A 115343-nucleotide genomic window follows, 5' to 3' on the forward strand; every position below is an offset into this window, starting at 1 on the left:
GAATAAAAATATTATTTTAGATAAAATAATTCACGATGAGTTATATGAGTCATATTTTAGATTACAAGAAGAGTCACCCACTTGGTTTAAACTTTGGCATTATTTGGATTTAGAACAAAAAGAGTTCGAAGAACTAGTCAAAGAAGCAAAATTAAGTATTGAACATCAAAGTTTAACTAATGTAACAGATATTCTTCATACGGTTAGTATGTTGGTATATTTCAAAGAAAAAAGTCTCATTTTCTGCTCAATTGAAAGTCTATTAATGTTAGCAATTAGCCAATACAAAAAAATTGTAAATTTACAGGAAAATATTAAAAAATTTGGTTATTTTGATATTAGTGATGAGTCTGGTGGATATGGATTGTATGCTAGAGAAATTCCAGTTTTTCAAAAATTTATACAGGATATTGCTCAAGCATATGAAGATAAATATATTGAAAAAAATGAAGAAAGAGGAAAATTATTATTAACATTAATGGAAAATGATAGTTATGAGTTTCACCAACAAATTACGAATAAATTTTACGATTATCCAATCTTAAATGTATTAGAACCTCAAGACTTTCTTAATCAACTTTTTAAAATTAACTATAGATGTGCTATGTCTGCGATAGATGGATTAAAATCACGCTATACAGCACGTTCCCAAGCTAAAATTTATTTACAGGAAGAAAACTGGTTTGAGCGACTTATTGTAGTAACAAATGAAAAACTAGCTCAGCCTATAACTATTTTGGAAAAGCATAAATTACAAGATAAATTTTTGCCTAACTTAACAGAAATTAAGAACACCGCATACAAAGGCTAAATCGTACTTTCATGGAAAAGTTAATAAATTAAAAGCCAAAAAAAGCCCCCTACAACGTAGAGGCTTTTTCTTATCTTAATCTAAAAATTAAGACACTTTATCACCAGCTTTAGCACCAGTTTCAGGTGAAATCACCCAAACACCTTCGCCATTACCCGCAGCTAAAACCATACCGTTAGAAATACCAAAACGCATCTTACGTGGAGCAAGGTTCGCCACCATCACCACCAATTTGCCTTTTAAGTCTTCAGGTTGGTAGAACTCACGAATACCGCTAAATACGTTACGTGGCTCAGCTTCACCGACATTTAAAGTCAATTGAAGCAGTTTGTCAGAACCTTCAACGTGAGCAGCTTCTAAAACTTCCGCCACACGCAAGTCAACTTTCATAAAGTCTTCGATACCGATAATTTCAGCTTCGCCAACTTTAAGCTCAGGTTTCTTTTCAGCTTTCTTCTCTTTTTTCTTCTCAGCTTTTGGTGCTTCCGCAGGTGCAGCTAAAGAGTCTTTAGACGCATCAACCATCGCAGCAACCGCTTTCGGGTCTACACGTTGCATCAATGGTTGGAACAATGCAATTTCATGATCAACTAAAATCGTTTTGCCTGAAGCAAAGTCGAAAGATTCTAATTTTAAGAAGCTTTGAACTTCTGCTGCCAATGTAGGAAGTACTGGCGCAAGGTAAACCGCCAATTGACGGAACAAGTTGATGCCGACAGAACATACGTCATGCACTTGTTGTTCTTCGCCTTCAATCTTCGCAAGTGCCCAAGGCTTTTTCTCGTCGATATATTGGTTGGCTTTATCAGCAAGCGCCATGATTTCACGGATGGCTGCAGAGAACTCACGTGCTTCATATTGAGCAGCGATTGACGCACCTGCATCAATAAAGCTTTGTACCAATTCAGGCTCAGCACAATTTGCAGAAAGTTTGTTATCAAACTTAGTATTGATGAACTTGGCACAACGGCTTGCGATGTTCACGACTTTACCAACCAAGTCAGAGTTTACTTTCTGAACGAAATCATCAAGGTTCAAGTCAGAATCTTCAACTTTGTCAGAAAGTTTAGACGCGAAGTAGTAACGTAAGTATTCAGGGTTTAAATGCTCAAGATACGTTTCCGCTTTAATGAACGTACCGCGAGATTTAGACATCTTCTGACCGTTTACAGTCAAGAAACCGTTTACGAATAAGCTTGTTGGGGTACGGTAGTTTGCACCTTCAAGCATTGCAGGCCAGAACAACGCATGGAAGTAAACGATGTCTTTACCAATGAAGTGATAAACTTCATTTTTCGAATCTTTTTTCCAGTAGTCGTCAAAGCTTAGGTCAGGACGTTTAGTTTTGATGTAGTTTTCAAAGCTCGACATATAGCCGATTGGCGCATCTACCCAAACGTAGAAATATTTGTTTGGCGCATCTGGAATTTCAAAACCGAAGTAAGGCGCATCACGCGAGATATCCCAATCAGACAGACCTGCTTCAAACCATTCATCCAATTTGTTGGCAATCGACACAGGTAGACGACCTTCATCACGTGTCCATTTTTGTAGGTATTCACCAAAGTTCGGCAGTTTAAAAAAGTAGTGATCTGAAGATTTCTCTACAGGAGTCGCACCACTTAAAGTCGATTTTGGATTGAGTAATTCAGTTGCGTTATAGGTTGTACCGCACACTTCACAAGAGTCGCCGTATTGGTCTTCTGCTTTACATTTTGGGCATGTGCCTTTAATGAAACGGTCAGACAAGAACATCGCTTTTTCAGGGTCAAACAATTGCGTAACAGGGCGTACAGCAATGTTGCCTGCTTCACGGTTCTTAATATAAATCTCAGAAGCGCGTGCTTGGTTTTCAGGGCTGTTGGTTGAGTCGTAATGGTCAAAGTCAACTTTAAAGCCAGCAAAGTCACGCTCATGTTCTTTTTGAACATTGGCAATTTGCTGTTCAGGTGTAATACCGTTTGCTTCCGCACGGAGCATGATCGCTGTGCCGTGAGCATCGTCCGCACATACATAAGTCACGTTATGACCCATTGCACGCATCGCACGTACCCAAATATCTGCTTGGATATAACCGAGTAAATGACCCATATGAATTGGGCCATTCGCGTATGGAAGGGCGTTAGTAACTAAAATATTACGCACGGATATGACTCTCTCATTCGTATTTATGCAATGGGCTGTAATTTTACATGAGATAGCCAGTACTTGCACAAGGGAATAGGTGAAATCTTTGCAAAAGTAAAAAATTCTATATTGCTGACACAATTACAGTGATAATAGGGCATAACTGTGATGCCTAAGAGTAACAAGCCCATGTATGAAGATGACTATGAAGACGATCAGCCAATCACTCGTATTCCTCAAAATGAACAGCGTCATAAATTGGGGCATCACATTATTAAAGATGCGCAGCAATATTTAGAACAGATTTCAGCAGATGAGCATGCCTTACTGATTCAAACTCTGCGTCATTTGGCACAAGATGAGCCTTATTTCGATATTTTGGCCGATGAATTAGATCAGCCGGTAGAAATGAAAGTAGCGAATGATGCTTTAAATTTATTGTATTTTTGGCAACTGCTTCATCAACATGAAAATGATGCAGACTTTGATTTTCTGAATGTCATCAATAGCGAGTTTTTCCAAACTGAAATGTTGAAAGCCTTTGATGCTTTGAATATTGGTGAACATAAAGCAGCGCGCCGTCAGGTACTTTTAGATGCGTTTAAACTGTATAAATTAGACATTCATGCAGGCTGTATCCCAGTGTTATATGCACAGCTTGAAGGCATCTTGACAGACGTGCTGATTCAAACGGGTTTCTTAAGTCAAAATGGCACTAAATTTGTCGATGTCTATAAAATTGTACCGGGGCTTAAAGGCAGTGAAATTAAAAGCCTTTGGCACAAATCTAAAATTGCCAATGAGTTAAATCCGTATTTTGCCGAATTGGCGGCCTATCAAATGGATAACAGCTCTACCGTAGCGATGACCCGTCATAATATTTTGCATGGTACCGATGTCGCGCATTTTAATCAGGGACGGAGTTTTATCCTGTTTATTTGGCTGTTTTCCGCAGTGAGCTTTATGAGTACGGTCAGCAAATAAGTTTAATTTCAAGAGATCAATGCATAGGAGTGGCATTGATCTCTTTGCATTACATCATCCTTTAAAATTAAAAGCATAGAGTAAAATCGACCATACATATTTGTATCAAGCCATTGTGAAAATAGGCAATCACATGGCGTTTTCCTGTGGTTGATTTGTTTCTAAATGCGTCTATTTCAGGTATCTGCTTCAAATCGCGTTATAACTATTGTTAGGCAATAACTGAGAATAGGGTGAGCGAGATGACAACAGAAAGCACATTAAATGATTTAAAAAATAAAGCATCAGAACTCGGTGATGACATACAACTCAAGGCCAAAGAGGCGCAACTAGAAGGCGAAAAAGCACTCGATGGTGCAAAGCATAAAGTTGAAGAGCTCAAGCTTGAGGGTGAAAAAGCCTTAAATGAGGCCAAACATGAACATGCAGAACAGCATGCAGAACAGCATGCAGAAACCAAAGACCGTCTAGAGCAGTTAAAAGCAGAAGCGAGTCATAAATTTGATGAAGCCAAAGTCAAAGCAGCTGAACTTAAACATGAGGCTGTCGAAAAATTTGATGAACTGAAGGTGCAGGCGACAGAGAAATTTGACGAGTTAAAAAAGAAAGCCTCTGACACACTGCATAAGTTTAAAAAAGATGACCAAGCTTAATTGGGTCTAATGAAAAAAGCCGCTCTATCTTGAGCGGCTTTTTTAGGTTTCATTGCTTTAATCCATCTAAATTTTCAGTCTTAATATTTTTGACTTGATCATCGACTACGGTAATCACGTAGCGCATATTGGCAATTTCATAGGTGTAATCTACCGCCAATTTTGCAGGCTGATTTTTCTCTTGCAGCGGATAAGACACCATTTTCATCGGAGAAGCTTGCATACGCGAGCGCATGAGATCGAGGCTATCACCAATCGCCACAGTTTGTCGGTCAGGTGTTTGAATGGCTTCAGTCGCAATTTCTGCATAGGCTGCTGAAGTCAGGAGCATCAAGGCGCATAAAGTCGTTTTATACACAGACTTCTTATACATAGTCTTCCCCATTTTTAAAATTAAAAGTACAAAATGTGCCTTTAGATTGCACATCCATCGCTATGATTATTCTGTTGAAACGACTGAAATATAAACTGAAATTACGCTGAAAATGTATGGTTGATATGTAATCAATTCAAATTTAAAGGCTTTGGTTTAGCCGCAAAAATCAGTTGCAGGTGCATTTTTAAGCGTCACACGTTAGAAAAATTGTTTGAAAGCTGACTAAATTACTCAATTTTATAAGCTTATAGGGATAAGTCATTCATCTCCCTCTTACTCTGGGGCAGATGAACAGGTAAACTATCGCTATTATCTTTTGATGTTCCTGTTTGGAGACAACATAATGTCGTGGCTTTCTTCTCTAAAATCTGTGTTTTCACCCTCCCAAGAGGTGAAAGAGGAGGAAATCCAACAGGTTTTACAAAACTATGTACTTCCCAATTCGAATAATGCCTTAAAAGACCGTATTACTCAGGTGAATGTGCAAGGTCAGATCTTACAGATCACGATTAATACCTTTCCTTCAGAAGCCGATGACTTGCAAAAAATCCATGATGATTTGGCTGATGCGTTAGAAAAATGCGGTATTAACGAGCTGAATATGCATGTGATTCAACAAAAAACAGGGCATAAATCTGAAGGTGGTTGTGGTCATCATCATGCAGAAGGCGAAATTTGTTCTAGCCAAGAAAAAGCTGAAAGTTCAGCTGCAAAAAGTCAGTTACCTCCAGTTGTGGATGCGTCTGCGAAAACACCTGAAGCACCTGCCGAAGTTGATCCGAATAATCCACCGATTCAAAAAGCGGCTCCACAACAGCGTGATGTACCGAAACATCCACGCATTAAAAATGTCATTTTGGTGTCATCTGGTAAAGGTGGTGTGGGTAAATCGACCACCACTGTGAATTTGGCGCTCGCATTACAACAGCTGGGTTTAAAGGTTGGGGTATTAGATGCGGATATCTATGGTCCAAGTATTCCAACGATGCTCGGTAACGCTGGCCGTACGCCTATGATTGAAGCTGAGCAATTTGTTCCTATTGAAGCTTATGGTTTGGCAGTCTTATCGATTGGCCATTTAACAGGTGATAACAATACCCCTGTGGCTTGGCGTGGGCCGAAAGCGACGGGGGCGTTAATGCAGCTCTTTAACCAAACTTTATGGCCTGATCTGGATGTATTGGTCATTGATATGCCACCAGGCACAGGTGATATCCAGTTGACGCTTGCACAGCGTATACCGGTGACAGGTGCTGTGATTGTGACGACACCACAAAATGTTGCATTAATGGATGCGACCAAAGGCATTGAGTTGTTTAATCGTGTACATATTCCCGTGATGGGCGTGGTTGAAAATATGTCGACTCACATCTGTTCGAACTGTGGGCATGAAGAGCAAATCTTTGGTACAGGTGGTGGCGACCAACTTTCAGCCCAATACGACATTCCGCTCTTAGGTCGTTTACCGCTGAATGTACAAATTCGTGAAAATGCCGATGCAGGGAAACCATCTGTGATAGCAGGTGATGATGCTGCTGAAAGCTACATGGCGATTGCACAAAAAGTTGCAGATGCATTACCTCAGGCTGAAAAAGATAAAAACCGTATTTTCTAAGGGTGAACTGAAATTTAAGTTGATCGTATTAAAATCTGGCCTCGTGCCAGATTTTTTATAACGTGGTATTGGGAGTGTTTGAAAATTATGAGTACTGAACTTTAGACATTCAACGATGTCTATGAATTACACATCTAAAAAACGATTTGCACAATTTCTTATTTTTCCTGCGATTATAAGCCGTCTGCCAAGGATAAAATTCTTGAGGCATATCAAAGGATGTCGCGTTTGTACTTAGTTTTTACAAAATAGCTTTCACGATATTTCTATTATTTTGGCTAGGATCAATTCTCTGAACGGCAGTAACTGTACAAACGCATTGTGTCTTAGATTTTTTGCCAAATGTCCTCTGTTACAAGGGGCTTAGCATTGAAAAAATATAGAGGAACAAATAATTTTAAATATTATTTGAAGTCATTAAAACCCACCCATCAAATGAGGGTACGCCTTAGTCTAAGAAATTAAAAAGCCCGGTAATTACCGGGCTTTTTAATTGGTTTTTTAGGAGGAAAGAGACGGGTTTGCTTTACGTTTAGCAGTGATAATATTCACCGTAATTGCGATGATGACCATGATAATGCCTACAATATCTGTAATGGTTTCTGGAATAATCATACACAGCGCACCCACACCTAAAAAAATACGCCAGAACCAGTTGAGATAAGTCTTGAAATAACCTTCAACTGCGGAGCCTAAAGCGAGAATTCCTATCACTGAAGTGACAGTAATACTCACTATAGTTGTCCATGCAGGAAAGGCAAATTCTCGAGCATTGACTGCAACATTGGTGGTATCAATCATCAGCATGGCAGGGTTATAAACGAATAAAAATGGAACAATAAAACCAGCAAGAGATAGTTTTAAGGCCTGAAACCCAGTGCGCATTGGATCACCGCCTGCAATTCCTGCACCAGCAAAGGCGGCAAGGGCAACTGGTGGGGTGATGTTTGCAAATAAACCAAAATAGAACACAAACATATGCGCGACTAATACAGGAATATCAAAGTTTGCGAGTGCTGGTGCTGCCATAGTGGCAGTAATGATATAGGCCGGAATAGATGGAAGCCCCATGCCTAAAATCATCGATGCAATCATGGTCAAAAATAAAGTGAGAAAGAGACTACCTGCACCTAAACTCATAATTGAAGAAGTCATTACTGAACCAAAACTTGTCAGACTTACTACGCCGATAATAATACCAACGACAGCACAAGCAGCCATCACAGATAATGATTGTTTGGCTCCATCAACGAGCGCATCTAAAATATCTTTTACACCCATTCGTGTTGATTTTCTTATAGCTGCTACAAAGATGGTCAGGACGATGGTGTAGACAGCAGCATAGCTCACAGGAATATTTTGAAATAAGAAAAAGACCAGTGCCAAAATTGGAATAAGTAAATGTCCACGCTCTTTTAGAACTTCTTTTACTTTTGGTAAATCAGCTTTAGGTACGCCTTTCAGATCATCTTTACCCGCACGGAAATGAACTTGAGCCATGACGCCAAGGTAATACAATAAGGCAGGTAATAATGCGGCTAGTGCAATCGTGCCATAACTCACGCCAGTTGTTTCGGCCATAATGAAGGCACTCGCACCCATGACTGGCGGCAAAATTTGTCCACCGACGGATGCACTGGCTTCAACGGCACCAGCAAAATTCTTGTGATAACCAATTTTTTTCATCAATGGAATGGTAAATGAGCCTGTGCCAACAACATTGGCAACAGCAGTTCCATTAATACTGCCCATAAATCCACTTGAAATTACAGCAACTTTGGCAGGACCACCTTGTTTATGACCCGCCAATGCCATGGCAAGATCATTGAACAATTTCCCCATACCTGATTTTGCAAGAAAAGCACCAAAAAGGATAAATAAGAAAATAAAAGTGACGGATGCACCAATTGCCGAAGAATATAAGCCTTCGGTTTTTAAATACATATGTCCGAAAATGTCGCTGATGGTATAAGGGCGAGTAATTAATCGATCTGGCAACCAATCAAAGTGACTGATAAATGTATAGGTCAGGAAAATTAAACTTAAAATGGGCAGCATCCACCCCATGACCCGGCGAGTTGCTTCTATGACTAATACCACACTCATAATTGCAAACGCGATATCTAAGGTATTTGGAATACCACCTCGAGTGGTCATAATAGATTGATATTCTTTCCATAAATATAAAAAACTGAAGATGGAAAGCAAAGCCAAGAACCAATCGAGAAGTGAAATATGCTGTCGGGAGCTTGTTTGACGAGCTGGATAGAGTAAAAAAATGAGTGCTAGGCCAATAGCGACATGGGCTGCACGCTGTATTAACTCAGGTAAAGGATTAAACGTAATAAATAAATGAAATAATGAATAAAAGATCGCTACAAATGCAACAAAGTAGGTAACAGATTTGCTCATATTGATTCGAGTAACAGATTCCCGATCAAATTTTTCTAATATGGCTTGTTGTTGTTTCTCATCGAGTTGTTCTAATACAACTTTATCTTCTTTGGAATTCATAGGCATTCTCCAATCCACCAAGACTTCCATTTGGGTTGATATTGAACCGAGATGTTGACCAAACTATAGTCTGGGTAACTTTGAAAAATAGACCAAATTTTTTGGTCAGCGAGGATCGTGCCTTGCATATTTCTAGAAATCACCCAGTTGATTTCATCTATATTTTGATTGACCCGCATTCTAATCACACCATTTTTTTGAAACTCAATGGGATAATTTGAGGGTGTACCTGCACCAAATGAAATCAAATCGGTGTGGCGCAGTAAAAACTTATTCTTTTGACGCTGATATTGTTCAGACCAAGCCGTCTTTTCTACTGAATGCTTCCACTGTAAATCAAATTGATCAGTTGAAATTTTGCATATATCAGTTTCAACTCTAACCTGCGTATACAGTGTTGGATAGCTAGCATAGATTAAGAAGAACAATATAAAAAATGCAGTATAAACTGCATTTTTTTGAAGCTTATTATTTTTTAGCCACTTCATCATAGTAGCGTTTCGCGCCTGGATGTAGAGGCGCTACAAGGCCTTGTTGAGCACCTTCAAGCGTGATTTCTGTTGCTGCTTGGTGTGAAGTTGCCAATTGAGGCAAACTGTCAAAGAAAGTTTTTGTTAGTTTGTAGACATCATCATCCGATATATCTGTGCGAACAACTAATGCATTTTTAATTGCGGCAGTTTGAATGTCCGCAGTATTGCCATATGTGCCTTTTGGAATAATCATCGGTAAGAAATAACTTTGATCTTTAGCTATTTCTTTGACTTTATCTGCATTGATTGAAACTAACTGTAGATCAAAGCTTTGTTGAAGTTCCATGAGTGATGAATTTGGAATGCCACTGGTCAGGAATGCTGCATCAAGCTTGCCACCTTTTAAAGCATCAGCGGCTTCAGCATAGCCCAAATAATCAACTTTAATATCTTTATAGGTGATTCCAAAACCATTCAACAGTGTACGTGCATTTACTTCTACACCTGAATTTTGTGCACCTACAGCGATACGTTTACCTTTCAAATCTTCGATATTTTTGATCCCTGATTTTTTAGAGGTTACGATTTGTACGTAGTTTGGATAAAGCGCTGCGACTTGGCTGACATTCTCAACTTTACCATTTGCGAAACTTCCTGCTCCGTTCAGTGCTTCTGTTAAGCTGTCACTCATAACAAATGCCATTTCAACTTTATTCTGTTTCAGAAGGTTTAAGTTTTCGACGGATGCACCTGTAGTTTGAGTCTTAGAATTTACACCAAAGGTTTTGTTATAAATTTCTGCAAGACTTGTCCCAATCACATTGTAAGGTCCTGATGCTCCGCCAGTTGCAATGGTTACGAACTTGGTTTGAAGTTTGTCAGATGTAGCAGTTTCTGCGCTTTTTCCTTCCGTGGTATTTTTTGAAGTAGATTGATCATTTGAGCAAGCAGTAATACACGCCAAAGTAACCGAGAGTAACGTGAGTTTTGTCCATTGGTTCATAGAAACGTCCTTTTACACATAAATTTTGAATATTGATTTGATGAGTTTTAATTTTAATTTCCACTACTCAATTGAACATAACTTAATCAATTATTTTTGAAAAGTATTTTTTTTTATTTTTTAGTCTCCAATAAATAATGGTTATGCGTAAGAATGGCATGGAGCTATATCGTTTATTTTAATAATATTTTGTTACGTGTAAAAACTGTAGGGTATACATGGAATCATGTGAAATTTCTTTTATAAATATAAGTTCAAGATATTTCTTTGAATTGTAAGGTGCTCTGAATGACTGTTCAGCTAAGGTTTTGTTTTTCTATTTAAGTTACTGAATTTATAATTAAATAAGGAGTTTTTTATAAGCATTTCTATTTTTTATTTTGCTAATACGAAACAACTGAATTAATCTTCGCGGATTAAGTTTGAGGTCAAAGTATGATTTCATGGTTTTTTATTGGTCTAGTTATCAGTATTTTGTTAACGCCGGGACCAACCAATACCTTACTCGCATCTTCGGGTATTCAAGTTGGGCTACGTAAATCATTCCGACTCATTCCAGCGGAAGCCTTTGGTTATCTTATTTCGATTAGCCTATGGGGTTTTCTCATTGGTAAAATTTCCGTACATCTGCCTTTACTGCCGACCATTTTAAAACTGTTTAGTGCTGGCTATATTCTATTTTTGGCTATGCGATTATGGCGTACAGCAACTGTTGCTGAAAATTTTAATCAAAAGGGCATTCGTGCACGCGAACTCTTTGTTGCGACGTTATTAAACCCCAAAGCATTATTATTCGCATCTGCGATTTTTCCTGCATTGGCTTGGCAAAATGCGCAGTATTATGTAGCTCACATGCTGATCTTTTTGTTGTTGATCGTTCCTATTGCATTTTTTTGGACCTTCCTTGGTTCAGTTTTGGCATCGAATAAAATTAGTTGGCTCAATCAAGCCAATTTACAACGAACAGCGTCATTGGTCTTGGTTAGTTTTTCGATACCACTGAGTTATTCTGCGATTTTAAAACTCTAAATTGATTTCAAAATGACTAAATCCGCTTAGTTCGGCAAAGCTTATTTTCATTAAGTCGGATTTCAGTTAAAGTACCACGCAATAATTGATTTAAGTTTTTGGATAGAGATAAATGGCTATTAAGTCTGATCGTTGGATTCGCGAAATGAGCGAAAAACACGGCATGATTGAACCGTATGCAGAAAACCAAGTCCGTTATGATGAAAATGGCGAAAAGCTTATTTCGTATGGCGTGTCGAGCTATGGTTATGACGTGCGTTGTGCTCGTGAATTTAAAGTCTTTACCAATGTTCATTCAGCAATTGTTGACCCTAAAAACTTTGACGATAAAAGCTTTATTGATATCGAATCAGACGTTTGTATCATTCCGCCGAACTCGTTTGCACTAGCACGTACAGTCGAATATTTCCGTATTCCACGTAATGTGTTAACCGTTTGTTTAGGTAAATCAACCTATGCTCGCTGCGGTATTATTGTCAATGTGACACCTCTTGAACCAGAGTGGGAAGGTCACGTAACTTTAGAATTTTCAAATACAACCAACTTGCCTGCACGTATTTACGCGGGTGAAGGTGTCGCACAAATGTTGTTCTTTGAATCAGACGAAGTGTGTGAAACCTCTTATAAAGACCGTGGTGGTAAATACCAAGGTCAAACCGGTGTGACATTACCGAAAGCTTAATCCTTCGGATTGAGTTTAAAAAAGCGGGCGAATTAGCCCGCTTTTTTGTTGGGTCATTCATCGGAAAATAGACCATTCGGTGGGGAAGTTTTTGCAATTGAGTAATTATTCAGCATAATAAAAAGTTAAGTGACTGGTCTATCACAAGTCTCCATTTAAGGAATAAATGGACAATAACATCAAAGCCAGTTCTCAGGAATAAATATAAGAGAGATGCAGAGCATCTGATAAAAGGAAGGTCGAGATGACTCAATTCACCCAGGCTAAGTTATTCCGCCAGAGTTGCTTAGCAGCCGCAGTCAGCATGTTCGCTGCACCATCTGTTTATGCGCTTCAAGATTTATCAGATGAAGCACTTTCAGCCACAACGGGTGAAGGTGTTGCACTCACTTTAGAAAATTTCAAAATGGTCTTTCAAGGCCCAAATGACCGTTCTACAGCTTCTAGTTATGCGTCAGGTATGGTTGATCCTGGGAAAAACGATACAGGTTTTATTCGGATTATTCCTACTGGTGAAAACTATGAACAATTAGGGCAGCGTGCTTACGATAAAATCTACAAAGCAGCTTATGTTGATGCTTATCAGCAAGGCCGAGTTACGGGCTATAACGGTGTTTATGACTCAACTTTCTTAAGTTCTAAAAGCACTTATGAGACCAATAATGCTACACGTATTACCAATGAAACCATAACAACATATTCAACAGAATATCGTGGTCGATTAGTACAGTCTTATCTTGAATCGCCAACGATGAAGGCATATTACGATCAGCGTTATAAAGACTATTATAATGGGTCATCGTGGTTAATGGATTTCGAGGAAGATGGAACAACGAAAGAATCAATTATTCCAGGACTAAAAGAAAAGTCACAAACTGCTGCTTTAAAAAATACCTATGAAATGATTGAGTTACTATACGGTAACAATAGTACGGGTAATTTACCGACCACTTCGACTTTTTATAAAAATTATGTCTCAGGAAAAATTACACGTTCAAATCTTATTGATCCAACAAAAGATGCTCAGTTAAATGCCAAAGCTGCAGAAACCCTCAATCAGTTGGCAACGGACTATGCCAAGCTTGAAGCTCAAAAGGCGAGTGATTCAGCATTAGCAACGGTGAAAAAAAATGCTGAAATTACAGCAAAACAAATTGCCTCGACTGCGACCGTATCGAGCCTCAGATCGAAAGCAGATGTATTTATATATGGCTTAGCCCTGTCCAATAGCAAAGATAAAAATGGAAAAAGTTCATTAGCAACGCGCTATACAGACCAAGGATTTAATTGGGGTACAGCAGAAAACCCATGGCTTTTCCATGCGGGTAATCAAGATGTTGAACAATTTGCGAAAGATAATAAGGGGAATGTTGGTTACTTAGCGATTGAGGCACCATTAAAGAAAATTGCGGCAGATGATGCATCTAACAACATCAAGCTTGGTTTGTGGATGGATGTATTTTCACGGTCGTTGAATTCAAGCAATGTCGTCGATCCGATTACCGGTGCGCCGACTAGCGGCTTAGATAAAGACTATCGTTTACGTACTCAAATTGTTGCGAATGGCCTGAGTTTTAATGGATCACAAGTTCGAATTTTTCAAACCCTAAAATCTACAAATACAAATTACAACCAAACCTTAGGTTTAGCCAGTTTAATTCGTATTAATACCAATGATCGTGCTGAGTCACTGAGTATCAATGATGGAGATTTGGATGCTCGCGGCATGCGTATCAGTACAGCTGCACGCCCTGAATTGGATGATGGAACAGCAGCGACACCAGCGATGGATCGATCTGCAGCTCCAATCTTTCATGAAACTGAAGGTCTATATTTATATAGCCCAAATATCAATTTAGTTTTAGGAAATATGTATCAGCCCTTTATTGTGGGTTCAGAAGGTCGAAATATTATTTTGGAAGTGACACGTATTCCAAATGTACCTTCTATTTACAGTAAAATTTATACTTACTATACGGATATCGCTGGTAATACCACAGGTACATCGGGTTTAAATGCCTCAGACTTTAAAGGATCAACCTGTAACGTCTATAGTTGTGGCACGGAGTTAAAAGCAAACTCTTCAGATGCGACAGCACTATATCAAGGACGTAATGCAACACACAGTAGCATTGCGATCGGTACAGTAGAGCGCTTGCCTGGTAATCTGTTGAATGCAAAAAGTACGGATACTGCGACAGGTGTGGTGTTTAAAGGTGTCAATGGACAAAGCACGAATTTAGGATCTGTTGCCATAGATGGCGTATTGATTCAGCACTTAAAAATAAGAACAACAGGGCTGTAGGAGAAATCACATGTATAAAATTTTATGCGCTGTTGTTTGTGCTGCACTGACACAAACTCATGCAGGTTTAGTGTCTATGGATAATAGGGAACTTACCGCTGCAACCGGTCAAGGCGGTGCAGATCTCAGTTGGACACTTTCCTTAAATCATCAATATGCCAATGATATGTCAAAAAACAACATATCAATCATGGATGCGAATGGTAAAACAACGCAAGCATTTTATGGATATCAATGTTCATCCAATGAGTTTTGTCGCTTAGCACTTGCGCCCAATAATCATGTGGATGCAAATGGTAATAAGAAATGGTTGGTGTTTAAACAGTTTCAAGGAACGTTACAGATCGATCAATTTTCACTAGATGGTGTGACGATTATCAATCGTGAAGGTAATCCACAAACGGCTATGCAGTTGACATTTTATGATGATAAGCCATTAAAAATTAGGAATTTAGGCTTTGCTACGTTGGCGGTGGAAACAGGTACGACAGGTAAGGAAGGTTACGAGAATACCAGTACTTATACGACCTATACCGAAAAGAAAGCTGATGGAACAACTTCAACTTTAGCTGTGCCTGATTTTGATCGTGGTTCAGAACAAGGATTTATGGGTGTTAATGTGCATGGCAACATGCACATGAGTGGAAAGTTAAACATCTTCAGTTTTAACTGCACTGGAAATGGTGCAGGTCGCTGTTAATCAGCTGTGACTGAATATAAGGATATAGTGATGAAAAAAATAACAACTTTGACGGCACTCGCAACCAGTATTTTACTTGCTCAACACACCTATGCTTTTGAAGCAATGACCGACGAAAGCTTGGGTGCAGTTACTGGCCAAGATGGTATTTCGATTACCCATGAAGTTTCTAGAGTCAAAGTCGATCAATTAAATTGGGTTGACCCAACCGACCAAAATAAGATGAAAATGGGTTTGCACAATGTGCAAATAGATGGCGTTGGGCAAAGCACCATTACATCAAAATTAGATTTTGATGTTGGGACTACGGATGCTGGTGTAGGCATGCGTATAGCTGCGAGTGTCAGCCCATTTACGGCTGTTGCACAAAATATTATGTTGCTGTGTCAAGGAACAACGTGCCAAACGCCTACACAAAATTTAGGTTCACTTACGATTGCAACATCTTCACCTTTAAAAGTATTACTTGAAACCAGCAATGGTCTATTTAACCGTAATGATACGGCGTATATGGAATTTCAATTGCAAAATGCCAGTATTAGTCATGGTATGAATGGATATAGCGTAACCTTAAAGGACTTTAACTTTAACTTTGCTGGTTCAGGTTATATGTATGTTGCAGCTGATGAAGGCATTGTTCTCACCACAAAATCCACAGGGAGCAAAGATCATACGGTCAATTTGGGGCGGGTCAAGGACACATCAGATGTGCATAGCTCACGTAGCGATGCCACAAACCCCGGCGTTAATATCGATTTACGATACGGTACCGATGGTGGTGCACAGCGCAATTTAATTCGTATGGGAGCATCGGGTGCTGTCACTAATGCACGAGTGGCCTTAAACGCCAATCAAGAAGGAATCAAAGATTTTGGTCTAGCAACGAAAGCTTCAGGATATGAGTCTGTTGGTTCAGGTGGTTTACATTTAGGAGTGCGCGCGGATTTTACTTCAAAGGATGATCCGAGTCTTGTTGCAGGTCAAGCACCGACAACCTTAGAAATTGGCCATACGGGTATTGGTAGTTATGCCATTGAATTTTCTAATTTAACGTCTTTAGTTGCTGATAAAAATGCCTATATTGATTTTGGCGATATTTATATCAATACCATTCAAGCCAAAAGCCTTGATTTTCTGGTAAATGATAAATTAAAAGCGACATTAGGCTTAACCAATAATGTTTTAACCCAGAATCTGTCAAATCAAACGGCGGGTGGAAATTTTGCACTTGTGGCGATTCGTGGTATGGATTTTCAGTCCATCGCGCGTACCGCACGATTTATTTCTGATAACTCAATTGCTGCAATTGCAAGTAATGACAACAGTTGGGGGATTGGTATCCCGATTTATAATATGAATGCCAATGTTGCATTATCAGAGAAAAAATACAGTTATAAAAATGCGGCTGAAAAATCAGGTATTGGCTATAACCTTGTAATGAGCACAGATGGTTATGGTGTTGATAAAAAAACAGGAACACCAAGTACAACTTCCATTATTTTGATTGATGGTAAAAAAGGTATTAATGGTCAAGAAGTCAATTATTATGCAGGCTTACGAAACATCAATGCCCTTATTCAATCTGATGGTGTGATTGGTTATGAAAATGATGGCATCTATGTACGTGCAGATAATTTATTGATTGCAGCTAATGCCGAGTTAGCGATTGGTCAACTTCCGGGTTCAACCTATAACTGTGCGACTACAGCTTCTGCCAAATGTGGGACTACAGTACCTTTAGATAATTTCTCTAAACGTGATGATGTGTTGACGAATATTGCGTTTAAACTTGATGGTAAAGGTGAGCTATTTATAGTACCGGGCCTAAATGACAGTGCAGAAAATAATTATTTATCTTTTCGTGGAAGCTTTGAATTTAAAGCATTAACAGATGCTGAAAAGAAAGATCAAAAAGTTATGGGAAGCTATTTAAGTTTGATGAATGAAGATGTAAATGCCAGCGGTGTCGTTTCAGCTTCAAGTATCAATATTAATAAAATGCAGGGCGATCTAGGTTTTGATGCTCGAATTAAAATGAAACAAGATTCGGTAGAGTTTGATAATCAGGTGAAATTCAATCCAACCAATAATATGTCTAAAGCGTTTCGTGCAGAAGTATCGATGTTAACAAATGGCAATATGCAAAAGATGGCGGATATAGCCCTAACCGGTGGAACAATGCGAAGCACCATGGGGATTACTCCGCGCTAGTCAATTTAAATCAATAACAAATAAATAAAATAACGAACAGGGAATTTGTTATGAAAAAGAAGTTAATCAGAGGTTTGATCTTCTCGACATTTGCGATGAGTAGCTTATCTCATGCAATGATGGCTTTAGATGATGAAAGCTTATCAAAAGTTGATGGTCAAGCATTACTCTCCATGGAATATACGCAGGGGTATAATTCTGTGGATGAGAGTGGACAAGCCGTAGACCAATCCAATGTCGGCTTTTATAAGCTTGGTTTAGAAGCTGAAATGGAGCTCAATGCCAATATTAAAAAGCTGCAATTGGGTTGTGGTGGTGCAAATGGCTCAGGGGCTTGTGATATTGATATCGATCATATTTCATTGAGTGGATTGCCTGTAAATAGCAATTATACGTCTGATGAACGTGCGGCAACTTCTGCTTTGTTGACCAATCCTTTTATCGAAATTGCAATTAAAGATCCCAAATCAGCTGCAACTCGTGAAGTGATGGGCTTTCGTCTGAGCGCTGAAAAAATTTCTGGGTTAATGACATTAGGTACAGAAAATAGTAATACACCCAATGGTATCAACACCTTTAGTGGGTATATGAAAACCAAAGCGTCTGCGGGTGTTGCAACAACTGCCGAGCGTGTGATGGACTATGCTTCTACGCAGCAATACATTGAAGGGGCAGTTAAGGGGACATTATTTGGTGCTGAAGTTGATCTACCGCTTCACTACAAATCAGATAATTATTCTTTTAATTTAAAATCAACCACAGCACCTTTTACAATTCCAGCCACTGTCGTGAGCGGGAATAGAATTAAGGATAATATTGCGGTATTAAAAGGCACAGGTACAGTTGATCGTCTAGATTTTAGTGGTCCATTAGAAGCTCAGATCTCTCTACTTGGGTTAAATATTAATTTGAATAAAGACGTAACAGGCTATCTTACTGGACTACAAACCGATATTACGGTAAATCAAAGTTTAGGTTTGATCCATGCACTTTATCTAAATAACCCTGCTTCGTTATCCTTACAAGCTCAAAAAATACTCTGGCCTGGTGCTGCAGTTGCAGCAGAAAGAGGTTGGTGGTTGGCGATGGAAGATGAGGTCGATTTGGGGAGTATTACACCTTCAGATAAAGTGGCGATTACGGATGAAGTGTTGAAACAAACGATCGCTGGAATTAACCATGACTTAAGTACCAATGTTCGTAATTGTGGAGATTTAATCTTTGGTTGTGTTGCAGGTTCGGCTTTAGATGTTAAAGAAATTAAAAACCCGTCATTAATTGATTTCCCATTAAACAATTTAAAACTTTCTGGACAGGAGTTTCGTTCTAACTGCTTCGGCGGGCTGAAATTCTGTTAAGGCTTAAAGTATTTAATATAAAAAAATCCCGCACTTAGCGGGATTTTTTTATATTTAGCGCAAATTATTTTGCAATTTTCGCTAAAAGGTCTTCTTTACTGAGGTTGCTTGATTCTTCATCACGGCGACCTTTGTACTCAAATGTACCAGCATCCAAACCTTTCTCACCAATAACGATACGGTGTGGAATACCTGTTAACTCGATATCAGAGAATTTAACACCAGGACGCTCATTACGATCATCAAGAAGAACATCATAACCAGCAGCAGTTAATTCTGCATACAGTGCTTCAGCTGCTTCCATTGTACGTGGTGACTTATGTGCATTCATTGGCACGATAGCAACTTCGAAAGGAGCAATTGCAGACGGCCAAATAATACCTTTGTCATCGAAGTTTTGTTCAATCGCAGAAGCAACAACACGAGTTACACCAATACCGTAGCAACCCATAGTCACAACGAGAGGTTTGCCATCTTCACCTAAAACTTTGCAGCCAAGCGCTTCAGAGTATTTTTGACCCAACTGGAAGATATGACCAACTTCGATACCACGTTTAATCAAGATTGTACCTCGACCATCTGGAGAAGGGTCACCTTCAACAACATTACGCAGGTCATAAACTTCGGTGTATTGTGCATCACGTTCCCAGTTTACACCTACAGCATGTTTATCAACTTGGTTTGCACCAGCAACAAAGTCTGAAAGTACAGACGCTGCACGGTCAACAATAACGGTAATGCCTTTTTCGGTTAAGCCTTGAGGGCCACAGAAACCAGCAGTTAAGCCTAAGTCAGCTAATTGTGCTTCAGTTGCAAAAGTTAATGGAGCAGCAATTAATGGGTGTTTTTCTGCTTTAATTTCATTCAGTTCATGGTCACCACGTAGGAATAAGGCAACCACTGGTGCAGCTTTACCTTCTTCAGCAACACCTTGAACCAATAATGCTTTGACAGATTGAGTAGGGTCTGATTTAAGGAATTCAGAAACCTCAGCAATGGTTTTTTGATTTGGTGTATCAACAATTTCAAGTGCTTTAGTTGGAGCAGCACGTTCACCTACTAATACTGCTTCCGCCATTTCTACGTTAGCAGCATAATCTGACTCTGTAGAGAATGCGATGTCATCTTCACCGCTAGACGCAAGGACGTGGAATTCGTGTGAACCAGAACCACCAATTGAACCTGTATCCGCTTGAACTGGACGGAAATTTAAACCTAAACGAGTGAAAATTTTGCAATAAGCTGCATACATCTTGTCATAGGTTTCTTGTAAAGAAGCTTGGTCAACATGGAAAGAATAGGCATCTTTCATGATGAATTCACGTGAACGCATCACACCGAAACGAGGGCGGATTTCGTCACGGAATTTGGTTTGTACTTGGTAGAAGTTTGCAGGCAATTGCTTATAGCTTTTCAATTCATTGCGAGCAAGATCTGTAATCACTTCTTCATGTGTAGGGCCAAGTACAAAGTCATTGTTATGACGGTCTTTAAAACGTAAAAGTTCTGGACCATATTGTACGAAACGACCTGATTCTTCCCATAAAGATGCGGGTTGAGTGACAGGCATCAGGACTTGAAGTGAACCAGCACGATCCATCTCTTCGCGGATAATCGCTTCAACTTTATTTAATACGCGAACGCCCATCGGCAGCCAAGTGTATAAACCTGAAGCCAATTTACGAATCATCCCGGCACGAAGCATAAGCTGATGTGAAATAACTTCAGCATCGTTTGGGGTTTCTCTTAACGTTGCAAATAAAAAGCGACTCGCGCGCATGGAAACTGTCCTAAAAAATTAAGCGTTAAAGTGGAGAGTATACAATAAAAAATGAGGTGAACATTTTCCAAAGTCACCTCATTTTAGATTTTGTCATTATGACATGATTTTTTTGGCCTGACGTGCAAGGAAGTTTCGGAAATCATCCAAATAGGTAAAAATCACTGGAACAACCACGAGTGTCAGTAAGGTAGAAGTAATCACTCCGCCAATCACGGCATGTGCCATTGGCGCGCTTTGTTCACCGCCTTCACCTAGACCAAGTGCAAGCGGAACCATACCCATCACCATTGCACTGGTGGTCATTAAAATGGGGCGTAAACGGGTTTTACCTGCTTCAATAATTGCGTCATAACGATCTACACCATGATCCATGGCTTTTTTAATAAAGTCGATGAGTAGAATTGCGTTCTTTGTCACCAAGCCCATGAGCATAATAATCCCGATAATGGAAAAGAGGTTCATGGTTGAATTAAATAAGAATAGGGCTAAGAAAACCCCAATCAATGATAAGGGTAATGAAGCCATAATGGCTGCAGGGTGAATGAAGCTATTAAATTGTGAACCCAAAACAATATAAATAAATACAATAGAGAGGGTAATCGCTGTCATTGCATAACCCGCAGACTCAGCCATATCTTTATTGGCACCTTGCGTGACAAAACTATAACCCGGTGGCAAGTCGAAGTTTTTCTCTATCTCATTGATTTCGGCACCAATATCACCCGCAGGACGTCCTGCTGTGTTGGCTTCAACCATTACTTCACGTGCCAGATCACGACGGTTAATTTGTGAAGCACCAAGTGTTTCTTCAAAGCTTGCCACACTTGCCAATGGAACTAAAATAGGTAAGCCTGCAGCATCGGTTTTTTGTGATGTGATGTACATGCTTTGAATGTCAGTTGGCAGTCGACGCTGATCTTCAGTGAGTCTTAAATTTACATCATAGGTTTCGCCTTTATCATCCTTCCACGTTGTTACATTATCCCCCGCAAGAAGAGGGCGTAACACATTGGCGATCTGATTGACGGATAAACCTAAATCACTGGCTAAAACGCGATTGATATGTACACCTAGCGTCGGTTTAGGTTCTTTGAGTGAGCTTTCTAAGTCGACAATACCGTCGACTTTCGAAATTTCTTTCATGAAGCGGTCAGATATGCGTTGTAACTCATCCAAGTCGGGGCCTTTAATCGAGATCATGACCGGCTTTTGACCGCCCGAAACTGTTTCATCAGCTGAGGCAATCGAGGTAATAGTAATTCCTGCCACATGTTTTAAACGTGTACGGAATTCATTGTTGAGATCCGTTAAGGTTTGACTACGCTCCGTACGTGGTGAAACGGTGACACGAATGCTGGCATGGTTTTTGCCGCGGTCAGTAGCACTATTAATGGCACCATAAGTGGCTTTGACTTCTGGATGCTGGCGAATGATACGATCTACTTGCTTAAGCTTCGCCTGTGAATATTCAAGGGTTGCATCAACGGGTGTTTCAAATTTGATCCGAATTTCACCTTTGTCTGGTACCGGTACAAATTCGGTTCCGATCAGTTTGGATAAACCCAATGCACCAAATAATGATGCAACGGCGATTAAAAGGGTGATGAGACGGAACTTTAAAGCAAGCTTGAGTAATTTTTCATAATGATGGCTTAAGTTGTCGAGTTTGCCCGAAATCCAGTTAAAGAAGCATTTGATTTTTCCCGGCTTTTTATTAGGATCGTGGCGCTCTGCCCAGTGAGCAGACAACATCGGGTCAAGGGTGAAACTCACAAACATTGAAATCAGTACAGCAGTACTGACGGTTACACCAAATTGATAGAAGAACCGCCCAATAATACCGCCCATAAATGCCACAGGTAAAAATACCGCGACAATGGTCAAGGTCGTGGCCAATACAGCTAAACCAATTTCTTTCGTGCCGTCGAGTGCTGCGGTGACGTGGTCCTTGCCCATATCGGCATGGCGGACAATATTTTCACGGACCACAATGGCATCATCAATCAGGAGACCGATACTCAGCGAGAGAGCCAGTAGGGTCATCATGTTGATGGTAAAACCAAAAATCCAAACAAAGGTGAGGGTGCCCAGTAGCGAAATCGGTAGGGTTAAACCTGTAATGGCTGTCGAACGAAATGAGCCGAGAAATAACAATACAATGAATACCGCAAGTACAGCACCTTCAATTATGGTACGTGCCACATCTTTAATGCTGCCACGAATACCTTTAGATGAATCAACCACAATTTCTGCGGTCGTGCCCTGCGGCAATTGCTGTTGAATTTTACTTAAGGTTTTACGGGTATTATCAACAACCTCAATCACATTAGAGTCCGAACTTCTCAGAATGTCGACAGCGACGGCTGTTTTACCATTCAGATAAGCACTCGACTCCATTTCAGCTTGGCTATCTTCTATTTCGGCAATTTGTTTGAGATAAATCGGCGCGCCATTTTTATTGGCAACCACTAAATCACCGAATGAGTTTGGGTGAATAACCCGAGATTTAATTTCGACCACCAATTCTGAGTTCTTTTGTTTTAAAGTCCCCCCTGGAACTTCAATATTTTCAGATTTTAGGGTGTTTATAACTTGGTCTATCCCAATCCCGAAACTTTGTAATTTTTGCGGATTTACTTGAATACGAATTTGACGCTGTGCATCACCCAATAAATTGACCGTACCGACACCGGGAACCGTTCTAAGCTGGGGCACAATCCGTTGATTCAGATAGGAACTCAAATCACGTAAAGACATGTCCTTCGATTCAAAAACAATCGACATAATCGCACTGGCAGTAGGGTCATAACGTTCTACGATGGGGTCATCAATTTCATCACGAAATTGTGCGGTTACTGGTGCAATTTTATCTCGAATATCCTGTGCAGCTACAGAGGACGAGACATCTAGATTAAATTCGACAATAACCGTGGATAAACCTTCACTGGATTGAGAAATGACTTGCTTGAGGCCTGAAATGGTATTGATCTGATCTTCAAGTTTCTTGGTGATTTCAGATTCGACAGACTCAGGAGAAGCACCCGGATAGTTGGTGTAGACAACAACAAAAGGGAAGTCGATATCAGGAAACTCTTCAACACCCATACGTTGCCAAGATGCGAGTCCTAGTACCATCAGACAGAACATCATCATGATAGTGAAAACAGGATATTTCACACTAATTCGGGTTAACCACATAACAACTGTCCTGCCTTATTCTTTTAATTTTGGCTGATACTTACATCTTGTTTGATATCTGAATCATTAAATTTAATTCGGCTGATCAGATCACTATTTTGTAAGCCCTGAACAATCGCGGTGTTATTGCTATAACTCTGATTCAAAATTTGTACAGGTACTTTGGCAATTTTATTTTGACGAATGACCCAGACGTAAGGTTTATCTTTTAGACTTTGAATGGTGTCGAGTGGAATTTTTTGGCCTGAAATATTATCCGTGCCTAAGATGTGGCCTTCGACAAAAGCACCAATACTTAATGAAGTAATAGTTTCATTTGGGGCTGCAAAAAATTCAATTTGACGACTAGCCTGATCGGCAATTGGTGAAATCCGGCTGATTTGTGCTGTGAGTAAATTGCTATTACCTTGGATGCTATATTCAATCTTTTGTCCAATTTTCAGTGCAGCTTGCTGATCACTTGGTAATTTGGCTTGAATTTCTAATTGGTCTGGATTGACGATTTCAAAAAGGGTTTGTCCGGCAGCAACCGTTTGTCCCGGTTCAACATCACGTTTGGTAATCACGCCTTGGATAGGGCTATAAATGGTGCCGTCTTGATTGGCTTTACGTGCAATATCGACATTGGCTTGTTGAGCGCGAACATTTTCCATTTGAGCTTGGTAATCGACACGACTTTGTTCAAACTCTACTTTGGAAATAAAGCCTTGATTCAGCAAACGCTGTTTACGGTCCATCATCAGTTTAGCTTGATTGGCTTGAGCTTGTGTGGATGCAAGGTTTGCTTGTGATTGAGCAAGACGTGCGGCATTGTCTTGATTATTTAAACGCACCAACACTTGGCCTTTGCTGACACGTTGTCCGACCTCTGCATTCACATTGGTTGCAGTCGCAGTGACTTGGGCTTGAATACTGCTCTGATTGACCGCCCGAATGGTACCAGTAAAGGCCGTTTTTGAAATGGCGTTGCCTTGTTCGATCGTCACCAGATCTTGTTGAATCAATTCAATCTTATTTTCTGGTTTAACACTTTTCTGCGGATCTTCTTTTTGACATGCAGCCAAAGCCAGGCTTATGCAAAGCAGGCTAAGCTTTAAAAATGGGGATGATTGCTGTGCAGAGTGCATAATGGTCCTTATATCAGCGGTCTACAAAAGCAATTGAATAACAAGTTTATTCCATCGCTTTTAAACGCGTAATAATTCTGTCGTATTCAGCTTCTGTATTTCGATAGCGAGTTTGTAACGATTGAATGTATTCTTTTTTCGCTACCATATTTTTTTGATTATTATCCAACATTGTTTTTAATTTTGCCGGAACGGTTTCACCTTTTCGAAAATGTTCACGTTCTTGGCGAACAAATAATACACGATCATTTTGTAATTGTTTTAATTGTTCTTGTTCAGACACGATCTGTTTACGTATACCAGTCAGTGCATCACGCTTTTTGATGGCCGCAGTTCGGCTATTGGTATAGGCTTTTTTAAGTTTGATATCTGATGCTTGCTGACGTGCTTGGGCAGCACGCTGAGGAGCTTGTCTAACATCAGCTTCAGCATTGTAGGGGCGGTTACGTTTAATCACTTGCATATTTTGATCAAGTGCTTCATAACCATAGCGGATGTGATTTGGTGTCACATTGGTACTGATGTTTGCTACACCTTTACTGTCATAGTAACGATACCAAGTCGCCTTTTGTGGTTGCTGCGTATTGGTTGGTGCAGCAAATAAAAGCGGGGTATAAGCCAGTAAACAAGTCGTCAGAATGATTTTTTTTGAGAAATGTTTAAGGCCAATCAAGTGAATTTTTTTTGTAAGCGGACTCAACCTTGTACTCCCCAGTTTAAAGTTGACTAAATTACTTATTTTAAAGTAATAATCTTGCTATAATATGCTTAATTAAGACAATTAAATACTATTCCAAGTTAAAAAAAAATCGTTGGTCATCGGAAAGTGTGAAGCAGTTAATAAAAACAAGAAATCTTGTGTGTTTGCGCAGAAAATGTTCATTGAAAACGCAAGTAAAGATATGTTAAAAATGTTCACAACTTGTAAATAATAATGCTGCTAACTTAATTGTTTGTACATCCTCAATGGGTAGGGTCAATAAATGGACGATAAATTCCAAAATCTAAAAGTCATGGTAATTGATGATTCAAAAACCATTCGTCGTACGGCCGAAACGCTGCTTCAGCGTGAAGGATGTGAAGTAGTCACTGCTGTAGATGGTTTTGAAGCACTTTCAAAAATTGCAGATGCGAATCCAGATATCGTATTTGTCGATATAATGATGCCACGTCTTGATGGCTATCAAACTTGTGCCCTGATTAAAAACTCTCAAAATTATCAAAATATTCCTGTGATTATGCTTTCAAGTAAAGATGGTTTATTTGATCAGGCGAAGGGTCGTGTTGTAGGTTCGGATGAATACTTGACTAAGCCATTCAGTAAAGATGAATTGCTGAATGCAATCCGTAATCACGTTACGGCTTAATTAGATTTTTTATTTTTTGGGGAAAAAGCATGGCACGTATCCTAATCGTTGATGATTCACCAACAGAAACATTCCGTTTTAAAGAAATTTTAGGTAAACACGGATTTGAAGTGATTGAAGCTTCAAATGGGGCAGATGGGGTGACGATGGCTCAAGCTGAGTTACCTGATTTGGTCTTGATGGATGTGGTAATGCCGGGTGTGAATGGATTCCAAGCAACACGTCAAATTGCACGTGGTGCGACCACCAAACATATCCCGATTGTCATTGTAAGTACCAAAGATCAGGCAACTGACCGTGTTTGGGGTAAACGCCAAGGTGCTTCTGATTATCTAACTAAACCTGTAGACGAAAAACAATTAATTGATGTGATTAAGCAACACCTCAATGCAGGATAAAGCTCTATGGCAGCAAATGGATTTATCGAATTACTTCGAATCGCAAAACGAGGAAACAAGAACTACGTTTCCACTGAAAATGAAGTAAACCGATGGTCAGGCATTGCTTTTGAGATGATGGGGCAATATTACGTTGCTCCTTTAGGTGAAGTAGCTGAAGTGATCTACCCACCAAAATATACGCCAGTTCCCAACACCCAACCTTGGGTGATAGGACTAGCCAATATTCGGGGACGCTTACTTTCTTTGTCTGACCTAGCACAATATATAACCGGTCATCGAAGTAGTTTTTCACCCACTCAAAAAGTTTTATGTATTAGTCATAATGACCATTATGTCGGTTTGGTAGTCGATCAAGTTTTGGGTATTCAACACTTTAATAAGAAAAGTTATTTTTCTAAACATAATGAGTTGGATCGAAATTTACAGGAATATTGTCAGGGGTATTTCCACCAGCATAACCAGCAGTGGAATGTATTTCTCTTCAGTCGTTTACTGCAAAATCCAAAATACATGAACGCATCTATAAAATTTATAAATTAATTGTCGCGCACGAACGAAAGAAGGCGTAATCGGGGAGAAGCTGAATGGGCTTTAAACTTAAAAAGAAAAATACGGGTGAAAGCACCAGTGGTCGTAAAGGCGGTAATGCTTTTCTGGCAAAACTGCAATCACAGACAGATCAATTATCTCGAGTTTTTGGTGATAGTGAAAAATCCAAACCATTTATTTATGGTGCGATTGGTTCATTAGTACTGGCAACGATCATTTTATTATACCTATTCTATAGCGTTCCTCGCGGTAACCAATTAACGCAAAGTTTGGGTGAACTCCGTCTTCTTTCGCAAACAATTTCGCGTCAAGCAACTGAAGCAACAGCTTCAGGTACTGAAGATGCAATGAAAAAATTAATTGCTTCTCAAGATTCGTTCAAAGAAAACTTGGAAACTGTAAAAGATATTCATGCAAATACCGATGCGCTGAAATCTGTAGATACGCAGTGGGCTGAAGTTTCAAAAAGTATTGACTTGATTACTTCGCAACAAAAAATCATTAACAAGTTATATGACACAAACATCGCGATTGGTGAAACCATTCCGGGGATTCAGGCTGAATATAACTTGATGGTCGACCAAATGGCACGTCAAGACATGCCTTCGAACCAGGTGGTAATTGCGAAAAACCAAGTATTAATTGCGGAACGTATTTTACGTTCGATCAGTTCGGTGCTTTCAGGTTCTGATAGCTCACGTGAGTCTGCAGATGACTTTAGTGCCGATACTGAAACCTTTGGTTTGTACTTAAATGCTCAATTGGATGGTAGTACAGAGCTTGGTGTACAACGTATTGAAAGCCCTGAATTACGTGAGTCACTTGAAGGTATTAAAGCTGAATATGATGACGTATTAAAATCAGCGGCTGCGACAATTTTGAAAAACTCAACGCAAATTGTGAACGTACGTAAAGCATCTTCACAAATTTTTGCTGAGTCAGACAAATTGTTGGACAACTTAAATCAATTGTCTTCTAGCACAGGCTTGAAAACCATTTTACCTGCGGTACTGTTGATTCTTGCTTTAACAGCCTTCTTGATCTGTGTGTTCAAACTTCTTTCTTTACGTGGTCAATCGGATAAATTCCGTGTAACCCGTCTTCAAGAAGAATATGACCGTAACCAGAACGCGATTTTACGTTTACTCGATGAAATTGCCGATCTTGCAGACGGTGACTTACGTTCGTATGCGACGGTATCTGAAGACTTTACGGGTGCGATTGCCGACTCGATTAACTTCGCAATCGACCAATTACGTGACCTTGTATCGCGTATTACAGAAACTTCTCAAGAAGTTGCACAATATACGGCGAATACGCAGGGTATTACCAACCAGCTTGCAGAAGCATCTGAGCATCAGGCGCAAGAGATTGCTGGTGCATCTGCCGCGATTAACGAAATGGCAATGTCGATTGACCAAGTATCTTCGAACGCTGAAGAATCAGCTGTCGTAGCAGAACGTTCAGTACAAATTGCTGCAAACGGTGCAGATGTTGTAAACCGTTCAATTGAAGGTATGGACACGATTCGTGAGCAGATTCAAGAAACTTCAAAACGTATTAAACGTTTGGGTGAGTCTTCTCAAGAGATTGGTAACATTGTCGCACTGATTAACGATATTGCCGACCAAACGAACATCTTGGCATTAAACGCAGCAATTCAGGCGTCGATGGCGGGTGAAGCAGGTCGTGGTTTCGCCGTGGTAGCGGATGAGGTACAGCGTCTTGCGGAACGTTCAGCGTCTGCAACCAAACAGATTGAAGGCTTGGTAAAAACCATTCAAACGGATACTAACGAAGCCGTAATTTCAATGGAACAAACGACTTCGGAAGTTGTACGTGGTGCGAACTTGTCTAAGGATGCCGGCGTAGCACTGGATGAAATTCAGTCTGTATCGGGTAACTTGGCGAAACTGATTGCAAACATTTCGGATGCTGCAAAACTTCAGTCTGCTTCAGCAGGTCATATTGCGACAACGATGAACGTTGTACAAGAAATTACCTCGCAAACCACCAGTGCAACATTTGATACTGCACGTTCGGTATCTGAATTGGCGAACATGGCTGAATCATTACGTGAATCTGTATCTGACTTTAAACTCCCAGAGTAAGTCAGGCGCAAACCTGCAGTACCTTAGCTACGGTTAGGGTACTGCACCGATTACAGATAACACATCGATAAGGTGAACTTAACGTCACAGTTAAGTCTTAGGTGATGGTTACAATTAAGTTTGAGCAACCTTCTTGGTGGCAAAACATAAGAAGCCTTAGCTATGAAAGAAATATTAAAAAATTTAGTTGAAACAACTACGCTTCCTGAAGATAGTTATCTTGATCAAGATGCAGAAATTTTAGAGATTTTTGTTGAAGAAATAGAAGAAATCTTTGAAGAACTAGCGGGTTTATTTACAACTTGGTTGGAAAATCCACAAGATAAAGACACTTTAACGACGATTCGTCGTCATTTCCATACCCTGAAAGGTTCGGGTCGTATGGTCGGGGCAAAATCGGCGGGTGAAACTGCATGGGCAGTTGAAGATACGCTGAACCGTGTCATTGCGGGTTCAGTACAGTTAACGCCAACCGTTCAAAAGTTTGCACAAACAGTTTTAAATGTTTATCAATATAAGCTCTATCCACGGTTTAAAAATGTTGCCGAATTGGATGTTGATTTACGCCCATTGGTTTTAATGGGGCAACAATTACAACAAAATATCAGCCTTGAGCCTGCACTCGAAGAATTATTAAAACTGGCAGATCAATTAAAATCTGAAGATGGTGTCACTGGTTTAGAACTGACTGATGTTGAAGCTACAGCACCTGTAGAAGTGCTTGAAAGTACGATTGATGTGGTCATTGAATCAGAATTTGTTGTTGAGCAATTGGATGCAGATGCATCACTAGTCGAAGAAACAGTGAGCATTTTTATTGAAGAAGCTGAAGAACATCTACAAACGATTGATCAGTTCCTCCAATCTGATGACAGTAAATCACAAGACTATAATGGCTTGATTCGCGCGCTACACACCTTACGTGGTAGTTCGTCGATGGCACAAATCGAAGAGATTTTTGAAGCCAGTTCAAAAGTTGAAAATTTATTCAAAACTTTATTGCAAGACGAAATCGTATCGAGCTCGAAAGAAACTGCTTTATTGATTCAATATGCTGAATTTGTTCGTGATTATTTACACGTGCTGCGTTCAGGAGATAAGGCAAATCTTGCATCTATTTATGAAACCTTCAAAGCCGCTTGGGATGATTATGGTTTTGCTAGCCAAGATCAATTGGCGCCTGAAGATAATCCACAAGGTTTGGTTTCTAAACTAATCGAATTAAATATTGATCAGTTATTAGATGCTGAATTTGAGTTTGATAAACGTGCACTTGCTGAATTCCCAGACTATATTCAACAGCTTAGTCAGCAAGCTTTAGAGTTGATCGAACATACAGATAATCGTGCGTCTGTTGGTATTCATGATTTCACAACTCAACTGTGTGCAGCGTATCAGTCTTTAGTTGAAAAGCCTGAATTGCTCCATGCTGATTATGGCTATGAGTTATTTGCGCAAGCACATCAAGAGTTCATTCACTTATTTGACACTTTAGCTGCGGGTCAGCGTGTAGTGTTAAGTGAAGAGGTTCAGCGTTTCTTAAATGAGCTGACTGCATTTGTTCAACAAGACATTGAAGCAGTTGCAGCGACGACTACACCAGAAGCTCATGTAGTTGCTGAACCTGTTGCCACAGTAGAAGATAAAGCCGCTGTTGCAAATACAACAGCAGTAGACTTTGCACAATTAAGTCAGCGTATTCAACTTGATCATCAACAGATGCAAGCGGCTGATGCGAATAATGACTTTGATGAAGATCTTTTAGGGATCTTTATTGAAGAGGCAGAAGAGTTATTGGTGGGGATTGACCAAGACCTCAGTACTTGGACACGTGATCAGACCAATACTTCAGCTTTGAATAATTTAATGCGCTATTTGCATACCCTAAAAGGTGGTGCAAATATGATTGCCGCGTCTCATGTGGGTTTAATTTCGCATGAATTAGAGTCGATTTATGAGCGCATTATTCGTCAGCAAATTTCGATTACGCCTGCGTTAATTCAAATTATTCGTTTAGTGCAGGATGATATTTCAGATCGTATTCAAACCATTCGTGACCAAGGGATCGACTACCCAGCGAATAATGTGATCGATATTCTCAAGAATATTCAGTCAATTGTGGCAGGAGAGCGTTCAGAAGCTGTTGCATTGGCTTCGGCCCCTATTTCTGCTGAAACTGAACAAACAGCAGTAGAACCAGATGTATCGGTGTCAGAGCCGATGGATGTTGCTGAAGACACTGCAGAAGCAGTGGTTGAAGCTCAAACGACTGCTCACACTGAGTCTGCTGTTGAACATCTTGAACATGCGGTTGCTGAACATGTTGAGCATCCAGATGACGATCTACGTTCTGTCATGGAAGAAACCTTCCTTGAAGAGTCTGAGGAAATTCTTGAACAAGCCGTTCAATTATTAAATCAATGGACTGAACAACGTAGTGACCGTAACGTATTGCTTCAATTACAACGTGCTGCCCACAGTATTAAGGGTGGTGCGCGTATGGTTGAAAATGAACCTGTTGCCGCAATTGCGTATCAACTTGAGACGACGTTTGAGCATTTCGCGGTTCATCATTTCAACTCAAATGCATATGACGGCTTACTCAAAACGACGTTGGCATGGTTAAAAGAAGCGATCTTCAACCACGACTATAGTAATTTTGATAGCATCAAATTGAGCCTAGAATCCATTCAGTATGTGGATGTTACGGTTCAATTGCCAAACCGTGTTGCAGAATTAGAACAAGGTATTGTCAGTAAAGGCTTTGAATTTATTCAAGGTGATGGTGTTGAACCTCCATCTATGTTGGGTGAATGGTCTGAAGCTAATTCTTCTGATAACAGTAATGAGATGATTCGTATCTCGGCTGATCTCGTCGAGAAGATGATTGACTTATCAGGCGAAAACTCGATTAACCGTTCACGTATTGAGATGGACTTAGGTCAGCTAGGCAATACCTTGAATGAAATGGAGTTAGCAATTAAGCGACTTGCTGACCAGTTACGTCGAATGGATGGTGAGCTTGAGTCACAAATTATTGCCAAACATGGTTCTGAAAATTCACGCTATGCGGATTTCGACCCATTGGAGATGGACCAATATTCATCGATTAACCAATTGTCAAAATCTCTAGCCGAATCTGCGTCGGATTTGGTTGACTTCAAGAGTACTTTGGCAGAAAAAATCCGTGATGCGGAAGGTCTGTTATTACAACAATCACGTATTCAGTCAGAAATTCAAGAAAGTCTGATGCGTACCCGTTTGGTGCCATTTGATCGTTTGTTACCACGTTTACAACGTATTGTGCGTCAAACCTCTTCGACCTTGAACCGTCCTGCAGAATTGATTGTTCAAAATACAGAAGGTGAATTGGACCGTACGATCTTAGAGCGTTTGGTGACACCATTTGAACATATGCTGCGTAATGCGGTCGACCATGGTTTAGAAGATACTGCTGACCGTTTGGCTTTAAAAAAGCCAGAAGTAGGTAGCATCGTCTTGAACATTAGTCGTCAGGGTACTGATGTACTGGTGTCTTTCAGTGATGATGGTAAAGGGATTGATGAAACCAAAATTAAAGACAAAGCCTTAAAACTTGGTTTAATCAAAGCGGATCAGTTCCTCGATAAACAAGAAATCTTGCAATTGATCTTCCATCCAGGTTTCTCAACGGCACAAGCGGTAACGCAAATTTCGGGTCGTGGCGTTGGTCTGGATGTGGTGCAAAGTGAAATTAAAGCCTTGGGTGGTCATGTTTCCGTAGAGTCTGAGTTAGGTAAAGGGACAACCTTTACCATTCGTGTACCAACGACGGTAGCGGTCAGCGATGCCTTGATGGTGAAAGCTGGCGATCAGCAATATGCGATTTCATTAGCGCAAATTGAGCGTATTGTCCGTATTACACCTACGGCACTTGAAACTTACTTCAATAGTAAGGATGACGTGTTTAAAATTGACAATACCAATTACAAACTACGTTATCTATCAGAGTTTGTGGGTAATCAGCCAATTCCACGTTTAAATAATGTCGGCCATTCATTGCCTGTACTGTTAATTAAAGGCAACAGTGGTCAAACCATTGCTTTATTGGTCGATCAGCTGGTGGGTTCACGTTCTCAAATCGTGGTGAAACCAATTGGTCAACAATTTACCAGTGTGGCCGCGATTGCAGGTGCCACGATTCTAGGTGATGGTCATGTATGTTTGATTTTGGATGGGCAAAATATTGCACGTCAAATTCAAACTACACAGCGTGTTAAACATTCAGCTGAGCAGCGTGATTTGGGCCGTCAAGCCAATGCGCGTCGTTTAGTGATGATTGTCGATGACTCGGTGACAGTACGTAAGGTGACTTCACGCTTACTTGAACGTCAAGGTTATGACATCGTGACAGCGAAAGATGGTGTGGATGCAATTGAACAGCTTGAAAATGTCCGTCCAGACTTGATGCTACTTGATATTGAGATGCCACGTATGGATGGTTTCGAAGTGACTAACTTAGTCCGTCACCACGACATTCACCGTGACTTGCCAATCATTATGATTACATCGCGTACAGGTGAAAAACATCGTGAGCGTGCATTTAGCTTAGGTGTGACTCACTATATGGGTAAACCATTCCAAGAAGCTGAATTGCTTGCCAATATTGAAGCTTTAATTGCAGAAAAGCAGGGGTAATCTATGAGCCAAAATACTGTTTCTCAGGTTGTCAGCGATAAAATTGATCAACAGGAACTGCAACATCTTATTACGGTTTCTACCGGTTTTATAGATGCGTATATCATTGATTGTCATGGTAAAGAGCCAATGTTGTTGCCACAAAATATTGTGCTTTCAGCGCTCGATAGTGCAACCAAGGTTCCTTTTGTTGAATGGCATGAATTGAAATTGCCTGTTTTCTCGGTCAATGATCCTGCAAAAAATCAGGGCGTGGCTTTGGTGATTGAAGGTGATGATGTTGGACAGCGTTTTGCACTGATGTGTAATGAAATGCCGAAAACCATTCGTCTGCGTATTTCTGAAGTGGTTGATGAAGAAAAAGCTGTGAAAGACGCCAATATTTTCCAATATGTACGCCTGGCCGATCAGGTATTTCATATTCCAAATTTAGCCAATATTCAAAACAGTATTGGGCTTCAAGCGGCTTAATATTTGCAAAACGCGATATAAAAAAAGGAACTCAATGGAGTTCCTTTTTTTTGACTATGCAGGGAATATTTAAGCCAACAGGTTTTCTAAAATCTTTTCGTAAATTTCAGAAAGTGGCTCCAGTTCTGCCACATTGACGTGTTCATTGATTTGGTGAATCGTGGCATTTAAAACACCCAATTCAAGCACCTGCGCACCTGTAGGTGCAATGAATCGACCATCAGAAGTACCACCACTGGTCGAAAGTTCTGTTTCAGTCCCTGTAACATCTCGAATGGCATCACGTGCGGCATTCACTAACTCACCGACAGGGGTGAGGAATGGAAGACCAGATAAGGTCCAAGAGATATCATATTCAACGCCATGACGATCTAGAATTTCCAAGGTGCGTGCTTTGAGTTCGTCCGCCGTCACTTCTGTTGAATAGCGGAAGTTAAAGAGTAAATTCATCGTGCCCGGAACAACGTTGGTTGCGCCTGTACCGGCATTGATATTGGAAATTTGAAAAGATGTTGCGGGGAAGTATTCGTTGCCATTATCCCACACGGTATCGCAAAGTTCAGCCAGTGCCTTTGATGCTGTATGGATTGGATTGACCGCTAGATGTGGGTAAGCAACGTGCCCTTGTTTACCCTTAACCGTTAAATTCGCATTTAGCGAACCACGACGACCATTTTTAACAATATCGCCAAGTGTGTTGGTGCTAGATGGTTCACCCACCAAACACCAAGTCATTTTTTCATTACGCGCTTCTAAAGTTTCAACAACTTTGACAGTCCCGTTGATCGAAGGACCCTCTTCGTCAGAGGTAATAAGAAATGCAATCGAACCTTTATGATTTGGATGCTTTGCAACAAAACGTTCTGAAGCAACAACCATAGCTGCCAACGCGGTTTTCATATCTGCGCTGCCACGACCATACAGTTTACCGTCGCGAATTTCAGGAAGAAATGGGTCAGAACCCCATGCATCCAAGTTACCCGTAGGTACTACATCCGTATGACCTGCAAAGCAAAATACTGGTGCTTCAGTCCCTTTACGTGCCCAAAGATTATCTACATCATCAAAACGCATATTTTCAATGTTAAAGCCAATTTTGGCTAAACGATCCGCCATAATGTTCTGGCAGGTATGGTCAATCGGTGTCACCGACGGTTGGCGCAGTAGTTCTAGGCTGAGATCAAGAGTTGCTGTTGAGGTCATGCTAAATACAGAAGTCAAAAATGTCGCAATATAATAGGCGAATCAACAAGCGAAGGGAAATTTAGACGTAAAAAACCCTATTAAAAAAATAGGGCTCTTTTATAAAATCTTGGGAAATAAATTAATTGCGGCGAATTTCTTCTGAAGTTTTCTCTGCAGTATTGGTTACCGCATCTCCAGCTTTAGATACGTCTTGACCCATACCCTTTACTGTATTACAACCTGTCAGTATAAAAGCGACCATAAGTGATGCAGCTAGAATTTTTTTCATTGACTGTATTCTCCATTATGAAAGAATAATTTTTAGAGGAATAAATTATTCTGATGTGAGATTTAGATTAAAAAATGGCCGTATTAAACAGTAGGTGGTTTTTATGGTGATTAAGTAAATTAATGTAATTTCTACTAAACTACAAATTTCGCCTTCCGTTATTTTAAGTGATTTGCGGTAAAACCAAGCGTGGTTGTCTATACATATAATAGCTTTCATCACTGCTTTTTTTATACAGGCCATCTGTCCACCAATGAGCGGTTTCACTTGTGGGTTGCTGCTGCACGCAGATCCATTCATGTCGTTGTAAGCGATAATAGCCTTGACTTGTGGATGGAATAGCGTGTCCCCATTGACCTATTCTGCGCGCAGGATTGACCCAGTTTGGCAATGTGTTGGTACGCTGAATAGGTAAATATAATTGACCTTTTAAAACACAATAGCGCTGTTGAATTTGCTGCCCAAGTGCTTCATCAAATTGGAATTGTTTTTGGGTGAAATGATTAAGCTTACGAGCCAAAGTATCACTACGATTTAAGCCATACCAATAGGGTAATTGAAAATCACGCTCGGCTAGATAATATTTTAAAGCCACTTCCCAATGTTCAACTTCATCACTTTCGGTATTTTTTAAAACAAAATCGAGTTCACCTACTGTACGAGGGCCGTCAATTTTTTGAATGCTATGTCCGAGTAACTGGTAGGGATGGTATGGGTGATCGAGAAGCCAAAACCATATAAACATTTCGAAACGTAAACCAAGGCGAGTACTTTTTAATTTTTGTAAAAATTCTACTAATGCACTTGGGTGTTGTTCGAGTTGTTTTAAACGGGGAAGGTAGGCTTCAAAATGTTTTTGCCAAAGCTCGCTTGGATGAAAATGAAAGGGATAGCGGATTTCGAGTTCATTGGGAATTTGCTGCAGAATATTTGGGCTAGCAATACAGAAAGCCAATTGGCGAACTAAGGGCTGTTTAAATTGCAACCATGGCTCAAAATAAGACGACGTTGTCGGGGTTACAGCCATATTGAAACCTTTCGAATAATGCAGAATAACAACGGATAATTGTTAAAAACATCTTATACTACCTGAATTGAAAGTTCAGGGTAGCGGTATGAAGACGTTGTTTTGGCGAAGCTTAGTGGTTGTCTTTGTCATTTTAGGCTTTATAGGGGCTTTATTGCCGGGAATGCCCACGACAGTCTTCTTAATATTAGCAGCATGGGCAGCTTCAAAAGGCTGGCCACAAATGGATGCTTGGTTATTGAATCATCCTAAATACGGCCCAACCCTACGCGCTTGGCGCGAAAATGGCACCGTCCCCCGCAAAGCAAAATGGTTTGCATCGATCATGATGTTTGTGAGTGGTCTGATTATGCTTTTTACTTCTGCACCGATTGCCGTCAAGATTTTCACGGACTTAACCATGTTGATCGTTGGTATTTGGTTATGGACACGACCTGAGCCAAATCAGATGCGGACTATTGAACAATCGCCGCAGACTAAACAAGAAGATAAAGATAAGCAGAAAGAGCAAGAGCATGTCTGAATATACCCAAGATCAAGCCGATATCCTGATTAACTTGAAAGATCAAACTTTAACTTTGCCGAAGCTGAATAAGTTTTACCTGATTTCATCGGGTAAAAATGGCATTGGTGAGCAGGAAAATAGTGGTAAGACCCCACGAGGCTGGCATCAAGTCGCTGAAAAGTTTGGTGGACAACAACCTCAAAATGCAGTTTTTAAAGCACGTCAGTGGACCGGAGAGGTTTACGACGAGCAACTTGCTGCATCACACCCTGATCGGGATTGGATTTTATCTCGAATATTATGGCTCAGTGGTTTAGAACCCGGCTTTAATGCAGGTGAGGGCTGTGATACTTATAAACGTTATATTTATATTCATGGCACACCAGATCGCGAGCCTATGGGTATACCGATGTCACATGGTTGTATTCGCATGCGAAACAGCGATGTTGTAGAACTTTATCAATTGATTCCATTAAATGCGCTGGTTTACATCACTGAACATTGAACACGTCGTTAAAAGCACAAGCCATGAAAACCGAAGTTCATGGCATCAAAACTAAGATTTGAAAAATTAAAGTGAGTTTGAAAGGCGTTTTTTTGTCAGGACTTTTGTCAGGACTAATGCTCGCAAACCAACAGAAAGTCGTGTTTGAATGTATTTTGTACACTAGGGTGTTTTAGAATGCAGTGTGTGTGGTGAATTAATCGTCGGTTCGCTGAACGATTAGCTATGAGTCCACGCGAAAAACTGTTTTTATGTGAATGATGCAGAATATAAGTCATATTTTTAGTAATAAATTTACAGGTTTATAGCTAAAAAATGTTCAAAAATACTGATTTTTCCGCAATATAACTTATTTTTTAATCACTCAAACAGAAAAAGTGGAAAAGAGTTAGAAAAGCGTTTGACAGACCGTGAGGATTCTCTATAATGCACCTCATCAAACGATGAACATGTTTTGAAAAGGGCGCTTAGCTCAGTTGGTAGAGCGTCTGCCTTACAAGCAGAATGTCGGCGGTTCGATCCCGTCAGCGCCCACCAAACCTTTTCAGCGTTAAGATATTTAGAGTGCAGCGGTAGTTCAGTTGGTTAGAATACCGGCCTGTCACGCCGGGGGTCGCGGGTTCGAGTCCCGTCCGCTGCGCCACTTTAAATCTTAATTCGTTTGAACCACAATAGCGACATTGTGTAAGTGCAGCGGTAGTTCAGTTGGTTAGAATACCGGCCTGTCACGCCGGGGGTCGCGGGTTCGAGTCCCGTCCGCTGCGCCATTTACATGATAGATCTTTTGAGGGCGCTTAGCTCAGTTGGTAGAGCGTCTGCCTTACAAGCAGAATGTCGGCGGTTCGATCCCGTCAGCGCCCACCATATTTTTTGCGATGCAGCGGTAGTTCAGTTGGTTAGAATACCGGCCTGTCACGCCGGGGGTCGCGGGTTCGAGTCCCGTCCGCTGCGCCATTTCAAAGAATATAATTGTTGTACCCTTTAAGGGCGCTTAGCTCAGTTGGTAGAGCGTCTGCCTTACAAGCAGAATGTCGGCGGTTCGATCCCGTCAGCGCCCACCATATCTTTTAAGATATAGGTTGTGTTTCGAAAGAAACTACGTGATGCAGCGGTAGTTCAGTTGGTTAGAATACCGGCCTGTCACGCCGGGGGTCGCGGGTTCGAGTCCCGTCCGCTGCGCCATTTATCTTAAAAATCTCTGTTCAAGAGAATGCCTTTAGAAAAATCTTCGATTTTTCTCTTGCGCTCAGACAAAGCTTCGCTTTGTTACTCTTCGCTCAGGGCGCTTAGCTCAGTTGGTAGAGCGTCTGCCTTACAAGCAGAATGTCGGCGGTTCGATCCCGTCAGCGCCCACCATATTCTTCTATAGAAACTTCTTTATCCAAAAGCTTGCCTAAATTTTCTGATTTACATAGAATCCGCTCTATAATAATTTTAATATTGTATGTGATCTATGAGAAATCCATATCAGCGCAAGGCAGCGTCTAAAACTCAAACCACAAATTACAATCCTCAAGAAACCTATAAACAATTTATTGAAAATATGGTCGCTCAAGGTGGCGTGATTGCGTTATATCAAGATGGTTGGGCACTTTGTGCGACACCTACAGGTCAACGTTCCTTCGCCATTTGGCAAAACCGTGGTTTGGCACGTTTATTAATTAAAGACAATTGGTCCAATTATGAAATTCAGGAAATTTCATTAAAAGACTTTATCGAAAAAGTCATTCCGTTTTTACGCAGCGAGAGCACTACAGTATCTTTAGATTTAACCCCAGAAGGGCAAAATATTTTGGTTGCGCCTGAAAAGATGCTGTTAGATATTAAAAATTATTTATATCAAGTCTATCAACAGCGCCCAGAAATTTTTGAAAACCTTAAAATTCCTTTGCCACGTAGTATTCGTTTAAATTAATGGTTTATTTACAGCATAAAAAGTCCTTGTTCATTGGTCGAACAAGGGCTTTTTTAATATTCATTGAGTACAAAACCACTCAAAAAGGCAAAATATTCACGTAACCAAGAGTTGTAGCGGATGTACAGCGGTGTAGGTGCTGCAATGGTATACACTTGTGTATAGCCTAACTTTCGTGCAATTGCTTTTGCACGTGGGAGGTGAAAGTCACTACTGGCAATTGCAATGGGGGCATCAAGAGAAATCTGATGTTGTTTTAAAATCATTTTACTGTTGATCAGGTTGAGTTCTGTACTGGTACTTTTACTTTCTTCATATATGCCTGCCGCTGAAATGTCATAGTGTTGAAGTAAATAGCGTTTCATGACGGAAGATTCGGTCATTTTTTCATTAAAGCCTAAACCACCGGTCATGATCATAATAGTATTGGGTTGTTGCAAGGCATACGGTGCTGCGGCATCGAGACGCGCCTTTAAGGTCGGAGAGGGTTGACCATTTTCAATACCGCTACCCAAAACGATGATGGCTTGGAAGGAAGTAAATGGCTTAGATTGGTGGCTATTGAAGTGTAAATACGCAAAAAACAGCAAAAGGCTCAATAGCCAAAGCCAAAACAACCACCATGCCGCACGCCAGAGCCTTTTGAGTTTGGGGGAATGATCTAAAATATTGTGGATTTGGGTTGTAAATAGTCCGGATATAAGAAAAATACACCCAATGACTAAGGGTAAAAGAATGCCTAAATGAATTTTATCTAATGTAAGCAACCAAATGGCATCTACACAGAGCAGCAAGCCTACACAAAGCAGTAGTATTCTTTTCATTCAAAAAATTAAAGCAGTATCCGTATTTGGCCTAAGTATAGCGTGAAAAAAACCAGACACGAGGTCTGGTTTTGAGTTGGGGCTATTGATTAGTAAACATCTTATTAGTAAACATCACGGCGGTAACGTCCAGCTTGACGCAGTTCAGCAACAATATCTTCACCTAATATATCAATTAATGCGTGGTCAACGTCAGTTGCCATACCATTGATACTACCGCAGACGTAAATCACGGCACCTTGTTCTACCCATGATTTTAATAAGGTCGCTTGGTCACGTAGCTCATGATGCACATAGCGTTTCTCCGTTTGATCACGAGAGAAGGTGAGGTCTATGCGTTGTACTAAACCGGTGTTTTGCCATGCTTCAATGATGTCTTGATAAAAGAAATCATGTGCGCGTTGGCGCTCACCAAAAATCAGCCAGTTTTGCGTATAGTCTTGACGAACGCGTGCATGTAATAAGCTGAGTAAACCAGCAATACCGGTACCGTTACCAATACATATCACAGGACGATTATCTGCAATTAGATGGAATGATTCATTGGTACGAATACGCAGTTGTAGTGTGCTGTTGATCGCTGCATGTTGTGTTAACCAACCAGAGCCTAAACCAAGCTCACCATCCGCATTGGACTGCTGACGTACCACTAAGCGTAATACTTGCTGACTTGGAATACTGGCAATGGAGTATTCGCGAGTTGGAAGCGGTGGAAGCTGTTCGAGCAAATGATCAAGATTGGCAAATGGTTCAACATCCGTATTTAGGTTGCGATCCAATAATGCATCTTCAATGCGTTGCTGAGTAGAATCAACCACTTGCTGACTTTGAATTTGGTACTTTTGCATGAAGTTTGCAATACGTTCAGCACTATTACCCGGCTGAATCTCTGCAATATCACCCGCTTGCCAGTTGGCTTCATGTTGCGGTTTTAACTCAATATTAAATGCAGGGGCACCTAAACTGTTCGGGTTGAGTAGATCACGTTTGGTCAATGTCCATGCATCAAAAGTTTTTTCAATTTGCATGTGCTGAAGTTCAAGTTTAGTCGCTTTGGCTAAAGCGCTATTCCATGCTTGAATGGCTTGGGTGTCGCCATTATTGACTTCAATTGTGTCAAACAGGGGCTTCGCAGCATTACTTTGCATCCAGCGATGAATCGCATGACCAAAGCTACAGAACGTATCCGGATATTCTTCAGAGCCTAAAGCTAAAACGGCAAACTGAACATGACTCAAATCGAGGCGTTGTGTCATCAGTTTACGTTCAAAGCTTGAAGCGAGGTCAGGTGCTTCGCCAGTGCCATAAGTACTTGCAACAAATAAAACCTGAGAGGCTTGAGTTAAGTCATCTGCTGAAAGTTGCTGAACAGGTTTCACTGTTACAGGCTGATGAGCCTCTTGTAAGCTTGTTGCTGTACGCCATGCCAATTGTTCAGACTGACCTGTTTGTGATGCATAGCAAATTAACCAAGGCTGTGCATTTGGGTCGATGGTAACTGGTGCTAAGCTTTGACGGGCTTGCTGTGTCAGTTTTTTCTGTTTACGACGTTTGAGATAGAGCATCCATCCTGTGACAAAGAACAGCGGCATCATGAGGGATGCAATAACCGCAAAGAACTGATAAATCGGTCCGAAGAAACTACCACGATGCACAGGTAACATGCTGGTCATGATTTTTTCATTTAACTTTTTATCTTCGTATAACTCGATATCGGTGAGAGCAGACGTTTGGTAGTTATAAGTCGCTTTGTTGCGAGCACGCTCATGTTGAGGGACTGCATCGACGAAGTTAATCTCTAATTCACCATTGGCTTTTTTCGGAATATTAAAAGTGACACTTGAGTATTCACGACCAATATTTTGATTAAAGCCGTTCCAACTTTGCGTAAGAGCAATATTTACTTGTTTAGGTTTTAGACCACGTTTTTCTCCGCGACCTTCAGCACCATGTTTATTTTCTTGAGCGCCATGTTCAGAGAGACCTGACGTTGCAGGATTGCTTTCAGAACGTGCTTGGTGTTCACCTCGAGATTGTCCTGCTTCAGTGGCTTGTTTTTCACCACCTTGCTTTGCACCTGCCTGTTCAGTAGGGTGCCCATTCGTTTTTGGCCCTTCTTGTAATTGGGGCTGTGGACGTTCAACGCCCATGACCTTAAACATGCCATTACGCCACCAGTCATAAGACCAGTACAGACCTGTACATGCCAAAATGAGATAAAAAACAATCACCCATGTGCCGACGACTGCATGTAAATCCCATAGGAAATTACGTCCTTTGAGTTTCGGTTTTACTGCAAGCCATTGTTTTACAGAATGTCTTTTTGGCCAACGCAGATACAAACCACTCAATACAAAATAAATCAGCATCAGTGTACATGCGCCGGTAATTTGTTTACCTACAGGGCCAACAGTTAAATTACGGTGTAGTTGCTGTACAAACTGGAAGAATTTTTGACCTTTGATTTCAGGTAAAACTTCGGCTGTATAGGGGTTAACCATCATGTTATAGCCACGACGAGCACCTTCCTTGACAATATTCACGGTACTTGAGGCGGTAGCATCTGAGGCAATAGAGATGCTGTTAATTTTCATGTCAGGATCAGACTGACTAAAGTGCTCATAAAGCTCAGCAGGGGTTAGTTTAGGCTGCTGTTGAACCTGAACTACATAACTGTCCTGATTGATTGCTTTAAGTATTTGCTGTTCATAGGAATAAATGGCACCTGTAACCCCCATGAGCGAGAGTATTAAGCCGGCACTAATCCCCAAGAACCAGTGAATCTGGAAAAGGGTTTTCTTAAACATGATGGATTTAATATTGATAAAAGGTTGCTGAATTGCGACGAATTATAAACGATGATGTAGTAGAGAATGTGGAAAAAGTAAGTAATATTCATTCTCATTATTGTAATTATCAATGATCATTCGAAAATTAAACAGATAAAAAAACCTCCAAAAAGTGGAGGTTTTTTTATACATAAATGTCTGTTTGGCTTAAATTGCTTTAGCTGGGCCTACAGTTTCATTTAAGTGCTTACGAATGGTCGAAAATGGAAACTTCTTGCTATCCATACGTTTAGGCAAGATGTATGCACCGTCTTGACCCTTCACTTTAAAGTTTAAAAGGATGAAGTCTTTGGTGTCATACCATTCATGAATGTCTTTCCAACCGACAGTCATCGTACCCATGTTTGCGCCCATACGTTGCTGCATTGAGATCCCATGCGGCTGAACACCCATACGAATGCCTTTAATTTCTTGTACAGGGACTTCGTTCAGTTTGCGTTTCGCATACCATTCGATACCGAATTTACGCACAAGGAAGTAAATCACGACACAGACAATAGCTACCCAGCAAAATACTGTTGAATAGTTCTTAATAAAGATGAGGCCCAAGAGTGCCAGTGCAAGAATTGCACCCATAATTAGCCATGCTTTTTTGCCAATTTTGAAGTTACTGCGAGACAGAACAAGTTGAGCATAACGTTGTTCTTCTTCAGAAATTTCATAAGCCACTGGCTCTAGCGTGTAGGCGTATAAATTTTTTGCGGTCATAGTGAAAGTAACAGATTTAAAACTGTAAAAAGTTTAGCATTATTTATACCAATTCAGTGAGTATATTGTTCCAAAATCATCCAAATTATAGCGAAGCCAGTTCAGTCGATGCCTGATCATGCTCATGACTGAGATTTTGTTTCAATTGGCTAAATTGGTTCAACACGTTAAACATCAAAGAAAGCTGTTGTAGCACAATTAAGGCTTTCTGATCTTCCTCACTGTTTTGTGACAAACGCTGACGGATTTCTTGCAACATATTTTGCGCAGATAAGTCTGGAACTTCGTCACGTAGCAATGCACCTTGAATGTCATCCGCAGCTTTATCCAATAAGGCTAAGACCTGTTGGCCTTGAATTTTTTCACGATGCGCACCTAAGGCCGCGATATAACTAATAAAGGTATGATTGAGGCACAAAAACTCAAAGGCTAAAGCTTTTTGAGTCGGATCGGTATCGGGTTCGGTGGCTAATGTGGAAATCAGTGATGCTACTTCTGCATCGGTATTATGTGCTGCACGACGGACCACACGATAATTCAACCCGTTATTACGACCAGATTTGTATTGTTCAACCACTTCGGCCAAATAATCACACTGCGCTTGAATAGAACGACTGATGGTCCGAGGCAGGCGACGGAATTTCCAATCTGGGAAAATGAAACTCACACCAAACCATGCCAAGGCACAACCAATCAGTGTATCAATCATACGCGGCATAGCTGCGGCAAAACCCATGCCATCTAAGTTAAAGTTAATCAGCGCCAAAATGGTAATAAACGCAGTGGCTTGTGCATATTGCTTACTACGTAGTTCAAAAAACAATACGCCACTTAAAATGAGTAGCAATAACTGACCTTCGACAGAAGGGACAAAATATAAAATTGCATAACCTAAAATAATCCCGACCAAGGTGCCAATGATACGTAAATAGAGGCGGCGCTTGGTGGCGTTAAAGTTCGGCTGGCTGACAAACAGGGCAGTCAATAAAATCCAATAGCCATAACTGATATTGGTCACTTGGACAAAAATATAACCAATAAATAACACGGTCGATAAACGCACAGCATGACGGAACAGCACCGATTCAGGGCTCAAATGTTGTTTGAATCGAATGACGATGTCGTCCCAACCTTTTAAATCATCATCTTTTAAACGATTTTCAATCAGGTATTGTCGGTCAATATAACGCTCGGTTTCGACATTACGTAATTGCGCATCGATGCCTTTTAGGTTTTGGTATAAAGCAAATAAAGAGTTGATCCAAACTTCATCATATTTTTGCTCTTCACGCAGCTTTTCGAGTGACAGTTTTAGATTGTGGAATGCATGTTTAAAGCGTTGATTATGATGATATGGCTTTCGCTGTAAGATACTGATACTCAAATCTTTACAGGCTTTTCCTTGAATTGAAAGCACACGTTGAAAGCGAAATAAAATATCACTATGTTCAAAAATACGGGTCAATTTTTGATAATCAATATGCGCGGAATCGGCACGTTCATGAATGTCTTGCGCGACAAAATAATATTGCAGGCTACGACGCGTATCTTTTTGTCCACGGTCGCCTTTTAAACGCGTTAATAAGGCTGTTTTCATATCGTTGAAAATGCCAATTAATTTGCCATTTTCTAGCGATAGCTCAATCAAACTTTGCTGGTAACTTTCTGGTGTCATATCGACATCAAACAAGTTAGATTTTGCAAATAAGAAGTCACCTAGAGATGAATAGCTTTGCGCCAATTTGTCCTGAACTTGACGTACAGGAAACAGTAGAAAGCTCAAAGTCGAAAGCAGTCCATACCACATCGCACCGATGACCAATAAACCTGCTTGTGTATACCAATTTTCAAAAAGTTCGACCCCTAGCATGGAATACACGGAGATCACCAGACAGCCATAAGAAATGGTGGCATAGCGACGACCCAATGAACCCAAAAGAATCCAACCGATACAAGACACAATCAGCCCCAAAGCAAATAAAATCGGATGCGGGAACAACAGATAAATGGATACCGCAGTAACAAAGAACCCGATATAGGTATAAATTTGATTGAGCACGCGGACTGAAAAGCGGTCATCTATATCACTTAGACCTGCGGCAACCACACCCAAAGTGAGGGGAATGGTCATCAATTGCTGATCTAAAAAATATGGGACAAAGGCTGTTCCTGCGAAGGCAATGACCATGCGCAAGTTATACATAAAGGTCGTGTTATAGGTTGCTTGTTTCAGTCGTGCGAGCCAGGCGTTCAAAATTTTTCCTTTGCTAAAGCGATGGGACAGTAAGCAATGTGTATCGTGTGAATTTTCACATTGAAGCCAAGAAATAATACTATGTGCAGTGTAAACTTGTCTGCAAAACTTGCTTGCGATAAATGAATTATTCTTATGAAAAGCGTCGAATCACAAAAGGAATTTTCTCAACGCTGGATCGTCTTGTTGGCGTTGCTGACTGCTTTAGGTCCACTTTCAATCGACATGTATTTGCCGGCTTTACCTCAAATGGCCGACGATTTTGGTGTGACAACGCAACAAGTGGCCAATAGTCTTCCAGCGTATTTCTTGGGTTTGGCGATTGGACAGTTAATTTACGGGCCGGTCAGCGACCGCATTGGGCGTAAAACACCGCTATATTTCGGTTTGGTTTTATATATTTGTGCCAGTTTTCTGTGTGTCTTTGCCAAAAGTGAATGGAGCTTGATCGCGGCTCGCGTTTTGCAAGCCTTGGGTGGCTGTGTTGGTGTGGTGATTGCCCGTGCAGCAATTCGTGATCGCTTAAGTATGCAAGCTTCTGCTCAAGCCTTTGCCAGTATGATGATCGTGACAACAATTGCACCGATCATTGCACCTACTTTAGGCGCATGGGTATTGCAGGTGTTTGAATGGCAATACATATTTGCGGTATTGGTACTTGTCGGTATTTTTTGTCTTTTCTGCGTACATTTTTTCTTTCAAGAAACCCTGCCTGTTGAGCGACGCTTAAAATTAAGTTTGAAACAAGTCTTAGGTTTATATGGTGCGATTGTACAGGACGAAACTTTCCGTAAACCGATGCTCACAGGCTGTTTTTCTGGCGCAATTTTATTTTGTTATATCAGTGGCTCATCTGCCATTTTGATGGATGGTTATGGACTGAGCCAACAGCAATTTGCTTACGTATTTGGTGCGAATGCTTTAGGGATTATGGTGTTTTCAACCCTCAATAAGAAACTTGCAAATCGACTGGATGTTCGCCATCGATTGCACTTGGGTAATGCACTTCAATTATGTGGTGTGCTGATCTTATTGGTGGCGGGGCTATTTTATCTTTCATCTATCGTTGTTGTAATGTTTGGCATGTTCTTATGTGTTGCTTCAATCGGCTTCACTGGGCCAAATGCCATGGCATTGGCGATGTCTGAACAAGGCTCACGAGCTGGCACAGCCAGTGCCATTATGGGAAGTATGCAATTTGCCTGTGGTCTATTGGCCGGAGTGTTTTTGAACTTTTTAGTATGGTCAGCGCTGATCAATATGGCCCTGATTATGTTGCTATTTGTAGTTGTTGCAATGATTACTATGCGCAGTTTAAAAGCTTCAACGATGGGGTGAGCTGAATGCAGGTGATGATGTTTAGGTCATTTGACTTAAACGTCGGTCATCAACGTACTAGTATTTTGATCAAATATCCGCGTCACTCATTATAAATGTTCATCATCCATAACGATGAATGAGGGTGCTATTTTCCCATTGTGAGGGCAGTATCTGTTTACTCGAAATTTATCTCTAAACAATCATCCACTTGAAAATAAAAAGTGAAACGGTGGATCGCTGTAGTCCCATTGTAATGAAATAGAGCAACTGATAAATAAGTATTATTTGCATTAAACACAGTGCTTTATGCTAGATCACTACATATCGAATGCCTCTATCGGTAATGTGTCGGATTTTATCGTTTTTATGACATACCTATAGGGTATGGATATTTACCTTTAAGGTATGAGTGTTGAGCTTTTTTGCCATCTGAATCGGCTAAGTCTGAATTTTAACTAAATATTTCAGTCTATTTTCAGTGATGGATTCAGCGTTTTTGCTTTTTGCTTTCAAGTATTTCGTTATTAAGGGCTGCAAGTTGGGACTTTAATGCGACTAAAGCACGGATATGCAGCTTGAAATTTGTCCGCTCAAATAGGCGAATAACAAAGCGCCCAGAGTTAGGGCATACAACAATGACAGGACAATAGAGAGCTTAGGATGAAAACTCAAACTGTATTCCACCCAATGAAAACCCTTGTTGTTGCCATGAGTTTGGCTACGGTCTCAATGGCTCATGCAGGCAGCAATACTTCTGAAATTGAACAATTACGTGCAGAAGTTGCAGAACTGAAAAGTTTGATTAAAGCGCAGCAGCAAGTTCAACAACAGCAACAAACAGAGATTCAGCAAGTTAAAGCGCGTCCTGTTGCACCACCACCGCCACCAGCTACTCCAGCTGCAAGCTTGAAATCTAAAACAGGTGCAGATGTAAGTCTTTATGGTTTTGTTCGTGGTGATGCAAACTACATCATTGAAGGTGCGGATAACGACTTCAACAACGTACATACGTCTAAAGAAGAAGCACGAGATAAACTTCGCGCAACTGCAAAAACCACACGTTTTGGTTTAGATTTTACAGCACCTGTCGGTGGTGATAATAAAGTGGGCGGTAAAATTGAAGTCGACTTTGCAGATGCAAGTGGTTCAAATGATGGACTTCGCTTACGTCACGGTTACTTAACCTTTAACAACTGGTTATTTGGTCAAACGACATCTAACTTCTTGTCTAGCCATGCACCAGAAATGATTGATTTCAATACAAACTTGGGTGGTGGTACTACACGTATTCCTCAAGTTCGTTATAACTACAAATTAGCTCCAGATACTCAACTATTTGTTTCTGCGGAAGAAGGGGATAGTAAAGGGACTGTTGCTGCAGATCCGACATATCGCCTTCCAAACTTAACTGCCAAAGTGACTCAAGGTTTTGCTGCAGGTAAAGGTACCGCTTCAGCTCGTGCATTGGTTGAAAACTACAAATCTAAAGCTGCGGATGATACAGAAACAGCTTGGGGTGTAGCAGCGGGTGCATCTTATGCAGTGACTGATCAATTGAAATTGAATGGTGATGTCTCGTATACAGAAGGCAACAGCAACTATTTATATGGTTCTAACTCGGCTTACTCTGTTGTAGATGGAAACATCGAGCAAAACAAATTCACTGCTGTACAAGTGGGTGCAACTTATAAGTTTAATGAAAAACTACGTTCGACTTTAGCTTACGGCGCGCTATTTGCGGATGATGGCAGCGCGTATGCGAAAGATGCATTGAATTCAAATGCGAACGAAGAAGCACAGCAAGCTTGGATTAACTTTATTTACGCACCTGTAAAACCAGTTGAACTTGGCTTGGAATATGTGAACGGTAAACGCAAAAACTTTGCTGGTGAATCTTATAACGATGACCGCGTTGGCTTAATGGCTAAATATAGCTTCTAAGCTCAAATCATCGATCAGAATCGATCAAAAAAGCCTGACTTAGTTCAGGCTTTTTTTGTTTAAACAGAGGATGTATTAACACAAATGAACTCACAGCACTAAACAGATAGATTCATTAAATCGCCTGAGTCATGATGTCGTACTGGTTAAAGCAGGCGTTGAACCACGTACAGTGTATAGATCACGCTTAAATCTTTAATATTTTATATAGATAAAAAATACGAATGCATTTAAATAAAAACAATTGGATATAACTTTAAATTATAGAAAAATTAACTTTTTGTAATAAAAAGTACTGAAATTTTATTGTTCAGGCTGCATAATGTGCGACTTTTCAGAAATAGTGCGAAACAGTACAGACATACACAATGTTCTGTCATTAAATTTGCTTCATTTGAGGCTGTTTCTCAATTTAAAACTTTTAGCGATTTGTTAGTCATTTTGAGTTGATTTTTAAAGCTCAGACTTACTTATTTGAATCAGATGATGAATATTTTTCAAACTCTTTAGCTTGAGTCGTTTAATTGCATTATTGATTTGAAATTACAAAATGTAGTTGTATTTCAGACCATAAAGGCAGCTAATGCTGATAGAAGAGCTTTAAAAATATTCAAATAATTTTGGACAAATTATATGGAATTTAGTTTTAACGCGTTTTATACCTTAATCGCAGCGGTAATTGTGCTTTTGTTGGGACGGTTTCTAGTTAATCGTATTGGCTTTTTAGGCCGATATAACATTCCAGAGCCTGTTGCCGGTGGTTTAGTTGCCGCGATTATTTCTTTGGTGGTGCATAGTCTTTGGGGTTATAGCATTACCACAAGTAGTGAATTACAAACAAGTTTCATGCTGATTTTCTTCGCTTCTATTGGTTTGAGTGCAAACTTTGCCAAATTAAAAGAGGGTGGAATCGGCTTGGTCATCTTTATCGTCGCTGTCGCTTCATTCATCATGGTGCAGAACCTCGTAGGTATCAGTCTTGCGACGGTGCTAGGTATTGACCCTCTTATTGGTTTGATTGCAGGTTCTATTACCCTTACCGGTGGTCATGGTACTGCAGGCGCATGGGGTGAAATTTTAGAAGTTCAACATGGCATTCAAGGTGCATTAGCCTTAGGTATGGCAAGTGCGACATTTGGTTTGATTATTGGCGGTATTATCGGTGGTCCACTGGCTAAGCTATTAATTAACCGCTATCAACTTGCAACGCCTCGTACTCATTAACAAATTGAAAAAAGTGATAACACTCCTCTAGCAGATATTAATTCAACAGAATATGTACCGTTTGAATATCCGCATCGAGTTCGCCTTATTACAGCCGATAATGCAATTACCACATTAGGTTTATTTGCAGGGTGTTTAGCATTTGCGGACTTCATGACCGATTTTAGTAAAGGTACTGTATTTGAATTACCGACATTTGTTTGGGCACTGGCTGGCGGCGTAATTTTACGAAATGTACTGGAAGGTATTTTCCGTGTACAAATTTTCGACCGCGCTATCGATGTATTTGGTAATGCATCTCTATCTTTGTATTTGGCGATGGCATTGTTGTCATTAAAGTTATGGCAATTATCCGATCTCGCTGGCCCACTTGTAGTCATTTTGGGTGCACAAATGCTGACGATGGCTTTGTATGCTGCTTTTGTGACTTTCCGTGTCATGGGTAAAAACTATGATGCTGCTGTTTTATCAGCAGGTCACTGTGGTTTTGGTATGGGTGCAACGCCGACGGCTGTGGCAAATATGCAAGCGATTACAAATATGTATGGCCCTTCACATAAGGCATTCTTAATTGTACCGCTATGTGGTGCATTCTTTGTTGACTTAATTAATGCGACGGTTATTCAGTTAATTCTCAAATTTTTCGCTTAATTCTACAAAGGCTCTAAATTAGAGCCTTTGTTTTTTTGTATTCGCATTTTAGGTATTGATTATGGATGAACAATTAAATGCAACTCTCATGGGCTGGGTCAAAGTTTTTAATGATCCGCTTTGGGATTTCTTAGTCGTATTCTTAGTGGCTGTTGGTATTTTCTATACTTTAATCACTGGCGCAGTCCAGATTCGTCTATTTTTTCATAGTATTAAAGTGATGAAATCTAGCCGTAAAGAAGGCGATGATGAACATGGGATTACACCATTCCAAGCCTTTGTGACAGGGTTAGCCAGTCGTGTCGGTGTAGGTAACGTTGCAGGTGTTGCAATTGCGATTGCGATTGGTGGGCCTGGTGCGGTGTTCTGGATGTGGTTTACCGCATTTTTAGGGATGAGTTCAGCATTTGTGGAATCTTCACTTGCACAGCTTTTTAAAGTGCGTGATACGCAAAATCAGCAATTTCGTGGTGGTCCAGCGTACTACATCACGCAAGGCTTGAAGCAAAAGTGGTTGGGTGTGGTTTTTGCCATCGCGCTGATTTCAACTTACGGTTTTGTCTTTAATGCGGTGCAAGCCAATGCGATTACAGGTGCGACCTCACATGCGTGGGGCTGGGATAAAGCCAATATCATTTTAGACTTAGGTGGTTTCGGTTTCGAAATCTCTTGGGTGGGCTTGTTCTTGGTGTTCATTACTGCGCTGATTATTTTTGGCGGGATTAAACGAATCGCCAAAGTTGCAGAAAGATTTGTACCCTTTATGGCGTTGCTTTATCTCGCAGTTGCTTTCTATGTTGCATTTGCTAACTTTGCGATGCTCCTAGATATTTTCCAGTTAATTTTCAGTAAAGCCTTTGAATTTGATGCTGCGGCAGGTGGTTTTTTCGGTGCCATGGTTTCTATGGCAATGATGCAGGGGATTAAACGTGGTTTATTCTCGAATGAAGCGGGTATGGGCTCTGCACCCAATGCTGCGGCAGCATCAGATGTTAAACACCCTGTCAATCAAGGCCTAGTTCAGATGCTCGGTGTCTTTGTCGATACATTTGTCGTGTGTACCTGTACGGCGATCATTATTTTGGCATCTGGCTTGTATGAAAATGCAGGCTTTGAAGGCGTTGCTTTGACGCAAATGGCGCTTGAAAGCCAGATTGGCGCATGGGGAGATGACTTCCTTGCTATTATCTTGTTCTTATTCGCTTATTCTTCAGTAATCGGTAACTATGCTTATGCTGAAGGTAATGTGCAGTTTATCAATAACAATCCTAAGGTCATGTTTGTATTCCGTGTATTCGTCCTGATGATGGTGTACTTTGGTTCAATCATGAGTGTGCCTCTGATTTGGAACTTAGCGGATCTCTTCATGGGCGTGATGGCGAGTATTAACCTTTTTGCGATTTTATTGCTGACTCCATTCTTATTGATGTTGATGAAAGACTACACCTCACAGTTAAAACGTGGTGTAAAAGAGCCAGTGTTTAAAATGGATGAACATCCAAAGTATAAGGATCGCGTTAATTCCGATATTTGGTAAAGTCAAAAATTAACTAAAAAAAGCTCCGTTATCGGGGCTTTTTTTGCTAGATAAAGTCTAAAATCCTGATGTGGAAATTCTGCTAGACATTGAAATTTTGACAGCCAATGACTTTCTAGGTTGTATGTCAATATAATGTGCATCGGTCATAGGCATTAACGAATAATAACAGTGACGTGAATGCGGACTGATTAGACTACTTTTTCTCTTCAAATCTCGAGTTGCATTTGGAATATCTCTCAATGAAAAGCATAACTGTTTTGATGACTGCATTCGCAATCAGCCTTGTAGGTTGTCAAAGTGTGGGCTCAAAAACGGTCAGCGCTGAAACAACCGCACAAATTCGGACTTATACAGCAGCACCTGCACAGGTGGCGAATAACCGCATTGACTTTAAAAAAGTGAAAAAGCAGGAAAAGCGTCCGATTGTTGCTTTGGTTTTAGGGAGTGGTGGGGCACGTGGTTATGCACACATTGGCGCCATTCAGATACTTGAACAGCAGGGAATACACCCAGATTTCATTGTTGGAACCAGTGCGGGTAGCATTGTGGGTTCAATCTATGCATCAGGTAAAAGTGCCAATGAGTTAAGAGATATCGCCTTAAATATGAAAGCCAATGATGTTCGAGAAATACGCTTGGACAAAAAAGGCTTTTTTGACGGTAAAAAAGTTGAAGATTATATCAATGAGCAAGTTGATGACGTGCCTTTAGAGTTGCTAAAAACCCCAATGTATGTGGTGGCAACCGAGTTAAAGAATGGCAAAAAAGTCGTGTTCAACTATGGCAATACGGGGCAGGCTGTTCGTGCTTCGGTGTCGATTCCAAGTATGTTCATTCCCACGATTATTGAAGACACAGAATATGTTGATGGCGGATTGGTCAGCCCTGTTCCTGTGGATGTTGCACGCGATTTAGGGGCAGATATTATTATTGCAGTAGATATTTTGGCACGACCTATTCATACCGAAACGTCTAATGTTTGGGGCTTGTTTAACCAAAATATCAATATTATGCAAAATCGTTTAGCTCAAGAAGAACTCAAGCGAGCAGACATTGTGATTCAACCTGATTTACGTGAAAAAGCACATATATTTGATGTGAAAGGGCGTGAAGCGACGATGCTTGCAGGTGAAGAGGCAACCATGGAAAAACTTGGAGAGATTTCTCGGGTTTATGCTGAACATCAATACAGCAAGGGACATCATATTCCTTATTTAGCAGCCAAAGATTAGGCTGGTACGATTCGCAAATTTAAACGCATCCTGTTCACGTAATAGGGTGCATTTTTTATTTCAGCAAAGCATTTTAATTTTTGTTCTCAGCTTTTCCCATGCTCAATAGTATCCAGTAATCATTAATATATTGGATGTTGATTGGTTTTAGGTCTTAATCAAAAGATTTGCCAAATATAAAAATCGTAATAATAAGAAAATATACAGTTAATTATTTGAAATTAATTAAGAAAATCATATTAATTGGTTTTACGTAGATTTTAAGAGTATATACCTATATTAGCGTTTTTATTCATGTGCTTACGTTTACCAATACTGTTGAAGTGTTTAGAATATCATCAGGTTATTAATACTTAAAACCAATAAATATTTTAAAGGTGGCTGTAGATGAAAACGCTTGATGTAGGACAAAAAGTAAAGCTTGCGATGATGGAAGAGAGCGTGTTTATTGTCACTCATGTGCATGTAGATAATTCTTACACGCTAGAAAGTACCAATGATGGTGGACAAAAAACCAGCTATGACAACGTATCTTTCGAGATGTTAAAAGTCTTAGAAGATTAAGTTTAATGCCGTGCTATGTTGAATCGATGGAGCAACGCGTTTTAATGAATATGTTTTAAATATAAAACACAGCATAGCTTGGATTAAAAAATTGATAGATAGCGCGATAAATACTTGTTTATCGGGTGTATATCGTTATCGATATATATTTTACTGAATGATGGTATGATCACTATAAATAATAATGATGGTTTTTTTGCCGATTTGAACATTTAATTTTGATTAAAATCTATATAATAATCACATTAATCATTGTTATATCACGAGTCTAGAGAAACAAGATGTCCCCATTAGATCAAATTGCGAATGCACTAGACGACCAGTCAGAATTATCGATGTCAGTTTTAATGACTCCTGACATGGCGAATTTTTCGGGTAATGTGCATGGTGGAACGATTCTAAAATTGTTAGACCAAGTCGCGTATGCTTGTGCAAGTCGCTATTCTGGTAGCTACGTGGTGACACTATCAGTCGATAAAGTGAATTTTAAAGAACCAATTCACGTGGGTGAGTTAGTGACTTTCCTTGCAAGTGTGAACCATGTAGGTCGTACTTCTATGGAAATTGGTATTCGTGTTGAAGCGCAGAATATTCAAAAACGTACAGTGCGTCATACCAATAGTTGCTATTTCACAATGGTTGCTGTTGATGATCAAGGTAAACCAAAACAAATTCCGGCATTGAATCTAGATAATGACTGGAAACGTTGTCGTTTCGAAGCTGCGGAACATCGTAAAGTGGCACGTTTACAGGAAAATCATCATCCTTCTTGCAGTATTTATAAAAAGTCGACACAAAGCTAATCGCTTTGGTGGCTGAATATTTGAAAAGATCGCTTTGGCGATCTTTTTTTTATTCTGAAATTCGTCTGGAGAGTGCAGTTGGGATTTGAATTCCGAGTGTGCGACTAAAGTTTATTCTTCACAGCTCAGTTAATGATAGTCATTCAGTCCAATACTGTTTAATATAAAACGATACGTAGCGTTTCGTTTTTTAAATTATGAGTGAAACTGAAAAAACTTCTCGGCGTAAGCAATGTATCTTACAGGCAGTCACAGATGCTTTAGCGGAAAGTGATTATCGAAGCATGACCATTGAAGATATTGCGGCTCGTGCAGGCGTGGGAAAATCGACGATTTACCGTTGGTGGAAGCATAAGTCCGATCTGGTTTTCGATGCTTTTAAAGCGCACACCGCGTCGGTGTTTGAACTCGATTTATCACAAAGTTTAGAGTTCAATCTAAATCAACAATTGCTCAAACTATCACGGGCTTTAAATCAGTACGTGGGTCGAGCATTGCTGGTTGTATTGGCGGAGCATCGTGAAGCAGCGGGTGAGTTTTTTAAACAGTATTTGTTACCTCGACGAGAAGCAACACGTGAGCTGATCCAATTGGCCATTCAACGAGGCGAAATTCGCGCGGATTATCCTTTCGAACTCATGTTGGACATGTTGTACGGCCCGATTCATTATCAGATTATTTTCTTTAATACCCAGCCAGATGAAGACTATATCAAGCGACTGGTGCAGTTGGCGCTAAACCCGATTTTTACGCAGTCCCAAGCCACGCGTAGCAGCGAGACAATGATCTCATGACTACTCAACATCAGGCATCGCTATGGAACAAGTCTTTCGTTTTTTGTCTGTGTAATAACTTGTTTTTATTTAGCTATTACTTTGCGCTGCTGACCATATTGCCCATTTATATTATGAAAGAATTGGGTGGTTCGATTCAGCAAGCGGGTATGGCTTTAACGCTGTTTTTGGTGTCATCCATTGCGATTCGTCCCTTTTCCGGCATGATCATTGAGCGTTTTGGTAAAGCCAATTCTGTACGTATTTCAGGCTTTATCTTTGTCGTTTTTGCGCTGAGTTATTTGTGGATTGACAGCATGTGGTCGTTGTTGGTCATTCGTTTTTTACATGGTTTTTGGTTCAGTATATTAACCACGGTCAATGTTCCCATCGTAAATGATTACATCCCAGATCATCGAAAGGGCGAAGGCATGGGCTACTTTGTCATGTCGACCAACTTAGGCGTGGTGATCGGGCCATTTTTAGCGCTGAGTATGATTCAATTCAGCAGTTTTAGTACCTTATTTGCAGTATTAGCCTTATTGGTTGCAGTGGGCTATATTTTTACGTGGTTGGTTCAAATACAAGAACACGTACAGCATAAATCAAGTGATCAAGCGAGCCAATCCGCAGCCATCCAATGGCGTGATGTGATAGAAACACGGGTACTTGCCATCAGTTTTGTGGCATTGCTGACCGCATTTGCATATTCGAGTGTGATGAGTTTTATCACCGCTTATGCAGAGTTGAAGCATTTACTCGCTTATACCAGTATCTTTTTTATTGTCTTTGCTGTGTCGATGTTGCTCGTCCGTCCTTGGGTTGGCAAAGTTTATGATCGCAAAGGCCCGAGTGCAGTCATCTATCCATCCTTTATTTGCTTTGCCATTGGTTTGGTGATTGTGAGTTTTCTCACGAATCAATGGGTGCTTTGGATATCGGCCGTTTTTATGGGCATCGGCTACGGTTCAGTTTTCCCATGCCTGCAAACGGTCGCGATTCAAACGGTAGAAAAAGCCCGAATGGGACATGCAATATCCACCTTTTTTGCCTTGTTTGATATTGGCCTTGCTGTCGGTTCGGTCATTATGGGTGTGCTGATTGCATACTTTGGATTTCAGGCAACCTATTTATTTTGTGCAGTGATGGTGCTGTTCACTTTGTGGATGTATCGTCTATTCGTGGCAAACCAATTTAAACGCAGTGCTTTAGGAGCTGAATAATGGAATTACGACATCTACGATATTTTGTTGCGGTTGCCGAAGAGCTAAATTTTACTAAGGCTGCGCAGCGGATGTGTACAGTGCAACCTTCTTTAAGTCAGCAAATTAAAGACTTAGAACAGGAAGTTGGGGTGCAATTATTGATGCGAACCAACCGAAAAGTTGAGCTGACTGCAGAAGGTCAGGCCTTTTTAAAAGAAGCGCGTTTGAGTTTAGAGCATGCTGAAAAAGCCATGATAGATGCGCGTCAAATTGCGCAGCTCAGTAAAGAACAACTGAATATCGGCTTTGTTCCTGTGGCTGAAATGAAGGTCTTTCCTTATATCATGCCAAATATCCGTGCTCAGTTTCCTGAGTTGAAAATTCATTTTCATAGTTTAATGGATGTCGATCAGATCAGTGCAGTACGTAAAGGAGAGATTGATATTGCCTTTACCCGTTATGTCGAAGAAAGCCCTGATATAGAATCTGTTCAGATTTTTACTGAGCCTTTGGCGTTGATTGTACCGAAAAATTCGCCTGTAGCAGAACAGCGGCATATCAGCATTAAAAACATGAATAATCAGGATTTTATTATTAGTGATGAACATTCATCACCTGAGCTATACCGAATTATTCAAGATTTCTTTAAGCAAAATAAACTGAATGTGAACTTGGTGCAGCATTCGACCAATATTTTGTTAAATGTCAATTTGGTCGGTATGGGTGTCGGTTGGAGTTTAGTACCGTCTTATGTGATTCCATTGCTCGGTGATAAAATATTGGTTAAAAGTACGGTTGAACCTTTGCCGACCATTGGTTTGTATGCGAGCTATCGAAAAGATCGTAAAAATGATGCAATCGAATTGATTTTAAAAGTCTTAAAAGAGCAGTTCTATATGGGCTTTTTCTAAGCCTTTAAATATTGCCCTAAGATTTAAATAAAAAAATCCTGAATTAAGCGCTTCGGGATTTTTTTATTTATCGTATTTTTAATCAAAGACTCAATGATACATAGCCTTTGTCACTCTGATTTATTTAAACCATTTTTGTAAATAGGGTTTCATCACGCGGTAGGCAATCAAACCGATGAGTATAATCAGATAGAGTGGCCAAATCGTAATGAGAACAACCAACAGGCTCAACACAAATTGCCACCCTTTTTGTATACCGTACCATGCTCTTTGCCAGAAACTATCGCCATTTAACTGCGCAACAGCATCAAGGTTAATATCGATATGTTCACGGACAGTGGCAGGTTGAGTAAAGCTAATCACAATCGTGCTATAGCGGACACGATCTTGAACTTCTAAGCGGGTCAGGCGTGAGATTTCATTGACTTGCGCTGCAGAAACATGGTCGGGCACGACCTGTGTTTGCGACATTTTTTCTTCGAGTAGTTTTAGCTCATAGCGTTTTGCCGAATATTGCTGACGGTTCAAAAAATGCATTAGTGGTAACAGTTGATTGACGAAATGTGCAGCTTTTTCACTTGGCACACGAATGATCATTTCCGCTTGCGGATTTATTTTTTCAAAGATTTTAATTTTGCCGTCAGCAATCGGGTAGGATTGACTCTCTTGCACCACAAAGTCGATATTTTTCTGTTCAATAAAGCCACCTAAACTTAGCGTGAGTTTTTCAATTTCTAAGGCCGTTTTAACCACATCTTTCGACTCAAAACTGACATTGGCTTCTCGAACCATTTTACGAGAGGCTTCGGCTGGGTTGACCTGCTCATTTAAAATAGTTTCAGGTTTTTGTGTTGTTGCAGGCGTGGTAGACGGCTCATTGGAAGTGCTTTCCGCTGCTTGATCTTGCTGTGTACTGACTTGAGCAGGTTGTGCATCTGCGCTGGCTTCAGTTGCCATTTTTTCGGTTTTCTTGGAACAGCCTGAAATTAAAATCACCGTAAACATGGCAATTAAATATTTATTTTTCATCGATGTAGAGCTCAATTGTTTGATTATCAGAAAGTCGGAGTAAATACTTTTTGCTTTAAATATAAATTCAAATTTAGCGTAATTATTAGTCGGGCGTATTGTATCGGAAAGTGTTTAAAGTACGGATGAACGCAACATAATTCTACATAAAGCCGCGTATAGTAATAGACAGAACAACAAGGATGAAAATAAGGATATCTACAATGAACCCAGCAATGAAACTCTACAGCAATCCACGCTCACGCAGTAATACTATTCTGCCTTTATTGAAAGAATTAGACATCGAGTCAGAAGTTGAGATTATTGAAGTGCCATATGAAGAGATGCACCAAGCGGCATATCTCAAGATTAATCCCATGGGCAAAGTTCCCTGCTTGGTCGATGGTACTGCCGTGATCAGTGAAACTGCAGCCATCTTTAGTTATTTAGCCGATAAATTCAGTGACAAAGGTTTGGCACCCGCCTTAGATGATCCCAAACGGGGTGAATATTTGAAATGGATGTTTTTCTGTCATGGTCCGCTGACTGAATATATGGATATGAAAAATGTTGGCATTAGCACTGAGTTAATGGATGAGAAACGTGGCAGTTTGAGTTTTGGTAATGAAAAAATACTTTTAGATTTTATTAAAACAGGGCTTGCGCAGGCCCAGCCATATCTGTTGGGGGATAAAATTAGCGCAGCAGATTTATATTTGGCTTATTGGATGGTGTATGCCATTTCATTCAAAATATTGCCATATTTAGAGGAATTTAAACCTTTTATTCAGCAGATTCAGCAACGTGAATCGGTAAAAGATGTGCATTGGTTTCAGTCGGTTTAACTTGGATGCTTATTTGATTGTTGGCTGAACTTGGTATTGCTATATGTCTATTCATATAACTCTTTCTTTGAGAACTAAAAAGAAAGAGTTTTAAATATCAATCACTAAGATGATAAAGCGATTTTAATTATTGCCATAAATAATGTATGGCATATATTGCGCTAAATTAAATAGACTCAATCGTTGTTGGTTCTATTTAAAAAATCATGGGCTTCATCATCAGATAGAGGTGGGCCTAAATCTCTTTCAAGTTTGGCATATATTTCGAGTAGCCTTTTTTGTTGAGGATCCATATCTAATGCACGATGCTGCTGATATGTTAATTGATCATCAATCCAATCATAATCCTGAATCGCAGCCCCTGCGAAACTGGTTTTCAAATGGAGTTTGTAATAACCAGAAAATTTATGTTTCTTGGTATCTAGACAGAGATACGCGAAGGTAGACCAACCACTTTCGGGAAATTTAAGGCGAGCTCGGCAGGGCTTCTTTTCTAGTGTAAATGTGGGTGAATAGACTTGGCCTTTTAGAATGATATTTTTATCTTGACCAAAATATTGAGTTTGTAATGCAAATAAAGCAAGAATCACTGTGGTGAGAAAAAAGCTGGCAATGACTGCATAAAAAAATGAAATGTATAAATGGAAGGACAAAAAATTAGATTCTTCGTTTTTGTTCACATCTTTTTCTAAGCGTAATAAATAGCAATTCAAAGAAATAAGAAAACAGAGGCAAAAAACGAAAATAGCTAACCAACTATTGGCATGAAAATGATGTATCTCTACGAAAATGAGTGAACAGATAAAAATAAAACCTAACAAACTATAAATGAATAATTTCTGAAATCTTTTTTGCATTTTGCGAAGCTTATAATTATGTATTGAACGATTATAGCATGCGATGTTTATAGTGATTATAGAAAAAATCACCATGCTTTATGCATGGTGATTTTTAATTCTTGCAGATCTATTTAGATTATTAAGCATGCAATTTTGCAAACAATTGTTGGCTCACGCTGTCTAAAGTTTGTGGAATTGCAATCGCTGCAACAAAACGGTCTGGGCGAAGAATCGTAACAGATTCAGTGGTTTTACCAAACCAACCACGAATATCGGTACCAATATCACCAATCGTAATCACATTGTCGTACTTGGTGCGATTTTCATTGCTGAGCTGAACAGCAGGCAATACTTGGATAAATTTAACGCCCAATTTTTGCCATTTTTTCATGGTCGCATCTGACAGACCCCATTTCGGATCGACGCCCCAAGCAATGATTGCAAAGTCGTTACCGATGACTTCATCGAGTAGGACTTTCTCACCAGATTCAAGTTGCACATGTGGCTGAATGAACATTTTACCTACAGGTGAGTCTTTAACACCGTTATTGATCAATGCACCGTCGTTGTACTTCGGCATTGGCTTGAAGCGCATTTCCAATAGATATTGCTTGATCGGTTTGATGTAATTGAGTGCATAGGCAATACCATCACGGATGAAACCTTGCCATTTTTTCGGTGGAGCAAGGACATGACCCGCCATTACAGAAAGATCAATCATCGCTTTTGCATGATCTTTACGTTCAACTTGGTATGTATCTAAAAGCGCAGGGCCAGCTTTGCCTTGTACAACCATTGCAACTTTCCACGCAAGGTTGAACGCATCACGCATACCACTGTTATACCCTTGACCTTGCCATACTGGCATGATGTGCGCAGCATCACCTGCAAGTAAAATACGGTCTACACGGAATTTATCTGCAATACGGGCATTGTGGGTATAAACGCGCTGACGAATCACTTCAATACCGTCGGTCGTTGGAAGCACTTTCGACAATAATTTGGCAATGTTTTCAGGTTTGCTTAATTCATCTTGAGTTTCACCAGGCATCACCATAAATTCGAAACGACGAATACCGTGTGGAAGCGCAGCAGATACATAAGGACGCACAGGGTCACAGCATAGGTAAATGTGTGGCGTTGCAAGTGGGTCGTTATTGATGTCGATCACGATCCATTGGTTCGGTGCAGTTTTACCATCGAAGCCGATGTTGAGGGTACGACGTACCACTGAGTTACCACCATCACAAGCAATCAAATACTGCGCTTGAATTTTTTCAGCTTCACCGTCTTTATTTTGAATATTTAGCGTTACACCATTGGCATCTTGGCTAAAATCAGACAATTGACGAGAGAATAAAACATTTGTGGTTTCGTACTGTTTTAAACCTTGTAGCAGTACATTATCGACTTGCGGTTGAATAAAGGCATTACGACGTGAGAAACCAAATTCACGAGTGAGCGGTTGAATGTCAGCGAAACAACGACCTTTAGGGGTTAAGAAACGCATCGCGTGGTTCGGTGTTGTATGTGGTAATACTTGATCCACTAAACCTAATGATTGGATGGTACGTAATGATTCATCATCAATACCAATCGCACGTGGGTAGTCAATCAGGCTGTCCAGTTGTTCAATCACAGTGACATTGACGCCTTGCTTACTTAAGTAGTTTGCAATGGTTAAGCCGACAGGACCTGCGCCCAGAATGGCAACTTCCGTTGTGTAATTTGCTTTATTGCTCATGCGTAAACATCCAATCACTTCACATATGCCACTATTAAGTTCTAAACAGAGACTTTCAACAAGCTAGGCATAAGTCGAAACGATGAATCGAATTGTCGTGTTTTTTGCAGGGTTTTATTTTAAGTGGATGATATATATTTATTTATATGAAAATCATCAATCATTTTGAATGATTTATCGATCATTAAAATCTATCAATCAGTGGCTTTGAGCATAAAAAAGCCGAACCATTTTTCAATGATCCGGCGACTTTAATTCATTTAGCACAACATTTTATTAGTGAGGGATAAATGTTGAGCAGCAGACTAAATGAATTTAGCGTGTGGAGTACGCTATCCGTCTATTACTGAGCAGGTTGAGCTGGTGCAGAACCTTCAGCATTTGCTTCTGAAGCAGGTTGAGCAGCAGTACCTTCAGCAGCAGTTGTTTCAGTCGCTGGCTGTTCTTGAGTGCTAACCACTACTTTTTCTTGTTCAGGCGCTTCTTGTTTATCTTTGCTCGCAGCAAAACTTGTTGCAGCTGCAGCAGCTAGAGTAGAAGCAAGTAAAATTTGAGTTAATTTCATTTTGAGCATCCTTATATATTTTAGTAAGTCCTGAAAAGATCATCACGTCCATCAGGAGAGAACTCATGCTAAATCGAGAAAACCGAGTGATCAATGCGAGCAACAAAGTGAAACAGACTGGTTAACTGGATGAATACATAACCGTCCATCCTGTGTTTTAAATGTAAAAAAAATATCGGAATCTTCATTTAACTTTGCAAGAAAAAATGACCAAATCGACTTTATGATTCATTCATTGTTTACATGATGATTACATCGATGTCGTAAATAAGCAGAATCTAGAAATTTCACTAAAATCCAAATGTAAGGATTCTTTTCGATATGGCTATTTTTTTTTAAATATAAGAGTTAACTTTGTCAATAAAGTATGACCAGATATGTCATGCATTCATGCAAATGGAATAAACAGGCTGTTTAACAGCCAGATCATCATTCAATGCCTCGGATACTAGGCTGATCTATGCTTTAGAAAAATGAAGACAGAGAAATGAAGACTAGACTTGCAGCATTTTTTTGAAATCATTATGGTAAAGGCCATCAATCATTGGCTATTTATTTGAGTGACTCACTTTTGAAATTAGTTTCTACCCACGGTGCGATTCCGGTTCATATTATTTCTGGCTTTTTAGGTGCGGGTAAAACCACAGTTTTACAGCAGTTATTAAAGCAAAAGCCAGCGGGCGAAACTTGGGCCGTACTGATGAATGAGTTTGGGCAAATCGGGGTCGATCAACAGATGTTGCCGCAAGATCAGGGCTTTGCGGTGAAGGAATTATTGGGTGGATGTCTATGTTGTAGTAGCCAACTGCCGATGCAAATTGCGTTGTCACGATTATTGTCAGAGGTGAAACCCGACCGACTGTTTATTGAGCCGACAGGTTTAGGGCATCCGGGACAACTATTGGAGCAATTGACCGAGCCACATTGGCATCCGCATTTAGCCATGCGGGCATTGGTAACCGTGGTTGATGGCTCACGCTTACATGATCAAGAGTGGACTTCGCAAAATCTGTATGCCGATCAACTCAAAGTGGCACAAATCGTTGTGGTGTCTCATGTCGATTGCATGAGTGATGCCGATCAAGCTGGTTTGGAACGACTCAAACAAACGTATTTACCGTATCAGCAGCAATGGATCAATGTCGTCAAAGGTGATTTAAAATTGGCAAATATTGATCTCGCCTATGTGGGAAGTCCTCGTAAAATTCAGCCTTTATTGGCGATACAAAAGCAAACGTTGGTCGATGTACCCACAGAAATTAAACAGTTGCCTTATCATTATGTTGAATCCGCTCAGGGCTATAGTGTCGCAGGTTGGAAACTCCCAAAACGATGGACCTTTGATTTTTTTGAGTTGTTAGATTTACTCTGTGAGCAGCAAGATTGGCTACGGATCAAAGGTATTTTTCAGACAGACCAAGGGTGGAAAACCTTTAACTTTAATCCCGATCAGTTTAATTATCAGTCGAGCGAGGAAAGTATCGATAATCGTGTCGAAATTATTTACCAGACTGAACGTGAATGGCTCGAATTTGAAGATCGTTTAATGCAGTGTCGTATCGATGCCGAGAAAGCTGAGAAATAAGTAAATCAGCGCAGCAAAAGCTTGCTAAATCTTATATGCTAGGCGCCAAATTTGAGGACTTTACTATGGCGCTAAAAGCTACAATTTATAAAGCAGATTTGAACATTGCCAATATGGATGTACACCAATATGGTGATTATCAATTGACAATGGCTTTGCATCCTTCTGAAACGATTGAACGTTTGATGGTACGTGTCTTGGCATATGCACGCTATGCAGATGAAGCCTTAGAATTTACCAAAGATCTTTTCGAAACAGACGAACCAGCGCTGTGGGAAAAAGATTTAACAGGCCAATTGGTGAAATGGATTGAAGTTGGCTGTCCTGACGAAGACAAAGTCAAAAAAGCCAGTGCACGTTGCCCAAACGTTGCTGTGATTACTTATGGTTCATCAGTAGATGAATGGTATAAACGCAACAGCAAATTGAAAACACTGAAGAATGTTGAGATTTGGCAATTATCTGAAGCGAGTACAGCTGCCATTCAAGAGTTATCCGAACGAACCATGTCTTTACAATTAAACGTAATGGACGGCGAATGGACTTTGATAGGTGATAAAGCTCAAGCTGTCATTGAATGGACACAATTGCAATAAGTTTATCATTTGATTTAACTCTTCATGATGGGTGTGAGTTTAGGCTTGCATCCTGACTATAAAATTCGGTATATCTACAAACAATGAGAAAATTTTAAAGATGGGGAGCAGCCGATGTACCCTGATTTTTATTTGTTATTTGTGGCGCTTATGATTGGCGCTGTCATTGGTGCGGAACGTGAGTACCGAAGTAAGTCGGCAGGTCTGCGCACCATGATTATGGTCAGTTTAAGTTCATGTTTATTTACTATCTTATCGTTACGTATCGGCGTTGATAGTCATGATCGAATTGCGGCCAATATTTTGACTGGCCTCGGCTTTTTGGGTGCGGGGGTAATTTTTAAAGATGAAAATCGAATTTCAGGCATTACCACAGCAACTACCATTTGGATGACCGCTGCCTTAGGCATGGCTGCGGGAGCGGGCTATGTCATGCTGAGCTTGATTGGTACGGTGATTGTGCTGATCGTTTTAATTGTTTTGATTTATATTCAAGCGTGGATTGAAGCGAAAAACCAAGCACGGAGTTATCGTATCGTTTGTCACTTTCGACAACAAACGCTGGATGACTATGAAGAGCTGTTTAAAACCTATCAAATGCAAGTGGTTCGTAGTGTGCGACATAAAACTGAACATAAAATCAGTGGGCGTTGGATCTTAATTGGCTCTGCGACAAACCATAGAAAATTAACTCAAGATCTAATGAATGATCAGGATATTCTGGAGCTCAATTTTTAACAGCGTATTTACTACGGCATCCAAAGTAATCCTGTTTATAATAGGGTTTTATTTTGATTGCGGCATTTGAGGTTGAGAGCATGAGCAAAGAATTAGAAATTATTGACTTAGTGGTAGGCGAAGGTAAAGAAGCGGTTAAAGGCGCTTTGATTACAACACACTATACAGGCTGGTTAGAAGACGGCACTAAATTCGATTCATCACTGGATCGTGGTAATTATTTTGAAACGGTAATTGGTACAGGCCGTGTGATTAAAGGTTGGGATCAGGGCATCATGGGGATGAAAGTCGGTGGTAAACGTAAGTTAATCGTGCCATCACATTTGGCTTATGGTGAGCGTAAAATGGGCAATGTGATTCCTGCCAATTCAAATCTTATTTTTGAGATTGAATTGTATGATGTAAAAACGCGCGATTAATACAGTGACTGTTTTAGATCGATGACATGGACGTTATTGATCAATTGGATAAAATAGTAGTTGTTATTTTTGTCTTTTACCGTAGATTAGAATAATTGCTCGAGTATAAACGCAGGAATCAAAGCCGTTGTCTTTACAGTTGCCTTGCACCAGATTGTTCTGGGTTCTTACCTTTATTATTTTTACATTGGCATTCACTGTATCGACTGCTCAAGCACAGTATGAAACTGCGCCTAAATCGTTTTATTTAAAACATCAAAACGAAGTTAACCAAATCTACTTCACGGAAGACACCAGTAGCCTCTTACAAGGCAAATGGTTGTTTTATCCAAATCAATTTTTAACTTCTCCGAGTTCGGTTCTAGTCGGTCAAACGGTCTATCTGCCTGCATCATTTAAAGACATCACAGGGGACAGTAAAGGTTTTGGGACATTTACTGGACATTTCCAAATCCCTAAACAATTTATTGGTCGACGTATCGCGGTATTGATTCCAAATCAGTACGGTGCGTATCGGGTATTTTTAAATGGTGATGTGATCGTTCGTTTGGGCGAGGTGGGGCGTACTGAAGCAGAACAAAAAACGGAGAATGCACCGCGAATTGCCTATTTTGTGGCACAAGATGAATATTTCACTTTAACCATTCAGGCTTCAAGTTTTAACAGTATGCACGGCGGGTTTGAAAACCCGATGCGTATTGGTATTGCTAAGACAATAAACCGCCAATTCCAACAACAAATGATGAGTATTGGAATGGTGTCGGGCGCCGTCTTGGGTGTGGGACTCTTTACGATCCTATTTTCTGTTTTCCGAGGTTTACGCGGTCGCAATAGCCGAAGTAATTTGGTGTTTGGCTTATTTATTGTCTTTTTAGCATTCCATAATTTATTTTCAGCACCTTATGCCTATACCACTTTTACCGATATCAATTGGTTGTGGGGCACGCGATTAGAATATTTATTTACTTATTTGGCGTCGATTTTCTTTTTAAGTTATATCCACTTACTCAGTCGTCGCTATTTATTTACCTTAAATTATCAGATAGCGATGTTGCTGTTGTCTTTGAATATTTCAGTGACTTTTGTTTCGACGCCTGAGATTTTTCAGCCTTTGGCAACCTACAGCTTTGCCTATGTGATCGTTGTTCTGAGTAATTTTGCGTATGGTTTTTACCTAACACTGAAAAAGAAAGAACCGTATTCAAAATTAAATTTAATCGCGGTTATTTTCCTGTGCATTACTTTTTTAAACGACTTCTTGCTGATGATGAATTTGATTGATTCAGTCAATTTATCGTTCATTTCAACCAGTTTGTATGCTTTGTTGATCATGTTTCAGCAATCGCATCACTATGCACAGCAGTCGATGCATACCGAGCAGTTGAATAATAGTTTGCTTGAGCTAAACAGTTCACTCGATCAGAAAGTTAAAGAGCGCACCTTACAGCTTCACGAGCTGAATAAAAAATTAGAGCTACAAATTCGTATTGATGCCTTAACAGGGGCATTTAACCGTCGTGCATTGAATGCTGAAATTCAACGCTTATATTCGGAAGTCCGTTTTCATAGTCACCGAACATTGGTCTTTGCTATGTTAGATGTCGATTATTTTAAAAATTATAATGACCACTATGGACATCTCAAAGGCGATGAGGTGTTACAGCAGATCGTGAAAACCATGCAAAATACCCTGCCAAGTTCAGCCTATGTGGCTCGCTACGGGGGAGAAGAGTTTGCCATATTGATGCATGATGTTCCGTATGCGATTGCCCAAGAGCAATTGCAATTGGTACTCGAAGCCATGCGTAATGAACAACTTGAACATGTTAATCGGGGGGATGACAAAAATTACGTCACACTGAGTTTGGGCATGGCATGGATGGATAAGCAGAATGACTTCGACAGTATCGAAGCCTTAATGAAGCATGCAGACCATTATTTATATATGGCTAAACAGGCAGGACGCGATCAACTTAAGCCTTGATACACAGTTGTAAACGGTTAAAACTTTGCGGTGCTATTGTTAGTACCATTGCCAATACTCATTTAAATTCATCTCTCAAATTCATGCTGTTTGAAAATCTATCCTTCTATGAACTTTATCTCTCTACTAACAGAGCTGTTTAACCAATTTGAGCGGAACATCGGCAGGCTCAAAATCCTGATGTGTGACAAAGCCATATTTTTGGTAAAAGGCGAGTGCCGTATGGGTACTTTCTAGACTGATCTCGGTAATATTCTTTTTCCGGACACAGTGAATCATGTTTAACAATAACGCCTTACCAATGCCTTGGTACTGACGTTCTGGGCAGATATAGTTCAGTAAAATTTGTCCCTGATCACTGACTAAAATAAAGCCGACCACTCGATTGTCACTGACGTAGACCCAACTATCGTTGTAAAGCATCCACATTAAGATATTTGATTGATTTGCCTCCTCAAGCCAAGTTTGAATCACACTTTCATTACGTTGATGGTCCTGGATACATGAACGAATGCTGTTGTGAATCACGTGAATAATTTCGGGTATGTCCTGGATTTGTGCTTCGCGTATCATAATTTTTTCTTTTTATAGAAAACTCCAACAGCCTGTCATTTCAGAAGATATCGCCATGTGCTTAAAGAGGTTTCTTGTTGCGTTTTATGTTTTTTTGCTGCCATTGCGCTGTTGGGTTGGGTTTTTATTTCAAAATTGTTGCAAAATTTACAAATGTATATTTATAAATTAATCGTTAAATACGGATAAATAACGACATAAATGCATCTAACTATACTGTTTTTAAAGTAATAATAGATTTTTTAGAAATGTATACATACTCAATGATTTCAGCAGGTGTAATAGTTTGAAATAAATTAGCAAAGAAAATAGGCCAAATTTCAGCTTTAAAATAATTTTGTATGAATTTTAAACGTTATTGTGCGTTATATTAGTCCATAAAAATATTCGATGATTCAAGATGTGCATGCGCGTCATCGGCAGTAGGTTGTTATTATGGTTAATTTTCTCATTGTGATATGTATTCTGATCGCGTTGTCTGCAGCGGGCATTGTGGTCAAAAAAATCCTAAAAACAGAAAAATATCGTCAAAAATATACGCGCTACCAAGCACCAGAAAAATCGAACAGTATCTCTTTAGCATCGAATGATGATGCTATACGCCAAGTCGATCAGGTCATTGAAGTTGATGAATATGAACAGCAACTTTTTGATGATATTGCGGAAATTTTCTTTCAACAACAATACAAATTAGATTCGCTACAGGCAGCCGAGCAGTTACAAGAAGTCTTTTTACGTCGCATGCCAGTGAATTGTAAAACTCAAATTCGCCAATTAGATTTGAATGAATGGTCGATTTATTGGAATTTTTACAATCAATCACTCGAGTATTATTTAGGCCGATACGGTGAGTTTTATACACATGTCGACCGTTTTGGCGAAGAACATAAAATTGAATATCGCTATCAAGACTCCGCAAGTTGAAGCAAAATGCGATCTTGGACTAAATCGAGATAACTCAAATCATCGGTTATTCGGGCCATTAAAATAGCGCCTTCATAATCCGCCAAGCTGACTTTGGCAAGTTGAGCGGCGTGTTCGATGGTCATGCATCGCTTAAAAAACACTTCAAAGGCGAGTTGCCACTCCTGAAAGATGGACTGTAATTTTGCAAAAATCTCGGCAGGTAAATGTTGCCGCTCCATACTTAAGATCCCGACCAAACAGCCTAATCCACCTTGGCTAAAAAACTGGATGGCCTGTTGATGGATGTGCGAGAAAGCCTGTTGAGGTGATGCAGTGGATCGCTGTAATTGCTGAAAAATACTGTGCTTTAACTTCACGTGTGTCAGGTTTAAAATTTCCATCAGCAAAGCGTCTTTATTCGGATAGTCATAATAAAACGCAGCTTTTGAAAGTCCACAGGCTTCAGCCAATTTCCCCATGCTGCAGCCCATATAGCCATAGCGTTTAAAGGCGTGTGCTGACTGTAGTAATAGATGTTCTGAGGTGTTTTTCCGTGGACGCATGTATCTCTCTATCCAAATAAATCACTATGATGTGTATAAAGTAAATTGGTTTAACCGACTAATAGTTCGTCAAACCTTCCAATGACTTCCTGCCATAAGGGTTCAGCACCTTTGCGGAAATATCCCATATGACCAATATGTTTTAGACCATAATCTTGCGCTTCAATATTGATATAGTGCATTGATGCTTGCGCATAATGTTGCATAAAAGCATGTCGTGAATTGGGTAATGCCCAGTCATCATCGAGCGCAGCGACCGCATAAATCGGCGTTTGAACTGCAGCATATTGTTGAGATAGCTCACTCAGCTCAGGGTCGGCAAAGAAATAGGTTGGGTTTTTACACCAACGACGCCATTGCTTATAGACATCGACAGGAAGGTCAGCGCCCATATTGAGTTTGCTCCAAGGCAAATACCCTTTGACGGCAACCATCGGCGGAAAAACGATATTCCACATCACATGAACTTTCATTTTTTCTTTAAAGGGCATATAGCCATGCCAACCTGCGCCAGTGCCAAAACAATACATGGCACGTATCTGATCATGATTTGAGGTAAGGCCTAGTGCTTGACCGCCATAAGAGTGTCCCACTAGAAAAGTTTCCTGACCGTGTTGTTGCATATAAGCTATGGCACCAGAAAGGTCATAACGTCCCCAGTCAAGATAAGACATCTTAAAGCCTTTAAGTTTTGACGGTGCAGAACGTCCTATACCACGATAATCAAAAGTCAGTACTTGATAACCGAGTCCTGCGGCATACTCGGCAAAACGACGGTAAAATTGTTGAGGTACACCTGTCGCACTTGAAATAATAATATTGGCCTTAGCGGCAGTATTAGGCCGATATTCAACGCCTGAAAGCGTATAACCATCGGTTGCAGGGAAACTCACGGGTGTACTATGTATTTCTTGCGCTGCTGGTTCTAAATCCGTTGACATAATTTTTCTCTTGATAGGCAGGACGTAAAGGGTTTACTCAGTTTAAATAAAGGGTTATTTGCCCTGAAAATTGGCTGCGCGACGTTGTAGCATGGCCATCACACCTTCTTGTACATCTTGTGTTTTTAGTAGTGGTTGTAAGTGCTGATCCAATTGAGCAAAGGCAGCATCGGCTCCCAAATGCACCCCTTGCTGTGCTGCAGCGAGTGTTGCCTGAACCGCCAGTGGTGCAGCCTGTGCAATTTGTTCTGCAAGTTCTATTGCATGAGATAAGGGCGCTTGGTCGGTGATTTCAGTCACCAAGTTCATGTCATATGCCGTTTGCGCATTGAAACGTTCACCTGTGAGTAAATAGCGCATGGCTTTATTCCAACCCGCTGCTTGCACAAAGCGAACTGTTGCGCCACCAAAGGGAAGAATGCCACGTTGCACTTCCATTTGAGCAAACTCCGTGTGACGCTGTGCGATCACGATATCGGCATTCAGCATGAGTTCAATACCCGCTGTAAAACAGAACCCTTGTACCGCGACCACAACTGGTTTTTTTCGTTGTCGTGAGTTGGTTCCCCACGGATTAATTTGCTGATCAGGAAAATTAAACAGCCCGCTGCCAAGTTTGGGTTGTAGTTCGACCAGATCTAGACCCGCAGTAAAATGATCGCCATGAGCAAAAATCACCGCACAGCGTAAATTTGGATCATCTTCATATTCAGTGAGCGCCAGTGAAAGGTCATGAATTAAATGACTGTCAAACGCATTTCGTTTATCTGCACGGTCCAAACCGATTAAATAAAGATGACCACGAATTTCTCGACTTACACGACCTTGTTGTTCTGACATTTGGATGATTCCTTCTGATTATTCTTTATGCATAGCTAAGTTTTTAAACGATTGTTAGAAAACTGTCAAAACTGATGCGTTCAAAACATCAAAATCATCGTCTGGTGGATGAGTGGTTTGATTTAAAATTTACAGAGTTGATATGAAATAGTGCAGGATATAGCTTGCCTTTGGGCTGATTTTTTCCATAATAGCTGCAGCTTTTTTAAGGCCCAATCTACCATGTCAAACTTAGAAATTTTTGCAGTCATTATTAGCTTAATCGGGGTGACTTTAACCATTAAGCGAAATATGTGGTGTTGGTGGTTTAACTTTGCAGCTTTTTTGCTGTATGCCTACCTGTTTTATACCTACAAACTTTATGGCGAAACCATTTTGCAGTTTTTCTTTGTAGTGGTGAACTTCTACGGTTTTTATCATTGGTTGAAGGGCAAACAACAAGACCACGACATTCGTATTGAACCGATTGCGACCAAACTCGTGATCTTTCAAATGCTCTTAGCTGCGGTGGGCGGTTTGATTTTTGGTTTAAGCCTGCACTATTTTACCGATGCAGCCGTGCCGATTTTGGATGCACAATTGGCCGCATTTAGTTTACTCGCAACGTATTGGACCAGCCGGAAACATATTGCTACTTGGGTGCTTTGGGTATTTGTCGATATTATCTATGTGGGTATGTTTATATACAAAGACCTGTATCTCACTGCGGCGTTGTATGCTGGTTTTGTGGGCTTGGCGGCATTTGGTTGGTGGCAATGGACACAAGTCAAAAATAAACAGCAGCAACAGGCGATGAAAGCTTTATAAGGATCATTGGGTGATGGCAAAGCTACTTTTAATAGCCGATTCCGAACCCGATGAATAAGTAAAGAGCGTGCAGAGTCATGATTATCGACTTTCAACTTGAGCAGCAACTGCGTTTTGATCGACAAGCTGGGTTTCTATTGCAGCAAAAAGCGAGCTTTTTTCAGTTTGAACAAATAGCAGATGTGTATAACGCTGAATGGCTCAATGCATTTCCACAAGGCACGCAATGTAGCATCAGCGGTTTGGATGATGGTGCAGATGAATACGGCATCCAAATCAGTTACAAACACCAAAGTATCTTGATTGATTATTCACAAGTAATCAAATTGGTACACCGTGATCGGGATGGTGTGGTGCATAGCATGATCTTAAATTAACAACTGATGTTACGCACGTAAAAGTACTTATGCACTTTTAAAATGATTTTTAAGTCTATTCGACGGAGTCTTACATCTAAAGATTGAATAAAGGGATTAGCCTTCGGCTGGAGGTACTCTTACGGAACATTGTTTCTCATTCGGCAAAATGAGAAGCGTGCTTCGTAAAGAAACCATCTTGCGGTGCAATGCACCTCACCGACAAAACTCGTTCACTACCGTCAAATTATTCAAAGCATCGCAAAAACATTTTTGATTAGAAGTAGTCCTGTCTCAAACACTTGCGGATGACCTTACCGCGTATCGTTCTTTTATTTGAAGTAAATTGCGCTTTGATGGTTACTGCATAACATCAGTTAATCAGCTATGTTTCGAACTTTTTCATGATTATGGCTCGCACTGCACGTCTTTTGAACCAAGCGCTTTGATACATGCAAAACCAATACAACAGCTTCCTGAACAAGCCAGCTTTGATATTTTTAGCCTCGACTTTGGTCATTGGTACGCAAAGTTGTCCTATGCAGGGATGTATTTAAAAATTGATGCGGGCTGGGAATTTCAGCTCGAGTTTAAAGATCAGCATGGGCAAATCTATCAAAAAGTCCTTTAAGGCAGAGTCCCTCTGAATTTCAGTATGGCAATTCTGTTTTTCTAGCTTGGTTTCAGGTCAATGACAGCCACAGCGCTTTCCGATTTAATCCAAAACACAGTTATAGCAACTGTAGACTGGGCGAAATAAAACAATAAAACCAATATTGACCTGAAGGATTACGAGAATGGCACATCAATTTACCGTCAATGCCACAATTCATGGCGTTTCACTTGAAGATTTTAAACGACTAGCCGCAGATATCAGCTTGCATGAAGCGGTGTGCAAACGCATACCGGGTGAAAATCTAGAAATTTTAGAATCAAAAAAAACAGGTGATATGTATACCTTAAAACGTGCGTATAACCTTGATGTAAATATTCCAGATATTGCCAAGAAGTTTTTAAAAGATGCGTTTCGTCTGAAACGTACGGATATTAGTAATTTGGCGGCATTAACCTCTGACGTCAAACTAGATCCGAACCTACCGCTCGAAGCCAGTTGTAAACGAAGTGTCAGTGGTGATGCAACACAAGTGAGTTTCAATTTGGACTGGACGGTGAAAGTCAAAGTTCCACTTATTGGTGGATTACTTGAAAAACATGCAGAAGGTGAAATTCGTCGTTTTAGTCAGCTTGAGATTGAAATTGTAGAAGATGAATTGCGTAAAAATTTAAAAGCCTGAATTGATTTGAAAGAGATTTAAAAAAAGCGGTCATTGACCGCTTTTTTTAGTGACTGATGTTACGCACGTAAAAGTAATTTCACAATTTTTAAATGATATTTAAGTCTATTCGACGAGGTCTTACATCTATGGATTGAATAAAGGGATTAGCCTTCGGCTGGAGGTACTTTTGTTTAGGCAAAAGTATCCAAAACCATTGTCATCCGCAAAACTCGTTCACTAGCGTCAAATTTTTCAAAGTATTGCAAAAACAATTTTGATTAAAAGTAGTCCTGTCTCAAACACTTGCGGATGACCTTAGCGCGTATCGTTCATTTATTTGAATCAAATTGCGCTGCTGATGTTACTTCGTAACATCAGTTAGCGAGATGTTTTTTCAAAACGTTGACGATAAAGCATCGCAGTAAAGAAGGTCACCAAACAGACAGTCCATATATAATACATAGCGCCAATGTTGCTGTATAAACTCAACCATTGAACCAATGGCAAAGTGATACCACCCGCGATGGCATAGGCCAAATTGTATGAAAATGAAATGCCCGAGAAACGAATCTGTGCAGGGAACATTTTCACCATACTATAAGACACCATACCAACCGTACCTGATGCCAAACCGAGCAACATATAGAGCGCAAACACGGTCGATGCTGCCACATGGCCCAGGCTGTTATAGAACACGCCCGCAATTATCGCGACAAGGAGGGAACCGAACAGCATCACTTTGCCTGCACCGAAGCGATCTGCCAAAAGACCTGCCAAGATACAACCGACCATTTGCATCACAATAGCGGCACTTTGCATTTTAAAGGCATCAGCACGTTCAAAACCAAAGGTGCCCGTGAGTAGATTTGGCATCGCTAAAATTAATACAACAACGCAGCCAGTTAAGAACCATGTAAACAGCATACCAATCACAACGCCTGTTTTGTGCTGTTGCAGTACTTGTTTCACTGGAAGCTCTTTAGCCAATTGTTTCTTTTCTTGCATGGCTTTAAATACAGGCGTTTCTTTTAAATAACTGCGGAGATAGAGCGCAACAAAGCCAAAGATCCCGCCTAAAATAAATGGAATCCGCCATGCCCAGTCATGGATTTCTGACTCTGTAAATTGTAATGAAATAAACAAAGACATCAGTGCGCCCAATAGGATACCTAAAGATAAGCCAGCAGTGAGTAAGCCATTGGCGATACCAATTTTTTGCTCAGGCACATGCTCTGAAACAAAAGTCCATGCAGCAGGGATTTCACCACCAATCGCGATGCCTTGAATCACACGCATCAGTAGGAGCAAAAGTGGTGCTGCATAACCAATACTTTCAAAAGTCGGCATCACACCGATCATCAGTGTAGGCAGAGCCATGAGTAAAATAGACAAACTAAATAAACGCTTACGACCAATCAAATCGCCAAAATGCGCCATCACCACACCACCCAATGGGCGGAAAAAATATCCAGATGCAAAAATACCATAGGTATTCAGCATCGCCCAAAATGGACTGAGTCCAGTGGGGAAAAACAGTTCCGAAATAATTTTGGCGTAGAACACATAAATGACAAAGTCATAAAACTCAAGTGCGCCACCGAGGGATGACAGTCCGAGGGTGCGTTTATCTTGACGAGTCAGGCGTGGCTGAGCTTCCATGCACATATTTTCCAGCAGCAAATAGCATTTGACGATTTTAGTGATTCAATTTTTTATTGAATAATCAAACTTTGTTGCCTTATTAAAAACTTATAGTTATGAAAATATTATTAATTAAGAACAAAATAATATAGATAAAGTCGCATTAACTTAAAGAATGATTGGTAATAGATAATGGCGTACCTTGATGTATAAATGATAAATATCAATGGAATAGGGTAGTATGATCTACTATTTTACTTTGTGCTCTATATAAACCACAAAAGATTCAAAGCCATAGCATGCTGTTGTTTTATACTCAGAACCGATAATAATGCATATTGCATGGTTGTTTTTTTTTAAATAACTGATATTACGCAGTAACATCAGAAGCGTTATTTGATTCAAATGAAAGAATGATACGCGGTAACGTCATCCGCAAGTGTTTGAGACAGGACTCCTTCTAATCAAAAAAGTTTTTGCGATACTTTGAATAATTTGATACTAGTGAACGAGTTTTGTCGGTGAGGTGCATTGCACCGCAAGATGGTTTCCTTGCGAAGCTTTGCTTCTCATTTTGCCTAATGAGAAACATTGTTTCGTAAGAGTACCTCCAGCCGAAGGCTAATCCCTTTATTTAAATCCTAGATGTAAGACTCCGTCGAATAAACTTAAATATCATTTTAAAATTGTGAAATTACTTTTACGTGCGTTACATCAGTTAAATAATTTAAGCCCGCTAGACTTAAAAGGATAAAAACATGAGTCATATTGCTGCTGTTGCACAGCGTGGTGAAGCGATTTTGACGCTTACGGCTGCAGAGGTGCAAGCGTCTGAAATAGGTTCTGAATGGTTAATTGCACTGAGCGAAACACTGCATGCCACCATGCTTGAGCGTCAAGGCGTAGGCATTGCCGCGCCGCAAATTTATGTTTCAAAGCGGGTGATTATCGTGGCTTCACGTGCAAATTTACGCTATCCCGATGCGCCTGAAATGGAGGCGATCGTGATGGTCAATCCAGTGATTACATCTCGATCTACGACCACGGTTTTGGGTGAAGAAGGCTGCTTAAGTGTGCCGAATGCACGAGGACAAGTCCCGAGAGCCGAGCAAATTCACGTGCGATATTTGACCCTTCAAGGTGAAGTCAAAGAGAAAACCCTGAATGGCTTTCCTGCACGGATCGTACAACATGAGGTCGATCATCTGAACGGGATCTTATTCACCGAGCGTTTAGAATAATAAACCGTGTTATTTCAAAAATAAAAAAGTGACCAATTGAGCTAAAAAAATAACGGAAAAGTAAATTGAATAGTGGTGCAAGTGAAGTTTAAAGGCTTTAAATGTTGCATTTTTAATTGTGAAAATAGGCATTCTTTTTGAAGTTAAAACCTTGTATAACTAGCGAAATAATAAAATAAAAAAGAAGATTAATGGGGAAAAATTGGGGCAATGCTGTCTGTACGAAATGGGGCGTACAATGGCGTAAATTGAAGCATCTTTTGTTTGAGTCAGACTATCTCATCATCAATTGGTCTGACTACGATAAAGGGCGTTTACTTCTCATCTTTGGCATGCTGAGTCAAGTTAGCGTGTTGAAGTGGTGCATCATGAATTTTTATTATTCGACCAATCGGATTTGGTTTAATCCGAGTGAACTCAAGTTCAGGATCATCGTCGCTTGTATAGTCCTACTCAGTTATGGCGTATTGGCCGTACTCAGTCTTTATTTCAAAAATTATTTAAATTTTAGACTGTTTTTTAGCTATTTTTCGCCCGTCCTGTTTGGGATCGGCATGATCTATGGTGGCTATATGATCGGGATCTATAGTCCTGCCACCATGGCGGGGACGGTCAATCTGCTAATGGTCGGTTTAGTTTTTTATCGCCCTGCGATTATGCTCAGTATTACATTTCCGATCACACTGTTTATTGGCTACATTTGCTATCAAACTTCGATTGACCATCTAGAATATGCACCGATTTTCAGCCCGGCTTTAAAACAGAGTGAGTTTTACGACAATGCCTTTTGGCTCATGAGTATGGCGGAGTTGTATTTACCCATATTGATCGTCAGTGCGGTGTTTTTTCAGATTTTGCTTTTACAGTGGCGACACCGTGAACAAAAGATGGAAGTCCTTAGCCGTTTCGATGGTCTGACCAATGTGTTTAATCGTCGTTATGTTAGTCATGAACTTGATACACTCAGTAAAAAGACACGGCCTGAATTTGCAGTTGTTATGCTTGATCTCGACCATTTTAAACTGATCAATGACCTATATGGACATGATGCAGGAGATGCCGTTTTACAACGTGTTGCTCAAATTTTAAATGACAATACCCGTGTGCAAGATGTGGTTGGACGTTATGGCGGTGAAGAATTTATTTTAATTTTAAAAAATCAGAGTTTAGAGCAGGCGATAGAGGTCGCTGAACGCTGTCGATTGGCCATTTCTGAAGCTGAAACAATGCTAGCCAACCAACAAATCTTGAAGATTAGTGCAAGTTTCGGTGTAGCAACTGCGATTGAGGGGACACCGTCTGCTGTGGTCACGCGTATGGCCGATCAAGCGCTGTACATGGCAAAGCAACAAGGACGTAACCAAGTGCGTAGCTTTCGTGAGTTAAACTTGGCAGAAGATTAAATAATTTAAACGATAGCGATGCAGCAATTACAATTTCAGCTCGGATTAGCGCAGTTCGACTTTCAGACCGAGCAAAAGAATATTCATTTTGATCATGGCTTAGTCGCTTTGGTGCAAAAATGTGTCCGACATCAGCGCTTCGATGCTTTGGCAATTGAATATTTGATCTATGAAATTGAAGAAATTTTAGAACGATTACAGCTCGATTATCAGACGCAGCGCTATGCTCAGTCGAATGATGCGATGCTGCATATATTGGCGCAGAGCTTTTTTGAACATGCGACCCACATTGACCGACAAAGCTTAGAACATGGCTTTAATGAATTGATTGAACATACCGAATATTACCAAAATCTATTTGGTGAACAGGCAATCATTCAACTCAGTTATTTCGTTTTTATTCGAGAAATGATGCACCATTTGAATATACAGCACATACAGGTTTTAGCTCAGAACACGTCTTCACCATAAGGACTTATACAGAGGTAGCTCAATTTGTTATAAATAAAAAAGCACACAACAAAAAATAACCTTTATGAAAACGCCTGTTCCAGATTATTTACAGCATGTCCTTAATGCCTGCGATGCCAATCAACACGGAGCTTTGGCAGATTATATTCCTGAGTTAGCTAACGCCAATCCGAATAGACTGGCTTTGGCACTGTCTACCGTAGATGGCACGATTTATTCCACGGGTGATGACGAAGTCGAGTTCACCATTCAGTCGATGTTCGATGTCTAAACCTTTTGCTTATGCCTTAGCGATTCGTCATCTTGGTTTAGACAGCGTTTTACAAAAAGTCGGTGTCGAGCCATCGGGAGAGGCATTCAATCAAATTGCGCTCGATCCACAGAGCAATACCCCGAAAAACCCGATGATCAATTCGGGTGCAATCACCACACATTCACTTTTACCGCATGACGAACACAGCACTCGAGCTGAAAAACTCCGTGAATTTTTAAGTGAACTGGCGGGGCGTGAGCTGAGTTTTGATGAAGCGGTTTATAAGTCTGAAGTGAAGACGGCTTTTCGAAATTTGTCGATCGGTTACATGCTGCGCACAGTCGGTGTACTTGAAGAAGACCCTGAAGACGTAGTGAACGGCTATATTCGTCAGTGTGCAATATTAGTGACGGTTAAAGATTTGGCAAAAATGGCCAGTGTGCTTGCCAATGGTGGCGTGCAAGCAGCCACAGGAAAACGGTTGCTGTCACGTTCGGTGGTGCGCCAAGTGTTGAGTGTGATGATGACTTGCGGCATGTATGATGCTGCGGGTGATTGGCTGACAACGGTCGGTATTCCTGCAAAAAGTGGTGTGGCCGGTGGCATCATGGGGGCTTTGCCAGGGCAGGTTGGGCTGGCAGTCTTTAGTCCGAAACTCGATACACATGGGAATAGTGTTCGAGGTGTAGAAATATTTGAGCGACTGTCTAAGGACATGGGACTACATGTGATGGAGGGAACACCTTCAGCGCAAACGATCGTCCAAAGTCGCTATACCTGCGGTATTGATCATTCGGTGGTGGTGTATGAACTGCGCGGCGTATTGCAATTTACTGAGTCGGAAATGTTGCTGCGGATCTTAGAGGATGAACCTGTTGCGAATAACCATATCGTTTTAGATCTGACCAATATTTCTTTGATACACGATGTTGGTGTTCGAATGCTCTTTGAAGGCGTAGATCGTTTAATTGCGGATGGTCATCGCGTGGCAGTGATCGACTCAGAGCATCTCTTGGAACAAAGTCGAAGTCATGCAGGACATGAGGTGGTTGTTCGAGAAGAGTTGAGTCAATATTTACAACGGTTTGAGCGTTAATTAATAAAACGTGATTTTTGAGTTAGGCAAAGGGCTCATAAGTTTAGTGCTTAGATCGGCTATAATTTTCTTTTTGCGTTAAATTTGCTTATGTCATTTGAGTTAAAAGTCAGTTTACTCCCGAGTGTTGAAGCTTTATCCCGACAGCATAAAAAGCTGAATAAACTGATTGAGCAAATCGAACAGCAAAAGCTGGATTTAGATCTTTGGCAAAATGCCAAAAGTGAAATTCAGAGTTATATCCAGCTGAAACTTGTGCCGATCTATCGTGATTTGCATGCGGTGTATTTTCGTCAGCTTGCACAGCTTTGGCAGCATCTACAGCAAGAAGACTTTGCCAAAGCAGATTTAGCTCAGCTCGATGCAAAGCTTGCGAAACTGGCAAAGCAGCTGAAAAAATCCAATTACCTAAATACAGCCGAACTTGAAAAAGTCTCGGAGGTCGATGCCTTTTATCAGCAGCACCATGCACATAATCAAAAGCCAAATAGAAAAACCAAGTCAGCCCAAACTGAACAGAGTAAAGTAAAAGGTCATACTGATATAGAACAAGAGGCTACAGAAGAATATGAGTCTTATGAAGCGTGGGACAGTGAACAATATCAACGTGAGAAAGAAGAGCATCAGCGCAGACGCCTAGCGCAAAAACGTGAGCAAGCTGAAAAGTTAGTGAATCAATCACTGAAAACGGTGTATTTAAAAATTGCTTCCATCATTCACCCTGACCGTGAGCCTGATGAATCGAAGAAAGCTGAAAAGACTGAACTATTACAACGTGCTAATGAAGCATACGAGCAAGAAGATTTGTTCTTTTTACTGAAACTTCAACTTGAAGTTGAACAAAGTAAAAATGGTTCAAATAAAGGTTTAAGTGCGGAGCAAGTAAAGTTTTACCAGCAGGCTTTGGAAGCGCAAAGCCAATCCTTAAAACAGCAGATTCAGGAATTGATTGACTCACTTGTATGGTCAAATAAAGCCAAAATTGCAGTGCAAAAGTCCAAAGGGCAACTGAATATTGAACAGTTGTATAAGCAGATTGATGCGGATGTATCTACGGTGAAGCAACAGCTGAAAGCGGAAAAGCAAAGGCTGAGTTTTATGGGGAAAGAGAGTGGGTTAGAGATGTTGTTGGAGCATGGAGGATTATAATTTTTGATCTACTTTTCTATGTGAGGAAAAGTAGATCAATTAGTTAGATCTATTCGTCTAACTTAGTATCGTAATGTACCGTTTAAAGATATTGTCTTAGATCCGCCACCAAGAACTTTTAATTTGGTATTACTGAAAACAATAGTGCGATTTTGCTGATCCAAACTGATATTTGAGCAACTAAAGTGATTTTGCTGAGTTGTATTATTACTTTTAAAACAAGAGTATCCTAGTTTATCGCCATATAAGTTTTGTTCTACAAAATTGACTGAGATGGATGTGTAAAAATCTTTGGTAGAAGTTTCAATATTTAAAATATCTTGTCCGCCAAATTTATTATCAAAAGTATAATAAGCTGAAAAACTTGCGGTACCAAATATTGGATTGGATTGTATCTCTATTTTTGGCATATCAGACAAGCGGCTTTTATGGGTGAATTCACCATAGTCTGAAATTAATAGACATCCCCAGTTATTTTCCTGACAAATTAATGGAAGTGTAGGTTCTGATTCTCTTATTAAGTTTCCTACTTTTGATATAGAGGCACCTAATTTTCCTACTTGAATATCATATGAAATTAATTTTTGCTCATTATTTTTAAAAAATTGAATATTTCCATAATCTATGAAAGCGTGGTAAATATTAGAATCTTTTTTTCGACATATACTTAAAAGTTGTTTGGTATGTCCATCTAATAGAACTCTTTCGGAAGATATATCGAGGTCAAAATCATTATTAGCTGTTATATCTTGATATTTACCATTGTAAATCTGAATATCACTTAACTCAGCACTTACTAATGAATTTTGTTCACAGATTTGACTGTTATTATATTGGTATAAAAATTTTGAATTAAAAGTATTTAACCATTCTAAAGCTGTATTAGGATCCTGAATATTTTTTAATTGGTCATAATATGTAGCTTCCCAATTTTTCCAAGCATTTGCCCAATACTTATGATATGCACCAAATGATTGATCATAGGTCTGATTAGAAATGCTTGGAGATGCATCGAATTTACCGTCAGTGAAGTCTTCACCTAGTGCTAAAGCAAAATCAAAAGCTGGCTGTTTACTTGTTGGATGTAGTCTCTTAATTTCTTTTGCTGCGGTTGATAGATAGGCTATATAGAATATTTCATTAAGTGAAACAGTATTTTTATTTAATAAGGTAGTAGTATTAAAATTAGTTATAGATGTTGCATCAAGAATTTTAAATTGTTTAATATTTAATTGATCTTGAATAAATTGATTAGCTTTTTCAATATTTTCAGGGGTAAGTCGATTTTTTTCCGCATATTTAACTGATGCTTCTGTTAAGGCACTAAGGCTAATATGTGTAAGGTCTTCTCTAAGATTAAATGCAGCTCTTAAAATAGGAGTTTGAGGTAGGTTTGTAATACTGACTAGATCAGTATCAATAGCTGGATCAGAATATTTAAATTTACCATTTTTTGTAGGTAGAAGTTCGACTAAAAGAGGCTCAGAGATTTTCTTTATATCAATTTTGAATTTTATATCATGGACGCCATCAATATTTTTCTCATCTATTATCTCATTATTTAGAGAACTCTTAAGAACTACTCTACCTTCATGCACTTGCCCAAGATGGGGAGTAACTGTTATCTCTTTAAATGAACTAGATGCTTGAGAAGTATCCTCTTTATCCTCAGCAGATCTACTGGAATCTTCGCCACTACTTCCTCCACATGCAGTGAGAGTTAATACTGAACTTGTAAGAAGAACTACAAGTAAATTTTTCTTAGTCATATAAAATGCCTATCGTTATTATAAATAAGTAATTAGATTTTATAAAAAAATCCCCTCAATAATGAGGGGATTTTATCTTATTTTTTAAGTATTTAGCAATTAAATTAAAGCGCCGCAATCTGCTCCATATTCGCTTTAATCTTCGCTAACTGATCAGCAAACTCAGCAAGTTTAACTTTCTCACCTTCAACCACAGCAGTAGGCGCTTTCGCCACAAAACCTTCATTGCCAAGTTTAGTGGCAATTTGGTCATGCTGTTTTTGAACCTTGTCTAAGTCTTTTTGTAGACGACCTAATTCCGCTTTAGGGTCAATTAAGCCCTTCATTGGAACGAATACAGACACATGACCCACTACAGAAGAAGAAGACAATGGTGGTTGTTCGCCATCAGCTAAGAAAGTAATGCTTTCAACTTTTGCCAATGCTTTGAACAATGGTTCAATACGAGCGATTTGAGCTTTTTCCGCATCCGTCGTGTTTTGAAGCAGTACAGGCAACAAGCGAGCATTACCTAAGCCCATTTCACCACGGATGTTACGTACAGCACCAATCAAACCTTGAAGCCATTGCATATCTGCTTCAGCTTGCTCATTCACTAACGCTTGGTCAGCAACAGGGTACTGTGCAAGCATAATCGTTTCGCCCGAAATGTTTAACTTCGGCGCAAGTGTTTGCCAGATTTCTTCGGTTAAGTAAGGCATTAATGGATGCGCTAAACGTAAAGATGCTTCCATCACAGAAAGAAGCACACGACGTACTTCAGCTTTACGCTCAGTTGATACGTTTTCGTCATTTAGAACAGGCTTAGTCAGCTCGACATACCAGTCACAGTATTCATTCCAAATGAACTCGTAAATCGCTTGTGCAGCCAAGTCTAAACGATACGTCGCGAATGCTGTTTGCACGGCTTGTTCCGCTTTTTGCAGACGGCTGACGATCCACTGTTCAGGCAATTCCCAAAGGTCTTGACGAACTTCTTGACCAATGACTTGCTCTTCACAGTTCATCATCACGAAACGGGTAGCGTTCCAGATTTTGTTGGCAAAGTTACGGTAACCTTCAACACGTTTCATGTCGAACTTAATGTCACGGCCAGTGTTCGCAAGCGCACAGAAAGTGAAACGAACCGCATCTGTACCGTAAGACTGAATGCCTTCAGGGAATTCTTTACGGGTAGATTTTTCAATCTTCGCTGCTTGTTTCGGGTTCATCAAACCAGTCGTACGTTTTTGTACTAAAGTTTCAAGATCCACGCCGTCAATCAAATCTAATGGGTCAAGCACGTTGCCCTTAGATTTAGACATTTTCTGACCTTCGCCATCACGTACCAAACCGTGAACGTACACTGTTTTGAACGGAACTTGCGGTGTGCCATCTTCATTTTTCATGAAGTGCATGGTCATCATGATCATGCGGGCAACCCAGAAGAAGATGATGTCAAAGCCAGTCACAAGCACATCAGTCGGGTGGAAAGTATTTAAGAAATAGTTTTCTTTATCTTTCGCCGCGTCGCCAGTCCAACCTAAAGTAGAGAATGTCCAAAGACCAGAAGAGAACCATGTATCAAGCACGTCTTCGTCTTGTTTCAATTCAACTTCAGGCGCAATGCCGTTTTTCGCACGAACTTCAGCTTCGTCACGGCCTACAAATACGTTACCTTCAGCATCGTACCAAGCTGGAATACGGTGACCCCACCACAATTGACGTGAGATACACCAGTCTTGAATGTTATTCATCCAAGCCATGTACATGTTGCTGTATTGCTCAGGGACAAACTTAATTTGACCGTCTTGAACCGCTTTAATTGCAGGCTCGGCAAGCGGTGCAATTTTCACATACCATTGGTCAGTCAATAATGGCTCAACGATTACGCCTGAACGGTCACCGCGAGGTGGCTTAAGTGTGTAAGGTTGAATTTGCGCTAACCAGCCTTCAGCTTCAGCTTGAGCAACCAATTGTTTACGTGCAGCAAAACGCTCTAAACCAATGTAGTCCGCAGGTGCAGGAATGGTTTTAGAAATTTGCTCGCCCGCTTTGGCGATATATTCAAAATCGCTCAACACTTCCGCATTTTTGTTGAAGATGTTGATGATAGGAAGTTCACAGCGTTTGCCCACTTCATAGTCATTGAAGTCGTGCGCAGGGGTGATTTTCACACAGCCTGTACCAAATTCTTTGTCTACATATTCGTCTTTAACGATTGGAACAGCACGGCCTGTGATTGGCAGGATAATGTTCTTGCCAACAAGCGCTGCATAGCGTTCATCATCAAGCGCAACCGCAACAGCGGTATCGCCAAGCAATGTTTCAGGACGTGTTGTCGCCACAACAATGTGATCTTTGCCGTCATGGGTACGAAGTGACTTATCTTCAAAGAAATATTTGAAGTGCCAAAGTGAACCTGCTTCTTCTTTATCAGACTCAACTTCTAAGTCAGAAAGGGCAGTTTGTAGTTTAGGGTCCCAGTTTACAAGGCGTTTACCACGGTAAATTAAGCCTTCTTCATGCAGCTTAACAAACACTTCTTTAACCGCGTTAGAAAGACCTTCGTCCATGGTGAAGCGTTCACGTGACCAGTCTACAGATGAGCCTAGTCGACGAATTTGACGGGTAATGTTGCCGCCAGATTGTTCTTTCCATTCCCACACTTTTTCGATGAACTTTTCACGACCAAGGTCGTGACGGCTAATGCCTTCTGCGCCCAATTGACGTTCAACAACCATTTGCGTTGCGATACCTGCATGGTCGGTACCCGGCTGCCAAAGGGTGTTTTTGCCAGACATACGGTTATAACGAGTCAACGCATCCATAATGGCATTGTTGAAACCATGACCCATGTGCAAGCTACCGGTGACGTTTGGCGGCGGAATCATAATACAGAATGAATCACCTTTTTGAGATGGCTTGAAGTAGCCTCTCTCTTCCCAAGTCTTGTACCATTTTTTTTCGATCTCGGTCGGATCGTAGGTCGTAGCAATATTTTGCGCTGAATCAGTCATAGTCTAAACAGATCAAAAGTGGATAAAAAATTAGATCTATTGTAGCAAAAAAAATGGTGAATTAGGGATGTTGGGCGAATGTTAACTTTTAGGATTTGGCAGTAAATAAAAGAGTCCGTATGATAGGACCTAAGATAAGAAGTATCCATTGATCCCAAAACTAAGATAAAAGGAGCAATATCAAATGACTTATTCTATTTCTTTAAAGATTCAACCTACGACATATCAACGTTTTGAGACGATTCATCAAAAACTCAATGCAGGTGAAACAAAAAGTCAGTCCAAAGCCTTAGGGGATAATTTAGCGGATATTGCATGTGAAATTTTAGATCAAGTTTTTGGCCAAATGGCGCGCATGAATAAGTCTGGAGACAATGAATCCGAAAAAATTATTCAGCAAATACGTGAAACGACCCGTAAATATATGCCGTGGTCGGTGTCTTTTTTCGGCAATGACCGCCTTGTACCGATGGTGAATTATTTATATGGACGTTTTTACAGCGAAGATGGTCAGCATTTTATGCATTACCCGATCGATGCCTCTTTAGCCACCGACTTGCTTGCCTATGTCAGTCAAATGAAAGAAGGGCAGAATCAATATGTCCCACTCGCATTGAAGGCATTTACACAAGTGGTCGATGCCGGGGTGACGCATTTGGTGCGTGAACCGAAAAAAATGCTGAAATTTAATATGGTGGTGGATAAAACTTTAACCGGTGTCATCAATCTCACCACGCAACTCGGATATAAACGCTTCGATAAACTCGGCAAAATTTATGATGCACGGTCGATGAGTCAGTATTTTGACCATTTTATGGTGTTTTTGAACAATGAGCCTGTATTACATAAAGCATAAAATACATATAAATGAATAAATTAGTTATTTAAAAGGATGTCAAAATGGCAAAACGTGATGATTTGAACGGAAAAGTGGTATGGATTACTGGGGCATCTTCAGGTTTGGGTGAAGCTTTAGCAAAAGAATGTGCTTTGCAAGGGGCGCAGGTCATTTTGACCGCACGTCGTTTTGAAGAGTTGGAAAAAGTCCGGGTTTCATTATTACATCCAGATCAGCATCTTTCAGTGTGTGCAGACATTACCAATGAAGAACAAGTTCGCCACGCTTATGAACAAGTCCTTGCGAATAAAGGCCGAATTGATTGGTTAATCAATAATGCGGGATTGAGTCAGCGTGCATTGATTACGGATACGACTATGCAAACTGAACGTGCCATCATGGAAGTAGATTATTTTTCGCAAGTCTATTTAACCAAAACCGTTTTACCGACATTTTTAGCACAAAAGTCTGGTCGAATTGCTTTTGTTTCAAGTGTTGCAGGCTTATTAGGGACACAGTACCGCGCGACCTATTCTGCTGCAAAAGCTGCCATTCATATGTGGGCGAACAGTCTACGTGCGGAAGTTGCGGATCAAGGGGTGGGCGTATCGGTGATATTCCCCGGATTTGTCAAAACCAATGTTTCATTTAATGCACTCAATGGTGCAGGAAAACCACAAGGGCATCAGGATGAAGCTATTGGAAATGGTCTAGAAGCCAATGAGTTTGCCGAAACAGTAGTGCAATCTTTGCAAAGAGGGGAAGAATACATCGTGGTGGGTGGTTCTAAAGAAAAGCTCGGTGTTTGGGTGTCACGTTTATCACCGACAACGTTATATAAAATGATTCGTAAAACCAAAGTGAAGTAAGTTTTATCAAGTTTAAATTGTTTAAAAGTCACTCTTAACAGTGACTTTTTTAATGAGTATCGAGATTATAAGAAATGAAAAAGAATAATTTTAACAAATGGGGAATAGCCATCATTTTGTGCGCAATCATTGGCGCAATCGGTACAGTGGCTTATTTTTATTTTAAACAGAAAACTCAAAAAATTGAGCACAACTCAACACTCGAAAAGCCTGAAAAAGAAATAGGAACTGTATCAGAACCAGTTACTGAATCTGTTGAGATTGAACCTAATGTTGAAGCGGCGAGTGCAGAAGTTGTTATGCGAGAACCAAATGAGGGGTGGTTACCGATCGAAGCACTGTTTGATGAAAAAGGATTATTGAAGTCTGAGTATTACAGTCAAAATCCTCAAGATTCAGATGTTGATAAATTACCTTATAGCTCGAATAAAATTGGTGATTTTAAATGGCGAGCTGAATTTCATCCTGTTGATGATTTTAAAGGCGATCAGGCTAGATTCAAAGATCAATGTTTTGGATATTGTGTTTTAGTGAAAGGTAAGTTGCTGACCAGTGTTGAATCGACTGTATTTACGGGCGCATTTATTGCGAAAGATCATTTGATCGAAGTGATTGCACATAAGGGGAGTGGCGCATATATGCCTGTCAACTATAGCTTTATCAAAATCGATAAAGCTGGTAATGCAGAGTTAATCTCAGATGATCATAATTCTTACAAAGATCAATTGGCTCGTATCAATCATTCGGGACTCGAGATTGACTTAAAACCATTTAGAAAACTTCAATATTTTCTTTTAATGAATGAAAATGGTTTAAATGTGTCGATGCAAAAACCCAATAAGGTGGATGTCGAACCGACTCAGTGTAAAGAGTATTACGAAGGAACATTAGAGGCATGTCCAACTTTATATGGATGTAAAGCTGACATTGTGGTGCAAGATCTGGCACGTGCTTATGCTGGAGATGTTGCATTTAGTTATCATGATCCAAATATTGATGAAAAGAAATTTAATGAAGTTTGCTTTAAAGTTTGTCGCAATGAAAATGTGAGTTATGAAGAGTTTGAAAACACATTGTGTAAAGTAAATTAAATAGTAAAAATGAATTGGGGAGAAGTAGAGAGATCAGATGTCTCTCTTTTGAATTGCTGTTCCATACGCAAAGACTTCGACCATGCCGCCTTGCATACCCAACTCAGTGGTGCTTAAACGCAGGCCCATAATTTGCGTTGCGCCCATCTTTTCAGCTTCTTGCTTTAAACGCACCACGGCTTCACGACGTGCCCGATCGACAATGCTTTCATAACTGGTTAAACGTCCGCCAAAGAAGTTCTGAATATTGGCAATCACATATTTAAAATAATCATGTGAAATCACTACATTACTTGAAATCAGTTGTCCGAAATGTTCAGTAGTTTTAAAACGGTTGTTGTCTATTTGAATATGCGATAAACGTTTTTCTTGAGCTTCGAGTTCTTTGAGATGCTTTTGTTCGATATGGCGACCGAAGCCCCAACCAATACAAAAGAGCACCACAAAGATCAGGACTTTAAAAATAAAGGCATCCATGACTTAGTCCTGAGTTGGAAATGGGTCTGGTAGTTTTGCTGAGTTGGCTTCTACGCGAACTGCCGTGCCATATACAAATAATTCAGAGGCGCCTTGAGCAATATTTGAGGTTGAAAAACGGATGCCGACGACTGCATTCGCGCCTAAGGCACGTGCTTTATCAATCATACGGCTCATAGCTTCTTGACGGGATTCTTCGAGTAGTTCTGTATAACCTTTGAGTTCACCACCCACGATATTTTTTAGGCCAGCCATAAAGTCACGACCAACATGTTTACTGCGGACAGTACTGCCATAAACGACATCAAGTTGTTGTGTAATGGTATGACCCGGAACAGATTCAAGATTACTTAAAAGCATTTTTAGTTATCAATATAAAAAGGTGAATTGAAGATAGGAAACTCTTCAGCAAAAAGCAATATCTTCATTTTTATTTTGTAGCTCCGATCTAAAAATGAAAAAGCCCACCGAAGTGAGCTTTTCAAATATAACTGGCTAGGCTAAATCAAATTATTGTTTTGATGCTGCTTTACGTTCGGCAGTAGAAGGTTGGTATTGCACAGCATCAGAAGTGTTGGCTTTGATACCACCACCAAGTGTTTTATACAATTCAACTTGATTGTTGAGATTTGCTTGTTCAAGCAACAACAAACCTTGCTCAGCTGCATAAGATGCACGCTGCGCATCAAGTACAGTTAAGTAGCTATCAATACCAGCACGGAAGCGGGCATTTGACAGTTTGTAGGTTGTATTGGTTGCATCAACTAAACGGCGCTGTGCTGCAATACGGTCACCAATGTTTTGGCGAACTGCAAGCGCATCATTTACTTCACGGAAAGCTGACTGAACTGATTTTTCATAATCAGACAATGCAATTTTCTGGTCAGTTTCAGAAACTTTAATATTTGCCTGACGTGTACCCCAATCGAAGATTGGAATATCAAGGCTAGGGCCAGCAGACCATACAAAGTTGCCTGATTTAAATAGATCACCTAAGTCCGTTGAAGCATAACCCGCAGAACCTGTCAGACTAATAGTAGGGAACAGACGTGCTTTAGCTGCACCAATGTTCGCACCAGCAGCAGACAGTTTGTATTCAGCTGCACGTACATCTGGACGGTTGTTCAACAAATCACTTGGAATACCTGAACCAATAGTATTGGTCGAAGTAATTCGATTGACACGTTGGTTCGGCAGCAAGTTCGCAGGTACTTGTTGACCCACTAATAGGTTCAATAAATTTTGCGCTTGAGCAATTTGAGTCTTGTAATTCGCAACATCATTACGTGCAGTTTCTACAGAAATTTGAGCCTGACGAACAGGAACTTCACTGTCAATACCGACATCAAAACGCTTTTTGTTGAGGTTGTAAGATTCAAGCTGAGCCTTTAAGGTTTGATCCGCAAGCTTCAAGTTTGAGTTAGCGTATGCATAGTTTAACCATGCTTGAGCCACTTGACCGATCAACGCAATTTGTGTCGCATCACGGGCACTTGCAGTTGCAAGGTAACTATCTAAGGCATTGTCTTTTAAGCTACGTACACGACCCCAAAAATCAAGTTCATAAGCAGTGACACCTAAACCGACATTGTAAGAAGTTACAGGCTTTTGCGTATTCAACGTGTCTTGACGAAGTACGCTACCACTTGCACCAATGGTTGGTAATTGACCATTGGCAGTGATTTGATACTGTTGCTGTGCACGTTCAATATTTAAAGCAGCCGTACGTAGGTCACGGTTATTGGCTAAAGCTAAGTCAAGAACTTGTACCAGACGTTGGTCAGCAAAGAAATCTTTATATCCTTGCTCAGCAACAGAAGTACCAGAAGCACTTGCTGTGTAGCTTTCGGGGATATTGGTCTGAACAACCGGCTCTGGACCACGCATGCTTTGGCAGGCAGCCAAAGCAAGCGCAAGTGAAGAAACCGCAATGCTACGACCTGCAATAGACCATACATTTTGCATCACGATAAATGCTCCTGATTATTTTGTTGTTTTGGTTTGTACTTAAAGATACTTCGGATCCATACGTAGAATACAGGAATAAAGAAGATACCAAGTAGGGTAGAACTGATTACGCCACCCAATACACCATAACCTACAGAGTGCTGACTACCTGCACCTGCACCCGAAGAAAGCGCAAGCGGAAGTACACCAAAACCAAAGGCTAAAGTGGTCATGATAATTGGACGTAGACGCATTTTAGCGGCATGCAAAGTTGCGTCAAACAGATCTTCACCTTTTTCTTGAAGTTCTTTGGCAAATTCTACGATCAAGATCGCATTCTTCGCGGACAAACCAATGACGGCAATAATAGCCACCTGGAAGTAAATGTTATTCGCCAAGTTTGGATTTTTGAAGAACACCATTCCAAGGAAAGTCAGTAATAACGCACCCAATACACCTAATGGTACAACCAGTAATACTGAGAACGGAATAGACCAGCTTTCATACAAGGCAGCAAGACATAGAAAGACGATTAACAATGAAAGTGCGTATAGGAATGGTGCTTGTGCGCCAGACTCACGTTCTTCTAGAGATAAACCAGTCCATTCATAGTCAAAGCCTTGAACGCCCATCGAAGGAAGTTTTTGTACAATTTCTTCCATCGCTTTCATCGCGTCGCCCGAACTTACACCCACACCCGGTGAACCTTGAATGTTCACAGATGCGATACCGTTATAACGTTCAAGACGTGGTGAACCATAAGTCCATTCACCAGTAGCGAAGGTCGAGAATGGAACCATTGTGCCTTGGTTGTTACGGACATACCACTGGCTCAGGTCTTCAGGCATCATACGTGCCGCAGCTTCACCTTGTACATAGACTTTCTTCACACGACCACGGTCAACGAAGTCATTGATGTAAGAACCACCCCATGCCATACCCATTGTGGTATTGATTTCAGCAATGCTGACACCCATAGCACCGGCTTGAGCTTGGTCAATCGTGATTTTGTACTGTGGCGTATCTTCTTGACCGTTAGGACGAACACCCATGAGGCGTTTATCTTGAGCAGCCATACCGAGCACCATATTACGGGCATCGATAAGTTGTTGATGGGTTTGACCTGCAGAAGCTTTTAACTGCAAGTTGAAGCCGGCAGTTACACCCAATTCAGGCATTGCTGGTAATTGGATTGGCATGATGTATGAAGCATCCTTCACGATCATGTTCAATGCCATACCACGTTGAATAATCGCACCCACTTGAGATTCAGGTGATGTACGGTCTTCCCAATCTTTTAACTTGATGAATGCAAGACCTGCGTTTTGACCTACACCTGTGAACGAGAAACCGGCAACACTGAATACAGAATCGACATATTTTTCTTCGTTTTTCAGGAAGTAATCGGTCATTGCAGTGACAGTTTTATCCGTACGCTCAAGTGAGGCATTCGGTGGTAACTGTACCAGTGTCATTACAACACCTTGGTCTTCTTCAGGTAAGAATGATGAAGGTAACTTTTGGAATAAAAGCACTAATAACCCGATTACAACTGCATAAATCACACCAGAGAAAATCTTGTGGTGTGTCATGAAGTTCACGCCGCCTTGGTATTTATGCGCAACTTTATCAAAAGAGCTGTTAAACCAACGGAAGAAACGGGCAAAGATATTGTTGCTTTCAGGTTTGTTTGGATCATGTTGTTTCAACATGGTCGCACATAGGGCAGGGGTAAAGGTCAATGCTACAATCAATGACAGAATCATTGCTGTTACCAGCGTGATTGAGAACTGACGATAAATTACACCTGTCGTACCACCGAAGAATGCCATCGGCACGAATACAGCGGTTAACACAGAGGTAATACCGATTAAGGCACCCGAGATCTGTTTCATTGAGATTTCAGTTGCAGTCACTGGGTCAAGATGATCTTCAACCATGACACGTTCAACGTTCTCTACGACAACAATAGCATCATCCACGAGGAGACCAATCGCCAGTACCATCGCGAACATGGTGAGTGTGTTGATCGAGAAACCAAACATGTTAATGACAGCAAAAGTACCCAATACCACTACAGGTACAGCCAATGTCGGAATAATCGTTGCGCGCCAGTTCTGTAAGAATAAGAACATCACAAAGAATACAAGAATCACGGCTTCTACAAGGGTATGTACAACACTTTCAATCGATAACTTAATGAATGGAGTCGTATCAAATGCAAGCGTGTCTTTTAAACCTTCAGGGTAGTTTGGACGTAGTTCTTTTAAACGTGCTTCAACAGCTTCGGCTGTGTCTAATGCGTTTGCACCAGTTGCTAGTTTGATCGCTACACCACCAGCAGGTTTGTTGTTGAACTTAGAGTCGAACTGATAGTTGTCAGCACCTAATTCAACACGTGCAACATCACCTAAACGTACCTGAGCACCATCACTACTGTTACGCAGGAAAATGTTTTTAAACTGCTCTGGTGTTTGCAACAAACTTTGTGCTGTAACTGTCGCGTTCAGTACTTGACCTTCAGTTGCAGGCGCACCACCTAACTGACCAACAGCAACCTGAGCATTCTGTGTACGGATAGCCGCAGCCACATCACTCGGTGTAACTTTCAGGTTTGCCATTTTGGCTGGATCTAGCCAAATACGCATCGCATAAGAACCACCGAATACTTGGACTTCACCTACACCTGCCACACGGCTGAGAGGTTCAGAAATATTCGAGTTTACATAGTCCTTAATGTCGTCCGCAGTCAACTTGCCCGACGGTGAGTGGAATGCTACAACTTGTAGGAAGCTTGCGCCAGATTTGGTGACTTTTACACCTTGACGCTGTACATCTTCAGGTAATAGCGCTGTCGCAGACTGGAGTTTGTTTTGGACTTGAACTTGGGCGATATCTGGATCGATCCCTTGTTCAAAGTTCAATGTAATAGATGCTTGACCGTTACCCGCACTGTTTGACGAAATATAACGTAAGCCATCCAAACCATTCATTTGTTGTTCAATGATTTGGGTTACGGTGTTTTCAACTGTTTCTGCAGACGCACCAGGGTAAGTCGCAGAGATTGAAACCGTTGGCGGCGCAATGGTCGGATACTGTGCAATTGGCATATTAGATAGCGTGAGTACACCCGCCAACATAATCACCAATGCAATCACCCACGCAAAAATGGGGCGATGAATAAAGAATTGAGCCATTCAGTCTACTCCCTATGCGTTTGAAGTAGCTTTTTGTTCAGATTTAGGTGCTGCTTGTTCTGCAACTTTAGCATCTGGCTTTGCTGCAGCAGGTTGTTGAGCACCTTGAGGTGCAGCAGCCTGAGGTTGATACGGTTTGGCTACAACTTGTTGCTCTGGCTTAACTTTCGCAATACCGTCAACAATCACTTTATCGCCAGTATTCAAGCCTTGAGTCACGATCCAATTCGAACCTTGTGTACCAACAGTGGTTACAGGGCGAGATTCAACAGCACCTTTTGCATTCACAATCATTGCCATTGCTTGACCTGTAGGGGTACGTGTAATAGCAGCTTGTGGAATGAGGTAAGCGTTTGGAATCACACCCTGAACGATGCGAGCATTGGCAAACATACCCGGAAGCAATAAATGGTTCGGGTTAGAGAACACAGCACGAAGGGTAACCGTACCTGTATCAGGGTTCACACTTGCATCAGAGAATGCAAGACGACCTTCAATTGGGTATTCGCTACCATCTTCAAGACGTAATTTCACTTTGGTGTTATTACTGCTGTCTAAGTTGCCTTTGCTTAACTGTTGGCGTAGACGAAGAAGTTCAGCACTTGATTGGTTAATGTCAACGTACATTGGATCAAGACGTTGAATTGTGACTAATGGATCAGCCTGAGATGCAGTAACTAAAGCACCCGCTGTCACTGTTGAACGGTTAGTTTGACCTGAAATTGGCGCACGTACAGTTGAGTAACCTAAGTTAATTTCTGCATTTTTAAGTTCTGCCTGAGATGCAGCAACATCTGCTTCAGCCAGTTTAACTTGAGCAACAATATCGTCGTATTCTTGTTTAGAAATCGCATTTGAGCCAACAAGCTGACGGTAACGACCTTCTTTAACACGTAACACGTTTAGGTTTGCTTGTTGACGTGTTAAAGCAGCACGAGCACTGTCAGCTGAAGCACGGTTTGTACGCGAGTCGATCTCGTACAAGGCTTGTCCTTCGCGAACATAACTGCCTTCTGCAAATAGACGTTTCAGTACTACACCACTGGTTTGTGGACGTACTTCTGAAATTTCATAGGCAGATGTACGGCCGGAAAGTTCAACAGATTGTTCAACGCTTTGCGGTTGGGCAACAATGACACCGACTTCAGTTGGTGGCATTTGCTGTGCAGCAGCAGCTTGCTGTGCATCTTTAGGATCTTTGCTACAACCAACAAGTGCAATACTTGTTGCCAATGCGCAAGCAGTCAGGGCGGGAGCCCAAAGCTTTGCAGACATCATTGTTCCACCTCAATTAGATATTTATCTAAATTATTCATTTGTTTACGCTTTACTGATTTTGATGTAACTCAAATAAAGTAGCGCGATCCAAATAAAACTTATGCTCCAACCGGATAAGACATCTGTCGGAAAATGAACCCCAACATATACTCGCGAAACACCCATACACAGCATCCATAACAATGCCAAAATGGTGATCAAGCGATGTTGAGCATGTTGTCGGTAAATCAAGATCATAAGACACGCAAGCGATGCAGCATAACAACTGTGTGCGCTTGGGAATGAACTCCCGTAAGACGCTACAAGATAGTACATTTCTGGGGGACGCGGTCTGGTGAACGTAAATTTAAGCAACCATGCAAGGCCGATACTTCCAAAGATCCCTATACTGATAAAAACAATCTCTGTATATTTTTTATACCACGCAAAGTGTAAACACCATAGCGTGGTGAAAAATAATACAAAAGGCATGCCGCCTAGCGCGGAAAGTCCGATGGCAATTTGATTAAAGACAGCAATACGGTGCTGACTCATCCATTCCACGATATTTAAATCTAATAGATTTAAATAGGTAGGATAAAGCGACAACACACTGATAATTAATGCAAAAAAACCAACAAACAGTAGCGTTCGTGGCATATTTTATTCCTTGTCATTTTAACCGGTTTGAGCTCGGTTAATTAATGGACTAAAGTGTACTCATCAGTACACTTTATTTCAAGTATGTGTAAATCATACTGATTTTATTTTTTGTGTTCATTTACATCTTACTAAAATAAAACACAAATCTGCTAATGATTGTTCTTACTGGCTTGTGTGCCATCTTCTACTTCAAGTGGGGTTTTCGGTGGCCAGAAAAAATCACTTGGTCGCGTTAGAAAATGAGTCATCACCAGTTTAGCCAGTGGTTTCCATTGTTCAAATCTTACGCGACGTGCCCGTAGTGCCACAATAATGGTTAACGTGAAACTGACGAATAAGTTAGTCAGACCGATCAGAATAACCCCTAAGAATGACACAATGATTAAGCCAATGTCTGGTGAACCATTAATATTGATGAGGCCTTGAATGAAGTTGGCCGAGGCGAAGGCAATATGGCGAATATCTAAAGGTAAACCAAAAATAAATCCAATCGTTCCCATACTGCCCAGCATGATCCCGAATAAGAAGTTACCTGCTAAAGCACCTAAGTTTCGCTCAATGTAAGCGGCAAGCTTATCCAGTCTCTCTTGACCCATGATGCGTTTTAACTTTGGATGTGCTTGAATCCGAGGTCCAACTTTGCGATAAATCGCCATGTTGTCAAAGTACCCAGCAAGCAAACCTGATAAAAACAAACATACTCCAGCTATCGCAGCATGTGGCACAGCCAGTGAGGTAAATGGATTGAGGTCGTGTAAGGTTTTAGCTGCTTTTGCATGATTCATTAATGGCTCATGTAAAGCCATGTCCCAACTTAATGCGATCAATGCTGCAACTGGAATCGCAATACTGATGTTGCCTAAGATTGCAATAAACTGGGTTCGAATGATGTTAATAATCAGCGCGGCAAGCTCGGCAATCTGCGCCATTTTCGAGCCTTTACGATGCTGAACCGTCGAGGCAAGGGCGGCAGCTGTCATCGCAGGCTGTTTAGTGGCAACAGTAAAATGTAAGACATGAATCAGCATAAAGCCGAAAGAGTAGTTCAGACTATATGAAATGGCTTGCATGAGCGGTGCCATGGTGACACGGGCCATCAGCACTTTTAAAGTTGCCATACATGCAATGATCACACCGGCACCTGACGCAGATCGGTACATGCTCATAAAGCTTTGTTTGTCCGTACTTACATAGTGTTCGCCAGTTTTACTTGCATTTTCGGTGACTTGTAGGGCAACCAATTCACTATTGGTGGCAAGTAAATCGCGCACGCTACGCTCGCTATAAATCGCTGAAGTCACATCACTGAGTAAACTGCCCATAGACACATAGCGGACGTCATCTTCTTCAACAATCAGGTTGAGTAAGATTTCTAAGCGATCTAAACACTGTTCTAAAAGTGATAATAAGTAAGTCAGACTGACACTTACACCAATACGTTTGGTCGCACGGCGAATCTTCAGGACCACATCACGACATTGTTCCAGCATCACCAACGCTTGAGAAGCATCCGGCGGTAGCACGGCACTCATTTCTTCAGCACTTTGATGGAGCTTTTTATACTGTTGAATAAAATCGTTTATTTCACGGTTTTGCACCAAAAAAGGCGATTCATATTCGGTCAGTTCAGGCTGCGCATTAATAAATTCAGGATATAAGCCAATACCACTCACCCGATAAGACAAAACGGTAATGGCCTTAATTAATTCACGGCGAATTTTCTTTTTTTCTTCCTGATTGCTATGACCTTGGTTAAACAATCGAAAGAGCTGCATCCATTGCTGATCATCAATACTGTCGAGCCAATATTTGTCGTTATGACGATAAAAAACTCGACGGACTAAATCTTGTAGTTGAGTTTCGTCATTGATCAGGGGAAGAAAATGTGCGCCAAGACGTTGGAACAGTTGTCCCCAAAAACCATCGAGAGACAAAATACCCGTGTCCGCATATAAACTGGTTTGTTTATATCGGCTAATGAGTTTTAGAACAAAGCTTTGCAGGGTAGAGGCTGCATCTGGCGTGATGAGTAAAGCTTGGATGAAAGCCTGAAATTTTTTCTTAATTTCGTCGGTATTTTTTGTATCTTCTGGTCGAATTCGGTTGACCAATTCGATCAGCAAGTTTTCATCCAGCACAGCCCGAGGGGTATCGAGCTGTTGCTGCATGGTCAAAAAGATATCATTCAGTTTTATATGCATAGGCAAGGGGAATTACGATGAATATTGTTAATTATTGAATTCGGTGTAATGCCAAGTTTGCGAGGTTGATTAAAGCTTGACGATATTCAGTATCTGGTAGTGCTGCTAAAGCGGCTAGTGCTGCTTCAGTTTCTTCAGTCGCACGTTGGCTACAATAATCAAGAGCCCCAGAGCTTTGTACAATCTGAATTACACGCTCTAAATCTGCCGTACCACCTGTGGCAATACTGCGGCGAATAATGTCATGTTCTTCGCCAGTGGTATTCTTTAAGGCAGAGATTAAAGGTAAAGTTGGTTTACCTTCCATCAAATCATCACCAATATTTTTACCTAATGTTTCAGCATCTGAGGTGTAATCTAAAATATCGTCAATAATTTGAAAGGCATTTCCAAAGTGTCCGGCAAATTTTCTAAGCGGTTCACGGTACTCTGGTGTACCCGTCAAAATCGCGGCACCTTCGGTAGCGAGCTCAAATAAACGCGAAGTTTTACCGTGAATAATATCTAAATAAGTTTGTTCTGTGGTTTCGGGTTGGTGCTGTGATTGAAGTTGTAAAACTTCACCTTCAGCAATTTCACAGGTACCCGTTGAAAAGTCTTTGAGTAATACCTTGCTGTCTAGATCCACCAATAAATCAAAAGCACGAGAAATTAGAAAATCACCCACAAGTACGGCAGTTTGATTATTCCATGTCGCATTTGCGGTTGGGCGACCACGGCGTAAACCCGATTCATCTACTACGTCGTCATGTACCAAGGTTGCGGTATGTAGCATTTCAATAATTGCTGCAAGTTTACGGTGTTTTTCTAAATCTTCTGCACCACAAGCTTTTGCTGCAAGTAAGCACATAATTGGACGCATGCGTTTACCGCCTGCTTCAACCACATGTTTACTGACTGCCATGACCAAGGCAACTTTAGATGTGATCCCTTCATTAATAAATTTGTCCATCGCAGCAAAGTCAGTGGCAACAGGCGCGAGAATATCTTGCTTAAAGTCGATGGTCATATGAAGAGAAACCTCAATAATTTTTGAATTACAGACGTAGTGTAGCAATTTGTTATATGAATAACAGATAAGAACTTACTCAATTGACTTAATCTTAAGTGATTTTTTTCATCAAGCGGAAGTATTGTACTTATTTTTTAACAGACTTTTATCTTTAGCATGTTGTTTGAACAGCATGTTGTTGATGTCAGTCCAGAGTATATTAGCGAATTGTTGCTAAAAATCTATGTCAAACCTTGCCAAAAGCATGATAAGTGAAATAGAGCACTCATTTTAATGGTTTTAATGACGCTGTTTATATAATAAACGCATACTCATCTAATATTTTACGGAAATGACTTGTTGTTTTTCGGGTTATCCCTTAAAATCTTTGCCTTTGCGAAACCCCAGTGACGATCGTTTTAAGATCGGTATATCCCTTTACCGGCACGACAACACGGGCATGTTTGGAGTACTTAAATGTACGCAGTAATCCAAAGCGGTGGTAAACAACACCGTGTAGTTGAGGGTGAAACCCTTAAAGTAGAATTATTGAAAGCTGAAACTGGCTCAACTGTTACTTTTGATGACGTGTTGATGCTTGTTAACGGTGACAGCATTCAAATTGGTGCACCAGTAGTAGCTGGCGCTAAAGTAACTGCTGAAGTAGTTAGCCATGGTCGTCACGACAAAATCCGCATCATCAAAATGCGTCGTCGTAAACACTATCGTAAACAACAAGGTCACCGTCAATGGTTCACTGAGTTGAAAATTACAGCTATTTCAGGCTAATTACGAGGAGTAAGTAGACATGGCAACTAAAAAAGCCGGTGGTTCGACTAAAAACGGTCGTGACTCGAACCCAAAAATGTTGGGTGTTAAAATCTACGGCGGTCAATCTGTGACTGCTGGTAACATCATCGTTCGTCAACGTGGTACTGAATTCCACGCTGGTGTAAATGTAGGTATGGGCCGTGACCATACTTTATTTGCAACCGCTGACGGCGTTGTGAAATTCGAAGTGAAAGGCCAATTCGGTCGTCGCTACGTATCTGTTGAAGCGTAAGCTTTAATAGAAAAAAAACCCGCATTTTTGCGGGTTTTTTTTCGTCTGAATAAAATATGAGGTATTTTTTAGATTGTTACAAATAGTGTATAAATCAATAAATCACCATAAATAGTGATTTAAATCACAAAATATAAAGAGCGTAATAGAGGAGTACAAATACAAAAAAGGATAAGGACATGAATAAAATATTGAATACAGTTTTTATCGGTGCTGACTATCAGAAAAGGAATTGTCCTGATAAAAGCCAACAAATTGCATTTTAAAAGACACTACAACTTGGTGAAATAACTTCAATCGCTATTAAAGCTGTACCAAAATTACTTGCTGTGAGTATTTTACTTTCTCTAGGTTCAATTACATGGGCTGGTGGTTCAGGAGGACATACCTCAGGTGGTTCAACCTGTTCGAGTGGTTGTAATGATTCACATCAACATTCGGGCGGAAAAGGACACACAAGTCATGGGAATGGCAATGGTTATGGGCATGAGGGAGGAGGAAAACCTCATGGTGGGCATCAAGGTTTACCTGGCGCTGATGGCAAAGATGGCGTGGATGGTGTGGACGGCAAAGATGGCGTGGATGGTGTAGACGGCAAAGATGGTGTCGATGGACTCAATGGCCGTGACGGAATTGACGGAAAAGATGGTGTCGATGGACTCAATGGCCGAGATGGAATTGACGGCAAAGATGGTGTCGATGGACTCAATGGCCGAGACGGCATCGATGGTAAGGATGGGTTGAACGGTCTGAATGGCAGCAATGGTCTAGATGGTGCAGGTGCTTATCAAGTTGCGGTGAGCAATGGTTATGAAGGCAATGAAGACCAATGGTCAGAAAGTCTACGTGGTGCAGTTGGCGCACAAGGACTAACTGGTGAAAATGGTTTCAGTGCATATGAACTTACGATAAAAAATGGATTTGTAGGTACTGAAGTGAACTGGTTATTGAGCTTAAAAGGAACAGATCCGTACATTAAAATACAATCAAACGTTGCCAATACAGCACCTAAACCAACTGCGAATGGACAAGATGCGATTGCAGTCGGTGCAGGTAACAAAGCTGATGGTAATCAGTCTATTGCCCTCGGTGTAAACAATACAGTCAGTGGTGATGGATCTGGTGCATTAGGTACCAATAATACAGTCACTGGTAATAATACCTATGTGGTTGGTAACAATATCAACACCTCTGCAAATAATGCTGTTGTACTTGGCAATGGTTCAAGCTCTGACCGCAATAATACGGTTTCCGTTGGCTCGGCTGGTGCAGAGCGGCAAATTATCCATGTGGCAGCTGGTACGGCAGACACCGATGCGGTAAACGTGAAACAAATGCGTCAAGCAGATCTAGAAGTGTTAAATAGTTCAAAAGCATATACAGATCAGCATGGGGCAAATGTACTCAAGCAAGCTAATAGTTATACCAATCAACGTGTGAATGAATTGAACCATAATTTCAATAAATTTAAAGATAATGTTTACGGTGCTGTTGCTTCAAGTATTGCAATCGCCTCCTTACCTCAACCCACAGATGCTGGATATAACATGTTCAGTGTAGGTATGGGTATGCAGTAGGTTTTAGTGGAGTAACTGAGAGCAATAAATATGTCTATAAATTGGCTGCAACAGGGAACTCTGAAAGTGACTTTGGTGCAGGAGCTGCTATTGGGTGGCAATGGAAATAACTGAAAATTGGAATGTTGAAATTGCTAAATCATGGTTTAATTATTTGAAAGGCATTTGAGTCAAATCAAGTGCCTTTTTACTTTATATTTCTCCATCATGATGAATAAAAAACAGCAATTTGCATTAATAACCATACAAAACTTCTTATTTTCTCTAAATTTAGTCAATGAAAGTGGTTTAAGATGGAGCCATCTAACAAATTGCGTTGATGCAAATATAAAAGGTGAATCTATGAAAATGCTTCGTAAAACCATCTGTGCTATGGCATTAGGTGCAGCGACACTGGCACCGGTTATGAGTACGACAGTATTCGCGGCACCAGTTGCAGCGTCGGAGCAGCAGGCAACTGCCAATTTGGTGAAACAATTATCGGGTATTAAAAGTTTTACAGCTAACTTTCAGCAAACTACAAAAGTGACTAACCCCAAAGCAACTCAAAAGAAAGGTTTAAGTGCGCAGCATATGAACCAAACTTTTACTGGGGTCATGAAAGTTCAGCGCCCGGGTAAATTCTATTGGGAAACAACCAGCCCATCTAAGCAAACCATTGCGACCACAGGTAAAACAGTTTGGATATATGATCCAGACCTACAACAAGCGGTACGCCAAAGCTTAGATGACCAAGTTGCGAATACACCTGCATTATTATTGTCAGGTAATACGGCTCAAATCATGAAGTCTTATCGTATTACACAGCCAAATAAGACAAAAACTTATTACACCTTATATCCAAAAAGTGATGATGGCGTATTTCAAAGCTTAACCATTAGTTTTGGTGCGAAAAATGCACCAACCTTAATGATTCTCCAAGACTCATTAGGTCAAACAACAAATGTACGTTTCAATAATGTGAAGGTGAATGCGTCTATTCCAGCGTCAACCTTTAACTTTGTACCTCCAAAAGGTACGGACATTATTGATCAATAATTGTCATGAACGAAAAAAAGCAGACATCGGTCTGCTTTTTTTATGGAGAAATGTAAAGCCAGCAAGCTGAATTTAAGTGAAATTTAGTAGTATGCTGATATTCGCAGGTTGCTTAAATGAAGTGACTTGTGGTTTTGACTGTTGCTATAGGGAATTTTGGGATGAAAAAAAATCATATGAATAATATAGCTTGGGCTGTTTCAGCTGTGGTTTTAATTGGGTCATTAACGGCCTGTCATCCTCGAAATGAACCTGTTGAAGGTGCAACGACGGAACAGAAGCCAGCGGTCGTCGCTGATGCGATTCCACTTATTCAATCGAAATCTGTTGCGATGCAATTGCCGAAAGCACAAGCTTGCGATGCGGAAGGTTGTACCCAATATACGATTCAAACGGTTGAAACCAATGTTGATTGGATTAATCAATATTTTACTGACCGAATTAAAAAGGCAGATCCGATTGCATTTTCAACTGAGCCGAATCAAAAAATTGATTTATCGGACAAGACGGATGCAGGCTTAAGTCAAAGTACCACTTCTGTTCGATACATTAGTCAGTGGGGGCATATTGCAACTTTTGCGATCGAAAGCTATACCTATGCAGCGCATGCTGCTCACGGCATGTCTCATGTCGAATATGTCAATTTTGATTTAAAAGCCAAAAAACGTTTGGCTTTACAAGATGTCTTAGTCAAAGGTGCAGATGCGAAAGTGATTAGCGCATTATTTGATGCCAACTATATGTGGTTAGATAGTCATGATATTGAACGTTCAAAACTACAGTTAAGCGATAATTTTTATTATGGCGCGAACGGGATCGTATTTGCTTATCCGCTGTATGAATTGGCGAGCTACGCAGAGGGCATGCCTGAGCTAAAACTTCCATATTTTATGGCTAAAGGGCTATTTAAACCTGAATATTTACCAAGTTTGCCAAATTACGAAACCAAATAAGACAATTTGCAGCAAGATTATTGGTCTAATAAGGGGCAGCTGTAAGCTCGGTCACTGTATTTTTGAGTGTTAAGAGCTTACACTATAGCCAGTTTTTTTCTTTACTTAAGATTGGCTATGATCGACCCGAAATTACTCAGAAATAATATTGAGGCTGTAAACTTAGCCTTAGCAAAACGTGGTGTTCAACTCAACGTAGCAGAGTGGGCAGACCTTGAAGCTCGCCGTAAGGAAATTCAGTCTAAAACTGAGTCGTTACAAGCTGAACGTAATGCTGGTGCAAAACAAGTTGGTCAAATTAAAAAAGCTGGCGGTGATGCATCTGAAATCATGGCACGTATGTCTGCCATTGGTGATGAAATTAAAGCGGCAGAACTCGCACTTTCTGACCTTCAGGCTGAACTCGAAGCCAAATCTTTATCGATTCCAAATTTACCTCATGAGTCTGTGCCTGAAGGTAAAGACGAAAATGACAATGTTGAAGTTCTAAAATGGGGTACACCACGTCAGTTTGATTTTGAAGTCAAAGACCATACTGATCTTGGTGAAATGATGGGTGGTTTAGAATTTGAAACCGCAACTAAATTGACAGGTACTCGTTTTAGCGTACTCAAAGGCCCATTGGCGCGTTTACAACGTGCAATTACCCAATTTATGTTAAATACACATACCTTGGAAAATGGCTATACCGAAGCGTATGTACCGTATTTGGTCAATGCAGACTCTTTACGTGGTACGGGTCAATTGCCTAAATTTGAAGAAGATTTATTTAAACTTCAAGGCGAAAAAGAATACTACTTGATCCCGACTGCAGAAGTGCCTGTAACCAACTTCGTGCGTGATGAAATCATTGACCCAGAACGTTTGCCATTAAAATATGCAGCGCATACGCCATGTTTCCGTAGTGAAGCGGGTTCGTATGGTCGCGATACGCGTGGCTTAATTCGTCAGCATCAATTTGACAAAGTTGAAATGGTTCAAATTGTAAAACCTGAAACTTCAATGGAAGCATTGGAACAGTTAACAGGCCATGCAGAAGGAATCTTGCAAGCACTTGGTTTACCGTACCGTAAAGTCGTACTTTGTGGCGGCGACATGGGCTTTGGCGCAATCAAAACGTATGATTTAGAAGTTTGGGTACCAAGTCAAAATACCTACCGTGAAATTTCATCTTGCTCATGCATGGGTGACTTCCAAGCACGCCGCATGAAAGCGCGTTACCGTGCTGACCAAAAGAAAACTGAGTTTGTGCACACGCTGAATGGCTCAGGTTTGGCCGTTGGCCGTACTTTACTTGCCGTGATGGAAAACTATCAACGTGCAGACGGTTCAATTGAAATTCCAGCAGTACTTCGTCCATATATGGGCGGTGCTGAATTTATCGATTAATAGTCGATAAAGTGCATACATTTGTGCACAAAAATTGCTTAAGACAATCAGATTTAAACTATTGAGGTCGTGTGTGGATATCTTTCCAATCTCTTTGAAGTTGCAGCAGCAACCTTGTCTGATTGTTGGTGGTGGTCGAATTGCATATCGAAAGGCTGTGCTGCTTGCAAAAGCGGGCGCTCAGCTGACAGTTTGCTCACCTGAAATTGAAGATGATTTATTGAGCTTGGTTAATAAAACCCAAGGTCAATATCTCAACTCGATTTATCACGAATCGGTTTATCAAGAAAATGCCATTGCGCTGCGTCAGTTTCGTTTAGTGATTGCAGCAACCAATGACAAAGCTGTCAATCAGGCGGTATTTGAAGCCTGCGAAGCTGAAAATGTCTTGGTCAATAGTGTTGATGATCCGCCGCATTGCCGTTTTATGGTTCCTGCGATCATTGACCGTTCTCCACTGGTCATCTCCGTTGCATCTAATGGCACATCGCCAGTACTCTCGCGCCAAATACGCACCCAGTTAGAAAGCTCGATTCCGCATGGCATGGGCAAACTGGCTGAGTTCTCAGGCCAATGGCGCGCAGCCGTTAAAGCCAAAATCGTCAATCCAGATGAACGCCGTATTTTTTGGGAAGACTTGTATGCAAGCCCGCTCAAAGAGCAGGTATTCAATGACAATTTCACTGAAGCCAATCGTTTGATTGAACAGGCATTATTGGAATGGAAACAGCCGAAAGGTGAGGTGTATTTGGTGGGTGCAGGGCCGGGTGATCCTGAACTGCTGACCTTAAAAGCCCTGCGTTTAATGCAGCAAGCGGATGTGGTGATCTATGACCGTTTGGTTTCTCAGGCGATTATGGACCTCTGCCGCCGTGACGCTGAAAAAATCTATGTAGGTAAAGCACGATCCAATCATGCTGTTCCGCAAGAAGGCATTAATGCCTTACTGGTAAAATATGCCAGTGAAGGCAAACGCGTCTGTCGCTTAAAAGGCGGAGATCCGTTCATCTTTGGCCGCGGCGGTGAAGAAATTCAGGAACTCTTTGCGGCAGGCGTTGCCTTCCAAGTCGTTCCGGGAATTACTGCTGCCTCTGGATGTTCGGCTTATGCAGGGATTCCTTTAACGCATCGAGATTATGCGCAAAGTGTACGCTTCTTGACAGGGCATCTCAAAGAAGGTTCACCTGAGCTACCTTGGAATGAGTTGGTTTATCAAAATCAAACGCTCGTGCTGTATATGGGCTTGGTCGGTCTAGAAAAAATTTGTGAGAAACTCATCGCGCACGGGCAGCGTCCAGACATGCCTGTCGCATTGGTTTCTAAAGGGACGACACCTGAACAAAAAGTCGTGGTTGGGACATTGGCAGATATTGCATCTAAAGTCAGTGAATACCAAATTCAGGCGCCTACATTGACCATTATTGGTGATGTGGTGAGTCTGCGTGAACAACTTCAATGGCATGAGCGAGGGTAAGCAACGCAACGCGTTGCCCGAGCGCAAGGCGAAGGCTATGCCTGAGCAAAGAGGATAAGCAGGCTGCTGAATTGTCCACATGCAAGACGAAGGCTATGCCTGAGCAAAGAGGATAAGCAAGTTCTGGTATTGTCCAATTGCAATGCGCAAGCTAAGCAAAGAGGATAAGCGAACGCTTGTCGTAGCATCTAAACTTATGCTTTAGCTTTGTAACTATAGCCTGAGCTTTAAGCCATTATTTAACTAAAGAGTAGAGAAAAAAACTGTGATCCATGTTGTTTTATACGAGCCAGAAATTCCTGCAAATACAGGGAATATCATTCGTTTATGTGCCAATACTGGAGCGCAGTTGCATTTGGTCAAACCATTAGGTTTTGAGCTAGATGATAAAAAACTTCGCCGCGCTGGTTTGGATTATCATGAATGGGCACACATGAAAGTGTGGGAAAACTTTGAAGAATGCCTTGCTGGCTTAAAAGCACAAGGTATTGAGATGGATGCCATTTATCCATTAACCACCAAAGGTTTTGAAACACCGCATACCTCTGATTTAAACCGTCCTGTAGCATTGTTAATGGGGCCAGAAACACGTGGTTTGCCGGAAGATGTCCGTATGATGTTCCCGAAAGAACATTGGATTCGCCTGCCGATGGCACCAAATTCACGCAGTTTAAACTTGTCTAATGCTACTGCTGTGATTTTATATGAAGCTTGGCGTCAGCAAGACTTTAAAGAATTGGTCTAAGTGTGATCTGTTCAAAAAGCCGCTCTATCGAGCGGTTTTTTATTGGGAGTGAACACAGTGAACCATTTACAGCAATGAAGTTTTGTAAAATACGGGCTTAAAAACTTCAGCATCAATATAAAAATGTGTATAAGAACACTGTGAAGAAATAAAACGGGTACTTAAAACTTGAAATCTATAAATTTAAAAGCTTTTGGTGTCGTGATTGCGACCGGATTCATTTCATCAGTGAGTTGGGCTAATCCAACCGTATCGACTACAACGGAACAGACACCAGTGACCGTCACTACAACTACAGAAAATGTTCCAGTTGTACCAAAGGTTGAGGTGGTTAAGCCTTTTACTAAGGCTGAAGTACAACAGGGCATGCTGGAAATGCAGCAAAGACAAAATCAGCGTATTGAGGAATGGGGAAAAACACTAAAAGCCGACGATTTTGAGCGTTCTTGGTATGGTGGTCGCCAATTGAAAAAAGCCAAGCGTCAGGAAGTATGTGGACTATATCAAGGCTTAGTCAATGAAACATACAGCTTGGCTCAAAAAAATAAAGCCCGTCTTAGTGTCGCTGATCAACAGCTAGTAGCAGATCGAAATCAATTTATTCAAAGTTTAGGGTATGAAAAAAATATAGTAGATACCAAGATGGGTTTTAACTGCCGCTTAAAATAATCGGTGTGTATTATTGCTTTGATCCATTTCAATAATTAATGTCCTTGATGTCGAAACAACAAGGACATAGAAAAGCTTAAGTACTTTTAAAAGCTCAAATTACCTCATGAATTAATCAATTAAATTAAAGTCACTCAGTTCTGTTTGTAGATGTTTTGGATTATTTGCAAACAGCAGTTGACCGCTGGTGTATAACCAACCCAATTGACCTTGCTGCTGAAGACGTTTCAGTAAGACGTCGTTAAATGTCGACGTTGCAAAGACAGTTTCACTAAAGACTTTAAACTCACCGACATTAGTGTTTTCGCTGTCTTTCATAAACAGCATGCCGTTTTTGGTGGTTGAACTCATATCTAAAGCACGGCTGACTAAGCGGTAACCGTCTTTAGCTTGCTCATCAATCAACTCCTGTAATTTTAAGCTGCGCTCTACACTATTGCTGCCGGTTGGGTAAGTTTTATAGCGATAGCTGTAGGTGCCATGGTGTGCGCTGCTATTTATACAGGTTGCAACTTTAGGGCTGTTTTGATTGCCGTTTAGAATTTCAGGACGTAAACCAGTGAAATAGCTTTTGAATTGAATAATACGGCAGCCTTGGGCACCCAGTGTATTGAGCATTGTTTCTAGCTGCACTGGGTCAACGAGTGGGGAAACATAGCCGCTGTCATAGGTATATGTCGCGGTATCGTTTTCTTTTTTAATGAAATAATCTTTGAAATTCAGGGCATTGGTCGGTCTGAAACTATGCAAGTATTGATAGCCTGATTTGCCTTTTTCATTTAACTGATTACGCCATGTAAAATATATGTCAGCGGTAGAGGGTGCTGTACGATCTGCCACAATATGATTGAAACGCGTATTTTCACTAGCAAGTTTCATGTAGCTATTAACATTACCATTGTCCAAAGTTTTAGAATCATAGCCAATTAACTTATAACCGCTTTGTCCCATTGTATTAAGCTGAGCCAAGAAGTTCACAGTGTCGGTGGTATTAATAAAGCTCTCAGTCTTGAAGTCTGCAGTTGTGATTTTGGTTTTCGGTTTTAAATTGGTGAAGAATTCATTGGAATTTTTTGTATAGCAGCGGCTGTCCTTGAGTGGGTCGGTAATTAGACCTCGTTGCATGATGATATAGCTTGGATTTGAAATCGTCGCGTTAATCACGCAGAAAGAATGATTATTTAAAAAAGTTAAGACACGGTTGCTCGTCGCGCCACCTCTGACTGGTTGAAACTTAATCGAATGATATTCAAAGTTATTTAGTGTTGCAGCTGGCTGTATTTCACTCATGACCATGTCATGAAGTAATTGATAGCGTTTGGAAATAAATTCACCGCTGCAAGTTTTACTTGAACTATTGTGTACCGCATATTTTAGTTCTTCGTTCAGTGAACTGACTGAATTTTCACTGGTTTTATGAATTGAAATTTGTGGCAAATCACAATTACTGTTACCGAGTGCAGAGTTCCCTTGAATCCATTCTCCTGTGAATTTATCCGCTACAGTTGTTGGCGTTGGCGTTGGCGTTGGCGTTGGCGTTGGCGTTGGCGTTGGCGTTGGCGTTGGCGTAGGTGTAGGTGTAGGTGTAGGTGTAGGTGTAGGTGTCGCGCCACCATCATTGGAGCTTGATCCACCACAGCCCACCAATGTCGTAAATACAGCAGCGATAATGCTGATTTTGTGATTATTATTCATGACTAGTGCTCAATAGAGTAAAGTTGTTATGTACGGCTGATGCGGTTGTATAAACATTTAAAATCAAGATTTATTGAACAAGGTGTGATTCAATCCAGCCATTGCCATGTTCTGTAGTGACTTCTATCAAACCTGTTTTAGTCATGTTTCCCGCAAAAATAATATCTGCATTTTTTGACAGTTTATTAATGACTTGGCTCGATTTATCGGCAGTTTTATAAAGCGGTAGATTATTAATTTTAGGTCTAAGTTGCTGTCCCATACTGAAACCATTTGCAGCATAATTTGAATTAGTCGTGGCCTGACTGCCTGTCCATTCTTTTGCGGTATTCGATACTTCTTTGGATGTTTCATTAAATTGATTCAGCGTATTTCTTAAATCACGCATGGTATCGGCAAAACCTGCATATACCGGTATTGAAGCTAAAGACAGACTGCTAACGATGACTAAATGACGAATTTTCATGAACTTTCTCCTTTACTTTGTTATGTCATTCCGCGTGATATTTGACGGATTCATAACATTCGCGGTGTTTAAATAATTATAAAATGCGAAAATTTAGCATTTTAAAAATAGATCATTTATACTTCACTTGTAAAGAGGGTGGAGTGGTGAAAATGAATGTAGAAAGCCAGAGTGAACATCTAAAGCAAAGTAAAAATTGGTATCAGTCCTTACCGACGGAATGGCAAAATTGGTTGAATGAAAATATTGAAAATGGTTGCGATGTACAGAAAATAAGTCTAATTTTACAATCACATGGATTAAGCCCAAGGGTGGATCAATACTTATTTTCTGAAGATGAACAACTTTCAGAACAGCTGCAAAATGAACTTTTGGACTACAGTCTTGAGGGCTTAGAGACAGTTGAAATTTTAGAAAAAATTAAGCAAAAAAATATTTCAAATCATTTGATCATTCAGTTTTTAAAGCATGTAAACAATAACGTAATTTTTAAAAAACTGAAGCAACTACAGCAACAGCAGAATAAACAGCGCTGGTTATTACAGGTGATGGGTCAATTGAATCAATTGAACGACCACATTTCATCCACAATCGATTGCATAGAAACACCTGATTTTGCAACATTTCTAGAGCAGTATTATAGCCAGATGCGGCCGGTCATTTTAAAAGGTGGGATACAACATTGGCCTGCATTGCATAAATGGAGTCCTAAATATTTTGCACAGCATTTTGAAAATGAGTTGGTTGAAGTCCAGATGCATCGTGAGCAGTATCAAGATTTTGAAAAAAAATCGGTACAGTTGAAACGCATTATTTTGATGCAAGATTTTGTCGCACAAATCAAAGCCACTAAGCGTAGCAATGACATTTATTTAACTGCGAATAACGCCGCTCAAAATAAGCAGTTCATGCAAAAGATAAGTGAGGATCTAGGTGACTTCGCCAAAGGTTATTGTCAAAAAGAGATCAAAGATCGACATTTTTTATGGTTTGGCCCTGCAGGCACATTTACACCACTGCATTATGACTTAACCAATAATATGTTGGCACAAATCTATGGACGTAAAAAAGTGACTTTGATTCCTGCATGGCAAATGCCGTATATGTATAACGATCATTGGGTATTCAGTCAGGTTTCAGACGTCGCAAAGGCTGATCTAGTAGCCTATCCACTGTTAGAAAATGTGACACCGTTCGAGTGCATTTTGCAACCAGGGGAAACCTTATTTATCCCAATTGGTTGGTGGCATAGTGTTGAAAGTTTAGATATGTCGATCAGTGTTTCTTTTACGCATTTTAATGTAAATAATCATTTTTTTACTGAATATCCTCAAGATCTCATCAGATAAAAATTGTGAAGTAGATTAAACAATGCGAAAATTTCACTTATGCAGTCTAATTTTCATGGCAATTCAATGAGCAAACTTCTCACTAATGAGGCAGATCAAAATTTACAGCAAGTATTGGTGCTGATGAATGAGCTGAGCCAATGGCTGATTCGCTCAGGTGTGGGATATACCGAGTTTACTGCTGCATTGAAACCGGTTTTTTTCCAACAAGCTGTACAAGAGTTAGAGCGTATCGATCAAAAACCGACGATTTCCGCGATCAGTTTACTTTCTGGCCTACACCGTAAAGACGTGACTGCTTATAAAGAAGTGATTTCTGAAGGTAAGGATTTGACCGAAGCGACTGTTTCGGAGCCGATTAGTGTGCCATCACGTGTGATGGGTTTGTGGCTTGCAGAAGGTTGGGGGGATTCTTTACCATTTAGCAGTGAGTCAGAAAATAGCTTTGAAATGCTGGTGAAAAGAATTTCAACAGAACGTCATCCGCGTTCAGTACTCAACGAGCTTATAAGGCTTGAAATTGCGACAGAAAAAGATGGGCAGATATATTTACAACAGCGTCGTTTTATTCCTGATCCTTCGCAGTTAGAAGCACGTAAAATTTTAACACGAAATGTTCAAGCGCATTTAGAAGCGGGTTTGCATAATTTATTGAATCCTGATGAAATACCTTACTTAGAACAAGCCATTTGTGCTGACGAATTAACAGAAGAATCGATTAATAAATTACATGAAATGAGCTTAGAGCTTTGGCAGAAATACTCACTACAACTTTTAAAACTTGCCGCGGAGCGTTGCGCAATGGATGACGGGAATCCTGAAGCAAATCGTGCATTTCGCTTTGGAGTTTATCAACATGATGCGAAAATTAAATTTTAAGACTTTAACCCTTTGTGGCTTGATCAGCGTTTTAGCGGGTTGTGACATAGAGTTTTTTCGAAGTGGTGGGGTTACAATTGAAGGTACAGGTGATCCAATCATTGATATCGGTCATGCAGGGGATGGCCGCGGAACAATTATCTTGGGGACACGATATTTAGAGTTTTCAGCTTCCGTGCAGGATTCTTGTTATGGCGTGGAACGTAAATTAGCCTTCCTCAATCCATTTGATCGTCAGTCGATTGACACAAAAACGTATGTAGAAATACCTGCTGCCCAAGCGGATCTTAATTCGCAAAATGTTCAATTGATCTTAAAAAATACCAATAGCGTACCAGTCACCATTCATTTGCAATGTGATATGCCATTAACCATGCAATTATTCGAGCAGGTTAGACCATATTTTCCAAAACAAGTATGTGATACACCTATAGATATCAAACTCTATCCACAACAACAGCATATATTTGAAGCAGCTGTAAATTTAGAGACTGTTGAAGATGGTATATGGTCACACGGTGATGGAGCATCGGTTGAATTAAAAGGCAATACACCAGACAAGTGTGAAGAAATTTCAATTCAATTTCAGCAATCTAGAAAATCCATACAACCTTAATTGGTATATTTAAAACAAAAAAGGCGCTTAAAGCGCCTTTTTTTTATGAGATGGAAAACTTATAGTTTGTCATCAAATTCGTTATGTTGCGGTGCAGGGTGTTTAAAACCTTTAGTTTTATAACCAAGGTATAAAATACCGAACATTGCCCACCATAAACCATATTTCAATGCAGTTTCTTCAATTTCTAACCACATCGCAAAGATACTGATAAAGCCAAGCATTGGAATAACGACAAAGCTAAAAATATCTTTGGCTGTTTTTGTGCGGCCATCACGAAGTGCATAACGTGAAATCACAGATAAGTTCACGAAAGTAAAGGCTGTCAATGCACCAAAACTAATCATCGAAATGACAATATCAAGATTCATAAAGCCCGCAGTTAATGCAACCGCACCTACGATCATGATGTTATAAGACGGGGTGAAATTTTTCGGGCTGATATGACCGAAGATTTTCTTATTAATAACACCATCACGGCCCATAACATACATTAAACGTGATACACCTGCGTGAGCAGAAATACCTGATGCCATTACTG

97 protein-coding genes, 8 tRNA genes and 2 pseudogenes (2 of these 107 cut by a window edge) are annotated in these 115343 nt (G+C 40.5%); 69 read left to right on the top strand and 38 right to left on the bottom strand.

What is annotated here, in order from left to right; all coding sequences use genetic code 11:
* Positions 1-811, top strand: the end of a protein-coding gene (locus tag FTT98_RS00290) for a P-loop NTPase fold protein (RefSeq protein WP_168378583.1). It extends 1052 nt beyond the left edge of the window; 811 of the gene's 1863 nt are visible here — the last part of the coding sequence; its start codon lies beyond the left edge, outside the window; its stop codon occupies positions 809-811.
* Positions 812-898: 87 nt separating this feature from the next.
* Here the strand turns inward: FTT98_RS00290 and metG are convergent, their stop codons facing one another.
* The gene (gene metG, locus FTT98_RS00295) at positions 899-2956 is read right to left on the bottom strand and encodes a methionine--tRNA ligase (protein ID WP_180039682.1); all 2058 of its coding nucleotides are present in this window, start codon (positions 2954-2956) and stop codon (positions 899-901) included.
* Positions 2957-3127: 171 nt separating this feature from the next.
* Here metG and FTT98_RS00300 point away from each other — a divergent pair, with 171 nt between their 5' ends.
* Together FTT98_RS00300 and FTT98_RS00305 are read left to right on the top strand one after the other, a co-directional pair.
* Positions 3128-3922, top strand: coding sequence for a hypothetical protein (locus tag FTT98_RS00300; RefSeq protein WP_180007599.1), 795 nt, complete (start codon positions 3128-3130; stop codon positions 3920-3922).
* 242 nt (positions 3923-4164) lie between these two features.
* Entirely contained in the window at positions 4165-4575 is a 411-nt protein-coding gene (locus tag FTT98_RS00305; RefSeq protein ID WP_180039684.1) for a hypothetical protein, read from the top strand.
* 49 nt (positions 4576-4624) lie between these two features.
* Here the strand turns inward: FTT98_RS00305 and FTT98_RS00310 are convergent, their stop codons facing one another.
* Positions 4625-4948 (bottom strand): hypothetical protein, encoded by a 324-nt coding sequence (locus FTT98_RS00310; RefSeq protein WP_180039686.1) that lies wholly within the window; start codon positions 4946-4948, stop codon positions 4625-4627.
* 346 nt (positions 4949-5294) lie between these two features.
* Between FTT98_RS00310 and apbC the strand changes: the two genes are divergently transcribed.
* Positions 5295-6566: an iron-sulfur cluster carrier protein ApbC gene (apbC, locus tag FTT98_RS00315; protein ID WP_180039688.1), complete on the top strand. Its 1272-nt coding sequence runs from the start codon at positions 5295-5297 to the stop codon at positions 6564-6566.
* Positions 6567-7067: 501 nt separating this feature from the next.
* On the opposite strand, the gene FTT98_RS00320 is transcribed toward apbC, so the two are convergent.
* The 3 genes from FTT98_RS00320 to FTT98_RS00330 are packed head-to-tail and all read right to left on the bottom strand — an operon-like array spanning position 7068 to position 10556.
* Positions 7068-9080 carry a TRAP transporter permease gene (locus tag FTT98_RS00320; RefSeq protein WP_180039690.1) on the bottom strand — a complete coding sequence of 671 codons (2013 nt, stop codon included), beginning with the start codon at positions 9078-9080 and terminating at the stop codon, positions 7068-7070.
* Positions 9077-9571: a DUF1850 domain-containing protein gene (locus tag FTT98_RS00325; protein WP_227591861.1), complete on the bottom strand. Its 495-nt coding sequence runs from the start codon at positions 9569-9571 to the stop codon at positions 9077-9079. The genes FTT98_RS00320 and FTT98_RS00325 overlap by 4 nt, the downstream gene beginning before the upstream one ends.
* Complete coding sequence (locus FTT98_RS00330; RefSeq protein ID WP_067764588.1) at positions 9549-10556, bottom strand: TAXI family TRAP transporter solute-binding subunit; 1008 nt, start codon at positions 10554-10556, stop codon at positions 9549-9551. Before FTT98_RS00330 ends, FTT98_RS00325 begins: the two co-directional genes overlap by 23 nt.
* 435 nt (positions 10557-10991) lie before the next feature.
* Between FTT98_RS00330 and FTT98_RS00335 the strand changes: the two genes are divergently transcribed.
* The 6 genes from FTT98_RS00335 to FTT98_RS00360 all read left to right on the top strand — a co-directional run bounded on the left by FTT98_RS00335 (position 10992) and on the right by FTT98_RS00360 (position 18841).
* Positions 10992-11585, top strand: a complete 594-nt coding sequence (locus FTT98_RS00335) for a LysE family translocator (protein WP_078192265.1) — start codon at positions 10992-10994, stop codon at positions 11583-11585.
* A gap of 112 nt (positions 11586-11697) precedes the next feature.
* Entirely contained in the window at positions 11698-12267 is a 570-nt protein-coding gene (dcd, locus tag FTT98_RS00340; protein ID WP_005008040.1) for a dCTP deaminase, read from the top strand.
* A 244-nt stretch (positions 12268-12511) separates the two neighbouring features.
* A complete protein-coding gene (locus FTT98_RS00345; RefSeq protein WP_180039691.1) occupies positions 12512-14572 on the top strand; it encodes a hypothetical protein in 2061 nt (686 codons plus the stop codon).
* A gap of 10 nt (positions 14573-14582) precedes the next feature.
* Positions 14583-15272 (top strand): hypothetical protein, encoded by a 690-nt coding sequence (locus tag FTT98_RS00350; protein WP_168379306.1) that lies wholly within the window; start codon positions 14583-14585, stop codon positions 15270-15272.
* Positions 15273-15302: 30 nt separating this feature from the next.
* A complete protein-coding gene (locus FTT98_RS00355) occupies positions 15303-17483 on the top strand; it encodes a DUF6160 family protein (protein ID WP_168379305.1) in 2181 nt (726 codons plus the stop codon).
* Positions 17484-17533: 50 nt separating this feature from the next.
* Positions 17534-18841, top strand: coding sequence for a hypothetical protein (locus FTT98_RS00360; protein ID WP_180009837.1), 1308 nt, complete (start codon positions 17534-17536; stop codon positions 18839-18841).
* Between the two features lie 64 nt (positions 18842-18905).
* On the opposite strand, the gene FTT98_RS00365 is transcribed toward FTT98_RS00360, so the two are convergent.
* The 4 genes from FTT98_RS00365 to FTT98_RS00380 all read right to left on the bottom strand — a co-directional run bounded on the left by FTT98_RS00365 (position 18906) and on the right by FTT98_RS00380 (position 25589).
* The gene (locus FTT98_RS00365; RefSeq protein WP_180039693.1) at positions 18906-20621 is read right to left on the bottom strand and encodes a proline--tRNA ligase; all 1716 of its coding nucleotides are present in this window, start codon (positions 20619-20621) and stop codon (positions 18906-18908) included.
* Positions 20622-20717: 96 nt separating this feature from the next.
* Positions 20718-23822 (bottom strand): efflux RND transporter permease subunit, encoded by a 3105-nt coding sequence (locus tag FTT98_RS00370; protein ID WP_180039695.1) that lies wholly within the window; start codon positions 23820-23822, stop codon positions 20718-20720.
* 23 nt (positions 23823-23845) lie between these two features.
* Entirely contained in the window at positions 23846-24949 is a 1104-nt protein-coding gene (locus FTT98_RS00375) for an efflux RND transporter periplasmic adaptor subunit (RefSeq protein WP_180021272.1), read from the bottom strand.
* 46 nt (positions 24950-24995) lie between these two features.
* Positions 24996-25589 (bottom strand): hypothetical protein, encoded by a 594-nt coding sequence (locus FTT98_RS00380; RefSeq protein ID WP_373685107.1) that lies wholly within the window; start codon positions 25587-25589, stop codon positions 24996-24998.
* Positions 25590-25932: 343 nt separating this feature from the next.
* Between FTT98_RS00380 and pilG the strand changes: the two genes are divergently transcribed.
* From pilG to FTT98_RS00410, 6 genes are all read left to right on the top strand, one after another.
* On the top strand, positions 25933-26316 hold the full coding sequence (pilG, locus tag FTT98_RS00385) for a twitching motility response regulator PilG (protein WP_078191060.1): 384 nt from the start codon (positions 25933-25935) through the stop codon (positions 26314-26316).
* 29 nt (positions 26317-26345) lie between these two features.
* Positions 26346-26714, top strand: a complete 369-nt coding sequence (locus FTT98_RS00390) for a response regulator (RefSeq protein WP_078191059.1) — start codon at positions 26346-26348, stop codon at positions 26712-26714.
* A 6-nt stretch (positions 26715-26720) separates the two neighbouring features.
* Complete coding sequence (locus FTT98_RS00395) at positions 26721-27257, top strand: chemotaxis protein CheW (RefSeq protein WP_180007529.1); 537 nt, start codon at positions 26721-26723, stop codon at positions 27255-27257.
* Positions 27258-27301: 44 nt separating this feature from the next.
* On the top strand, positions 27302-29377 hold the full coding sequence (locus tag FTT98_RS00400) for a methyl-accepting chemotaxis protein (RefSeq protein WP_180039697.1): 2076 nt from the start codon (positions 27302-27304) through the stop codon (positions 29375-29377).
* 162 nt (positions 29378-29539) lie between these two features.
* Positions 29540-34054, top strand: a complete 4515-nt coding sequence (locus FTT98_RS00405; RefSeq protein WP_180039699.1) for an Hpt domain-containing protein — start codon at positions 29540-29542, stop codon at positions 34052-34054.
* A 3-nt stretch (positions 34055-34057) separates the two neighbouring features.
* Positions 34058-34525: a hypothetical protein gene (locus FTT98_RS00410; RefSeq protein ID WP_180039701.1), complete on the top strand. Its 468-nt coding sequence runs from the start codon at positions 34058-34060 to the stop codon at positions 34523-34525.
* Between the two features lie 69 nt (positions 34526-34594).
* Here FTT98_RS00410 and dapE read toward each other — a convergent pair whose 3' ends face one another.
* The 3 genes from dapE to FTT98_RS00425 all read right to left on the bottom strand — a co-directional run bounded on the left by dapE (position 34595) and on the right by FTT98_RS00425 (position 37026).
* Complete coding sequence (dapE, locus tag FTT98_RS00415; RefSeq protein WP_180039703.1) at positions 34595-35728, bottom strand: succinyl-diaminopimelate desuccinylase; 1134 nt, start codon at positions 35726-35728, stop codon at positions 34595-34597.
* Between the two features lie 121 nt (positions 35729-35849).
* Complete coding sequence (locus FTT98_RS00420) at positions 35850-35999, bottom strand: entericidin A/B family lipoprotein (RefSeq protein ID WP_180004989.1); 150 nt, start codon at positions 35997-35999, stop codon at positions 35850-35852.
* Positions 36000-36162: 163 nt separating this feature from the next.
* Positions 36163-37026: a DUF1853 family protein gene (locus FTT98_RS00425; RefSeq protein ID WP_180039705.1), complete on the bottom strand. Its 864-nt coding sequence runs from the start codon at positions 37024-37026 to the stop codon at positions 36163-36165.
* An 88-nt stretch (positions 37027-37114) separates the two neighbouring features.
* Between FTT98_RS00425 and FTT98_RS00430 the strand changes: the two genes are divergently transcribed.
* The 11 genes from FTT98_RS00430 (at position 37115) to FTT98_RS00480 (ending at position 39951) form a co-directional block, all read left to right on the top strand.
* On the top strand, positions 37115-37549 hold the full coding sequence (locus tag FTT98_RS00430; RefSeq protein ID WP_180039707.1) for a YbaN family protein: 435 nt from the start codon (positions 37115-37117) through the stop codon (positions 37547-37549).
* Positions 37542-38036, top strand: a complete 495-nt coding sequence (elsL, locus tag FTT98_RS00435; protein WP_180039709.1) for a cell wall-recycling L,D-carboxypeptidase ElsL — start codon at positions 37542-37544, stop codon at positions 38034-38036. Before FTT98_RS00430 ends, elsL begins: the two co-directional genes overlap by 8 nt.
* 461 nt (positions 38037-38497) lie before the next feature.
* A tRNA-Val gene (locus FTT98_RS00440) sits at positions 38498-38573 on the top strand.
* A gap of 29 nt (positions 38574-38602) precedes the next feature.
* Positions 38603-38679: transfer RNA gene (locus FTT98_RS00445), tRNA-Asp, on the top strand.
* A 47-nt stretch (positions 38680-38726) separates the two neighbouring features.
* Positions 38727-38803 (top strand) — tRNA-Asp (locus FTT98_RS00450).
* Positions 38804-38824: 21 nt separating this feature from the next.
* Positions 38825-38900, top strand: a tRNA-Val gene (locus FTT98_RS00455).
* 13 nt (positions 38901-38913) lie between these two features.
* A tRNA-Asp gene (locus tag FTT98_RS00460) sits at positions 38914-38990 on the top strand.
* A gap of 31 nt (positions 38991-39021) precedes the next feature.
* Positions 39022-39097 (top strand) — tRNA-Val (locus FTT98_RS00465).
* Between the two features lie 44 nt (positions 39098-39141).
* Positions 39142-39218 (top strand) — tRNA-Asp (locus tag FTT98_RS00470).
* Positions 39219-39316: 98 nt separating this feature from the next.
* Positions 39317-39392: transfer RNA gene (locus FTT98_RS00475), tRNA-Val, on the top strand.
* A 97-nt stretch (positions 39393-39489) separates the two neighbouring features.
* Positions 39490-39951 carry a DUF2750 domain-containing protein gene (locus FTT98_RS00480; protein WP_078191441.1) on the top strand — a complete coding sequence of 154 codons (462 nt, stop codon included), beginning with the start codon at positions 39490-39492 and terminating at the stop codon, positions 39949-39951.
* Positions 39952-40004: 53 nt separating this feature from the next.
* Here the strand turns inward: FTT98_RS00480 and FTT98_RS00485 are convergent, their stop codons facing one another.
* The 4 genes from FTT98_RS00485 to yccS form a co-directional block, all read right to left on the bottom strand.
* The gene (locus FTT98_RS00485) at positions 40005-40775 is read right to left on the bottom strand and encodes a YdcF family protein (RefSeq protein ID WP_180039711.1); all 771 of its coding nucleotides are present in this window, start codon (positions 40773-40775) and stop codon (positions 40005-40007) included.
* Positions 40776-40879: 104 nt separating this feature from the next.
* Positions 40880-43582 carry a sulfite reductase flavoprotein subunit alpha gene (locus FTT98_RS00490; protein ID WP_180039713.1) on the bottom strand — a complete coding sequence of 901 codons (2703 nt, stop codon included), beginning with the start codon at positions 43580-43582 and terminating at the stop codon, positions 40880-40882.
* A gap of 189 nt (positions 43583-43771) precedes the next feature.
* Positions 43772-44332 (bottom strand): YcxB family protein, encoded by a 561-nt coding sequence (locus FTT98_RS00495; RefSeq protein WP_078191438.1) that lies wholly within the window; start codon positions 44330-44332, stop codon positions 43772-43774.
* A gap of 85 nt (positions 44333-44417) precedes the next feature.
* Positions 44418-46586 carry a YccS family putative transporter gene (gene yccS, locus FTT98_RS00500; RefSeq protein ID WP_180039715.1) on the bottom strand — a complete coding sequence of 723 codons (2169 nt, stop codon included), beginning with the start codon at positions 46584-46586 and terminating at the stop codon, positions 44418-44420.
* A 135-nt stretch (positions 46587-46721) separates the two neighbouring features.
* Between yccS and FTT98_RS00505 the strand changes: the two genes are divergently transcribed.
* From FTT98_RS00505 to FTT98_RS00550, 10 genes and pseudogenes are all read left to right on the top strand, one after another.
* The gene (locus FTT98_RS00505) at positions 46722-47924 is read left to right on the top strand and encodes a multidrug effflux MFS transporter (protein ID WP_180039717.1); all 1203 of its coding nucleotides are present in this window, start codon (positions 46722-46724) and stop codon (positions 47922-47924) included.
* Between the two features lie 642 nt (positions 47925-48566).
* Entirely contained in the window at positions 48567-49847 is a 1281-nt protein-coding gene (locus tag FTT98_RS00510; RefSeq protein ID WP_180007538.1) for a DcaP family trimeric outer membrane transporter, read from the top strand.
* 633 nt (positions 49848-50480) lie between these two features.
* Positions 50481-51722: pseudogene (gene gltS / locus FTT98_RS00515) on the top strand (sodium/glutamate symporter).
* A 61-nt stretch (positions 51723-51783) separates the two neighbouring features.
* Complete coding sequence (locus FTT98_RS00520) at positions 51784-53259, top strand: sodium:alanine symporter family protein (protein ID WP_180039719.1); 1476 nt, start codon at positions 51784-51786, stop codon at positions 53257-53259.
* Between the two features lie 242 nt (positions 53260-53501).
* Positions 53502-54494 carry a patatin-like phospholipase family protein gene (locus FTT98_RS00525; protein WP_180039721.1) on the top strand — a complete coding sequence of 331 codons (993 nt, stop codon included), beginning with the start codon at positions 53502-53504 and terminating at the stop codon, positions 54492-54494.
* 387 nt (positions 54495-54881) lie between these two features.
* Positions 54882-55058 (top strand): hypothetical protein, encoded by a 177-nt coding sequence (locus tag FTT98_RS00530; RefSeq protein WP_171262670.1) that lies wholly within the window; start codon positions 54882-54884, stop codon positions 55056-55058.
* Positions 55059-55339: 281 nt separating this feature from the next.
* Complete coding sequence (locus FTT98_RS00535) at positions 55340-55861, top strand: acyl-CoA thioesterase (protein WP_078191431.1); 522 nt, start codon at positions 55340-55342, stop codon at positions 55859-55861.
* Between the two features lie 197 nt (positions 55862-56058).
* A complete protein-coding gene (locus tag FTT98_RS00540) occupies positions 56059-56655 on the top strand; it encodes a TetR/AcrR family transcriptional regulator (protein ID WP_180039723.1) in 597 nt (198 codons plus the stop codon).
* The gene (locus FTT98_RS00545) at positions 56652-57857 is read left to right on the top strand and encodes an MFS transporter (RefSeq protein ID WP_180039724.1); all 1206 of its coding nucleotides are present in this window, start codon (positions 56652-56654) and stop codon (positions 57855-57857) included. The genes FTT98_RS00540 and FTT98_RS00545 overlap by 4 nt, the downstream gene beginning before the upstream one ends.
* Complete coding sequence (locus tag FTT98_RS00550; RefSeq protein ID WP_078191428.1) at positions 57857-58750, top strand: LysR substrate-binding domain-containing protein; 894 nt, start codon at positions 57857-57859, stop codon at positions 58748-58750. Before FTT98_RS00545 ends, FTT98_RS00550 begins: the two co-directional genes overlap by 1 nt.
* A 120-nt stretch (positions 58751-58870) precedes the next feature.
* On the opposite strand, the gene FTT98_RS00555 is transcribed toward FTT98_RS00550, so the two are convergent.
* Positions 58871-59779, bottom strand: a complete 909-nt coding sequence (locus FTT98_RS00555; RefSeq protein WP_180039726.1) for a DUF4349 domain-containing protein — start codon at positions 59777-59779, stop codon at positions 58871-58873.
* Between the two features lie 215 nt (positions 59780-59994).
* Here FTT98_RS00555 and FTT98_RS00560 point away from each other — a divergent pair, with 215 nt between their 5' ends.
* Positions 59995-60603: a glutathione S-transferase family protein gene (locus FTT98_RS00560; protein WP_180039731.1), complete on the top strand. Its 609-nt coding sequence runs from the start codon at positions 59995-59997 to the stop codon at positions 60601-60603.
* Positions 60604-60779: 176 nt separating this feature from the next.
* On the opposite strand, the gene FTT98_RS00565 is transcribed toward FTT98_RS00560, so the two are convergent.
* From FTT98_RS00565 to FTT98_RS00575, 3 genes are all read right to left on the bottom strand, one after another.
* Complete coding sequence (locus tag FTT98_RS00565; RefSeq protein WP_180039728.1) at positions 60780-61460, bottom strand: hypothetical protein; 681 nt, start codon at positions 61458-61460, stop codon at positions 60780-60782.
* A gap of 121 nt (positions 61461-61581) precedes the next feature.
* A complete protein-coding gene (locus tag FTT98_RS00570; RefSeq protein ID WP_180039729.1) occupies positions 61582-63186 on the bottom strand; it encodes a bifunctional 3-(3-hydroxy-phenyl)propionate/3-hydroxycinnamic acid hydroxylase in 1605 nt (534 codons plus the stop codon).
* A 343-nt stretch (positions 63187-63529) separates the two neighbouring features.
* On the bottom strand, positions 63530-63751 hold the full coding sequence (locus FTT98_RS00575) for a hypothetical protein (RefSeq protein ID WP_078191424.1): 222 nt from the start codon (positions 63749-63751) through the stop codon (positions 63530-63532).
* 571 nt (positions 63752-64322) lie between these two features.
* Between FTT98_RS00575 and FTT98_RS00580 the strand changes: the two genes are divergently transcribed.
* From FTT98_RS00580 to FTT98_RS00600, 5 genes are all read left to right on the top strand, one after another.
* Positions 64323-65336 carry a GTP-binding protein gene (locus tag FTT98_RS00580; protein ID WP_180041944.1) on the top strand — a complete coding sequence of 338 codons (1014 nt, stop codon included), beginning with the start codon at positions 64323-64325 and terminating at the stop codon, positions 65334-65336.
* Positions 65337-65401: 65 nt separating this feature from the next.
* Entirely contained in the window at positions 65402-65932 is a 531-nt protein-coding gene (locus tag FTT98_RS00585; RefSeq protein WP_180041946.1) for a YaeQ family protein, read from the top strand.
* A 114-nt stretch (positions 65933-66046) separates the two neighbouring features.
* A complete protein-coding gene (locus FTT98_RS00590) occupies positions 66047-66670 on the top strand; it encodes an MgtC/SapB family protein (RefSeq protein ID WP_180005309.1) in 624 nt (207 codons plus the stop codon).
* A gap of 80 nt (positions 66671-66750) precedes the next feature.
* Positions 66751-67089, top strand: coding sequence for an FKBP-type peptidyl-prolyl cis-trans isomerase (locus FTT98_RS00595; protein ID WP_180005310.1), 339 nt, complete (start codon positions 66751-66753; stop codon positions 67087-67089).
* Between the two features lie 187 nt (positions 67090-67276).
* The gene (locus tag FTT98_RS00600) at positions 67277-69073 is read left to right on the top strand and encodes a diguanylate cyclase domain-containing protein (RefSeq protein ID WP_180041960.1); all 1797 of its coding nucleotides are present in this window, start codon (positions 67277-67279) and stop codon (positions 69071-69073) included.
* Between the two features lie 126 nt (positions 69074-69199).
* Here the strand turns inward: FTT98_RS00600 and FTT98_RS00605 are convergent, their stop codons facing one another.
* On the bottom strand, positions 69200-69646 hold the full coding sequence (locus FTT98_RS00605) for a GNAT family N-acetyltransferase (protein WP_180041948.1): 447 nt from the start codon (positions 69644-69646) through the stop codon (positions 69200-69202).
* Positions 69647-70081: 435 nt separating this feature from the next.
* Here FTT98_RS00605 and FTT98_RS00610 point away from each other — a divergent pair, with 435 nt between their 5' ends.
* On the top strand, positions 70082-70570 hold the full coding sequence (locus FTT98_RS00610) for a hypothetical protein (RefSeq protein WP_168379275.1): 489 nt from the start codon (positions 70082-70084) through the stop codon (positions 70568-70570).
* Here FTT98_RS00610 and FTT98_RS00615 read toward each other — a convergent pair.
* From FTT98_RS00615 to FTT98_RS00625, 3 genes are read right to left on the bottom strand one after another with little or no spacing between them, the layout of a single operon-like run.
* Positions 70552-71115 carry a TetR/AcrR family transcriptional regulator gene (locus tag FTT98_RS00615; protein ID WP_168379274.1) on the bottom strand — a complete coding sequence of 188 codons (564 nt, stop codon included), beginning with the start codon at positions 71113-71115 and terminating at the stop codon, positions 70552-70554. The two genes, FTT98_RS00610 and FTT98_RS00615, sit on opposite strands and share 19 nt — an antisense overlap.
* A 50-nt stretch (positions 71116-71165) precedes the next feature.
* Positions 71166-72056, bottom strand: coding sequence for an alpha/beta fold hydrolase (locus tag FTT98_RS00620; protein ID WP_180041950.1), 891 nt, complete (start codon positions 72054-72056; stop codon positions 71166-71168).
* Between the two features lie 54 nt (positions 72057-72110).
* Positions 72111-72896 (bottom strand): crotonase/enoyl-CoA hydratase family protein, encoded by a 786-nt coding sequence (locus FTT98_RS00625; protein ID WP_168379272.1) that lies wholly within the window; start codon positions 72894-72896, stop codon positions 72111-72113.
* 222 nt (positions 72897-73118) lie between these two features.
* Between FTT98_RS00625 and pnuC the strand changes: the two genes are divergently transcribed.
* The 4 genes from pnuC (at position 73119) to FTT98_RS00645 (ending at position 75354) form a co-directional block, all read left to right on the top strand.
* Positions 73119-73703 (top strand): nicotinamide riboside transporter PnuC, encoded by a 585-nt coding sequence (gene pnuC, locus FTT98_RS00630; RefSeq protein ID WP_168379271.1) that lies wholly within the window; start codon positions 73119-73121, stop codon positions 73701-73703.
* Between the two features lie 77 nt (positions 73704-73780).
* The gene (locus FTT98_RS00635) at positions 73781-74080 is read left to right on the top strand and encodes a hypothetical protein (RefSeq protein ID WP_168379270.1); all 300 of its coding nucleotides are present in this window, start codon (positions 73781-73783) and stop codon (positions 74078-74080) included.
* Between the two features lie 424 nt (positions 74081-74504).
* On the top strand, positions 74505-74690 hold the full coding sequence (locus FTT98_RS00640) for a hypothetical protein (RefSeq protein WP_180041952.1): 186 nt from the start codon (positions 74505-74507) through the stop codon (positions 74688-74690).
* A 166-nt stretch (positions 74691-74856) separates the two neighbouring features.
* Positions 74857-75354, top strand: coding sequence for a DUF2505 family protein (locus FTT98_RS00645; protein WP_078192225.1), 498 nt, complete (start codon positions 74857-74859; stop codon positions 75352-75354).
* 360 nt (positions 75355-75714) lie between these two features.
* On the opposite strand, the gene FTT98_RS00650 is transcribed toward FTT98_RS00645, so the two are convergent.
* Positions 75715-76995: an MFS transporter gene (locus tag FTT98_RS00650; protein ID WP_180041954.1), complete on the bottom strand. Its 1281-nt coding sequence runs from the start codon at positions 76993-76995 to the stop codon at positions 75715-75717.
* Between the two features lie 740 nt (positions 76996-77735).
* Here FTT98_RS00650 and def point away from each other — a divergent pair.
* The 5 genes and pseudogenes from def to FTT98_RS00675 all read left to right on the top strand — a co-directional run bounded on the left by def (position 77736) and on the right by FTT98_RS00675 (position 82590).
* A complete protein-coding gene (gene def / locus FTT98_RS00655) occupies positions 77736-78218 on the top strand; it encodes a peptide deformylase (RefSeq protein ID WP_180041956.1) in 483 nt (160 codons plus the stop codon).
* A 191-nt stretch (positions 78219-78409) separates the two neighbouring features.
* Complete coding sequence (locus FTT98_RS00660) at positions 78410-79621, top strand: GGDEF domain-containing protein (protein ID WP_180176865.1); 1212 nt, start codon at positions 78410-78412, stop codon at positions 79619-79621.
* Positions 79622-79639: 18 nt separating this feature from the next.
* Positions 79640-80092, top strand: a complete 453-nt coding sequence (locus tag FTT98_RS00665) for a hypothetical protein (RefSeq protein ID WP_180039515.1) — start codon at positions 79640-79642, stop codon at positions 80090-80092.
* A gap of 64 nt (positions 80093-80156) precedes the next feature.
* Positions 80157-81441: pseudogene (locus tag FTT98_RS00670) on the top strand (glutaminase).
* A 90-nt stretch (positions 81442-81531) separates the two neighbouring features.
* Positions 81532-82590, top strand: coding sequence for a molecular chaperone DnaJ (locus tag FTT98_RS00675; protein ID WP_180039517.1), 1059 nt, complete (start codon positions 81532-81534; stop codon positions 82588-82590).
* A 62-nt stretch (positions 82591-82652) separates the two neighbouring features.
* Here FTT98_RS00675 and FTT98_RS00680 read toward each other — a convergent pair whose 3' ends face one another.
* Both FTT98_RS00680 and FTT98_RS00685 read right to left on the bottom strand, forming a co-directional pair.
* On the bottom strand, positions 82653-84359 hold the full coding sequence (locus FTT98_RS00680) for a hypothetical protein (protein ID WP_180039519.1): 1707 nt from the start codon (positions 84357-84359) through the stop codon (positions 82653-82655).
* A gap of 104 nt (positions 84360-84463) precedes the next feature.
* Positions 84464-87358, bottom strand: a complete 2895-nt coding sequence (locus FTT98_RS00685; RefSeq protein ID WP_180039521.1) for a valine--tRNA ligase — start codon at positions 87356-87358, stop codon at positions 84464-84466.
* A gap of 184 nt (positions 87359-87542) precedes the next feature.
* Here FTT98_RS00685 and FTT98_RS00690 point away from each other — a divergent pair, with 184 nt between their 5' ends.
* The 3 genes from FTT98_RS00690 to FTT98_RS00700 all read left to right on the top strand — a co-directional run bounded on the left by FTT98_RS00690 (position 87543) and on the right by FTT98_RS00700 (position 90156).
* The gene (locus tag FTT98_RS00690; RefSeq protein ID WP_180039523.1) at positions 87543-88214 is read left to right on the top strand and encodes a hypothetical protein; all 672 of its coding nucleotides are present in this window, start codon (positions 87543-87545) and stop codon (positions 88212-88214) included.
* 44 nt (positions 88215-88258) lie between these two features.
* Entirely contained in the window at positions 88259-89065 is an 807-nt protein-coding gene (locus FTT98_RS00695) for an SDR family oxidoreductase (RefSeq protein ID WP_180039525.1), read from the top strand.
* Between the two features lie 74 nt (positions 89066-89139).
* Positions 89140-90156 (top strand): hypothetical protein, encoded by a 1017-nt coding sequence (locus FTT98_RS00700; RefSeq protein ID WP_180039527.1) that lies wholly within the window; start codon positions 89140-89142, stop codon positions 90154-90156.
* A 33-nt stretch (positions 90157-90189) separates the two neighbouring features.
* Here the strand turns inward: FTT98_RS00700 and FTT98_RS00705 are convergent, their stop codons facing one another.
* The 8 genes from FTT98_RS00705 to sdsA all read right to left on the bottom strand — a co-directional run bounded on the left by FTT98_RS00705 (position 90190) and on the right by sdsA (position 100907).
* Positions 90190-90633 carry a YbjQ family protein gene (locus FTT98_RS00705; protein WP_180039528.1) on the bottom strand — a complete coding sequence of 148 codons (444 nt, stop codon included), beginning with the start codon at positions 90631-90633 and terminating at the stop codon, positions 90190-90192.
* A 3-nt stretch (positions 90634-90636) separates the two neighbouring features.
* The gene (locus FTT98_RS00710) at positions 90637-90993 is read right to left on the bottom strand and encodes a YbjQ family protein (protein ID WP_078192212.1); all 357 of its coding nucleotides are present in this window, start codon (positions 90991-90993) and stop codon (positions 90637-90639) included.
* Between the two features lie 150 nt (positions 90994-91143).
* The gene (gene adeK, locus FTT98_RS00715) at positions 91144-92598 is read right to left on the bottom strand and encodes a multidrug efflux RND transporter AdeIJK outer membrane channel subunit AdeK (protein ID WP_180165697.1); all 1455 of its coding nucleotides are present in this window, start codon (positions 92596-92598) and stop codon (positions 91144-91146) included.
* Positions 92598-95777: an efflux RND transporter permease subunit gene (locus FTT98_RS00720; RefSeq protein WP_180005072.1), complete on the bottom strand. Its 3180-nt coding sequence runs from the start codon at positions 95775-95777 to the stop codon at positions 92598-92600. The genes adeK and FTT98_RS00720 overlap by 1 nt, the downstream gene beginning before the upstream one ends.
* Positions 95778-95789: 12 nt before the next feature.
* On the bottom strand, positions 95790-97055 hold the full coding sequence (locus FTT98_RS00725) for an efflux RND transporter periplasmic adaptor subunit (protein ID WP_180039530.1): 1266 nt from the start codon (positions 97053-97055) through the stop codon (positions 95790-95792).
* Positions 97056-97097: 42 nt separating this feature from the next.
* Positions 97098-97694, bottom strand: coding sequence for a phosphatase PAP2 family protein (locus tag FTT98_RS00730; RefSeq protein ID WP_180039532.1), 597 nt, complete (start codon positions 97692-97694; stop codon positions 97098-97100).
* A gap of 152 nt (positions 97695-97846) precedes the next feature.
* Entirely contained in the window at positions 97847-99898 is a 2052-nt protein-coding gene (locus tag FTT98_RS00735) for a site-specific recombinase (protein WP_180039583.1), read from the bottom strand.
* 31 nt (positions 99899-99929) lie between these two features.
* A complete protein-coding gene (gene sdsA, locus FTT98_RS00740; protein ID WP_078191391.1) occupies positions 99930-100907 on the bottom strand; it encodes an All-trans-nonaprenyl-diphosphate synthase in 978 nt (325 codons plus the stop codon).
* A 459-nt stretch (positions 100908-101366) separates the two neighbouring features.
* Between sdsA and rplU the strand changes: the two genes are divergently transcribed.
* From rplU to FTT98_RS00790, 10 genes are all read left to right on the top strand, one after another.
* Entirely contained in the window at positions 101367-101678 is a 312-nt protein-coding gene (rplU, locus tag FTT98_RS00745) for a 50S ribosomal protein L21 (protein ID WP_078191390.1), read from the top strand.
* 19 nt (positions 101679-101697) lie between these two features.
* Positions 101698-101952, top strand: a complete 255-nt coding sequence (gene rpmA, locus FTT98_RS00750) for a 50S ribosomal protein L27 (RefSeq protein ID WP_067764378.1) — start codon at positions 101698-101700, stop codon at positions 101950-101952.
* 329 nt (positions 101953-102281) lie between these two features.
* Positions 102282-103529, top strand: coding sequence for a hypothetical protein (locus FTT98_RS18300; RefSeq protein ID WP_373685106.1), 1248 nt, complete (start codon positions 102282-102284; stop codon positions 103527-103529).
* 41 nt (positions 103530-103570) lie between these two features.
* The gene (locus FTT98_RS18020) at positions 103571-103639 is read left to right on the top strand and encodes a hypothetical protein (RefSeq protein WP_373685108.1); all 69 of its coding nucleotides are present in this window, start codon (positions 103571-103573) and stop codon (positions 103637-103639) included.
* Between the two features lie 232 nt (positions 103640-103871).
* Positions 103872-104567, top strand: a complete 696-nt coding sequence (gene lolA / locus FTT98_RS00765; RefSeq protein WP_180011509.1) for an outer membrane lipoprotein chaperone LolA — start codon at positions 103872-103874, stop codon at positions 104565-104567.
* 161 nt (positions 104568-104728) lie between these two features.
* Positions 104729-105520, top strand: coding sequence for an RsiV family protein (locus tag FTT98_RS00770; protein WP_180039534.1), 792 nt, complete (start codon positions 104729-104731; stop codon positions 105518-105520).
* Between the two features lie 117 nt (positions 105521-105637).
* Entirely contained in the window at positions 105638-106909 is a 1272-nt protein-coding gene (serS, locus tag FTT98_RS00775) for a serine--tRNA ligase (protein WP_168378122.1), read from the top strand.
* A 73-nt stretch (positions 106910-106982) separates the two neighbouring features.
* Complete coding sequence (gene cysG / locus FTT98_RS00780; protein ID WP_180039536.1) at positions 106983-108383, top strand: siroheme synthase CysG; 1401 nt, start codon at positions 106983-106985, stop codon at positions 108381-108383.
* A 265-nt stretch (positions 108384-108648) separates the two neighbouring features.
* The gene (locus FTT98_RS00785) at positions 108649-109128 is read left to right on the top strand and encodes a tRNA (cytidine(34)-2'-O)-methyltransferase (RefSeq protein ID WP_078192202.1); all 480 of its coding nucleotides are present in this window, start codon (positions 108649-108651) and stop codon (positions 109126-109128) included.
* A gap of 168 nt (positions 109129-109296) precedes the next feature.
* Complete coding sequence (locus FTT98_RS00790) at positions 109297-109797, top strand: hypothetical protein (RefSeq protein WP_218950593.1); 501 nt, start codon at positions 109297-109299, stop codon at positions 109795-109797.
* Positions 109798-109908: 111 nt separating this feature from the next.
* On the opposite strand, the gene FTT98_RS00795 is transcribed toward FTT98_RS00790, so the two are convergent.
* Positions 109909-111492 carry a PT dipeptide repeat lipoprotein gene (locus FTT98_RS00795; RefSeq protein WP_180176866.1) on the bottom strand — a complete coding sequence of 528 codons (1584 nt, stop codon included), beginning with the start codon at positions 111490-111492 and terminating at the stop codon, positions 109909-109911.
* A gap of 70 nt (positions 111493-111562) precedes the next feature.
* Complete coding sequence (locus tag FTT98_RS00800; protein WP_180007577.1) at positions 111563-111958, bottom strand: hypothetical protein; 396 nt, start codon at positions 111956-111958, stop codon at positions 111563-111565.
* Positions 111959-112110: 152 nt separating this feature from the next.
* On the opposite strand from FTT98_RS00800, the gene FTT98_RS00805 reads away from it, so the two are divergent.
* The 3 genes from FTT98_RS00805 to FTT98_RS00815 all read left to right on the top strand — a co-directional run bounded on the left by FTT98_RS00805 (position 112111) and on the right by FTT98_RS00815 (position 114802).
* Positions 112111-113307 carry a cupin-like domain-containing protein gene (locus FTT98_RS00805; RefSeq protein WP_180039540.1) on the top strand — a complete coding sequence of 399 codons (1197 nt, stop codon included), beginning with the start codon at positions 112111-112113 and terminating at the stop codon, positions 113305-113307.
* 66 nt (positions 113308-113373) lie between these two features.
* Entirely contained in the window at positions 113374-114186 is an 813-nt protein-coding gene (locus FTT98_RS00810; RefSeq protein WP_180005061.1) for a DUF6502 family protein, read from the top strand.
* Positions 114164-114802 (top strand): hypothetical protein, encoded by a 639-nt coding sequence (locus FTT98_RS00815; protein WP_180005060.1) that lies wholly within the window; start codon positions 114164-114166, stop codon positions 114800-114802. The genes FTT98_RS00810 and FTT98_RS00815 overlap by 23 nt, the downstream gene beginning before the upstream one ends.
* 59 nt (positions 114803-114861) lie before the next feature.
* On the opposite strand, the gene FTT98_RS00820 is transcribed toward FTT98_RS00815, so the two are convergent.
* Positions 114862-115343, bottom strand: the final stretch of a protein-coding gene (locus tag FTT98_RS00820; RefSeq protein WP_180039542.1) for an APC family permease. The gene runs 916 nt beyond the window's last position; only the last 482 of its 1398 coding nucleotides appear in the window; the start codon falls outside the window, past its right edge; the stop codon is at positions 114862-114864.

The organism is Acinetobacter sp. YH12039 (assembly GCF_013420015.1).
Taxonomy (GTDB): domain Bacteria; phylum Pseudomonadota; class Gammaproteobacteria; order Pseudomonadales; family Moraxellaceae; genus Acinetobacter; species Acinetobacter amyesii.

Coding starts and splice junctions, on each gene's coding strand:
- FTT98_RS00300 (WP_180007599.1), top strand. CDS start 3,128: ATGTATGAAGATGACTATGAAGACGATCAGCCAATCACTCGTATTCCT.
- FTT98_RS00305 (WP_180039684.1), top strand. CDS start 4,165: ATGACAACAGAAAGCACATTAAATGATTTAAAAAATAAAGCATCAGAA.
- FTT98_RS00310 (WP_180039686.1), bottom strand. CDS start 4,948: ATGTATAAGAAGTCTGTGTATAAAACGACTTTATGCGCCTTGATGCTC.
- apbC (WP_180039688.1), top strand. CDS start 5,295: ATGTCGTGGCTTTCTTCTCTAAAATCTGTGTTTTCACCCTCCCAAGAG.
- FTT98_RS00320 (WP_180039690.1), bottom strand. CDS start 9,080: ATGAATTCCAAAGAAGATAAAGTTGTATTAGAACAACTCGATGAGAAA.
- FTT98_RS00325 (WP_227591861.1), bottom strand. CDS start 9,571: ATGATGAAGTGGCTAAAAAATAATAAGCTTCAAAAAAATGCAGTTTAT.
- FTT98_RS00330 (WP_067764588.1), bottom strand. CDS start 10,556: ATGAACCAATGGACAAAACTCACGTTACTCTCGGTTACTTTGGCGTGT.
- FTT98_RS00335 (WP_078192265.1), top strand. CDS start 10,992: ATGATTTCATGGTTTTTTATTGGTCTAGTTATCAGTATTTTGTTAACG.
- dcd (WP_005008040.1), top strand. CDS start 11,698: ATGGCTATTAAGTCTGATCGTTGGATTCGCGAAATGAGCGAAAAACAC.
- FTT98_RS00345 (WP_180039691.1), top strand. CDS start 12,512: ATGACTCAATTCACCCAGGCTAAGTTATTCCGCCAGAGTTGCTTAGCA.
- FTT98_RS00350 (WP_168379306.1), top strand. CDS start 14,583: ATGTATAAAATTTTATGCGCTGTTGTTTGTGCTGCACTGACACAAACT.
- FTT98_RS00355 (WP_168379305.1), top strand. CDS start 15,303: ATGAAAAAAATAACAACTTTGACGGCACTCGCAACCAGTATTTTACTT.
- FTT98_RS00360 (WP_180009837.1), top strand. CDS start 17,534: ATGAAAAAGAAGTTAATCAGAGGTTTGATCTTCTCGACATTTGCGATG.
- FTT98_RS00365 (WP_180039693.1), bottom strand. CDS start 20,621: ATGCGCGCGAGTCGCTTTTTATTTGCAACGTTAAGAGAAACCCCAAAC.
- FTT98_RS00370 (WP_180039695.1), bottom strand. CDS start 23,822: ATGTGGTTAACCCGAATTAGTGTGAAATATCCTGTTTTCACTATCATG.
- FTT98_RS00375 (WP_180021272.1), bottom strand. CDS start 24,949: ATGCACTCTGCACAGCAATCATCCCCATTTTTAAAGCTTAGCCTGCTT.
- pilG (WP_078191060.1), top strand. CDS start 25,933: ATGGACGATAAATTCCAAAATCTAAAAGTCATGGTAATTGATGATTCA.
- FTT98_RS00390 (WP_078191059.1), top strand. CDS start 26,346: ATGGCACGTATCCTAATCGTTGATGATTCACCAACAGAAACATTCCGT.
- FTT98_RS00395 (WP_180007529.1), top strand. CDS start 26,721: ATGGCAGCAAATGGATTTATCGAATTACTTCGAATCGCAAAACGAGGA.
- FTT98_RS00400 (WP_180039697.1), top strand. CDS start 27,302: ATGGGCTTTAAACTTAAAAAGAAAAATACGGGTGAAAGCACCAGTGGT.
- FTT98_RS00405 (WP_180039699.1), top strand. CDS start 29,540: ATGAAAGAAATATTAAAAAATTTAGTTGAAACAACTACGCTTCCTGAA.
- FTT98_RS00410 (WP_180039701.1), top strand. CDS start 34,058: ATGAGCCAAAATACTGTTTCTCAGGTTGTCAGCGATAAAATTGATCAA.
- dapE (WP_180039703.1), bottom strand. CDS start 35,728: ATGACCTCAACAGCAACTCTTGATCTCAGCCTAGAACTACTGCGCCAA.
- FTT98_RS00420 (WP_180004989.1), bottom strand. CDS start 35,999: ATGAAAAAAATTCTAGCTGCATCACTTATGGTCGCTTTTATACTGACA.
- FTT98_RS00425 (WP_180039705.1), bottom strand. CDS start 37,026: ATGGCTGTAACCCCGACAACGTCGTCTTATTTTGAGCCATGGTTGCAA.
- FTT98_RS00430 (WP_180039707.1), top strand. CDS start 37,115: ATGAAGACGTTGTTTTGGCGAAGCTTAGTGGTTGTCTTTGTCATTTTA.
- elsL (WP_180039709.1), top strand. CDS start 37,542: ATGTCTGAATATACCCAAGATCAAGCCGATATCCTGATTAACTTGAAA.
- FTT98_RS00480 (WP_078191441.1), top strand. CDS start 39,490: ATGAGAAATCCATATCAGCGCAAGGCAGCGTCTAAAACTCAAACCACA.
- FTT98_RS00485 (WP_180039711.1), bottom strand. CDS start 40,775: ATGAAAAGAATACTACTGCTTTGTGTAGGCTTGCTGCTCTGTGTAGAT.
- FTT98_RS00490 (WP_180039713.1), bottom strand. CDS start 43,582: ATGTTTAAGAAAACCCTTTTCCAGATTCACTGGTTCTTGGGGATTAGT.
- FTT98_RS00495 (WP_078191438.1), bottom strand. CDS start 44,332: ATGACCGCAAAAAATTTATACGCCTACACGCTAGAGCCAGTGGCTTAT.
- FTT98_RS00505 (WP_180039717.1), top strand. CDS start 46,722: ATGAAAAGCGTCGAATCACAAAAGGAATTTTCTCAACGCTGGATCGTC.
- FTT98_RS00510 (WP_180007538.1), top strand. CDS start 48,567: ATGAAAACTCAAACTGTATTCCACCCAATGAAAACCCTTGTTGTTGCC.
- FTT98_RS00520 (WP_180039719.1), top strand. CDS start 51,784: ATGGATGAACAATTAAATGCAACTCTCATGGGCTGGGTCAAAGTTTTT.
- FTT98_RS00525 (WP_180039721.1), top strand. CDS start 53,502: ATGAAAAGCATAACTGTTTTGATGACTGCATTCGCAATCAGCCTTGTA.
- FTT98_RS00530 (WP_171262670.1), top strand. CDS start 54,882: ATGAAAACGCTTGATGTAGGACAAAAAGTAAAGCTTGCGATGATGGAA.
- FTT98_RS00535 (WP_078191431.1), top strand. CDS start 55,340: ATGTCCCCATTAGATCAAATTGCGAATGCACTAGACGACCAGTCAGAA.
- FTT98_RS00540 (WP_180039723.1), top strand. CDS start 56,059: ATGAGTGAAACTGAAAAAACTTCTCGGCGTAAGCAATGTATCTTACAG.
- FTT98_RS00545 (WP_180039724.1), top strand. CDS start 56,652: ATGACTACTCAACATCAGGCATCGCTATGGAACAAGTCTTTCGTTTTT.
- FTT98_RS00550 (WP_078191428.1), top strand. CDS start 57,857: ATGGAATTACGACATCTACGATATTTTGTTGCGGTTGCCGAAGAGCTA.
- FTT98_RS00555 (WP_180039726.1), bottom strand. CDS start 59,779: ATGAAAAATAAATATTTAATTGCCATGTTTACGGTGATTTTAATTTCA.
- FTT98_RS00560 (WP_180039731.1), top strand. CDS start 59,995: ATGAAACTCTACAGCAATCCACGCTCACGCAGTAATACTATTCTGCCT.
- FTT98_RS00565 (WP_180039728.1), bottom strand. CDS start 61,460: ATGCAAAAAAGATTTCAGAAATTATTCATTTATAGTTTGTTAGGTTTT.
- FTT98_RS00570 (WP_180039729.1), bottom strand. CDS start 63,186: ATGAGCAATAAAGCAAATTACACAACGGAAGTTGCCATTCTGGGCGCA.
- FTT98_RS00575 (WP_078191424.1), bottom strand. CDS start 63,751: ATGAAATTAACTCAAATTTTACTTGCTTCTACTCTAGCTGCTGCAGCT.
- FTT98_RS00585 (WP_180041946.1), top strand. CDS start 65,402: ATGGCGCTAAAAGCTACAATTTATAAAGCAGATTTGAACATTGCCAAT.
- FTT98_RS00590 (WP_180005309.1), top strand. CDS start 66,047: ATGTACCCTGATTTTTATTTGTTATTTGTGGCGCTTATGATTGGCGCT.
- FTT98_RS00595 (WP_180005310.1), top strand. CDS start 66,751: ATGAGCAAAGAATTAGAAATTATTGACTTAGTGGTAGGCGAAGGTAAA.
- FTT98_RS00605 (WP_180041948.1), bottom strand. CDS start 69,646: ATGATACGCGAAGCACAAATCCAGGACATACCCGAAATTATTCACGTG.
- FTT98_RS00610 (WP_168379275.1), top strand. CDS start 70,082: ATGGTTAATTTTCTCATTGTGATATGTATTCTGATCGCGTTGTCTGCA.
- FTT98_RS00615 (WP_168379274.1), bottom strand. CDS start 71,115: ATGCGTCCACGGAAAAACACCTCAGAACATCTATTACTACAGTCAGCA.
- FTT98_RS00620 (WP_180041950.1), bottom strand. CDS start 72,056: ATGTCAACGGATTTAGAACCAGCAGCGCAAGAAATACATAGTACACCC.
- FTT98_RS00625 (WP_168379272.1), bottom strand. CDS start 72,896: ATGTCAGAACAACAAGGTCGTGTAAGTCGAGAAATTCGTGGTCATCTT.
- pnuC (WP_168379271.1), top strand. CDS start 73,119: ATGTCAAACTTAGAAATTTTTGCAGTCATTATTAGCTTAATCGGGGTG.
- FTT98_RS00635 (WP_168379270.1), top strand. CDS start 73,781: ATGATTATCGACTTTCAACTTGAGCAGCAACTGCGTTTTGATCGACAA.
- FTT98_RS00645 (WP_078192225.1), top strand. CDS start 74,857: ATGGCACATCAATTTACCGTCAATGCCACAATTCATGGCGTTTCACTT.
- FTT98_RS00650 (WP_180041954.1), bottom strand. CDS start 76,995: ATGGAAGCTCAGCCACGCCTGACTCGTCAAGATAAACGCACCCTCGGA.
- def (WP_180041956.1), top strand. CDS start 77,736: ATGAGTCATATTGCTGCTGTTGCACAGCGTGGTGAAGCGATTTTGACG.
- FTT98_RS00660 (WP_180176865.1), top strand. CDS start 78,410: ATGGGGAAAAATTGGGGCAATGCTGTCTGTACGAAATGGGGCGTACAA.
- FTT98_RS00665 (WP_180039515.1), top strand. CDS start 79,640: ATGCAGCAATTACAATTTCAGCTCGGATTAGCGCAGTTCGACTTTCAG.
- FTT98_RS00675 (WP_180039517.1), top strand. CDS start 81,532: ATGTCATTTGAGTTAAAAGTCAGTTTACTCCCGAGTGTTGAAGCTTTA.
- FTT98_RS00680 (WP_180039519.1), bottom strand. CDS start 84,359: ATGACTAAGAAAAATTTACTTGTAGTTCTTCTTACAAGTTCAGTATTA.
- FTT98_RS00685 (WP_180039521.1), bottom strand. CDS start 87,358: ATGACTGATTCAGCGCAAAATATTGCTACGACCTACGATCCGACCGAG.
- FTT98_RS00690 (WP_180039523.1), top strand. CDS start 87,543: ATGACTTATTCTATTTCTTTAAAGATTCAACCTACGACATATCAACGT.
- FTT98_RS00695 (WP_180039525.1), top strand. CDS start 88,259: ATGGCAAAACGTGATGATTTGAACGGAAAAGTGGTATGGATTACTGGG.
- FTT98_RS00700 (WP_180039527.1), top strand. CDS start 89,140: ATGAAAAAGAATAATTTTAACAAATGGGGAATAGCCATCATTTTGTGC.
- FTT98_RS00705 (WP_180039528.1), bottom strand. CDS start 90,633: ATGGATGCCTTTATTTTTAAAGTCCTGATCTTTGTGGTGCTCTTTTGT.
- FTT98_RS00710 (WP_078192212.1), bottom strand. CDS start 90,993: ATGCTTTTAAGTAATCTTGAATCTGTTCCGGGTCATACCATTACACAA.
- adeK (WP_180165697.1), bottom strand. CDS start 92,598: ATGCAAAATGTATGGTCTATTGCAGGTCGTAGCATTGCGGTTTCTTCA.
- FTT98_RS00720 (WP_180005072.1), bottom strand. CDS start 95,777: ATGGCTCAATTCTTTATTCATCGCCCCATTTTTGCGTGGGTGATTGCA.
- FTT98_RS00725 (WP_180039530.1), bottom strand. CDS start 97,055: ATGATGTCTGCAAAGCTTTGGGCTCCCGCCCTGACTGCTTGCGCATTG.
- FTT98_RS00730 (WP_180039532.1), bottom strand. CDS start 97,694: ATGCCACGAACGCTACTGTTTGTTGGTTTTTTTGCATTAATTATCAGT.
- FTT98_RS00735 (WP_180039583.1), bottom strand. CDS start 99,898: ATGCATATAAAACTGAATGATATCTTTTTGACCATGCAGCAACAGCTC.
- sdsA (WP_078191391.1), bottom strand. CDS start 100,907: ATGACCATCGACTTTAAGCAAGATATTCTCGCGCCTGTTGCCACTGAC.
- rplU (WP_078191390.1), top strand. CDS start 101,367: ATGTACGCAGTAATCCAAAGCGGTGGTAAACAACACCGTGTAGTTGAG.
- rpmA (WP_067764378.1), top strand. CDS start 101,698: ATGGCAACTAAAAAAGCCGGTGGTTCGACTAAAAACGGTCGTGACTCG.
- lolA (WP_180011509.1), top strand. CDS start 103,872: ATGAAAATGCTTCGTAAAACCATCTGTGCTATGGCATTAGGTGCAGCG.
- FTT98_RS00770 (WP_180039534.1), top strand. CDS start 104,729: ATGAAAAAAAATCATATGAATAATATAGCTTGGGCTGTTTCAGCTGTG.
- serS (WP_168378122.1), top strand. CDS start 105,638: ATGATCGACCCGAAATTACTCAGAAATAATATTGAGGCTGTAAACTTA.
- FTT98_RS00795 (WP_180176866.1), bottom strand. CDS start 111,492: ATGAATAATAATCACAAAATCAGCATTATCGCTGCTGTATTTACGACA.
- FTT98_RS00800 (WP_180007577.1), bottom strand. CDS start 111,958: ATGAAAATTCGTCATTTAGTCATCGTTAGCAGTCTGTCTTTAGCTTCA.
- FTT98_RS00805 (WP_180039540.1), top strand. CDS start 112,111: ATGAATGTAGAAAGCCAGAGTGAACATCTAAAGCAAAGTAAAAATTGG.
- FTT98_RS00810 (WP_180005061.1), top strand. CDS start 113,374: ATGAGCAAACTTCTCACTAATGAGGCAGATCAAAATTTACAGCAAGTA.
- FTT98_RS00815 (WP_180005060.1), top strand. CDS start 114,164: ATGATGCGAAAATTAAATTTTAAGACTTTAACCCTTTGTGGCTTGATC.